At 44.9% G+C, this 115,343-nt stretch carries 100 protein-coding genes; 32 read left to right on the forward strand and 68 right to left on the reverse strand.

Annotated elements, in window-relative coordinates:
* Positions 1 to 16 precede the first annotated feature (16 nt).
* The 7 genes from H7T88_RS21585 to hcp all read right to left on the reverse strand — a co-directional run bounded on the left by H7T88_RS21585 (position 17) and on the right by hcp (position 8,923).
* Positions 17 to 946: a ParB/RepB/Spo0J family partition protein gene (locus H7T88_RS21585; RefSeq protein WP_221790232.1), complete on the reverse strand. Its 930-nt coding sequence runs from the start codon at positions 944 to 946 to the stop codon at positions 17 to 19.
* A 2-nt stretch (positions 947 to 948) separates the two neighbouring features.
* Positions 949 to 2,619 (reverse strand): ParB N-terminal domain-containing protein, encoded by a 1,671-nt coding sequence (locus H7T88_RS21590; RefSeq protein WP_221790233.1) that lies wholly within the window; start codon positions 2,617 to 2,619, stop codon positions 949 to 951.
* A 301-nt stretch (positions 2,620 to 2,920) separates the two neighbouring features.
* Positions 2,921 to 3,370, reverse strand: coding sequence for a V4R domain-containing protein (locus H7T88_RS21595; RefSeq protein WP_221790234.1), 450 nt, complete (start codon positions 3,368 to 3,370; stop codon positions 2,921 to 2,923).
* Positions 3,371 to 3,624: 254 nt separating this feature from the next.
* Complete coding sequence (locus tag H7T88_RS21600; protein ID WP_221790235.1) at positions 3,625 to 4,656, reverse strand: NAD(P)/FAD-dependent oxidoreductase; 1,032 nt, start codon at positions 4,654 to 4,656, stop codon at positions 3,625 to 3,627.
* Entirely contained in the window at positions 4,656 to 5,669 is a 1,014-nt protein-coding gene (locus tag H7T88_RS21605) for an ABC transporter substrate-binding protein (RefSeq protein WP_221790236.1), read from the reverse strand. Before H7T88_RS21605 ends, H7T88_RS21600 begins: the two co-directional genes overlap by 1 nt.
* Positions 5,670 to 5,778: 109 nt before the next feature.
* A complete protein-coding gene (locus tag H7T88_RS21610) occupies positions 5,779 to 7,395 on the reverse strand; it encodes a helix-turn-helix domain-containing protein (RefSeq protein WP_221790237.1) in 1,617 nt (538 codons plus the stop codon).
* A gap of 235 nt (positions 7,396 to 7,630) precedes the next feature.
* Positions 7,631 to 8,923, reverse strand: a complete 1,293-nt coding sequence (hcp, locus tag H7T88_RS21615) for a hydroxylamine reductase (RefSeq protein ID WP_090915103.1) — start codon at positions 8,921 to 8,923, stop codon at positions 7,631 to 7,633.
* A 406-nt stretch (positions 8,924 to 9,329) separates the two neighbouring features.
* Between hcp and H7T88_RS21620 the strand changes: the two genes are divergently transcribed.
* Entirely contained in the window at positions 9,330 to 11,981 is a 2,652-nt protein-coding gene (locus H7T88_RS21620; protein WP_221790238.1) for a cation-translocating P-type ATPase, read from the forward strand.
* Positions 11,982 to 12,156: 175 nt separating this feature from the next.
* On the opposite strand, the gene H7T88_RS21625 is transcribed toward H7T88_RS21620, so the two are convergent.
* On the reverse strand, positions 12,157 to 12,540 hold the full coding sequence (locus tag H7T88_RS21625; RefSeq protein ID WP_221790239.1) for a VOC family protein: 384 nt from the start codon (positions 12,538 to 12,540) through the stop codon (positions 12,157 to 12,159).
* Between the two features lie 197 nt (positions 12,541 to 12,737).
* Here H7T88_RS21625 and H7T88_RS21630 point away from each other — a divergent pair, with 197 nt between their 5' ends.
* Positions 12,738 to 14,087 carry an MFS transporter gene (locus tag H7T88_RS21630; protein WP_221790241.1) on the forward strand — a complete coding sequence of 450 codons (1,350 nt, stop codon included), beginning with the start codon at positions 12,738 to 12,740 and terminating at the stop codon, positions 14,085 to 14,087.
* A gap of 116 nt (positions 14,088 to 14,203) precedes the next feature.
* On the opposite strand, the gene H7T88_RS21635 is transcribed toward H7T88_RS21630, so the two are convergent.
* Positions 14,204 to 14,674 carry an SMI1/KNR4 family protein gene (locus tag H7T88_RS21635; RefSeq protein ID WP_221790243.1) on the reverse strand — a complete coding sequence of 157 codons (471 nt, stop codon included), beginning with the start codon at positions 14,672 to 14,674 and terminating at the stop codon, positions 14,204 to 14,206.
* A 25-nt stretch (positions 14,675 to 14,699) separates the two neighbouring features.
* Positions 14,700 to 15,359 (reverse strand): DUF2625 domain-containing protein, encoded by a 660-nt coding sequence (locus H7T88_RS21640; protein ID WP_154983423.1) that lies wholly within the window; start codon positions 15,357 to 15,359, stop codon positions 14,700 to 14,702.
* Positions 15,360 to 15,470: 111 nt separating this feature from the next.
* On the opposite strand from H7T88_RS21640, the gene H7T88_RS21645 reads away from it, so the two are divergent.
* A complete protein-coding gene (locus tag H7T88_RS21645; RefSeq protein ID WP_260511060.1) occupies positions 15,471 to 16,964 on the forward strand; it encodes a right-handed parallel beta-helix repeat-containing protein in 1,494 nt (497 codons plus the stop codon).
* A gap of 104 nt (positions 16,965 to 17,068) precedes the next feature.
* Here the strand turns inward: H7T88_RS21645 and H7T88_RS21650 are convergent, their stop codons facing one another.
* Together H7T88_RS21650 and H7T88_RS21655 are read right to left on the reverse strand one after the other, a co-directional pair.
* Complete coding sequence (locus H7T88_RS21650) at positions 17,069 to 18,052, reverse strand: sensor domain-containing diguanylate cyclase (protein WP_221790245.1); 984 nt, start codon at positions 18,050 to 18,052, stop codon at positions 17,069 to 17,071.
* Between the two features lie 23 nt (positions 18,053 to 18,075).
* Entirely contained in the window at positions 18,076 to 18,882 is an 807-nt protein-coding gene (locus tag H7T88_RS21655) for an alpha/beta fold hydrolase (RefSeq protein WP_154957865.1), read from the reverse strand.
* A gap of 211 nt (positions 18,883 to 19,093) precedes the next feature.
* On the opposite strand from H7T88_RS21655, the gene H7T88_RS21660 reads away from it, so the two are divergent.
* The 3 genes from H7T88_RS21660 (at position 19,094) to H7T88_RS21670 (ending at position 21,577) form a co-directional block, all read left to right on the forward strand.
* Positions 19,094 to 20,308 (forward strand): MFS transporter, encoded by a 1,215-nt coding sequence (locus tag H7T88_RS21660; protein WP_221790247.1) that lies wholly within the window; start codon positions 19,094 to 19,096, stop codon positions 20,306 to 20,308.
* A complete protein-coding gene (locus H7T88_RS21665; protein WP_154887848.1) occupies positions 20,301 to 20,867 on the forward strand; it encodes a TetR/AcrR family transcriptional regulator in 567 nt (188 codons plus the stop codon). The genes H7T88_RS21660 and H7T88_RS21665 overlap by 8 nt, the downstream gene beginning before the upstream one ends.
* Before the next feature lie 62 nt (positions 20,868 to 20,929).
* Positions 20,930 to 21,577 carry a hypothetical protein gene (locus H7T88_RS21670; RefSeq protein ID WP_221790249.1) on the forward strand — a complete coding sequence of 216 codons (648 nt, stop codon included), beginning with the start codon at positions 20,930 to 20,932 and terminating at the stop codon, positions 21,575 to 21,577.
* 118 nt (positions 21,578 to 21,695) lie between these two features.
* Here the strand turns inward: H7T88_RS21670 and H7T88_RS21675 are convergent, their stop codons facing one another.
* Positions 21,696 to 22,064 (reverse strand): VOC family protein, encoded by a 369-nt coding sequence (locus tag H7T88_RS21675; protein ID WP_154983275.1) that lies wholly within the window; start codon positions 22,062 to 22,064, stop codon positions 21,696 to 21,698.
* Positions 22,065 to 22,231: 167 nt separating this feature from the next.
* On the opposite strand from H7T88_RS21675, the gene H7T88_RS21680 reads away from it, so the two are divergent.
* On the forward strand, positions 22,232 to 22,789 hold the full coding sequence (locus H7T88_RS21680; protein WP_221790251.1) for a DUF1697 domain-containing protein: 558 nt from the start codon (positions 22,232 to 22,234) through the stop codon (positions 22,787 to 22,789).
* Positions 22,790 to 23,009: 220 nt separating this feature from the next.
* Here the strand turns inward: H7T88_RS21680 and H7T88_RS21685 are convergent, their stop codons facing one another.
* The 5 genes from H7T88_RS21685 to H7T88_RS21705 form a co-directional block, all read right to left on the reverse strand.
* Positions 23,010 to 23,453: an Hsp20/alpha crystallin family protein gene (locus tag H7T88_RS21685; RefSeq protein ID WP_154887840.1), complete on the reverse strand. Its 444-nt coding sequence runs from the start codon at positions 23,451 to 23,453 to the stop codon at positions 23,010 to 23,012.
* 214 nt (positions 23,454 to 23,667) lie between these two features.
* The gene (locus tag H7T88_RS21690; RefSeq protein ID WP_221790253.1) at positions 23,668 to 24,858 is read right to left on the reverse strand and encodes an MFS transporter; all 1,191 of its coding nucleotides are present in this window, start codon (positions 24,856 to 24,858) and stop codon (positions 23,668 to 23,670) included.
* Between the two features lie 49 nt (positions 24,859 to 24,907).
* Positions 24,908 to 25,726, reverse strand: coding sequence for a MerR family transcriptional regulator (locus H7T88_RS21695; protein ID WP_221790255.1), 819 nt, complete (start codon positions 25,724 to 25,726; stop codon positions 24,908 to 24,910).
* 207 nt (positions 25,727 to 25,933) lie between these two features.
* Complete coding sequence (locus H7T88_RS21700) at positions 25,934 to 28,177, reverse strand: carboxylesterase/lipase family protein (protein ID WP_221790257.1); 2,244 nt, start codon at positions 28,175 to 28,177, stop codon at positions 25,934 to 25,936.
* Between the two features lie 799 nt (positions 28,178 to 28,976).
* A complete protein-coding gene (locus tag H7T88_RS21705) occupies positions 28,977 to 30,893 on the reverse strand; it encodes an AraC family transcriptional regulator (RefSeq protein WP_221790259.1) in 1,917 nt (638 codons plus the stop codon).
* 257 nt (positions 30,894 to 31,150) lie between these two features.
* Here H7T88_RS21705 and H7T88_RS21710 point away from each other — a divergent pair, with 257 nt between their 5' ends.
* Positions 31,151 to 32,770 (forward strand): alkaline phosphatase, encoded by a 1,620-nt coding sequence (locus H7T88_RS21710; RefSeq protein WP_221790417.1) that lies wholly within the window; start codon positions 31,151 to 31,153, stop codon positions 32,768 to 32,770.
* A 144-nt stretch (positions 32,771 to 32,914) separates the two neighbouring features.
* Here H7T88_RS21710 and H7T88_RS21715 read toward each other — a convergent pair whose 3' ends face one another.
* Positions 32,915 to 35,608: an endo-1,4-beta-xylanase gene (locus H7T88_RS21715; RefSeq protein WP_221790261.1), complete on the reverse strand. Its 2,694-nt coding sequence runs from the start codon at positions 35,606 to 35,608 to the stop codon at positions 32,915 to 32,917.
* Positions 35,609 to 35,765: 157 nt separating this feature from the next.
* Between H7T88_RS21715 and H7T88_RS21720 the strand changes: the two genes are divergently transcribed.
* Complete coding sequence (locus H7T88_RS21720) at positions 35,766 to 36,140, forward strand: VOC family protein (protein ID WP_154983282.1); 375 nt, start codon at positions 35,766 to 35,768, stop codon at positions 36,138 to 36,140.
* A gap of 46 nt (positions 36,141 to 36,186) precedes the next feature.
* Here H7T88_RS21720 and H7T88_RS21725 read toward each other — a convergent pair whose 3' ends face one another.
* From H7T88_RS21725 to H7T88_RS21775, 11 genes are all read right to left on the reverse strand, one after another.
* Positions 36,187 to 37,356 carry a GNAT family N-acetyltransferase gene (locus tag H7T88_RS21725; protein ID WP_221790263.1) on the reverse strand — a complete coding sequence of 390 codons (1,170 nt, stop codon included), beginning with the start codon at positions 37,354 to 37,356 and terminating at the stop codon, positions 36,187 to 36,189.
* Positions 37,349 to 37,810, reverse strand: coding sequence for a hypothetical protein (locus tag H7T88_RS21730; RefSeq protein WP_221790264.1), 462 nt, complete (start codon positions 37,808 to 37,810; stop codon positions 37,349 to 37,351). The genes H7T88_RS21725 and H7T88_RS21730 overlap by 8 nt, the downstream gene beginning before the upstream one ends.
* A gap of 7 nt (positions 37,811 to 37,817) precedes the next feature.
* On the reverse strand, positions 37,818 to 38,516 hold the full coding sequence (locus tag H7T88_RS21735; RefSeq protein WP_260511062.1) for a DUF4274 domain-containing protein: 699 nt from the start codon (positions 38,514 to 38,516) through the stop codon (positions 37,818 to 37,820).
* Positions 38,517 to 38,696: 180 nt separating this feature from the next.
* On the reverse strand, positions 38,697 to 40,229 hold the full coding sequence (locus H7T88_RS21740) for a methyl-accepting chemotaxis protein (protein WP_221790265.1): 1,533 nt from the start codon (positions 40,227 to 40,229) through the stop codon (positions 38,697 to 38,699).
* A gap of 333 nt (positions 40,230 to 40,562) precedes the next feature.
* A complete protein-coding gene (locus H7T88_RS21745) occupies positions 40,563 to 41,606 on the reverse strand; it encodes a pectate lyase family protein (protein ID WP_221790266.1) in 1,044 nt (347 codons plus the stop codon).
* Positions 41,607 to 41,803: 197 nt separating this feature from the next.
* Positions 41,804 to 42,982 (reverse strand): DUF4179 domain-containing protein, encoded by a 1,179-nt coding sequence (locus H7T88_RS21750; RefSeq protein WP_221790267.1) that lies wholly within the window; start codon positions 42,980 to 42,982, stop codon positions 41,804 to 41,806.
* Positions 42,972 to 43,520 carry a sigma-70 family RNA polymerase sigma factor gene (locus H7T88_RS21755; protein ID WP_260511063.1) on the reverse strand — a complete coding sequence of 183 codons (549 nt, stop codon included), beginning with the start codon at positions 43,518 to 43,520 and terminating at the stop codon, positions 42,972 to 42,974. Before H7T88_RS21755 ends, H7T88_RS21750 begins: the two co-directional genes overlap by 11 nt.
* Before the next feature lie 153 nt (positions 43,521 to 43,673).
* Positions 43,674 to 44,078, reverse strand: a complete 405-nt coding sequence (locus tag H7T88_RS21760; protein ID WP_221790268.1) for a hypothetical protein — start codon at positions 44,076 to 44,078, stop codon at positions 43,674 to 43,676.
* Positions 44,079 to 44,115: 37 nt separating this feature from the next.
* Positions 44,116 to 44,448 (reverse strand): hypothetical protein, encoded by a 333-nt coding sequence (locus H7T88_RS21765; RefSeq protein ID WP_221790269.1) that lies wholly within the window; start codon positions 44,446 to 44,448, stop codon positions 44,116 to 44,118.
* 26 nt (positions 44,449 to 44,474) lie between these two features.
* The gene (locus H7T88_RS21770) at positions 44,475 to 45,167 is read right to left on the reverse strand and encodes a hypothetical protein (RefSeq protein ID WP_221790270.1); all 693 of its coding nucleotides are present in this window, start codon (positions 45,165 to 45,167) and stop codon (positions 44,475 to 44,477) included.
* Between the two features lie 67 nt (positions 45,168 to 45,234).
* Positions 45,235 to 45,696, reverse strand: a complete 462-nt coding sequence (locus tag H7T88_RS21775) for a DUF6386 family protein (protein WP_260511064.1) — start codon at positions 45,694 to 45,696, stop codon at positions 45,235 to 45,237.
* 153 nt (positions 45,697 to 45,849) lie between these two features.
* Here H7T88_RS21775 and H7T88_RS21780 point away from each other — a divergent pair, with 153 nt between their 5' ends.
* A complete protein-coding gene (locus H7T88_RS21780) occupies positions 45,850 to 46,227 on the forward strand; it encodes a PilZ domain-containing protein (protein WP_090915162.1) in 378 nt (125 codons plus the stop codon).
* 150 nt (positions 46,228 to 46,377) lie between these two features.
* Here H7T88_RS21780 and H7T88_RS21785 read toward each other — a convergent pair whose 3' ends face one another.
* The 6 genes from H7T88_RS21785 to H7T88_RS21810 form a co-directional block, all read right to left on the reverse strand.
* Positions 46,378 to 48,282 carry a beta-glucoside-specific PTS transporter subunit IIABC gene (locus tag H7T88_RS21785; RefSeq protein ID WP_154957885.1) on the reverse strand — a complete coding sequence of 635 codons (1,905 nt, stop codon included), beginning with the start codon at positions 48,280 to 48,282 and terminating at the stop codon, positions 46,378 to 46,380.
* Positions 48,283 to 48,409: 127 nt separating this feature from the next.
* Positions 48,410 to 49,261: a BglG family transcription antiterminator LicT gene (gene licT / locus H7T88_RS21790; protein ID WP_090915167.1), complete on the reverse strand. Its 852-nt coding sequence runs from the start codon at positions 49,259 to 49,261 to the stop codon at positions 48,410 to 48,412.
* 224 nt (positions 49,262 to 49,485) lie between these two features.
* Entirely contained in the window at positions 49,486 to 50,916 is a 1,431-nt protein-coding gene (locus H7T88_RS21795) for a glycoside hydrolase family 1 protein (RefSeq protein ID WP_221790273.1), read from the reverse strand.
* A 248-nt stretch (positions 50,917 to 51,164) separates the two neighbouring features.
* Positions 51,165 to 52,844 carry an S-layer homology domain-containing protein gene (locus tag H7T88_RS21800; protein ID WP_221790275.1) on the reverse strand — a complete coding sequence of 560 codons (1,680 nt, stop codon included), beginning with the start codon at positions 52,842 to 52,844 and terminating at the stop codon, positions 51,165 to 51,167.
* Positions 52,845 to 53,023: 179 nt separating this feature from the next.
* A complete protein-coding gene (locus H7T88_RS21805; protein WP_090915671.1) occupies positions 53,024 to 54,481 on the reverse strand; it encodes a glycoside hydrolase family 1 protein in 1,458 nt (485 codons plus the stop codon).
* Between the two features lie 355 nt (positions 54,482 to 54,836).
* Entirely contained in the window at positions 54,837 to 55,130 is a 294-nt protein-coding gene (locus H7T88_RS21810) for an antitoxin Xre/MbcA/ParS toxin-binding domain-containing protein (RefSeq protein WP_154887795.1), read from the reverse strand.
* Positions 55,131 to 55,277: 147 nt separating this feature from the next.
* Between H7T88_RS21810 and H7T88_RS21815 the strand changes: the two genes are divergently transcribed.
* The 3 genes from H7T88_RS21815 (at position 55,278) to H7T88_RS21825 (ending at position 58,016) form a co-directional block, all read left to right on the forward strand.
* A complete protein-coding gene (locus H7T88_RS21815; RefSeq protein WP_221790277.1) occupies positions 55,278 to 56,342 on the forward strand; it encodes a suppressor of fused domain protein in 1,065 nt (354 codons plus the stop codon).
* A 29-nt stretch (positions 56,343 to 56,371) separates the two neighbouring features.
* Positions 56,372 to 57,133, forward strand: a complete 762-nt coding sequence (locus H7T88_RS21820; RefSeq protein ID WP_221790279.1) for a LuxR C-terminal-related transcriptional regulator — start codon at positions 56,372 to 56,374, stop codon at positions 57,131 to 57,133.
* A gap of 103 nt (positions 57,134 to 57,236) precedes the next feature.
* Positions 57,237 to 58,016 carry a hypothetical protein gene (locus H7T88_RS21825; RefSeq protein WP_221790280.1) on the forward strand — a complete coding sequence of 260 codons (780 nt, stop codon included), beginning with the start codon at positions 57,237 to 57,239 and terminating at the stop codon, positions 58,014 to 58,016.
* Between the two features lie 75 nt (positions 58,017 to 58,091).
* On the opposite strand, the gene H7T88_RS21830 is transcribed toward H7T88_RS21825, so the two are convergent.
* Positions 58,092 to 59,843, reverse strand: coding sequence for an ABC transporter ATP-binding protein (locus tag H7T88_RS21830; RefSeq protein ID WP_154888583.1), 1,752 nt, complete (start codon positions 59,841 to 59,843; stop codon positions 58,092 to 58,094).
* A gap of 213 nt (positions 59,844 to 60,056) precedes the next feature.
* Here H7T88_RS21830 and H7T88_RS21835 point away from each other — a divergent pair, with 213 nt between their 5' ends.
* The 3 genes from H7T88_RS21835 (at position 60,057) to H7T88_RS21845 (ending at position 65,045) form a co-directional block, all read left to right on the forward strand.
* Positions 60,057 to 61,433, forward strand: a complete 1,377-nt coding sequence (locus H7T88_RS21835; RefSeq protein ID WP_154888581.1) for an ABC transporter permease — start codon at positions 60,057 to 60,059, stop codon at positions 61,431 to 61,433.
* 12 nt (positions 61,434 to 61,445) lie between these two features.
* Entirely contained in the window at positions 61,446 to 62,960 is a 1,515-nt protein-coding gene (locus H7T88_RS21840; RefSeq protein ID WP_154887787.1) for an ABC transporter permease, read from the forward strand.
* A gap of 264 nt (positions 62,961 to 63,224) precedes the next feature.
* Positions 63,225 to 65,045, forward strand: coding sequence for an ABC transporter substrate-binding protein (locus H7T88_RS21845; protein WP_221790283.1), 1,821 nt, complete (start codon positions 63,225 to 63,227; stop codon positions 65,043 to 65,045).
* Positions 65,046 to 65,114: 69 nt separating this feature from the next.
* Here H7T88_RS21845 and H7T88_RS21850 read toward each other — a convergent pair whose 3' ends face one another.
* The 5 genes from H7T88_RS21850 to H7T88_RS21870 form a co-directional block, all read right to left on the reverse strand.
* Complete coding sequence (locus H7T88_RS21850; RefSeq protein ID WP_154887783.1) at positions 65,115 to 65,753, reverse strand: sugar O-acetyltransferase; 639 nt, start codon at positions 65,751 to 65,753, stop codon at positions 65,115 to 65,117.
* Positions 65,754 to 65,776: 23 nt separating this feature from the next.
* Complete coding sequence (locus H7T88_RS21855; RefSeq protein WP_221790284.1) at positions 65,777 to 66,580, reverse strand: HAD-IIB family hydrolase; 804 nt, start codon at positions 66,578 to 66,580, stop codon at positions 65,777 to 65,779.
* 185 nt (positions 66,581 to 66,765) lie between these two features.
* Positions 66,766 to 67,752 carry an ROK family protein gene (locus tag H7T88_RS21860; RefSeq protein ID WP_260511067.1) on the reverse strand — a complete coding sequence of 329 codons (987 nt, stop codon included), beginning with the start codon at positions 67,750 to 67,752 and terminating at the stop codon, positions 66,766 to 66,768.
* 253 nt (positions 67,753 to 68,005) lie between these two features.
* On the reverse strand, positions 68,006 to 69,214 hold the full coding sequence (locus H7T88_RS21865; protein ID WP_418792659.1) for an MFS transporter: 1,209 nt from the start codon (positions 69,212 to 69,214) through the stop codon (positions 68,006 to 68,008).
* A 145-nt stretch (positions 69,215 to 69,359) separates the two neighbouring features.
* Complete coding sequence (locus H7T88_RS21870; protein ID WP_221790287.1) at positions 69,360 to 69,848, reverse strand: hypothetical protein; 489 nt, start codon at positions 69,846 to 69,848, stop codon at positions 69,360 to 69,362.
* Positions 69,849 to 70,053: 205 nt separating this feature from the next.
* On the opposite strand from H7T88_RS21870, the gene H7T88_RS21875 reads away from it, so the two are divergent.
* Positions 70,054 to 70,254, forward strand: a complete 201-nt coding sequence (locus tag H7T88_RS21875) for a hypothetical protein (RefSeq protein WP_221790288.1) — start codon at positions 70,054 to 70,056, stop codon at positions 70,252 to 70,254.
* Positions 70,255 to 70,359: 105 nt separating this feature from the next.
* Here the strand turns inward: H7T88_RS21875 and H7T88_RS21880 are convergent, their stop codons facing one another.
* Positions 70,360 to 71,097, reverse strand: coding sequence for a cyclase family protein (locus tag H7T88_RS21880; protein WP_221790289.1), 738 nt, complete (start codon positions 71,095 to 71,097; stop codon positions 70,360 to 70,362).
* A gap of 686 nt (positions 71,098 to 71,783) precedes the next feature.
* Between H7T88_RS21880 and H7T88_RS21885 the strand changes: the two genes are divergently transcribed.
* From H7T88_RS21885 to H7T88_RS21900, 4 genes are all read left to right on the forward strand, one after another.
* On the forward strand, positions 71,784 to 72,194 hold the full coding sequence (locus H7T88_RS21885; protein WP_221790290.1) for a sigma-70 family RNA polymerase sigma factor: 411 nt from the start codon (positions 71,784 to 71,786) through the stop codon (positions 72,192 to 72,194).
* Positions 72,184 to 72,336 (forward strand): YvrJ family protein, encoded by a 153-nt coding sequence (locus tag H7T88_RS21890; RefSeq protein WP_260511074.1) that lies wholly within the window; start codon positions 72,184 to 72,186, stop codon positions 72,334 to 72,336. The genes H7T88_RS21885 and H7T88_RS21890 overlap by 11 nt, the downstream gene beginning before the upstream one ends.
* A 4-nt stretch (positions 72,337 to 72,340) precedes the next feature.
* Positions 72,341 to 72,529 (forward strand): helix-turn-helix domain-containing protein, encoded by a 189-nt coding sequence (locus tag H7T88_RS29195; protein ID WP_074097102.1) that lies wholly within the window; start codon positions 72,341 to 72,343, stop codon positions 72,527 to 72,529.
* 150 nt (positions 72,530 to 72,679) lie between these two features.
* Positions 72,680 to 73,282, forward strand: a complete 603-nt coding sequence (locus H7T88_RS21900; RefSeq protein ID WP_221790292.1) for a lysozyme — start codon at positions 72,680 to 72,682, stop codon at positions 73,280 to 73,282.
* Between the two features lie 53 nt (positions 73,283 to 73,335).
* Here H7T88_RS21900 and H7T88_RS21905 read toward each other — a convergent pair whose 3' ends face one another.
* From H7T88_RS21905 to H7T88_RS21915, 3 genes are all read right to left on the reverse strand, one after another.
* Positions 73,336 to 73,932 (reverse strand): hypothetical protein, encoded by a 597-nt coding sequence (locus tag H7T88_RS21905; protein ID WP_221790293.1) that lies wholly within the window; start codon positions 73,930 to 73,932, stop codon positions 73,336 to 73,338.
* Positions 73,933 to 74,137: 205 nt separating this feature from the next.
* Positions 74,138 to 74,422: a hypothetical protein gene (locus tag H7T88_RS21910; protein WP_221790426.1), complete on the reverse strand. Its 285-nt coding sequence runs from the start codon at positions 74,420 to 74,422 to the stop codon at positions 74,138 to 74,140.
* A 34-nt stretch (positions 74,423 to 74,456) separates the two neighbouring features.
* Positions 74,457 to 75,383 (reverse strand): NADP-dependent oxidoreductase, encoded by a 927-nt coding sequence (locus H7T88_RS21915; RefSeq protein ID WP_221790295.1) that lies wholly within the window; start codon positions 75,381 to 75,383, stop codon positions 74,457 to 74,459.
* Positions 75,384 to 75,603: 220 nt separating this feature from the next.
* On the opposite strand from H7T88_RS21915, the gene H7T88_RS21920 reads away from it, so the two are divergent.
* Entirely contained in the window at positions 75,604 to 76,470 is an 867-nt protein-coding gene (locus tag H7T88_RS21920) for a PhzF family protein (protein ID WP_312027648.1), read from the forward strand.
* 64 nt (positions 76,471 to 76,534) lie between these two features.
* Here H7T88_RS21920 and H7T88_RS21925 read toward each other — a convergent pair whose 3' ends face one another.
* The 5 genes from H7T88_RS21925 to H7T88_RS21945 all read right to left on the reverse strand — a co-directional run bounded on the left by H7T88_RS21925 (position 76,535) and on the right by H7T88_RS21945 (position 80,738).
* Positions 76,535 to 77,482, reverse strand: coding sequence for an alpha/beta hydrolase (locus H7T88_RS21925; RefSeq protein ID WP_221790298.1), 948 nt, complete (start codon positions 77,480 to 77,482; stop codon positions 76,535 to 76,537).
* A 92-nt stretch (positions 77,483 to 77,574) separates the two neighbouring features.
* On the reverse strand, positions 77,575 to 78,291 hold the full coding sequence (gene exlX, locus H7T88_RS21930) for an expansin ExlX (protein WP_221790300.1): 717 nt from the start codon (positions 78,289 to 78,291) through the stop codon (positions 77,575 to 77,577).
* Positions 78,292 to 78,505: 214 nt separating this feature from the next.
* Positions 78,506 to 79,711 (reverse strand): cation:proton antiporter, encoded by a 1,206-nt coding sequence (locus H7T88_RS21935; protein ID WP_154887760.1) that lies wholly within the window; start codon positions 79,709 to 79,711, stop codon positions 78,506 to 78,508.
* A gap of 3 nt (positions 79,712 to 79,714) precedes the next feature.
* The gene (locus H7T88_RS21940) at positions 79,715 to 80,221 is read right to left on the reverse strand and encodes a cation:proton antiporter regulatory subunit (RefSeq protein ID WP_221790304.1); all 507 of its coding nucleotides are present in this window, start codon (positions 80,219 to 80,221) and stop codon (positions 79,715 to 79,717) included.
* Positions 80,211 to 80,738, reverse strand: coding sequence for a GreA/GreB family elongation factor (locus H7T88_RS21945; RefSeq protein WP_090915211.1), 528 nt, complete (start codon positions 80,736 to 80,738; stop codon positions 80,211 to 80,213). The genes H7T88_RS21940 and H7T88_RS21945 overlap by 11 nt, the downstream gene beginning before the upstream one ends.
* 390 nt (positions 80,739 to 81,128) lie before the next feature.
* Here H7T88_RS21945 and gdhA point away from each other — a divergent pair, with 390 nt between their 5' ends.
* On the forward strand, positions 81,129 to 82,517 hold the full coding sequence (gdhA, locus tag H7T88_RS21950) for an NADP-specific glutamate dehydrogenase (RefSeq protein ID WP_418792660.1): 1,389 nt from the start codon (positions 81,129 to 81,131) through the stop codon (positions 82,515 to 82,517).
* Between the two features lie 115 nt (positions 82,518 to 82,632).
* Here the strand turns inward: gdhA and H7T88_RS21955 are convergent, their stop codons facing one another.
* Positions 82,633 to 83,094, reverse strand: coding sequence for a GNAT family N-acetyltransferase (locus tag H7T88_RS21955; protein ID WP_221790306.1), 462 nt, complete (start codon positions 83,092 to 83,094; stop codon positions 82,633 to 82,635).
* Positions 83,095 to 83,681: 587 nt separating this feature from the next.
* On the opposite strand from H7T88_RS21955, the gene H7T88_RS21960 reads away from it, so the two are divergent.
* From H7T88_RS21960 to H7T88_RS21975, 4 genes are all read left to right on the forward strand, one after another.
* A complete protein-coding gene (locus H7T88_RS21960; RefSeq protein ID WP_221790308.1) occupies positions 83,682 to 85,046 on the forward strand; it encodes an XRE family transcriptional regulator in 1,365 nt (454 codons plus the stop codon).
* Positions 85,043 to 85,204, forward strand: coding sequence for a hypothetical protein (locus H7T88_RS21965; RefSeq protein WP_221790310.1), 162 nt, complete (start codon positions 85,043 to 85,045; stop codon positions 85,202 to 85,204). Before H7T88_RS21960 ends, H7T88_RS21965 begins: the two co-directional genes overlap by 4 nt.
* A 110-nt stretch (positions 85,205 to 85,314) precedes the next feature.
* The gene (locus tag H7T88_RS29200; protein ID WP_221790311.1) at positions 85,315 to 85,506 is read left to right on the forward strand and encodes an aspartyl-phosphate phosphatase Spo0E family protein; all 192 of its coding nucleotides are present in this window, start codon (positions 85,315 to 85,317) and stop codon (positions 85,504 to 85,506) included.
* Positions 85,507 to 85,715: 209 nt separating this feature from the next.
* Positions 85,716 to 86,570: a pentapeptide repeat-containing protein gene (locus H7T88_RS21975; RefSeq protein WP_154983426.1), complete on the forward strand. Its 855-nt coding sequence runs from the start codon at positions 85,716 to 85,718 to the stop codon at positions 86,568 to 86,570.
* Positions 86,571 to 86,654: 84 nt separating this feature from the next.
* Here the strand turns inward: H7T88_RS21975 and H7T88_RS21980 are convergent, their stop codons facing one another.
* The 5 genes from H7T88_RS21980 to H7T88_RS22000 all read right to left on the reverse strand — a co-directional run bounded on the left by H7T88_RS21980 (position 86,655) and on the right by H7T88_RS22000 (position 91,422).
* On the reverse strand, positions 86,655 to 87,632 hold the full coding sequence (locus H7T88_RS21980; protein WP_090915217.1) for a diaminopimelate dehydrogenase: 978 nt from the start codon (positions 87,630 to 87,632) through the stop codon (positions 86,655 to 86,657).
* A gap of 184 nt (positions 87,633 to 87,816) precedes the next feature.
* A complete protein-coding gene (locus H7T88_RS21985) occupies positions 87,817 to 88,392 on the reverse strand; it encodes a hypothetical protein (protein WP_154983303.1) in 576 nt (191 codons plus the stop codon).
* Between the two features lie 479 nt (positions 88,393 to 88,871).
* On the reverse strand, positions 88,872 to 89,627 hold the full coding sequence (locus tag H7T88_RS21990) for an exodeoxyribonuclease III (protein ID WP_154983304.1): 756 nt from the start codon (positions 89,625 to 89,627) through the stop codon (positions 88,872 to 88,874).
* A 127-nt stretch (positions 89,628 to 89,754) separates the two neighbouring features.
* Entirely contained in the window at positions 89,755 to 90,312 is a 558-nt protein-coding gene (locus H7T88_RS21995) for a GNAT family N-acetyltransferase (protein WP_221790313.1), read from the reverse strand.
* Between the two features lie 246 nt (positions 90,313 to 90,558).
* Positions 90,559 to 91,422 (reverse strand): NAD(P)-dependent oxidoreductase, encoded by an 864-nt coding sequence (locus H7T88_RS22000; RefSeq protein WP_154983306.1) that lies wholly within the window; start codon positions 91,420 to 91,422, stop codon positions 90,559 to 90,561.
* 124 nt (positions 91,423 to 91,546) lie between these two features.
* On the opposite strand from H7T88_RS22000, the gene H7T88_RS22005 reads away from it, so the two are divergent.
* A complete protein-coding gene (locus H7T88_RS22005) occupies positions 91,547 to 92,491 on the forward strand; it encodes a helix-turn-helix transcriptional regulator (protein WP_154983307.1) in 945 nt (314 codons plus the stop codon).
* A 93-nt stretch (positions 92,492 to 92,584) separates the two neighbouring features.
* On the opposite strand, the gene H7T88_RS22010 is transcribed toward H7T88_RS22005, so the two are convergent.
* The 7 genes from H7T88_RS22010 to H7T88_RS22040 all read right to left on the reverse strand — a co-directional run bounded on the left by H7T88_RS22010 (position 92,585) and on the right by H7T88_RS22040 (position 103,843).
* Positions 92,585 to 92,926 (reverse strand): DUF3221 domain-containing protein, encoded by a 342-nt coding sequence (locus H7T88_RS22010; RefSeq protein WP_186812234.1) that lies wholly within the window; start codon positions 92,924 to 92,926, stop codon positions 92,585 to 92,587.
* 198 nt (positions 92,927 to 93,124) lie between these two features.
* Positions 93,125 to 94,969 (reverse strand): glycoside hydrolase, encoded by a 1,845-nt coding sequence (locus H7T88_RS22015; protein ID WP_154983309.1) that lies wholly within the window; start codon positions 94,967 to 94,969, stop codon positions 93,125 to 93,127.
* A gap of 111 nt (positions 94,970 to 95,080) precedes the next feature.
* Positions 95,081 to 96,418: a glycoside hydrolase family 43 protein gene (locus H7T88_RS22020; RefSeq protein WP_154983310.1), complete on the reverse strand. Its 1,338-nt coding sequence runs from the start codon at positions 96,416 to 96,418 to the stop codon at positions 95,081 to 95,083.
* Positions 96,419 to 96,978: 560 nt separating this feature from the next.
* A complete protein-coding gene (locus H7T88_RS22025) occupies positions 96,979 to 99,957 on the reverse strand; it encodes a beta-galactosidase (protein WP_221790315.1) in 2,979 nt (992 codons plus the stop codon).
* 113 nt (positions 99,958 to 100,070) lie between these two features.
* On the reverse strand, positions 100,071 to 101,567 hold the full coding sequence (locus H7T88_RS22030; RefSeq protein WP_221790317.1) for a glycoside hydrolase family 30 protein: 1,497 nt from the start codon (positions 101,565 to 101,567) through the stop codon (positions 100,071 to 100,073).
* 224 nt (positions 101,568 to 101,791) lie between these two features.
* Positions 101,792 to 102,820 (reverse strand): LacI family DNA-binding transcriptional regulator, encoded by a 1,029-nt coding sequence (locus H7T88_RS22035; RefSeq protein WP_090915238.1) that lies wholly within the window; start codon positions 102,818 to 102,820, stop codon positions 101,792 to 101,794.
* A gap of 90 nt (positions 102,821 to 102,910) precedes the next feature.
* Entirely contained in the window at positions 102,911 to 103,843 is a 933-nt protein-coding gene (locus H7T88_RS22040; protein WP_221790319.1) for a metallophosphoesterase family protein, read from the reverse strand.
* A 51-nt stretch (positions 103,844 to 103,894) separates the two neighbouring features.
* Here H7T88_RS22040 and H7T88_RS22045 point away from each other — a divergent pair, with 51 nt between their 5' ends.
* Positions 103,895 to 104,257, forward strand: coding sequence for an iron-sulfur cluster biosynthesis family protein (locus H7T88_RS22045; protein WP_221790322.1), 363 nt, complete (start codon positions 103,895 to 103,897; stop codon positions 104,255 to 104,257).
* Positions 104,258 to 104,475: 218 nt separating this feature from the next.
* Entirely contained in the window at positions 104,476 to 105,540 is a 1,065-nt protein-coding gene (locus tag H7T88_RS28870) for a hypothetical protein (RefSeq protein ID WP_260511068.1), read from the forward strand.
* A gap of 149 nt (positions 105,541 to 105,689) precedes the next feature.
* On the opposite strand, the gene H7T88_RS22055 is transcribed toward H7T88_RS28870, so the two are convergent.
* From H7T88_RS22055 to H7T88_RS22065, 3 genes are all read right to left on the reverse strand, one after another.
* Positions 105,690 to 107,750: a methyl-accepting chemotaxis protein gene (locus tag H7T88_RS22055; protein ID WP_221790323.1), complete on the reverse strand. Its 2,061-nt coding sequence runs from the start codon at positions 107,748 to 107,750 to the stop codon at positions 105,690 to 105,692.
* A gap of 238 nt (positions 107,751 to 107,988) precedes the next feature.
* A complete protein-coding gene (locus H7T88_RS22060) occupies positions 107,989 to 108,864 on the reverse strand; it encodes an amidohydrolase family protein (protein WP_221790324.1) in 876 nt (291 codons plus the stop codon).
* Positions 108,851 to 112,102, reverse strand: coding sequence for a GNAT family N-acetyltransferase (locus H7T88_RS22065; RefSeq protein WP_221790325.1), 3,252 nt, complete (start codon positions 112,100 to 112,102; stop codon positions 108,851 to 108,853). Before H7T88_RS22065 ends, H7T88_RS22060 begins: the two co-directional genes overlap by 14 nt.
* A 387-nt stretch (positions 112,103 to 112,489) precedes the next feature.
* Between H7T88_RS22065 and H7T88_RS22070 the strand changes: the two genes are divergently transcribed.
* Both H7T88_RS22070 and H7T88_RS28875 read left to right on the forward strand, forming a co-directional pair.
* Positions 112,490 to 113,083, forward strand: a complete 594-nt coding sequence (locus H7T88_RS22070; protein WP_221790326.1) for a DedA family protein — start codon at positions 112,490 to 112,492, stop codon at positions 113,081 to 113,083.
* A 577-nt stretch (positions 113,084 to 113,660) separates the two neighbouring features.
* Entirely contained in the window at positions 113,661 to 113,786 is a 126-nt protein-coding gene (locus H7T88_RS28875) for a hypothetical protein (protein WP_260511069.1), read from the forward strand.
* A 95-nt stretch (positions 113,787 to 113,881) separates the two neighbouring features.
* Here the strand turns inward: H7T88_RS28875 and H7T88_RS22075 are convergent, their stop codons facing one another.
* The gene (locus H7T88_RS22075) at positions 113,882 to 115,081 is read right to left on the reverse strand and encodes an MFS transporter (protein ID WP_221790420.1); all 1,200 of its coding nucleotides are present in this window, start codon (positions 115,079 to 115,081) and stop codon (positions 113,882 to 113,884) included.
* Positions 115,082 to 115,343 lie beyond the last annotated feature (262 nt).

The following is a 115,343-nucleotide window of genomic DNA, read 5'->3' on the forward strand; positions in this document are numbered from 1 at the left end:
TTGTCTCTAAAATATTTTAACTATTTGTATATAATTTCAGATCAGCTTTAAGATCACTGACTAAATTGTAATATTCATCAACTTTTGCTTTTAGTTTTGTAGTTTCAAATTCAATACCGGATAAATCAATTCTTGTAATGATATCCTTAGCATTATCTATGTCGTTAATATATGTTTTCAATTTACTTTTCCCTCTATACCGAATACTATTACTATCAATTTTAAAAAGTGCATCTGATAACTTCATATTAGAATCAGACAAAAAGGTTTTTATCTGTTCGGTGTTAGCCTTATAAATAAACGAATCATTCTTAAGGTCTAATATACCCACTAATTTTTTTTCAATTTTGGATAACATTATTGTTCTTACACCGTCCAATTTAAGTACTTTTATAATTTCAGGTTTTAATTTCGATAAATTTTCCAGCCATTTGATTAAATACACTAGAATCGAAATAGAAAATCTTCCATTTTTCAGGTTTTCTTCAATTTCAGAATGTTGATAATAATTGAATACTTTTACTCTATGAGAGACAAACGTACAACTTTTATTCATCTTACGTGCTAGTTCACTAAAAGAGCACTTTTCCCAATATATCCACATATCATGCGTATGTTTTGCCCATTCATAAACGCTCCAGTCTGACTTTCCCCCTTGGACTGAACCTAATCTCTCTTGTTCTTCTTCTATACTTTTTGGAGGTGCTACCAAATAAACAGGAATTACTTTCTGCATTAATTTCTTGGCTGCATACCACCTACGATGCCCCGATAATATGATGTACTGATTTCCTTTTTGATAACACGTAATTGGAACTTCCCATCCTTTTTCCCTAATCACACGTTGGATCTCGTCAGTCTTAATTGTATTATCAGTTCGAGGATTTAAAGGGTTTGGAAAAACACTTTTTATGTCCGCCATAATAAAATCAGAACGATTATCCACTTTTAAATCCTTCCTTTCATTTTTCTACTCAGTGCATTAATCTCACTTAAGAGACTGTCCAATTCATCTATGAGAAGAATAGCTTCTTTCTGATCTTTCCATTCTATTTTCTTCACTGACGACATTGAGTCATCTAACATTTTATAAATCTCTTTATGATCACGGCTTTTTTTTGATCGACTAATTTTCAATTCTATTTCTGACTGTTTCAATGTTTTTGTAGTATCTGAGAGGAAAGAGAATATTTCTTCGCTTGTGGCATTAAACACAAAGTATCTGTCGTTTGCTATTTGGCTGTTAAAGCATTTATTTTCGTATTTCGCTAGCATTTGATGTCTCACATACTCTTCACTAATTGAATCAACGAATTTAGGTTGATATTGAACTAGCCGTTTAATCCAACTTATGATGTAATCAAGCATAGAGATTGAGTACATACCATTTGTTAACTTGTCTTCTATCTCAATTTTTGGATAATACTTGAACACCCGAATTTTTGCTGCGATTTTTGATTTGGGTATTCCTATCTTTTTAGAAAATTCACTATAGTTTATGCCTCCCGAATAAATCCATCGATCATGTATATTTTTTGCAATTTCATATGGGGTCCAATCCACTTGAACGCTCTGAAGTGACCCCAAACGATCTTTTTCTTCTGCATAAGTTTCAGGAGAGTCTACTATAAATACCGGCATTTTGTCATAACCAAGTTGCTTAGCAGCATACCATCTTCGATGCCCTGCCAACAAAATATAAAAATCTCCCTTCTTGTAACAGGTCACAGGTTCCTCCCAACCTTTTGATGCTATTACATCCTGTAATTGCTCAGTATGAACTGTTAAATCCTTTCGAGGATTTTTTGAGCTCGCACTAATTAATTCAATCCTCACCCATTCAAACTTTTTATCCTTGGCGCTTTCTTCAAGTTCTCCGTTCATTTGAAGTTTTGAAAGTTGCATAAGCAGAACCTCATTCCTATCAGAAATATATTCGTGTGCAACTCCGCATTTATCTAATATTCCATCAATAATCACTTTCAACTGCAGGGCAGTAATTCCACAATGCTCAATAATATTTTCTCTACTGTAACCATCCATCAGTTTAATTGCTATTTCCTTTTCATGCTTAGAAAAGCTGTTCAGACTTTCAACTTGAAATATTACGTCTTGATCTATTTCTATAGCCAGCGTGTCAATGGTTAATTTCTCTTCTAGCTGCTCCTTACTTGAAACAATTTTTTCATGCAAGTACGTTACACGTCTAATCATTAAAAATTGTAATGCATTGACCGCCATATTGTATGAGCATTCCAAACTTTCTGATATAAAATAAGCTGACTTCCCTATCAGATTTCTGTTAATTATTTGAGTAATGAGGCTATTCACCTTTTTACTTGGTTTGACATGATTAAAGTGTTTTATTGTGAAATCTACTATTTTCCCTTTTACAAACTTGTAAGCATAACGCCAAAAAAAATCGTCACTTTTGCTAAAATCATACTTTCCAAATGCTTCTATTAACCCTAAATAACCTTCTTGTATTAGGTCTTCTTCTAACCATCTATCATATATCATTTTTGAAAAAACAAACCTTTTTACTAATCTTTCTATGTTTTTAGAATACCTACTTATCATCTTTTCAATTGTTACTTTAACTAGTTGAGGCTGATTCATTATCAGATTCTCCTCTTTTGAATCCTTCTTTTTATGATTATAATTTATTAATCTTAAGAAATCTTTCATTCGTCAAAGGTTCTGAACCTTCAACAAAAATATGTATTTTATTACAACTATTAACTAATTCCAACAAAAATGCACCTTTTCTATAACTGAAATAGTTGTTAGGAATTAAATCAGGATTTCTCAACATAAGTCGGTGGAACGCTTACTTTGTTATAAGAAAAATAAAAAATGCGAGTAACGATGATTTAAATCGTACGCGCATTTAACTTTAGGGGATTGATTTATCCTATTTTTACAGCTTGATCTCGTATTCGCAATGTTCATGACCGCTTACGTTACACTTGGTTTCTTTTACTGTCACTCTTCGTTTCATCATCTTAGTCAGTGCCCCTTCGAGAATTGCCCCCTCCAGATCACATACCATTTGCTCATCTTCAAGTGTAGGCAGTCCTTTACAGAAACAGTCATCCACGGCAACAATGATCTTATGCTCATTTCTTTCTATTACCCGAGGAATACCAATCCGCAGTTCTTCAAACATTTGCAATAATTCCTCGACCGTATGTACAGGCAGATTCTCTCCAATTTTACGTCCAATGGTAAGTGTGGTACCTTTGCCGCCCATCGGCAAACCCTGATTTAATCCAATTAACCGAATCGTACGGAACAGTTCCAGCGGCACCATATTTCCCAGCTTTTCACGATTCATCTTTCTCATATCCTCAAATGTATATTCCAACATCGTTGCGACCTCCCATGGATGATTTATAATTCCATAATGACAGAAAAATATTTCCCTTTCCTTGATTCCAATCAATAAAACAGGCGATTCGCCTAATCTTGCAATCCCGCATCTAACTTGCCAATATAACTTGAAACATAACAAAAAAACCTTGCCAACCACACCAAGAACTTCTCGGGTGGCTGGCAAGGATATTGACTTTCATCCTATGAATCTCGCACTCTCTCCTAGTCCTGACAGATACATAGGCCTGTCTATCTGTTGGTAATAGCTTTGTTTTTCTCAAAGAACCGGGCATTATGAGAAGACACACCCGCCATATCGGATGCTGCAGGTTCCAGATACATCTTGGCACTGTTAACTGCAAGCACTGCATCGTTAAAGGCTCCTGCGATCAGTCGCACTTTGCTTCCATAAGTGATAAAGTCACCGGCTCCAAACACACCTGGAATGCTGGTACGCATGCGCGCATCAACGCTCACCCCATAATCTTCACGTTCGAGTCCCCACTGTACAAGATTGCCGAAGTCGCGATCATACCCATGACTCACGATAACTTCATCCATGCCCAGCTGTTTCAATTCCCCAGTCTCCATATGTTTGAGTTCAACACGGTTTATCCGGTCACCCGAACCGTATAAATGAGATATCCCATAGGACGTAAAGACCTGAGCATGAGCTTTCATCTGGGCGACTGGCGTTTCATGTGCAGTGAACTCATGCCGCCGGTGTACCACAATCACTTCATTCGCAATTTTGGCTATTTCATTGGCCCAATCAATGGCAGAATCGCCACCTCCCGAGATCAGAACCCGTTTGCCGATAAAACGGGAAACGTCTGTAACCGTGTAATGCAGATTGGTTAGTTCATAACGGTTCGCACCCTCAATGTCCAGCTTTTGAACCTGTGTCATTCCCCGACCTGCACATAACAGGATGGTGCGTGTGTAATGTTGCTCTCCCGTCTTGGTTGTCAGCACGAATACACCATCTTCGCGCCGATGCATCTGATCAATCTGTTGGCCGAATACAATAGTGGGGTCGAATGTTCTCGCTTGTACCTCCAATGATTCAATCAACTTCTCACAACGTATAGGCTCGATTCCCCCCACATCCCAGATTAACTTCTCTGGATAGGTACGCATAAATCCGCCGAGTTCCTGTTTGGCTTCAATGATTTTAGTGCGCATGGCTCTCATTCCGCTGTAGAATGCAGAGTACATTCCAGCAGGCCCACCGCCTACGATCGTAATATCATAAATGTCCAGTTGCTTCTCTGTATTCATTAAGGCACCAACTTTCCAACAACATAGTCCATTAATTTAACCGAACCTATCGGGCCCACACCGGATACAAATTCACTGGTTTTCAGTGGGAAAACATGATCATTCTTTACTGCCTTCAGATTCGCCCACACCTGGCTTGCTTTCAGATCTTCCATGGATTTCTTCGTGTCATAACCTACGAGGGTTCTGTCTTCCAAGAAGATATAATCCGGATTCAACTCAGGCAAAAATTCCAGAGAGAACTGACTGAACCAATCTGTAGAGTCTTTAATGGCCTCCGGACTGTTTAAACCGAGGGTTTCATAGAAAAAGACACTGCTGCTTCCCCCTTTGGGACCCATGAAACGGTAACGATTGTGCTCCACACGCAGAACTAATACCGTCTTGTCCCCCAGAGCAGTTGCAATCTTATCTTTGGCCTGTGCAGCCTTCTCTTCAAATTCGGCCAGTACCTTAGCAGATTCCTCAGTCTTGTCGAAGATGGCCGCTAATTTTGGCATCGCCCGCTCCATTTCACTATTGGCATCCAGTGCCACAGTCGGAGCGATTTTGGATAATTCGTCGTATACGCCCTGTTCCATACCCTCGCCGGCTGTAAGAATCATATCCGGAGATAATGCAAGCAACTGCTCATAATTGTATTGATATTGTTCTACTTCTATCGTCTGAACACCGTGTTCTTTAAAATAGGCGGGTCGATATTCCGCTTCGACTTCTGGCGTGTACAATACGATCTGTGGTGTAACTCCCATCTCAATTAAATACTCGGCATAGATCGAATCAAACACAACCAGATTTTGAGGATGGGCAGGGATGGTCACCTCTCCAAACTGATCCTTCACCACTTTGGTTTCACTGTTATTCGGTTCAACTTTTGTTGTACTTGTTGCTTCCTCACTCTGAGTTCCTGATATACCCGCTGTTGTCTCCTCTTTGGTTCCGCTGGAACATGCCGCCAGCAAAATGCAGATCACCACCAGCATGATACCGAATCCTCTAAAACTTCGTAACATTATGCTTCGCCCCTTATATGTATTGATAATGATAATTATTATCAAATACTATCAAATAAGAAGTGTTGCATCCATAGCTTATCGTGCGTATTCAGATGGATTATTGTGCTCATTCTGATACGGTATCTACCAGATTGCTGATCATCTGATTTAGAATCAAATTTTGGCCCGTGATGCCATGACCGTCGACCCATAGATGAGTATCGATGTAGAATACCCGCTTGTTTTTTACCGCTTTCAGTTCATTCCATTGAGAACTCTCCACCAGTTTTCTCATATTCTCGTCCGCACTGAAATGTTGCATCATTCGTTTCTCAACAAACAGATAATCCGGATTGGCCTTTACCAACAAGTCAAGTGAGCAAGGATTGAACCAGGCTGTACCTTGTTCCAGTGCTTGCGGAATTGCTAATCCGAGCTGATTATATATCAACTGTGATATTCCGTATGAGTGCCCACCCAAATAACGGTAACCAAAAGCTTCTACCCTTAGCAGCATAACTGTCGAGGCGGATTGAATGATGGGTTGCAACTTCTGTTGTGCTACGCTAAGTTGTTGTTTCAATTGTAACTGAATTCCTTGGGCTTCTTCTTCCTTATGGAACCAAGCTGCCAATTGATAGAGCAAAGGCTCTATGTTCTGATGAAGTCCTGTCAAAAGTGGTGCAATTGTGCGCAGTTTTCTTTTAATCTCTTCTGTCATACTATTGCCCACAATAATCTCTGGTTGGACTTGCCTTACAAGTTCCAGATCCATATCATATTGCGTAACCTCAAGCAGTCTCACCCCATGCACGATAAATTGCTCACGTTGATGTGGAGACAACAGGATCTCAGTGACCATAACGGCATATGGAATAACACCCAGATGAATCATCATCTCTGCACAGATTGGGGAAAGCACTACTATTCTACGATGCTTCAAATGTTGTCTATATTGTTTCGGTGATTCCCCTGTCAGTTGTTTGAAGCGACGACTGAAATAATGAGCATCCTCAAACCCGGACTTTTTAGCAATATCCTGTGAGGTGGCTGAAGTTAATAACAGTTCTTCCTGAGCACGATAGATCCGATAATGAGCCAGATAATCCAGGGGCGACTTACCATATTGCTCACTGAATTTGCGGGAATAGTGCCACGGCGTAATGCCTGCGATTTGCGCCAACTGTCCCCTCGTAATCACCTGATCATAATGCTCCCGCATATAATCGACGGAACGGAGTATACCATCTTCCGGTCTCAGTTCGTTATCCCGCTTTTGCTGATAGAGATTATTCAACAGCTCATATAACAAGTGCTGATTTCCAACCCATGGCACCCTCCCCTCACCCGTGTTTTCTTCACTCATATGCTGAATAATGCTAGCCAGACTTCCCCCTGGAAGTTGCACTTTCTGATAGGCTTCCCCCGAGGGTACATGCCAATCGTACTTCTCTACTTCTCTTCCTTCCTCAAATACAGCGTAAGTATCGAACTGAACATGCCATCCTGCCAGATCCATATCTCCTCCGTCAATGACCTCCAGAACCGATTTCTCTTCAAGCGCAATTAATTCTCCAAAGGAGGCGTGAACACGTTGGCCGTTAATACTCCATGTCGCTTTGCCATCCAGAATAAATATCAGGCTGTGACTGGCAAAGTAATGCCGCTCCCCGGTGGATATCCATGTATTGTTTAATGCCTTGGTTGACCTCCACTGAGCAATCCATTCCATATTCTGAGGCATATCCTTATCCTTTCACGATCATACTCCTGAAAAAAGGCTACACGCATGCAGGCCCATTCCTGATCCAACTATTCTATTCGTCATACTCCCCATACACACATCCAACGTTTGAACTCATCCTACCTGAATCGCAATCGCTGTGCAATCCTATGCCGGAATTGGTTCACAACGTCAAAAAAAGCCGTGCAGGAAGCACGACTCTTTTATCCAATCTAACTCATATAGCTAGGTTTAATTAAGACAAAGCCAGCATTGCGTTCATATCTTCTTCTGCTGTTGTGATCAGTTTCAGACCAAACATGTCTACGAGCACATCCAGTACACCTTCTGAAATAAATTCAGGCGGTTTAGGCCCAATCCGGATATCCTGAATGCCAAGGCTGAACAGGCCAAGCAGAATTGCTACCGCTTTTTGCTCAAACCATGACAGCACGATGCTTACAGGAAGCTCGTTCACCGTGCAGCCAAAAGCGTCGGCCAAAGCCATTGCGATTTTCACAGTTGAACCGGAGTTGTTGCATTGACCCAAGTCGATATAGCGCGGAATGCCCGTGTCTCCCACCGTACCGTAATCCACATCATTGAAACGGAACTTGCCGCAAGAGGTAGTGAGAATTACCGTATCATTCGGTAGCGACGTAGCGAGTTCACGGTAATAGTTACCGCCCTTACCCGGTGCGTCACAGCCTGCAATGACAAAGAAACGACGGATATGTCCGTCTTTGACGGCCTGGATAATCTCGGGTGCAAGTCCAATCACGGTCTCATGATGATAACCTGTCGTTAATACTTGCTCGGATTGGATGTTCGCTACTGGCAGTGACAACGCTCGCTCAATAAGAGGTGAGAAATTCTCGCCTTCAATTTTCGTTACTCCTTCGAGACCAGCTACTTCATAAGAGAAGAATCGATCGGCATATGTGCCTTTGATCGGCATAACGCAGTTGGTTGTTGCCAGAATCGCACCCGGGAATTCCTCAAACAGTCTGCGTTGATCGTACCAGGCTTTACCGATATTCCCTTTAAGATGAGCATATTTCTTTAATGCCGGATAACCATGCGCAGGCAGCATTTCGGAATGCGTGTAGATGTTGATGCCTTTGCCTTCTGTCTGACGCAGTAATTCTTCGAGGGCGTACAGATTGTGACCCGTCACGACGATACAATGACCTTCAATCTGATTTTGACTCACCGTGATTGGCTGTGGAATACCAAATCGATCGGTATGCGCACGATCCAATACATCCATGATTCGAATAGCAGCATTACCGACTTTCATCGCCATCTCTAAATGTTCCTGCTGATTAAAGTTTGAGTTCGTAAGCGTCATATATAAAGCTTCGTGTGTGATCCGATCCACCTCAGGATCGGTATAACCAAGCTGCCGTGCGTGTGTTGCGTAAGCCGCAATCCCTTTCAGTGCAAAGATCATCGTATCCTGCAAGCTGGCAATCGTTTCGTTTTTACCACATACCCCAATTACTTTACATCCACCACTCGGTGTCTGTTCACATTGATAACAAAACATATTAATTCCCTCCAAACCAAATTAACTCCTTGTTATGAAATAGCGTAACAGAGCTGGAGGCAGACAATTGTGATATTACACACAGTTTTTCAAACTAACACCCATATTATCCCTTTTAAAACTTATATCAGACTATCATCCATCCAATTACCAGTATGACGACACACTTTGAAACGAGATCGATCTGGCATCAAGGTCCGATCTAAAATCAAAACTTTCATTCCAGTGATGCTGTCTCTACGCATAAGTATCACTGGAAATATGAATAATGACATAGACAACTAATGTCGCCCAAGTTTATCGTCAAACTACATATAAAATGTTGAAAAACAACATCCCTTGGCGATTCTAGATTTTGTCCATCCGGGTAATACACATATAAATCACATGCCGAGGAGCTGGTCGATTGCAACATTACAGGCGCAGTGCAGACGAAGTATTGCAGGAGTTACAAAGTTCCGAGAGAGGTCTTTCCACATCCGAAGCAACGAAGAGATTAGAATCCGTAGGATATAACGAGTTAAAAGGAAAAGATGCAACACCGATCTGGAAACTGTTCCTTGAAAATTTTAAAGATCCGATGGTCATCGTGCTGCTCATCGCAGCTGCTGTACAAGTTGTGCTTGGGCATCTGATCGAATCCTTGATCATCTTTCTCGTCATTCTGCTTAACGCTATCATTAGCGTGGTGCAGACCAAGAAAGCGGAAAGCTCACTAGATGCCCTTCGCCAGATGTCAGCCCCCGAGGCCAAGGTCATTCGAGATGGTCAGAAGCAGACGCTTCCTGCACGGGAACTGGTTCCAGGTGATATCGTTCTATTAGATGCAGGGGATTACGTACCGGCAGACGGGCGTATTCTGGAATCCGGCAGTCTCAAAATCAACGAAGGCATGTTGACTGGGGAATCCGAAGCTGCAGAAAAACATGCGGATGTGATTCCGGAAGAGGCTGGAATTGGGGATCGGCGCAACATGGCATTCAGTGGATCGCTAGTTGTATATGGTCGCGGCACGATTGTCATTACAGATACGGCACTAAAAACCGAAATCGGTAAAATCGCTGAATTGATTGAAAATGCAGAGGCGAAGGAAACACCACTGCAACGCAAACTGGAATCGTTCAGCAAAAAACTGGGCTTTTTCATTCTTGGGCTGTCGATTCTTATTTTTGCCATTGAAGCAGGACGGGTGTGGCTGACAGAAGGCACCGAAAATATCGGACCATCGCTGATCAATGCGCTGATGTTTGCTGTAGCCGTCGCTGTGGCCGCCATACCTGAAGCTCTCTCATCCATCGTCACCATTGTACTCTCTCTTGGTACCAGCAAGATGGCCAAGCAACATGCGATTATTCGCAGATTGCCCGCGGTGGAAGCGTTGGGATCGGCCAGCATTATTTGCACGGATAAAACCGGTACACTCACTCAGAATAAAATGACCGTTGTGGATTATTACATTCCCCATGGTACAAAAGACGAGTTTCCCGATGATCCTGCCGAATGGTCGGAAGAAGAACGTCGGTTGTTACATATTGCCGTACTTTGCAATGATTCGAACATCAACCAGGAGGGCAAGGAGCTTGGTGATCCCACCGAAGTTGCACTCATTGCGTTTAGCAACAGCGTGAACAAGGATTACAACGAAATCCGGGATCAGTTTCCACGGGAAGCCGAGCTTCCGTTTGACTCGGACCGCAAGCTCATGAGCACGGTGCATACCTTTGAGGGACAGACTGCTTTGCTGACCAAAGGTGGCCCGGATGTGTTGTTCAGTCGCTGCAGTCATGTATTTATCCATGGTGAAGTACAACCGTTGACTCCTGAGATTCGTACTCAATTCGAAGAAAAAAATGAGGCCTTCTCCAAACGCGCTTTCCGGGTGCTAGCCTACGCTTACAAACGTTTCGATGACAAAAAAGAGGTCACTCCCGAAGACGAATCCGAACTGACATTAGTCGGCCTGACAGCCATGATTGATCCACCGCGTGAAGCGGTTTATGGCTCGATTGAGGAGTCGAAAAAAGCAGGCATTCGCACCATTATGATCACGGGTGACCACAAAACTACAGCTCAGGCTATTGGTATTGATATCGGACTGGCAAACAAAGATGATCTCGCGATCACCGGTGCCGAGCTGGATAAGATGACGGATGAAGAGCTGGATGGGCAGCTGGAGCATATCTCCGTCTATGCACGGGTATCCCCCGAAAATAAAATTCGGATCGTGCGTGCATGGCAGCGCAAAGGTAAAGTTGCAGCCATGACCGGAGATGGCGTCAACGATGCTCCTGCACTGAAACAGGCCGATATCGGCGTAGCCATGGGAAGTGGAACGGATGTCGCCAAAGATGCGGCGGCGATGATCCTGACTGACGATAATTTTGTATCCATTGTGAATGCGGTCAGCGTTGGACGGATGGTATTTGATAATATTAAAAAGGCTATCGCCTATCTGTTCGCCGGAAACCTCGGCGCCATTATCGCCATCCTCTTCGCACTGGTTGTCGGCTGGGTCAATCCATTCACAGCGCTACAGCTGCTGTTTATCAACCTGGTCAACGACTCCTTGCCGGCTATTGCGCTCGGCACGGAGAAGGCTGAACCGGATGTGATGCGACGCGAGCCGCGTGACATTAACGAGGGCATTTTTGCAGGCGGAACGTTGCAGGCTGTTATCACCCGCGGGTTGCTCATCGGCGTTGCCGTAATTGTGTCGCAATATATCGGTCTCGGTATCTCGGAAGAGATGAGTGTTGCGATGGCGTTTACTACACTGATCCTGGCGCGCAGTCTGCAAACCTTCGCGGCACGTTCCAACACCCAGACCATCTTCCAGGTTGGCTTCCTGACCAACAAGCTCGTGCTTGGTTCGATTGTGGTCTGTCTCTGCCTCTATGGCATTACACTGATTCCGGGTGTTCGCAGCATCTTTGCCATTCCTGACACCTTCGGCTGGGATGAGCTCCTGATCGCAGGTGGGCTTGCGCTCGGCGCGGTTATCCTGATGGATGTCATCAAATGGATTCGCAATCGCGGCAAACAAACCACGGCGGCTTAGTTGATACACGATGTATCGTTGTACACCGTTGTAAGCTTTTATAGATTGGATAAACAAACAGGCGCCCTTTTTTGAAGGGCGCCTGTTTGTTTATCCGGGTTATTTTTTCATACCATAGATAGATTGTTTGGTGCTTCTCGGGTCTTGCTTCTTGCTTCTATTCCATTACCTTTTACTACCCCTGCTTGAAGCCAAAGGCAATCCATCGTCCATCAATATCCTCGATCACAAATTCTTTGTTATTATAATCAGAATGATGGAAGGAACGAACAATCGTTACACCCGCATCGATCAACTCTTGTTCGAGTTCTTCCTGCTGTTTCGTAATGAAATAGGCATCATATCCGTAGCCATACAGTTCTCTATTCGGAATCACCTTTTGTCCATTACTTTGGGTTAAAATAATCTCGGTAGAATCACGGTACAGACAGACATGCGGCTCTGCGACATCCAAGTATTCAACGACACGAAATTTTAATTTTTCTTCATAAAATGCAGCCGTTCTCCTCATATCAAGGGTTGGGAACACACTGTGGGACTCTAATAGTTCTGGCTTCATAATACTAATCTCCTTCATCCTAATTGTTCTTAAACCTGATTACGTCTGTTATGTAGTCACTCGAATAACTATGACACTATTGCCATATTAACATTGGAGGTGTAAAATAGAATATTGTTTTGTCTCCATCGTATGTAATACTAATGTCAAAGTCTTTTCATATCATACAACACTCTATAGAAGACAGGAATGGTTACATGAAAGAAAAAATTGTGATGCCACTTTGGACATGTTGTCTGTTCATCGTGGTCATGAACACAACCATGTTTAATGTTTCATTGCCTGTCATTATCCGTGATCTTCAGATCACTTCTGACCTGGGCTCCTGGGTTATCTCCAGTTATTCTATCGGATATGCCTTGTCTACCGTAATTTACAGCCGCTTGTCTGACCGAATTCCGGTACGTAAGCTGGTCACCGTTGGGCTCTTGATTCTCGGTTGCTCGTCCGTGCTTGGTTTGTTCGCACATAACTTTGCTTTGTTGCTCACGACACGTATTCTGCAATCTGCAGGGGCCGGAGTTATGGCTGGACTCGGTCTGGTCATTGCAAGCCGATACATTCCGGTGGAACGACGTGGTGCAGCTCTGGCTCTCATCTCATCAGGTAGCGCAATGGCTTTTGGTCTTGGTCCCATTGTTGGCGGACTGATCAGCGAGTACATGGGCTGGAACGGATTGTTTGCGATTACGGTGCTGGTGCTACTGGCCCTGCCGGTATTGCTCTATTTTTTACCACGGGAGACCGTGAACAAAGAACAGCCATTTGACCTTACAGGCGCACTACTCACCATTGTTAATGCAACCACCTTGCTGGTAGCCATCACACAGCGGTCATGGATATGGCTTGTCATCGGCATAGTCTCTCTGGCTACTCATATTCTTTATATTCGCAAAGCAAGGTTGCCTTTTGTGAACCCACAGGTATTTCGGACACCGGGTTTCACCAGGCTTATTATCATTGGGTTCTGCGTACTCGTGGTTAATCTCGGAAATCTGTTCCTTATGCCGTTAGTGCTTGCGGACCTGTATCATCGTTCTGCCCTTGCCATAGGTTTGCTCATTGCCCCCGGAGCGATCATCTCGGCATTTTGTACCCGTTATGTCGGGCGCTGGATAGATCGGTATGGCAATATGCGGTTTATGCTGATCGGGCAGTGTATGCTGGCGGCAGTTCTGGTGTTGTTTATGCTTGGACTTGACCAGTCTGCCCTGATCATTACAGGCGGTTACGTGTTCTTCTCGCCAGCACTATCAGCCTCCATGGCCTCCCTGAATAACGAAGCTTCACGTGTACTGCCTAGAAACCAGATTGGTTCTGGCATGGGCTTGTTGCAGCTGATCCAGTTCTTTGGTGGTTCGGTGTCTGTCGCCGTGTGTGGTTTGCTTCTGCACGCCATACCCGGAGTAACGCTACAAGAAGCTTATCATGTAGTATACGGCTGCCTGCTGGTCGTATGTCTCATTTCGCTTGGACTGACGTTATGGCATAGTAAAGCTACTTCAGTTTCGAATCGTGATTTAACCTCTGTACCCTCGGGTCGCTAATGTAGCGTGCTCCTGTCGTCGGAGTGTACCGCTAAAATTACAAGTTCAACTTATGTAAAAAAGGCTCGCACCTGTTTGCGAGCCTTTTGCTTCTTTTGCTTTCTCCAATACAAACCCTACGCTTGTGATGACCGTAACTGGAGAAGGGCCGCAAATGACTGGAAATGAGCAACAAGCAGCTTCACATTTTCCTCCATCAACTGCTGTGCCTCTTCCATCGTCTCGGCTTCACTCTCCGCATCTTCACGCACCATCGCCAGTTCATGCTCCATCACCAGTACAGAAGGGAACACTTTGTTCTCCCGATAATCGAGCAAGTAGTTGTTGCCGCTGCTGACACTCCACGCAATCGGAATAATTCGCCGCGGATCAGGATTGACTTCATCCACCAACGCAACATTATTGGCAATAAACTGATCATCCAGTACATGAAAACGAATGTCCCAATCTTCCGTCTCTGTGCCCTGTATCAGATCAAAGGAAGCATCGCCGTGTAGCTGAATAAAGTCCAGATAGTCCTGTGGAAAAACAATACCATAATGAGACTGAATACGCATCACACTTGCACGATCATTCTGGTCATTCATCCCTATTCGCCCTCTCTAAGCTTGATCAGTTTTTCGCTTCAAGTGCCGCTTTCCAAGCTTCAGCAATATCAACTGGCGCTTTGCTGCTTTTCTTTCCGCTACCTTCCTTCGTCCAGAGCGGAGGAAAATAAGCAAACACTTGGCCTTTGTCCAGTTGCGCCATATCTTCCTGCCAGCCTTTCCAGCGAAACGTTTCGTAAAATAATTGCAGATCACCCTCAGCCAGCCAAGTCATAAACTCGGAGAACGAGAGCTCTGTTGATTCCCACTCCAAGGCATCCGGTGCAAAATAATAAATCTGTCCCGAGCCATCGAACTTCCCGGTATCCAGAGCAAAAAAACCTCCAGCCACATCATAGGCCACGACCATCATGCCTGGCAATGCCTCTACAGCAGGTTCAGCACTCAAGCCATTCCAGCTGGCCAGACTGCCATATACACTCTCACCGCCTGCACCCAGCAACGTAATCCATCCATGATCCACCACCATGCCCTCCGTCTCATAGGCGACAGCCCCCAGATAGGAACGCGTGCTCACTTGGAGCTGGTGCAACGCATTCTTGCCCGTCTCCGGCTTTGCCGGAACATAGGTATATGTATTTCCCCCCTGATCCATAAGCGCTTTAAGCTCCGGCCAAGCATGATTCTCCTGATCCATTAATTCATCAGCAGACAGATTATTCATCATTCCACAACTCCTCTCCATTTTATGACTTTTCCAAGCATATCATGGCTTATTCTACCATTCAAATCTGATATAATTAGCTTTCAGATTGTAATTAAAGGAGGAATATCCTTGTTTCGTTTCATCCTGCTCCCTGCTCTAATCCTCACGTTGTTCACATCTTCGGGCTGCCAGGATCGAGCCTTCTCTATTCCTCAACAACCAGATGTCCAAACCGAAACGAATAATCAGACCATCTATTATATTTCACCACAGGGAAACGATAAGAATCCTGGAACCATCCATTCTCCGTGGAAGACGATTCAGTATGCAGCGGATCATGCTTCTCTCGGTAGTACGATCTATCTGCGCCAAGGCGTCTACCCCCAGAAAGTCAAAATAACCCGTAGCGGGCTTTCTTCAAGCAAACCTACGCTAATCTCAAGTTATCCTGGAGAGAAAGCGATTCTCGATGGCAAGAGGTTATCTGTACGCGGCGTCGAAGGCATGGTCGAACTGGACAATGTCAGCCATGTTACGATCTCAAATCTGGAGATTCGTGGCTTCTCCACCACTCAGACGGGACAAGTCCCTGTCGGCATTTATGTACATGGAGCAGGGGAGAACGTGCAGCTTCTCGGCAACCAAATTCATGCCATAGCTAGCCGGGCAACGCCAAAAGGCGATGAACTGCAAGGCAGAGATGCACACGGAATCGCCATCTATGGCACAGAGCATCCACAGGCCCTACGCGATATCATCATTAAAGATAACGAATTATATGACCTCGTGTTAGGTTCCAGCGAATCACTTGCGGTTAACGGCAATGTTGACACCTTCGCCATTATAAACAATACCATCCATGATACGGACAACATCGGTATTGATCTGATTGGATATGAGGGCATTTCAGAGGATGACACGTATGATCGGGCGAGAAACGGCATCGTTCGCGGCAACACCATCTACAACATCACATCAACCCGCAATCCATCTTACGGGCTTCCACTTCCGAATAAAAGTAATTCGGCCGGAGCGATCTATGTAGACGGCGGCACCCATCTTATCATCGATCGCAACAAAGTATACCGGAATGATATCGGAATCGAGATAGCTTCGGAGCACGCCGGTCGTTCCACCAGCAACATCACCGTTCGTGATAACCTGATCTATGCCAATCGACTAACCGGTATTGCTATAGGAGGTTATGACGAAGAGCGGGGCGCAACGGAAAACAGCCAGATCATGTACAATACACTCGCACACAATGATACGTTAAACGCAGGCAATGGACAGCTCCTGATCCAGTCACATACCCAAAATAACACCTTCACCCGTAATATTGTTGCCGCTGGAAGCTCAGACGTGTTGATCTACAACGAGTACACAAGCAATACAGGCAATGTGTTCGACCACAACCTTTATTACGTTAACGGCGAGGCGCAGGAGGCCCTTTGGGTTTGGAAAAATAAAAGCTATTCCGGTGTTACAGCGTACCAACAAGGAACAGGCAATGACACACACTCACGCTACGTCAATCCAGCGTTTGTGAACAGCTCAAAGGGAGATTATCGCCTGCGAACAGGCTCTCCAGCCAAAGCTTACGGCTATCTGGCCCCGAGATAGACGTTGTCTTCCTTTTCTAACCATCGTCTATACCAATAAATAAACGGATCAAGTAAGCAAAGATTCTCTGCCTGCTGATCCGTTTTTATGATGCTTAGCCCGGCTTAACGCCGGACCAAACTAGCGGCATGGGTTACCCGATTTCGCCCGCCCGTCTTGGATGCATAGAGTGCATCATCTGCCTTTTGAAACACAGACAGCTCCGTATCTGCTGCCGAGATCGTTGCCGCGCCAATGCTCACCGTAACGTGATATTCCCCCCAATCCGCAGAAGCTACTTGTGACCGATATCGTTCTGCGATGCTGATGGCTTGTTCCTCTCCGCAATTTGCCAGAATGATCACAAACTCCTCACCACCGTAACGTGCCACCACATCGACCTCACGCGAAATGGATAGTAATAGAGTAGCCAAGTTACCCAGTACCAGATCACCGATAGGATGTCCGTAGGTGTCGTTAATGCTTTTGAAGTGGTCAATATCCATCACAAGCAGGGAGAATTCACGCTGTTCCTCATGATAAAGAGATAGATGATGAGCCATTTTTTCCTGGAAAAACCGACGGTTCTTGAGACCTGTCAGCAAGTCCGTAGACGCCATCAATTCCAATTGTTCATTGACTTTAATCAGCGCCTGCTCTTTGATTTTGTATTCTTCATGCAGACGCTCCAGCTCTTGGTTCGCCTCTTGTGTTGCCTGATATAACTCCTGCAGCTTGGTCTTGGTATTTAAAATGTCCTTTTCATGCTCAATCCGTTTACGCATAATGACGACTACACAGTCCACTATATGTTGCCCGTCCCGCATCTGACGCACCCCGTTGAGCAACACCGGGACGTCTTCCCGCTCGCGATTGCGAAAGGAAAAATACATCTCGTCCACATGACCATACAACTGAATATACGGATAGAAATACGTATGAAAAAACACTTTATTGGTGACGGACATCACGGATTCAATATGTTTGCCCATCAATTCATCCCGTTCACGCCCAATCATGTCCAGTAACGTTTGATTTACCGACATAATGACGCCCGAATCCGATATTGAAAAATATCCACAAGGTGCAGTATCTAATTGAATGTCCATAAAAACAGCCTTTCCTCTATACGTTATGCACTAGCCAGATAATCTTTAATTAATCGAATCGTCTCGCCGGGTTCACTCAGATGAGGGTAATGTCCTCTGGCATTCATCTGAGTGAGCCTGCTGTTCTTCAGATGGGAATGCAAATAATCTCCCACTTCTACAGGAGCGATACTATCATCTGAGCACTGCAGAATCAAGGTAGGCACCGACACCAGATCCAGTTCGATCCGGCAATCAGACAGGAATGTAACTTCGGCAAATTGCCGGGCGATGTGCGGATCACGGGAGCAAAAGCTCTTTTCCAACTCTTCCGTTAGATGCTTGCGTTCCGGGTTCTGCATCACAATAGGTGCCAAATAACTCGCCCAGCCTATAAAATTCAATTGCATCATCTCCAGCAATTCATCAATATCACGCCGCTCAAATCCACCATAATAATGGGGCAGATCATTCAAATAACGCGGAGAAGGCCCCAGCATAACGATATTTTTGAAGAAATGTGGTGCCTGAATGGAGGCAAGCATACCAATCATACTGCTGACGGAATGCCCGACAAAGATGACATCCCGAAGTTCCAGCACTTCCATAATCTCAAGTACATCCTGGGCATAGCCATGAAGATCATTATATTTAAGCGCATCATAATAGTTAATTTGGGACTCCCCGGAGCCTACATAATCAAAGAGAACAACCCGGTACTGTTCAAAAAAAGCAGGCACAATATGTCGCCACATATCCTGATCACACCCAAAGCCGTGCGCAAACATAATCGTCTGACTGCCTGTACCAAGTACATTTACATTGTTGCGTACAAGGACATCAACCGTCATCTCACTCACCTCTCAGAGAGATTATAATTTTAATTTATCAGAGTATTATATCGGAAAATGTTGGAATTAGGGTTAAAAATGTTAATATTTTTACTCTGTTAAATATGAAATAGTTGTTTCAAATTGAAAAAACACCTTTACAACCTGACTATCGTCAGATAAAATCAACCATCATATCGCGCGATATTAGAACATATTTTGGAGGAATATCATGAACACCCTAACATCAGACATATCACCGCAGAAACTTTGGGGAAAATCGTTTATCTTTATCATGCTGGCCAATGCACTTTTGTTTATGGCCTTTGAAATGTTGCTCCCCACCTTACCTTTATTCGTTTCCAGCTTGGGAGGAAATGCTTCAAAGATCGGGCTTGTAACCGGCATTTTTATGTTTTCAGCCATATTAGTTCGACCTTTCACTTCCGTTTTGGCAACAAAGATGGACAAAAAGTACCTCTTGATTATTGGCATCGCCATCTGTGCATTAGCTACTGGCGCATACTACCTCTCGTCAGGTATAGGAATAATTCTTGTACTACGTGTAATCCACGGATTCGGTTTTGGTCTGGCAACGACTTATTTTGCAACAATTGCTACGGAAAACATTCCGAAAAGCCTACGTGGGGAAGGCATGGGATATTTCGGAGTTGGAGAAACCGTCGCTATATCTGTTGGTCCATTGATTGGAACAAGCCTGCTCCTTCAATACAACTACCAGAGCCTGTTCTTGGGCGGAATGTGTATCTTGTTATTGGCACTTCTGATGACCGTTTTTGTATCCAGAAACTCTCAGAGGGAGTCTGAGGACAAATCTTCCGTTCATCCTGCCACTTCCGTAAAACTTATTGAGAAAAAGGTATTATTTCCTTCATTGCTCATCCTGATGGTTGGCGTTGCGGCCGGTTCGATCATGTCTTTTGTCGCTTTGTTTGCTGCGGAGAAGGGGTTCAGCAATATTGCCTGGTTTTTCTTTATTGTGGCGATTGCCAGCTTTGTCGTCAGACTATTCTCAGGAACTATGTTTGATCGCCTAGGTCCAGGGTCTGTACTTCTTCCTTCGGCACTTTTCGCGATCGCCGGGCTCCTCGTTCTGATCCTCTCACAGAACCAGATCCATTTTCTGATTGCTGGCGCACTGTACGGTTTTGGGTTTGGTGCCATTTTCCCCGCCATCCAAACATGGTGTGTCAATCTCGTGGAAGAACATGAGCATGAGAATGCGATGGCTTCATTCTTTAATTTTTTTGACCTCGGCATCGGCGGCGGCTCTTTGGTTCTGGGTCTGGTGGCATCTGCATTCTCCTACACGGTAGTGTATACTATCTCTATCGCTGTTTTAGTGATATACATCTTGTTATATTCGGTATACGCTCTAAAGCAGAAGCAGTTCGAAGACCGATCACTGGGGGTACACATTGAGTAAAAAACGAATTAAAGAGATTGCGATTCAGCATTTTAATCGTTTTGGTTATGAAGGGACCAAGATGGCACAGATTGCCGAAGAAGCCGGTATCCGCAAACAATCACTGGCTTATCATTATTCTTCCAAAAAGGACTTGTTGCTGGAAGTATATGAGGAAGTTGTGCAAGAGGAGCAACAGTTTGTACAAGATTTCTTGGGAATTTCCACTGCAGGAGATACGCTGGAGCAGAGATTATATGCCTTTTTGCTCGAACATAAAAATCGCTTCCTTACTCAGCCCAATGTAGCCTTTATGTACATTCTGTCCTTTATGGCGCCGCTAGAAGTGAATGATTTTGTTTTGGCTCAATACCGGACATATCTCGGCACCTTAAAAAAAGAAGTAACCGCTTTGTTCGCAAGTCATGAGGGGATTCGTCTGAGCCCGGAAGAAGCAACGCTAGCTTTTGTCACTCTGATGGACGGTCTTGATATACAGCTCGTGTACGAGACAAGGCAATCATATGAGCAAGCGATGGCTATTACCTGGAATGTGTTCTGGTCTGGCATCCAAAGCTAAAGCATTCCCCCTTCGTAACTATTACATGAGTCATAACAAACTGATTAGGAGGAAGGCATATCATGCAATCACTGAATGCGGCCTTAACCCGTTTCGTAGAACAACAAGACTTATATAATGAAACCTACGGGCTTTTTCAAAATCACGATCTTCGCCCTCGGGTGCTTCCAGTTCAGCCAGAAGTGGACAAGCGTATTTCCCTTTCGCCGGAGCTTGAGTACCTCTACAGTCACTACGAGATGGTAGACGCTCAAGCCGAAGGAACATTGAAAATGAAAAGCGCAGCTGTCGAAATCGGCGATGCCGCTCTGCTCTTTTTCGTCGCTCCCGAGCATCTGCATCGTCAGCAGCTGGGATTTCGCTGGGTCGGTATGCAGGAACCTTACAAGGAATCCGATTCTTGGTCACCCAATCATATTGTCATTGCCAATGTGAATGATGATCCGATCATCGTTGACGTAGAAGCTTCCCATTCTCCTGTCTACGCTGCCTTTGAGGGTGGAGAACCAAAACGAGTTGCGGATTCCCTAGCCGACTTTTTTACCGCGCTTGCCATCCTGATTGAAAGCGCGTGTTCATTTTCAGGAGAAGTGAAGGACGAAGAAACTTACGAAACCAAACCTGAATATCTTGTCCAGGTGCAGCCAAAATTAAGGGAACTGCTCGGAGAAGTACATACAAAACACCTTATCGAGTATCTATCTTTATGAAGTATATGAGAATGAGGAAGAGAATTGGGATGGTTTTATAGACAATAAGGAACTAAAAAAACTCCCCTTACAGTAACAGCTTTACAATTTAGCTGTGTTCCACTTGGGGAGTCGTATATCAGGCTTTACTGTGAAGAGTGATTAAATAACCATCGGGGTCAGCAAATGTGAAGGTGCGCCCGAATGGTCCGTCGATTGGCGCGGATGTAATTCTTACACCTGCTGCGAGAAGCTTGTCGTGGATGGCTTGTGCATCAGGGGCATGCAGCCACAGAGCGACACCAAGCCCAGGCTGCGTGTCTGCACCAAGTTTTACTCCTGGCATAAGATCACGAAGAGCAAACGCGATGGGCTTTGTTTCAAAAACGACTGCATGAGGCGGTCCAGCTTGTGAACGGACCAGACCAAGATGATTTTGATAAAATGTTGCCGAGCTTTCAAGATTGGTCACCTGAAGTGAAATGAAATCGGGTCCAATGACTGACATATGAATAACGTCCTCCTTTATATTGGGTTAATCAAAGATTGCTAAGATCTTATACATAACCTCGCTTGCTTGATATGTATCTTGATTATAAAGACCCTCTCTTGCCAACAGTATGTCAGTAGCGTTTTTCATTTTTAAAAATTTTCAAGTGGTTGGGGGATGTATACATGATCTACGTTGCTTTGCTACGGGGTATTAATGTGGGCGGCAATAACAAAATCGGGATGAAACAGCTGAAAGAAACGTTTGAACAGGCTGGTATGCAAGAGGTAGTGACTTACATCAATTCTGGCAATATCATCTTTGCCGATGATCAGGTACGAAGCGATGCCCATGCTGAAATATCTGCAATTCTGGAACAGGCCATTGCTGCGGATTTTGGCTTACAGATTAAAGTTCTCGTGCGTGACATGGATGAGATCACATCTGTCATGCAGGCACTGCCTTCCGGTTGGACCAATGATGATCAGGCCAAAAGTGATGTTTTCTTTTTGTGGGAGGAAATTAACGATGTCGATATTCTGGAGAAGCTGCCTCTGAAACCCGGTGTAGGCGAGCTTATTTATGTACCTGGTGCGCTCCTGTATTCAGTTGGTCGAGAGGAAGCAACACGGAGCGGCATGAATAAACTTGCAAGCTCGAAGATTTATTCGTACATGACGGTTAGAAACGTTAATACGACGCGTAAAATTTATGCGCTTATGCAAGCCGCTGCTGAAAAATAAAACCAGCATTCCTGTTCAGGAACAGACTCCTTTCATGTACTTGCTCCACCAATCGTCTCAAGGGAATTCGTTCCTGCCTGCGGAACATGAAACATGTATTACATAAAAAGGACTTAACATCAGTTCTCTGATGTTAAGTCCTTTTGCATACCTTTTGCATTTCATTTTACGTCTTAAATCCTATCTTGCATTCCTAAGAATGACTATGCTTATGCCTTCATCAGTCAATCTGAATACGTCTGCGTGTCTGTTCATCATCTGGACGTTTCGGAATATCCAGCTTCAGCACACCATTTTCCAGCCGTGCCTTGATATTCTCTTCGTCAATATGATCCACGTAGAAACGGCGGACAAATTCCCCGGCACGACGTTCTTGACGAATCATTCGATTATCGTCGTCCTTTTGCTCAACCAGTTCATTACGTTTGGCGCGAATGACGAGTTCATTGCCTTGCACCTGAATATCAATGTCTTCTTTGGCAAAGCCAGGCAATTCGGCTTCGACCAGATATTTGCCGTTTTCCTCACGAATGTCGGTACGGAATGGTTGCATACTGCTTCCAAACGAAGAGAGGAATGAAGTGTCAACCATGTCATGGAAGGATTTCAGCATCTGTCCGAACGGGTCATCATTTCTTCTGCGAAATGGAATCAGATCAAACATGAACATCATCTCCTTAAATGTGGTTGGGTTTGTTGTTGCTTACATCTATTATTGTATTCATGATGCTACGATGGTTCAAAGCCGATAAAATGCGATTTAAGGCAATAATCTGCGATTTTGGTTAAATACATTAACATAGATCGTTGTATCATTTATTTTGACTAAATCTGACCTTCTGACTTTGTCTGACCAATTTTTGATACTTCACCGCAACTCACTGCGTATTGATCTCCTGTCCAGAAGTCGCTAATCTTTTCCTCTTGCTTGCTCCCCCAAACTGTAGTACTGCTAATAAAACGGCTAAACCTACCGCAACAAAGCCTGCCCAATTCAATGCCAGAACCGATGAACGGCTGATCACAATCCCGCCCAACCCGGAACCCAGTGCAAAGCCGAATTGGATAAATGACGTATTCAAACTTAGCGCAATGTCCGGACTACGAGGGGCTAACGTCACCAGATATAATTGCTGGGCAGGAGAGATGCTCCATGTAGCCAACATAAATATCATCAGAACCAGGATCAGCAAGATCAGATGTGCACCCGTCACAGCAAATAACAGAAGCGTCAGACCTTGCAACACCAACCCAAGAAAAATGGTGAACTTCGATCCTCTGGCATCCGCCAGTTGTCCGCCCAATTTGGAACCCATAAAACTACAGATCCCTGCCAAAAACAAGATCAGGCTAATTTCGGTCATGGTAAGGGACGAAGTCGTTTGCAAAAACGGCGTAATATACGTGAACAAAGTTGCGTAACCGCCCACATATAACAGTGACATCATCAATGCGATTATAATCGATTTATTTTTCAGCAACGAGAGCTGCATGTTCACGGTTACCTTCTCTTGCTCGCGGATGGAAGGAACCTTTTGATAGATAATCAAAAATGGAATAACACTGAGCAGACCTATGACAATAAATAACATTCTCCAGCCAAACATTTCACTGAAAAATGTACCGATCGGCACACCAAGCACAAGTGAGCTGCTTAATCCCATTAGAATAATTCCAATCGCATTACCACGCTTTTCATTCTCCACAAGCCTTGTTGCTGCCGCCATCGCAACGACCGTTGTCATGCCACCGCTCGCTCCCTGAATGATACGTATCCAGATCATCGCCTCATACGAGAGATTCAACATCATGATGCCATTGCTGGCAATAAATACCCCAAAGGTTAGGAGCAATAGTTTCCTTCGGTCAGCATTAATGGTTACGGCGATCAAAATAGGTGCAACAATAGCTGCTGCAAGAGCAAATACCGTGACAAGCAAGCCCGCTTCCGCCGTAGATACGCCAAGATCGGCGGCCATCATCTCAATAATTCCGGTGATAATGTATTCAATGGTGCCGATTAGAAACACAGCCAGTGCCAGAATATAAATCGTTCCTTTATTTTTCAACCCTTCTCACTCCATCTTCTATATGTTCATTTTCACTTAAGCCTTCTAGTTACCTGCACGTGATAGGAATCTGAATCTCGATGTACTGTGCATCCTGTTCAGGAGATAAGGGCAAATAGTATTCTCTGCCCGGCTCATTCTCTTTGATCTGGTAGTTGTTTTTCTCGATCCACCGTGCTAAATGCACACAGGCTGCCCCATCAAATGTGGAATGCGAATGAAACGCCATAGAGGCGACCATCGGTTCCGGCGGTAGATTCCTGATCTGAAACGGCTCAGTAACTGCAGGAGGCTGACCCGTTAAGAAGTAACCGACTTCGTACTCGAATTCATCCTCTTTTCCATCCACCTCTCGCCACAACACAACCTGTGGTCCCTGAATCCATTGGCGCAGGTCTTTGGTTAGCAGTGAATCCAGATGACCCAGCAGTTCCGGAATACGCTCTTCTCCCCCGTTTCCAGTAAAGAACAGGAAGGTCTGAGCAGCCTCGGCTTTAATTCGGATCTCCTGGCCTGTCTCCCATAGTCCTTCGCTTTCCATAAGCTGGATGCGTTCTTCAATGCGGACAAGCCTGGCTTGTTCCATATCAATCATTTGCTGAATCTCACTTCGCTTCAGTCTCAACATGCCCTGAATCTGTTCATGCGAGATGTCTTCCTTCACTAGCTGCGTGATCTGCGGCAGTGTAAAGCCCAATTCCTTGTAGATCAGAATCCGGTTAAGTTCGAGCAACTGATCTGCGGAATAATATCGGTAGCCTGTGTCCTCGTCTACTTTACGCGGCTTGAGGATACCGATCTGGTCGTAATAGCGCAGCGTTTTTAAAGAAAGCTTGCTGAGTTTGGCAAACGTACTGATTTTGAACAATATATCATCTCCAATCCATTAGCTTAACGTGAGTATACAGTCTCCCGTGCAGGGGAAAGTCAAGGGTAGCATGTGAGATAAGCAGAGTTATGTAATCGATTCTAAAAGTAACAGAAAAAGAACAGGAGCAAATGATCCCCTGTCCTTCCTTCTCATTTTAAGTTAATTGCTGTCATTTTTCTTAACTTAATTTTTGTGGTTTTTCATTTACTCCCAGAAGAAACGGCCTGCAAGCACTTTTTCGTTCAACAGTTTGTACGTCTCTTCAGGCAATTCCTGCTTCATCTTCGCATTCACAGCTTCTTTGCCCTGATTATATTGGGAGGACATGCCGATCTCGGCAGTTGTGTTATTCGCATCCAGTCGCATGATCGGTGCTTTGGCATTTTTCGTCCATGGCGTCCATGCAGCAAGTGCAGACGTTCCGCCCGTACCTGGCTTGCCCGTATACAGGAACTGCTTGAGGTAAGCGGCCATCGCAGCAGACAATTGCTCACGTCCAGGCTCGTTGGCATCACTGAAATAACCTTCAGGGAAGTAAGCCGCAATACCTGCTGCTTTTCCTGTATAGAAGTCCATATCGGCACCATGCGGAGCCCCTAACAGGGTACGCAAACGTTCAGAGATGACGCCAGGCTGGGTTCCCCATGCAAAACGATATGCATATACTGGCGGCTGACCCGCCGCACTGGTTAACTTTTCAGCAACTCGCTCCGCATTAAAGCCTGCGTATGCCTCGCTACCATATTTGATTGCAGCCGCATATTGAGCTGCTTTCGTCTGATCCGTAAACAATGTACCATCATTGATCGATGGAGCAAAGTTTGGATCACCGAAGGCAAAAGCAGAGAATTCCGTTTCCAAGCTACCCAGCAATACAGGCACTTTCGTATATTTGCCACTGTTGATCGCATCAAAACCTTCTTTTGGAATGACCGTACCATCACGGAACAAATGCGGGAATGGTTGCATACGGATGGCCGTTGCGCCAAATACCGTCACCAGTTTATCCGCAGGCAGTGCACGCAGATATGTTTCCAGCTGTGCAGGTGTTTGCTTGCTGATCCAGGCCTTGGCTTCGCCTTCATTTGCAGCTTTGCCTTCTTGCACAAGCAGCTTCACGATCGCATCCTCGGATTTCTGCTGTCCTTCTTCAGGTGATGCAGTCGTCAAACCACCGCTGAACGCAATCGCTTTTTGATACAATCCCTTGCTAAGCGGTGAGATAAGCGTTGCGAGAACATCACGTGCCCCGGCAGATTGACCCGCAAGTGTCACGTTTCCTGTATCGCCGCCAAAACCTGCAATATTATCCTGCACCCACGTTAATGCACGGAACGCATCCAACAAGCCATAATTGCCGGAATCATCCAGAGCATTGCCTGTTTTCAGCGCAGCATTTTGGAAGAAACCTAGTGCTCCCAAACGGTAGTTCACCGAGATAATGATACTGTTTGTATTGCGTGCAAGCTGTTCTCCCTGGAAGTCCTTGCCTGATCCAGTCATATTGCCGCCGCCGTGCAGGAATACCATGACTGGTAGTTTGGTGCTGGTTGTATTCGGACGCCAGATGTTCAAATATAAGGAATCCTCACTACCCACTGTAGTTTTACCGGAAATTTGCAAGCTGTTTGCCGCGAACTCTTTGGCTTCTCTTGTGCCTGTCCAAGCCTTCGGTTCTTGTGGTGCTTTCCAGCGTAGTTCGCCTACCGGAGGTGCTGCGTATGGAACACCAAGCCAGCCAAGCGTGCCGTATTGATCATAGGCTTTACCATCAATGGCACCGTATTTTGTTTGTTGCAGCGTTTGAGGTTTAAACGCTCCCGCCTGTTTATGTTTGGACCAGAGTTGTTCGAGCGTACCTGTACCATTTTTGAGCTGAGCCTGCAAAGCCTGTGCCGTGGCTTCAGCCATTAAACGGTTGGTCAGTTGTGTCGTTCCTTTTCCTTGAAGGGATTGGATACCATGGCTTGCCGCAAATGCGGAAGCTTCTCCTGATGTGTAATCCGTGCCTGCTTCATAACCAAGAGCCTTGAGTAGCAAATCTGCATATTCCTCTGCTGTCAGTGGAGCATTAGGCGCAAAATGTTCCGTATCCGTGACCACACCAGCTAAATAAGGATGCTGCTTCAAGTATCCAACGACGGGTTGCAACACCTTGCCTGCCTGAGCGGCATCCGTATACGTTTCGGTTCCTTGATAGGCCAGAGCCTCTTTTTCCAGACCTGATAAACGCAAGTAAAGCACCGCGGCTTGAATACGTGTGGCATGTTTACTCAGGTAAGCCGCGTTCACGCCTTGCCCATTCCCGCGAATAAGCTCGGCTTTTACCAGTTTGTCCATAGCCGGGGACAAGGATGGAGCTGTATTCCCTGCTGCATAAGCGGGTAGACCCGATACACACATGCTCAGAATCGCTGCTACTGCAATAGAACGTTTCATTTTTTTCATTGGTTATTCTCCTCGCTGTCTAGTCGTGTATGATGGAAAAATAGTTTCGAAATATTGCACCGCTCGGTACAGTATTCCAAGGTTTGGATCATTCTATTTCTTGGTCTTGGAAGAACGGAAGAGCGGCCCTCCTTTCTGCTGACATGAACTGTTGTAACCCTTCGGTTATGACATTCAGGCGGATCATATATAAAAAAACCTGAATCAAAGGCACACAGACGTTGGATCACATCGTCTATTGCCCTCAATTCAGGTTTTGCCTGCAATACGTAACAACCCTGAGAATAATGAGGTGTGATATGGAATTATTGTCACTCTATATAAGTTAAACTAAAAATTTTACACAATCCACTCCGATGACAGAATAACCTTTCAATCGCTGTTATCCCCAGATTTTTTGGATTCCCTTTTCTAAAGGGGAAAATCCGGTGATAAAGGCGAACGCTTCGCTTTTCCAGGTTTTTTCTGCCCTCTTCGTTAACGTGTAAAAGAAATCATTCATCTTATATAGTAAAACGCAATCAATCGCCTGATTTTCCAAACGAAGCGAATGAACTGGAACAGGTCTTGCCCTGAGATCGGTTACAATCCTGTTATTACCGTGATATTAGCACAGAATGAAAGCGCTAGCAATATCTTTTTAAAAAAAGTATCACTGCTTACAGTTCTCGGCTCATGCTATAAAAAAAACCATGAACAAATCCGGATGGATACATTCATGGTGTTACGTGCATGGTATTCTGTTACGATCAGGCAGTATTAGCTAACCTCTCAGTTATTGCTAGTACAGCAATTACAGCTATTGGAGCTTTTTCACTTGTTCAATCAAACTGTCCAGACCCTTATCCGCCAGATACGGCCCATAGTTCCAGTAGTTCCTGGACACGTTGATAATTCGATTATGTTTGATCGCGGGAATGCTCTGATATACCGGTTCCTCGAACAGTTCCATCATCTGATCCATCTCTTCATCTTCCATCTGAGTGAAGAAGTAGTCGGCAGGCTTGTCTGCCAGTTTTTCCAAGGACAGTACTGTGCCGCCATCCGAATAGATTTTATACTGCTCAGGCATGGAGAAACCAAAATCTTCATAGATTAGCTTGCCCAACGTACCGCCCTCGCCGCCAAGCAATACCTCTTTATTGTAGATCACAAACGACATGGCTGTTGTGCCCGGTTTAATATTAATGTTCAGTTCACTGCGAATGCTCTTCAGTTTCGCTTCAAACTTCGCAATCCATTGCTCGGCTTCATCCTTACGATCCATAATATCCCCCATCGTTCTCAGGGTATTAATAACATCTGGATCACCGCCCCAGGCCACCGTAATCGTTGGTGCGATTTTGGCATACGTATCTACAATTTCCTTGCTTGTATAGTCCGGTACAATGATCACGTCTGGTTCCAGACCTGATATCATTTCAACGTTACCGTTGCCTGAGCCGATGTCCGGAACACCTGCCAGTTCTTCTGGATATTGCTCCAATGTTTCCGTGTTTGCACCTGCTGGCTTCATTCCGAGAGGTAACAGATATCCGCCATAGGTTATGATAACTGGTTTGGAAGGCTGCGCCGGAATCTCAACCTTTCTTCCTGTAGCATCTGTATACGTTCGAGTAGATTCCTGTACCGGTTCTGCACTCGTTGCAGGCTGTGACTGTTCAGTTCCCGCCCCGCATGCTGCGAGCAGCAGCGATAAACTAAATAATAAACTAACCGCCAATGTTGGCTTAAAACGAAGGTTCAACTCGTCCACGCTCCATGTGTTGTATTGATAATGATTATCGTTATTACCAATATAACTATCGATGACCCTGTCATCAATGAACGATTCAGACTTCTTATTCGTACGATTTGAACCTTTGATTCGATGACTGTGCATTTTATACTGTGCTGGCGTCTCACCTGTTATACGTTTGAAAATACGGCTAAAGTAGTACAAATCCTTGTAACCAACACTTTCAGCCACCTCCCGGATCTGTGCTTCTGTCTCGGTCAGCAAACGTTTCGCTCGCTTGATTCGAGTCTGAATGACATAGTCCATGGGACTGCATCCGTACTTGCGTTTGAATACCCTAGCCAGATAATGCGTGCTGTAATGAAAATGCGTAGCCATATTTTCCATGGAGATAGAATGAGCGTAGTGCTCCTGAATGTAAGCTTCAATCTGCTCCGCCAGCTCTAGCGATTCGACCTGCCGCTGACGTGCCATCTTCCACTGCCGAAATTGCTCGTACACAAATTGATAGAACAATCCTGTCACCTGCAACCGTTCCAGTTCATCACTAGACATCCAGAACTCCGCCATTTTTTCCACAATCGTAAGAAGTGTTAATGGGTATGATGCTGCAAAAAAATAGGGTTCTCCTCCCTGAAACGCATTCACGCCTCGTATACTTCCATCTTCCGATGATTCAAGAGGTACCGGGGCTGATTGCGGTTTATATAGCAGTAAATAATAATCTAACGGTTCCTTCATACAACGAATCCGCAATGACGTACCTTTTTCACCATGCAGAATGAGTGTCTGATCCGATGTAAATCGGTTTATCCCGAATTGAATGTCTGCTTCGCCTTTACTTAGGATCAAAAAAGCCGGAGCCGGTAAAATGGTTGTCGATAACTCTTGTTCTGAATGTAATACGTTATGGCGGATATCGATCAGTTTCACTTGATTGTTATTCCACCACCGAATGGCTTCTGACCATTCTTTCATGTTGAACCACCTCAAAATGATCATTGGACTTTGGTTCCTGCATGTCCGATTTCATCCTTACCATACTAGAGTGCTCAACGTTTTGTCCAGTTTGTCTATTATGTAAGCTTTGACTTATAATCGTAATTTTTACAATTAATTAACCTAAAGCTAACGCTCGTTTAGCAATTGCCCTATACACTGGGTTCTGGGACTAACTATACATATTTATTAGGAGGATGTTCATGTTAAATCGCTTCAATACCCGTGCAGCCAAAATGATGCTCGCGGTCACCACCATTGTTACAGCTACGCTGGGAGGCAGTAGTGCAGCTTGGGCTGCGGAAGACGGTATTTCAACAACTTCTGCATCACCTATCAAAAATGTAATCATTCTTATTCCTGACGGTATGGCTAATGATGCTACTGCACTGGCTCGTTGGTATAAAGGTTCATCCCTGACCATTGATTCCATGGCAAGCGGCATGGTTCGTACACACTCCGCGGATGCGCCGATTGCGGACTCGGCTCCTGCAGGAACAGCCTTTGCAACAGGACATAAATCTCATACCGGTTTTGTCGGTGTTTTGCCGGACAAGGCTACCATTCCTGGACAAAAACCGATTGCAAAAGGCGACGAAAGGAAACCTGTTGCTTCCGTATTAGAAGCTTCCAAACTTGCGGGTAAAGCAACGGGTATTGTAGCTACCTCCGAAATTATGCATGCAACACCGGCAGACTTCTCTGCCCATTATCCTGACCGTAAAAACTACGATGCACTCAGCAAACAACAAGTCTTCAATGGCATCGATGTTGTACTGGGCGGCGGCAGTAAGTATCTGGAACCAGCTGGACGCAAAGACGGTAACAATCTCGTTGCCTCCATTAAAGCACTCGGCTACGATTATGTAACTACACCTGCGGCGATGAAAGCATCAACTTCCAACAAATTGTGGGGTATGTTCTCTCCTGCAGGCATGTCATACAACATGGATCGTGATCCAGCCAAGCAACCAAGTCTTGCTCAGATGACATCCAAAGCGATTGAAGTTCTCTCCAAAAACGAGGACGGTTTCTTCCTGATGGTCGAAGGCAGTAAAGTAGACTGGGCTGCTCATGCCAATGATCCGATTGGGATTATCAGTGACGTGCTCGCTTTTGATGATGCTGTAAAAGTAGCGATGGACTTCGCCAAAGCCGATGGACAAACTGCTGTTGTAGCCGTATCTGACCATCAAAATGGTGGACTTACGATTGGTAATGCATCTACAACAGGCACGTATGACAAAGAGCCGTTGTCCACTTTTATCGGACCTTTGAAAAAGGCTAAATTGACAGGTGAAGGTGTAGAAGCGAAACTGGATGCGAAACGCACCAACATCAAAGCAGTCATAAAACAATACTACGGCATTTCCGATCTGACTTCCGAAGAGGTTGCTGCAATTAAAGCCGCCGAGCCAGGTAGCCTGAACTATGTCGTAGGCCCTATGATCAGCAAACGTGCCGGTATCGGCTGGACAACTGGCGGACACACGGGCGGAGACGTTGTACTGTACACTTATGCTCCAAATAATGATCGTCCATTTGGTGTCATAGATAATACAGATGTAGCCAAATACATGGCACGTGTCCTCAATCTGGATCTGGACAGTGTAAGCAAGCAACTGTTCGTACCTGCCAAACAGGCGTTTACAGCCAAAGGGGCCACATACAAACTGGATCTGACGGATGTTAAAAATCCGAAAATTCTCGTAACAAAAGACAACACCAAACTGGAGTTGCAAATCTACAAAAACATTGCACTCGTGAATGGCAAAAAGACAGCTCTTGAAGGTGTGATCGTGTATAACGGCGTAGATGCTTATGTACCGCAAGGCGCTGTGGATCTTATCCAATAATAACAACCTTACCGAATAAACAGAACACCCAAACTTAGCGAGACGCCTCGCCGTGTTTGGGTGTTTTTCTGATGATTGGATGATAGATAGAATGACTGAATGTGCGACTCTTCTTGCTTACTTATTCATAGTCAGTCAAACGATTTATTTTGAAAACGTCAGAATGCCATACTGGGAAGTGTTCTTCCAGCTGTCATTGGTGAGATCATTCCATTTTGCCGTACTTTTGTTATTGTTTCCTTGGTTATCATTAATTTGAAGTTCAAATCCCATGACTTGGCCTTCCTTCGGCACGAGGGACTGTAATCTGATCCTAGCCTCCACCTGATACCCCTTGGACGTTTTCTTCACAGCACTTTGGAGTCTTCCCGGAGAGGCACTACCAGCAAACGTACCTATATTATCTGCACTGATCCGGAACTGGGCATCATCGTATTGATAGAACGGTGTACGCTGATGATTTTCATCCAGGAAAATCTCAACCGAATCCTGATCCCATGGATCAGGAGCGTTGGTTATAATTTGTGGATCAGTGACATCAATGAACAGATATAAATCCTGACCAGACCACATCGCACGGGCCTCAGCGGATGCTCCTCCGCTCTGATTCAGTGGTGTAATATGGAATGGAGTAACCTTATTCCATTTTGCATCCTTCTCACCATCTATCGTTACTGTTCCTTGCAAGGCTTTCGCAGACTTAGGCATACTCGCAAACTGAATAACGCCATATTTGCTGGTGTCTTGATCCTGGGATAGTGTGCGGTCATTCCAGTACAGAACCTGCTGTCCTCCTGAACTGTTGTTTCCACCATCGGTCACCCGTACATCCAGGCCAACTTCACGTGCAAGTGCCCCTTGTGCATTAGTCAATGGTATGGATAATTCAACCTGATAACCGTCCGCCGCTTCACGAACGCGATACGTATTTGGCTTAGCTCCTGTCACTTTGCCTGCACGGCTTATGGTGATATGTCGATCATCTGCCTCATACACAGGAGTTTTGCCATTGTTCAGATCAACGAACAGCTCCACTTTATCTTTGGCATGTTTGGTCGTATCCTTTACGTCAACCAGAACATACAAATTATTTTTATCCCACAACGTACGGAACGCCGCTGAACCCGAATTGCCTTTCAAAGCTGTGGAAACAGCCTTGTTCCAGAGTGGATCTTGTTTGGCTGCCTTCGTATTTGGTGTACCAGACAACGTAACCGCCCGGTTCGTTAAAATAGGCAAGCTTGATTCATCTGCCAACCCCCAATAGGCCGGTTTGGATTGCAGAGCACTATCGAATAAAAAGGCTTGATTGTTATACGATTTCTCATCCTGTAATCCCCATAAGGTCACCGATGAGATGACATCGCTATGTTTTTCATACAGGTCAAACAGCTCTTTATAACGATATGCCTGTTTCACAGCAACGTCCTGAGGTAATGTCTCACCATAAGGAATTCCGCTATCGACATCCAGTTCTGTGATTTGGATATCCAGTCCAAGACCAGCAAACAGATTGATTGTTTTCTCAATCTCATCAATCGGCGGAGATTCAAGATTATAGTGGGATTGCAGACCCACGCCATCAATCAGCCCTTTTTCTTTCAACTTTTTCACCAGTTGATACATATGCTCTCTTTTTTCAGGAATTTCGGTGAAATACTCGTTGTAGTATAATTTCGCATCCGGGTCGGCAGCACGTGCAAACTCAAACGTTTTCTCAACATAATCCGGGCCAATCAGCTCGTAGAACGGGCTTTTGCGCATTCCGTTTGCATCCCCGTTACTATCTGCAATCGCTTCATTCACAACGTCCCAGGCGTAAATTTTGCCTTTATATCGTTTCATGACCGTATCTACGTAATTCTGAACCCGACTGAGTAGCAGCTCCCTGCTCGCAGGGTTGCCTTGGTCATCCTTGAACATCCACTCTGCGGCATCAATATGCCAGAGCAAGGCATGTCCACGTAAACCCATTTGATTTTTCTGTGCAAAGTCCACATATTCATCCGAGGCTTGGAAGTCATACACGCCTTTGGAAGGGGACACAAACTTCGGTTTCATCTCATACGTTGCGGTCAAACTGTTAAAGTGTTTGGTTAACAATTGACCGTAAGCTCCTTCAAGCTGCCAGCGATACACCGCGGCTCCAATCGGAAATTCAGTCTGGTACAGATCTTGCAAGGAAGGAATATCGGTCTCAATAGCGAGTGGTGCGGCTTCCTCAATTGTGAAATCATCCACATAAAATGACAATGTATCTACCGTGTCGTCGGAAACATAAGGTGTTTCAATAAAGAAATTCAACTCCTCGGGATTATCGCTGTATTGGTACGTGGCCGTAACCTTATGCCATTGCTGCCAGTCGTCTTTGGGAATCGTGACCTTGTCTAACATGTTCCAGCTCTCTGCCCCATTCTTCTTGTAGGCCGTTAGCTGAATCGTCTGATCTGAAGCTGGTTTCTCCGTAAGCCTGACATAGAATGAAATGTTATAAGTAGAATTCGGCTTCAACAGACCTTTCATTTTCAGCATCGGCCCATGAAAGGAGCGCTGACGGTTCGAGACAAGCATACTCCGAGTACCTTGATGCGCTGCCTGCTCTGAAACGGTCAAACTTTCGCTGCCAACACGCTGAAGCCAGCCTTGAAGTGTCCCATCCTCAAAATCGGTTTGAAGCACCTTGAGGTTCTGCCCAGAAACCGCCGCAACCCCGGAACTTGCTCCCTGTTCAATCTGTTGTTCTTGCGCAAAAGCAGCCTGCTGAAAAGGAACCGTCGTCATCACCAGCATCGTTGCCAGCAGGGTTGAACTCATTTTTTTAAACACCTTCGTCTTCATTTCATTCCTCCTCTCAATTTAACTTGTATTATACACTTTGAAATAACGCTTACATATATATTTTTGTAAATTTTTTCAATAAATTCAGATGAACTGCCTTTCTTCTTGTATAATAAACAAGAACCGACACTACGCAACTCCGAAGGAGAGAACCAACATGTTAATCAAACTCAACTGGATTACACTACGTGTGCGTAATCTGGAAGCATCGATTCACTTCTATCACAATTTACTAGGACTTACCGTTCAGCGCAGATTTGAAAGCCGTGGGCGTCAGATTGCCATGCTTGGTCTGGGTAAGACGAGTGAGACCTCACTAGAGTTAATTGAAGGTAGTGAAAAGACATTGAAGCCGGACGCTGGCATCTCAATCGGTTACGAAGTAACGTCACTGGATGAAACCATGAAGCATCTTGAAAACATGCACATCCCCATCCTGCGCGGACCTGTAGAGCCGAACCCACGTCTACGTTTTATCTACATTGCAGACCCAGATGGGTTCGAGGTACAGCTGGCCGAGCACCTGAAATAGGGCATACATATGAGCTCACTCAAATGACTGGAGTAGCACAGCTTGCTTATAGCTTCATGCGGCGCATCAACGGCACACCTATGCTGTTCAACAATCGATCTAGTAATGCCCAGCACCACCTTCTGCGGAATGAGAGATGCCGGTCGTATACTGCGGAATATTCAAAATCCGCTATCGCGCCGCGATTACGTTTAAACTGCGCTGCACCAGCACTCTCATGTAGTAACACTCTGTTGTTTTGGGCTTGTCCAATGAGACAAGCGGACAACATGCGGTACAAACCGACAGATTGGGGAATGGTGATATCATAGCCGAACAGTGGCGTGGTCATCACACCGTTGCGGGAAAAATAACCCATCACTGCATCCAAGCGCCCTTCCTTACGCAAGCCGTGTAGACTCAATGTTCCGTTCGCCATGGCTCCAGCAATAAAACGCTCGTTGAACTGCGGGTTGTCATAGGAGTACTTTTCCAAATAAAGCATCCGGTACAGTTCCACAATTCGCGGGATATCTGATTCCGCAATATCTGCACCAGAAACCAATTCATAGCCATGTTTGTTCAGCAATGCCTGATCCCGTTTAAGCAACCAGCGCGACTTGGCGTTGCCGAAATTCGGATCATATGCCTGATACAGATAAATCTGCCTGCTCGGTATAGAGCGGCATCCCGCTTCCTGAAGCCCTGTTATCAGATTCGAGTGCAGTGCGGAACTCAAAGAGCGAAAGATCACCGTATGCCCTGGATAGCGCTCTTTTACCGTCTCAAGTAAATTCGTGGCCTGCTCAGCTGTCATTGCAGGATATAGATTAGTAGATAACAGCCAGTTGTTCACATGTACAACCTTGTTGATCCGGGATTTTTTCATGCCCCAGCCTATTAAACTGAGTAGCATGGAGAGTCCTTTTTCCAGCATCGGCTTCTGTAACATGGTCAGCTCCTGTTTGGCGTACCGCACATAGTGAGTATACGGGGAACAGACATAAGCATTATCATATTCCTCATCATTCACGGTCACCGGCAGCACAAGATTATCTATCCGGGCAAGGAGCAACGTGGTGTTTACGTTAGTCATGTATTCTGTAGTTCCTTGCATCATCATCGGTTCTAAATACGCCCGTGCGTACCTCGCATCATCCGTATCGGGCCAATCCAAGGTATGGAGCGAAAGTCGATCGTATAATCGAACGCGATTCTCCTGATTAGCTTTATTCATGGACGTTCTCCGATTTTTTCGCAAACTCAGCAATCCGTTCTCCCGGTTCCAGATTCGGCCGATCATAGTAATAAACCATGCCGAACTGATAGGTCATCTGCTTCGCCACGATATAAAATCGTTGTTCTTCAAATTCATTTTCCAGGCAGAAGACTGTACCATTCCTTTCAAAACCATACATCACCGAATTTAACTGAACGATCTCTTCTTCCGTGGCCAGTCGAAACCTTTCCACGATAAATATCGTCGCCGGACACAGAATGAACTCTACCTCATGAAAGGTGATCTCCACATTGTGATAATACGAAAAGTCAAAACTGCCTGCCAGCACCAACTGCTGGCTCTGATGCTGCATAGGCTCCGTAATGTAAAAATGCTCGATGTTACCTTCCTTCAGTTCCTGTTGCAACTGCTCTAGCTTTTGGTTCTGCTCATGGAAAGAGTCATGCCCCATTTTTGAATCAACCCTTTCTAGTCAAAAATGCCGCGAGGTGTCGATATGTAGGCCCATCTACTCTTCTGTTCACTTCTTCCATATCCATTTCCAGCCAGTAGTCTACCTCCATCAACTCAGCCATATCAAGCTTTGTGATCTCGGCACATTTGGGATGTTCAGCCGCTACAACCATCGGTCCGGGACTATCATCCCAATTAAAGCCATTCACCACGGCATGTATCAACACTTCTGAGTCCAGCATCCGAATTTTCTCACAGGCTGCATCGGAAGACTCCTCGTAAACAATGTCATCCACAATCTGTTGTTCTTCAGCCGTCAAAATCAAACGTATGGCTCCAGGTGTATCTAGCAGGATCTCCGCCATGTTTGGATTGCGCCCTCTTGCCAGGTTCCAGGCTGTAGCTAGAATGCCGTTGGGAGAATCCAGTCTCGCCCCATGTTCAAGCAATAAACGAATCGCTTCAGGCTGGTTGAACCTTACGGCTTTTTTCAAAGCTGTATCCCCGAGTTTGTCCTCCAATTCCAGTTCAGGATTGGCTTGCAGCAGACAGCGAATGCCCTCAAGAGGCGCACGATTAGTCAAGAAGAGCATAAGGGGTGTTCGTCCGCGTTCATCCCGTTCATTGACATCCAATGAGGATGAAGCTATAAGTTCAGAAAGATGCTCTATATCTTTGATTTTACTAATATCTGTCCAATTCAAAATGATCTCTCCTTCATTACTTTTCTATTTCTACACCTACTCTATCTAAAAATATAGATCGCTACAAGAGACCTTTGAACGCCAAAAAAGCCCGCAAAGCGAGTAATTACGCATGGACGGGCCTATTGGCATAAACCTAATATGATCGGTTAACAATCTCTTGCAAGACGAAAGTCAGACTTAGGCTGATATCGTAGGGATTGGAACAACCTTTGCCGCAAGGGATGAATCTATCTCGGATTTGTTATCTGGTGTCGAAGCATGATGATTGGACACGAGATCACCTAGATTAACAATAAGCTTCTCCAGTTCGGTGAAGCTTGCCACCATATTTTGCGTCAGATTACGCTGCTCTTCCATACTCGCCAGAATCTCTTCCGTTGCAGCACTGGATTGTTGCGTTACACTGGAAATTTCGGATACTTCATTAACCACCCGAGTCGAGGATTCCTTCATCGTTGCTGAACTTGTTTCAATTTCTGTGGCCTGAGTCAATACATTCTGTGAATTGTTGTTAATGGACTGGAATACCCGCTCCGTTGTCAGAACACTTTCTGCTCCAACTTGCAGCAACTGACGAACCCCTTCAAACCGGCTTGTCAATGCCTGTGTCTGTGTTCTCAGACTGGTGAGGATCGAGGTAATCTCACTCGCCGATTGGCCTGAGCTCTCAGCCAGCTTGCGAACTTCCTCCGAAACGACGGCAAATCCGCGTCCATGCTCACCTGCCCGTGCTGCTTCAATAGCTGCATTCAGCGCAAGCAGATTGGTTTGAGTGGCGATATCCGAGATACTGTTCAGCATTAACGTCATCGATTCACTCTGATCATTGAATTTCTTCATATCATCAGCTGTCGTGTTTATTGTCTCGTACAATTCATGCATCTGTTCGTTCAGGTGACCCATATGCGCACTACCCGTCTGTGTACTTGAGGCCATACTTGCGGACAGCTCTTTCATCTGCTCAGAATATGACGCTACGTCCTTAATATGACGGTCAGACTGAGATAACGATTCGGAGATTTCGGCAATACTGGTCGCCTGAAACTCGATACCTCTTGCAACTTCGCTGAATCCGACCGTAACTTCGTTGGTGATGGCACCGGTCTCATCCACTTTTTGTTTCAATTGCTCCGTATAGCGGGACAACCCTGCAACAGCTTCTTTCACCCGTTGCAACATGATTTCCACGCGGGTGCGTGACTCTTCCACCTGCGCTCCCCGTGCTTCACTGTCCATGAACAATCGTTTGTTTACCCTTGACACGGTGATCATAATAATTCCGGTTACGATATACATACTGAAATTAATCAAATCGGCAAAGAGTTGCTCGATACTTGCAGATGACACAAGAACCAACTGAACCGTGAAAAAGGCAAGCATCACCGAAAAAGCAGTGTTATAGTGCTTGCTATTCGGATACAGCAGGAGCGGTGAAACAATTAGAATGCCTTGCACGGCATTCATCGCGTCACGACTTACGTAAATTCCACTGGCGATCACCGCTACGGTCACAAACCATGGAATGATATGTATACCTTTTTTCATGAAATTGCATACAGTAACTGCTAGAGTAACTACAACGGAGAGTAGCGTGGATAGCCATAGATCGGGAACAATAATCGTAATCCCCGCGCTGATGGCCGTTATGGCCCACATCATGTAACTTACTAGTTTGTTTCTCTGCCAAGTGATCTCATCAATACGATTCATGCTTACCCCGTCCTTTATGTAAGTTAAAAAAATTAACACATGTAGGCCACTATAAGTTTATTCTCAGTCCATAGTCCTGCTTATACGTAGTTCCGTAACTCCTGCGCCTTTAGCATAGTACATATTAACTTCATAAACGTGCAGTCAGCGCCACTTTATGTATATCGGCAATTTATGTCTAAAATTAATATGTCTTAATAAATATATGTTAACAAAATAAAATTCCCTGAATGTGCACCAAAAAAAAGAGCCTGCTCATGCGTAGGTACGCATAAAAGCAGACTCTTTACTCCATCTTTATCTTTTATAGTGATCTCATATACCTTCCGCCTGTTACTTGCCAAATACCAATGTTGTATTCGATGATCCGGCATATTTCGTAACAAACTCACGTGCATAGGCCGCGCTTTCAACCTGATAGCTGTAGTTATTGCTTGGTCTCCAGTTGGTTTTTGGAGAAACCGGGCTGTTCAGAGCAGGGGTGCTACCTGTATCCGTAAATTCTCCTTTACCTTTGTCGTCCAGAATGCCGCCTTTTTCAGCTCCTGCACCAAAGTAGTTGTTTTCGGAATAAATACGGGCTTTTTCTCCGATCGTGATCGCTTGATTGAAGTTATTGGCGTAATTGTTTTTGATGTGGAAGAAACCATAACGCATAAGTCCAGGGCCACGTACATACAAGTTTTCGAAATAGTTATTGGACATGGTCACATGTGGCACACCATTATAACTGCTATTACCGTCATTCGGGTGTCCTAGAATGATGCCATATTTGTGATTCGCAAATTTGGAGTTACTGATCGTGATATAGTCTGCGCGGTCACCGATATACAAAAGCTTATCCAGGTCACTGCCGCCAGAACTGTAGTTGTGGCCCGAGAAGGTAACATGGTCGATCCAATAGTTGGAGCCGGAAGTAATATACATTTGGATATCATCGTTGGCATTGATGTTCGCAGAGTGATTAAACGTCAGATTTTGAAAGATCACATTGCTTGATCCCGAAGTGGATCTGAAGTGAATGTTCGTTAATGTATGTCTGTCAAAAGAACCTACCAATGTTTTGTTGGAACCAAATTCAACTTTTTGCAAGCTGGATGAAGAAATATTCTGTTCCACAACGACAATCTTAGCTGTAGAGCCTGCCATGTGTGTTCTCAGATCATTCAGATTACTGACATACACGACCTGACCGTTCCTGCCTCCTGTCGTCGCCGCCTTGGATACACCGTTCTCATTCTTCGCATTACCTGCAAAACCAGTCAAACCATTTGTGCCCGTGTTGGGAAAGTTAGCCGCACCATATGTAGCAGGGGCTGTTGAAACCGTTAACAACAATAAAGTGACTGCGAGTAAAAGCAATGAAAACTTCTTCAAAATATCACCATCCTTTGTAATTTGTCCCTTAAACAACTCGATTATAGCTTGTAACCTGCATTGTGACAATACCATTATTGCAAAAAGACAATTATTTTATCTTTTTTGCAACAGCAGGTCAGATATGGTGAAAAAACAAGAAGGATGAGCTCATGTCACGCCTGACTCATGAACACATCCCATCTATCCTGAAGCATCTATTTAATTTTGATTTCGAATTGATCTTTAGCGACATCTTGTAAATTGTCATAGACCTTTCCTGGCTTTCCTTGCACCTTCAATATAATTGATTGAGGTTCATCAAGAAAATTACTGGCGAACGAATACGTCATGCCATTCCCCGTTCCTCTGCCTCCATTCCTAGATAAGGTTGTTTTCTCCCCTTTTTTGGAGAACGTAACAATCTCAAACGGCTGAACGATATCGCTAATGAACGACTCCTTCTCATAGTCAAGCTTTTGTTTGGGATCATAATCAACTCTTACCTGTGTAACCAGTGGCGAAATTTCCACGTCCGAGATCAATACGTCGTACTCCCCAAACTTGAACGTTTTATTGACAGGAATAATCTCCGTTTTAGGAATAGAAAATTTCGGGTCTAATGCAACCATAACGTTCATTTTTTTAGAAAATTCGTACTTACGTTCCTGCGAATTCTCCCTCTGCTTCTCCCGTTCTGTTCCATTTCCCTCGCCCTTGTCATCATGAAGGCGATCAGGAACGACAGAGGAAAGCTGAAATTCAAAATTTAATTTTTCCGGAAGCGCCGTGCTGCGACTTCGGTCAAATGTGGTACGACCTCGGAGGACATTATTCTGATCTGAGAAATGAATGCTGCTAATGCTGCCGTTATCAATCACATGTCCTGTCGAGGCATCCGTCAATTTTGTGTTCGCCATGGAATATACACCACTCGGAGTATCCGTCCTTGCTGAGTATAAGAGGATAACTCGATTCTCATCCGCCATCAATGCATCCAGCGTAAACGTGTATTTTCCCATCGTCACCGTCTGATTAACACGTTGAACATAATTATGGTTAAGAGCTGAGGTAAGGGTAGCACTCTCCTGATCTGTGCGCAGCAATCCACGAAAAGGCTCCAATCCCCCCCAATGAACTTCAGGTTCGGAAGAGGTCAACCGTTGTTGACCGAGGTCTCCAAGTGATGCGAACATAATACCCGCCACAGCAAGTGATACAGCGCATAACACTGCGATCCATTGTCCTCGTCTTCTTTTACTCGATCTACTCGTTCTGGCTTCCGCCAAGCCGCGTTGTATGGCAGCAGCCGTATTCGCCGAATCTAATTCTCTACGCTCTTTGTTAACCTCATATGCATCTGCCAGCAATGCTTTTTCCTCCGGGCTAGTGGTCATGCCAATCCCTCCTATTCTTCATCAGCTTCCGTAATTGTTCAAGACCCTTATGCTGCCATGTCTTAATCGTGCCTTCCGGTTTGCCAAGAATTGAAGCAATATCTGTAAGTGTCATATCGTTGTAGTACTTGAGCAACAATACATGCCGATACTTCGGTTGTAATTTAAGCAAAAGGGACTGCATGGCTATACGATTATCTTGGGCACTAATTATCCACGAAGCCGGGGTATTATTCTCCATGCTCTCATCCGGCTGAGGTATAGTTCGCTTGCGGCGACGCTGTTCATCAATACAGACATAAATTAAAATTCGAATGATCCATGATTTAAATGCCTTCTCGTTTTTTAGCGTACGACGTTTAATCCAGGCTCTGCAGGTCATCTCTTGTATAGCTTCCAGTGAATCCTGCCGATTCCTTAAATAGCTATAGGCAATGGATAATAACGTATCCTGATGCTCCGTAACGGAATTAATAAACGCTGATTCATCGTGCACATGTATCCAGTTCATCTGCTTCATCCCTGTCTCGCTATCCATCCTGTTCCCCTCCTTCTCTCTCTCTCTCTCTCTCTCTGTGGTATAAGACGGACGAACCGACCAAACCGTTTTCATTATTTTCCATACGAAAAAAAGCTCCCCATCCATAGATAGGAGCTGCTATTCCTGCACTCGTAATCGAATTACATCTACTTATAGATTACCCGTAACTTCAATCCCGTCAGCTGAAGCCAGCACGTTCCGAATCCAGGTTGTCAACGAATCCAGGAACACCCGCAGTTCCGGTTCAACAACTTCCACCTGATCCAACTCAGCTAAAATGCCCGGCCATACCTCTTTCACCATCGGATTATCCCAACAGGGATCAAACGCCTGCAGCTCTTCTCCACTTTGCGGGTCCGTTAAAGGGAAAACACGATGGATTGCCGGACGAATATGCTTGAAATCCTCATCATAGATGAACAGCCTATCCTCCTGTCTTATCTCATGCATCTCTTCGTTCAGGTATAAGGGAGACAAGGTAAACCCGATATTCCTCTCCGGGCCTTCATACTGATAAAGGAGCACCGGAATTTTACTTTTGGCTTGTCTTTGCACAACATTCACTCCTTTCCCGAAACACCACTTCAGGCACTCACAATTCGAACCATTCAAATACTTCTGGATACTGATTCGTCACACCCACCATCTGCTCCTTCCAGGTTCGTCCTTCCTCCCCCCAGATGTGGAACAGGCAGTAAATGTATTTTTCACCCTCCGCTACTTCATCCAAATTGTTCGCTTCCTCCAGCCATACTTCCAAAGCTTTGGGCCAGGATGCATCGTCACGCAAAAGAACAAAACCATCCATATGTTGTTCTACGCTGTACATCCTGTTATGTGTCAGCGAAGCCGCCAGTCGCGTCAAGATCTCAGTCAACCTGCCGTGCTCCTGCTCCTTCGTTCTGATCCCATACTCCCAACCCATAACGTGATTCCTCCCTCAAACATCGTTTACCGGGCTTCACTTCGCTGCACTGCGTATCCAGATTGCTGTAGTTCATCCATTGCAACGAACACATCACGCTTTGGATTCAATTCTCGGATCAGGTCAGCACTAATCGGTGCACCGTTATATATTTCAGTCACAGCAGTCAGAGACATTCCCTGTATATCGTAGTAATCTTTTGCCCAATCGATGTATGATTCCGGTGTTTCCTCGATATAACCGAGCAGAAATGCTACCCCACCCTCAGCATCCGATTCGTTCTCCTGAGCCATAGCAAGTCCAATCCAACTGCCTGTTTTCCACTCAGGACTGTGCACTTCCTGCCAAATACAGAAGGTCACATCCTCTCGAGCCAGCGTTTCCTCGTGTTGATCTAACAGACGTATGAAATCCTCCGGTACCTCATCGTACATTCCCGGATAGATTTCACCATCCTCACGGTTATGCGGACTAAGCGGAGATTCATGATCAAACCCTTTGAGTAACGTGCCCGTATTCGTAAACATAGCATGCAGATGGTCCCCTGCCCCGTTATCTACACTTCCCCATGCTGTATCTGGCTGAAGAATGTTATGGTGATAACGATGTACGCGGAGCCATTCCTCCTCTGACAGAATGATATCAAGTGCCGCAAGCGCTCTTATCCGCTGGTGCAAAATAGAAGCATTCATGATCGGTGTCCCGCTCCAATGATGCATATCCATCTCTCCTAAAAATGACTATATAAGTATGTAGTGTAATTAAATTAATCCATGCAAGACCATGCTATAGTCGGATCAAATCCTGTAGCTTGTTCTTCCCTTGGTCAGTAGGTTGGATCGTAACCGATATCTGATTTTCCTTTTTAAACACAGTACACGCATAATTTCCAGAGTTTAGCTGTAAGAAAACCCCTTGGGATAATTCATCCGGTTCCAGTTCACCGCCACTGACATCATCTGCTGCCCCTAAGTAAACTGTGCCCGAAGGAACCTGAAAATAATATCTCTGTCTCGGCTCCGCTTCACTCCCGGTTTCCAAAATCGTTTCTTGCACATTCCAGTGCACTTCATACGTTCCGTCCTCACCCAGATTCAGGAACAGACAATGACCTGCGTTTACCTCCTCCAGTTCATCATCCGGGATCGACCACCAGTCAGGTGTATCCTGGAGACGATGCTCTAATGACGCCAGATCATAACAACATAATGTGGCTGTATCCGTATCCATCTGAAATGTTCCTTGCATGTTCATCCTCTCCTTCATTTTTTTATTATAACAAGCCAGCCTCACACATAAAATCGAACTCCCGAACCATCTCTGTAACGTTACTCTTCATTTCTGGTTAACAACTGACGATATATCCATAACGGAATTTTTTTGAACTTGATGGAGGAATCTATGCCAATTAATAATAGGAAAGAACCTTTTCGTTATACTCTGAAAGAACCTATGCACTTCGAAATCTATATCCTGAGCATTAATGGCATGGACGGTCCTTCCAAGCCTATTCAGGCCGAATTACGTGATATCAGTCGTTCGGGCTGTCAGCTTGCTTTTCCACTGTCCCTCCCTGTAGAAGATAACGATATTCGCATCGGCATCAACTTGAAGCTGTTTGAAGACTTATTATATATAGAGGGCACACTTCGCTGGGGGATGGAATATAACATGGTATGGCGTTACGGTGTGCAACTTGAAATCGCAGTTGAAGATCAGGATCGCCTGTCCCGGGAAATGCGCATGCTCGCAGGACAAGGTAAAATTATCGTCAAATAACCATCTAACTATGTTTCCTTTAAAATAAAACTGATTCAGATTGCACAGGCCTCTCTACAATGTACATAGAGAAATCTGCATAATTAAAATGAAAAAAGCAGTTGCTTCTCTGGATATATTCCAGGAAGCAACTGCTTTTGTTATATTGAATTATGCTTTTGCCGTGAACAACAGTTCTTGTTCCTTAACGGTTATACGACCAGCAGACTCAATAGAAGCATATTGATGCATATTGGTTATGATTACCGGTGTAATCGTTGTATAACCCGCTTTTTCAATCTCTTCCCGGTCGAATTCCATCAAGACATCACCCACAGAAACCTTGGTGCCTGCCTGAACTTTAGGAGAGAAGAACTGGCCTTTCAACTTCACCGTATCAATCCCGATGTGAATCAGCATTTCCGCACCTGTATCACTTACGAGACCAATGGCATGTCCGCTCTTCGATAATGAGAATACCGTTCCGTTGATTGGAGAAACAACGCGGCCTTCTGTCGGTTGAATTGCAAAACCTTTACCCATAATTTCTTCAGAAAACGCAGGGTCAGGAACTTCACTAAGCGGTTTCACTTCACCCGTGATCGGGCTAAATACTTGCTCATCTTGTGCTTGTGTTTCTTCCGTTACTGCTGGAGCAGTCGTTGTTGCTGACGTTACAGTTTCTGTAGAAGCTGAAGTTGCAGCTGCTTGCGGAGCATTATTTTCCTGGAATCCCAAGATGTACGTAATCAATGCTGCAGAGACAATCGCAATGACACCGCCCAGTATACCATAAATCAATGTACTGATGGACGGACTGATAAATGCTGCAAGTCCTGGCAAACCTACAAGGCCTGTTAGTACAAATGCTTTTACCTTGACAATACCCATAAAGCCACCACCGATTGCCCCACCGATGAGCGCAGCAATAAACGGTTTTTTGTATCTCATATTAACACCATACATCGCTGGTTCAGTAATCCCCATAAATGCTGTCAGACCTGTGGAATAAGCCATAGATTTCGTTTGTCCATTTTTGGAACGGAGTCCTACACCAATCGCTCCACCCGCTTGAGCCCAGTTCGCTGCAAGCATCAAAGGTATAATAAAGTCATAACCTAATGTTGTCATGGAACCAACAACGATCGGTAGCAACGCATAGTGCATTCCTGTAATAATTAGCAGTGACATTGTACCACCAATTAGAATACTTGCGAGGATAGACGCATTATCGAACAACCAAGCAATACCGCCAGACATACCATTACCGATAATGGAACCCAGTGGTCCAATCGCAATCAATGTAAGTGGAACCATGATCAGCAAGGTAACCGTTGGTACGACGATGAGTTTTACTGATGAATGGGTAATGCGGTCAACCGCTTTTTCCACGTAAGAAGCAATCCAGATCGCAATAACAATCGGAATAACCGTTGAAGAATAGGTTGCTGCGACGACTTTAATCCCCGCGAACGATGAGTTTCCTTCTGCCAGCAAAGCTGTTATGGTTGGATGCATAATTCCGGCTGCAAGCGCTGCACCGATATACATATTGCTTCCCAATTTCTTAGCAGCACTGATGGCAAGAATGATTGGCAAGAAGTAGAAAGCACCGTCACCGATCGCAGATAAGATAACATAAGTCGAACTCTTATCAGACAGCCAGCCAAACGCCACAAGGATTGCCACGATCCCTTTGATCATACCTGCGCCGGTAATCGCCGGGAGGATTGGAGTAAATACGCCTGAGATGAAGTCAAACAGGGCACTTATTGGATTTCTCTTTTGTTTCGGGCCTGTAGAAGCCGTAGAAGTTCCGGCATTTGCACCTTTGGACATGTTGCCTACCAGCGCGTTGTATACCTTCGGTACATCGTTACCGATGATGACCTGGAACTGTCCGCCATTCTCCATAACACCCATAACTCCAGGTGTGTTCTTTAATGTTTCTTTGTCAGCTTTTTTGTTGTCATTCAAGTTAAATCTGAGTCTTGTCATACAGTGGGTCACTTGATCCACGTTTTCTTCGCCACCAACAAGCTTCAGAATATCTTTGGACAATTGTTGTTTATCCATTGTGTTTTGCTCCTTTTATGTGTATTGAAGGTTTAAAAAAAACCTAAACACCGATCCATGACAAAGCATAACAGCTTATCATGTTTCAACGTTTAGGTTTTGCCTTTTTTGCAGTAACAATCCCAAATTATTCGATTGTTTGTTCATTTCGGACAATACGTTCGATGTGGATCGTGAGATACAACACTTCTTCCTTCGACAAGACCCGATTATAGATTTTACGTGTATAATCGTTAATCTTGACTGCACAAGCATGTGCTTCCGGATATTGTTTACTCACCAGATCATGAAGCGGATTATCCTCTTCCTTGTCTTCAATCGCTGTACCTTGGAGTACCCGTTGAGCGAAGAACTTCAAATGGGTCAGGAATCGGTAATAACTTAGTGAATCTTCGTCGAGCTCGATCACGAAACTGCGCCGAACGATGTTGAGAATATCCTTCACGATATTCGTAATGCTGATCGTTTCTCTCATCTCACCATTCATCTGGGCGTTAACCAGATGCATCGCGATGAATGCACATTCGTCCTCGGGAAGAAGAACACCTAGCGTTTCTTCAATAATCTGCAATGCCTTGAGACCGATCGCATATTCCTTCCGGTACATACGCTTGATTTCCCAAAATAATGCATTGCGGATCTGCAATCCTTGACGATGTCGGTCAATAGCAAAATGAATATGATCCGTCAGTGAAATGTAGATGCTTTCATGAAGCTTCTCACCCAGTACCGTCTCAGCGTAACGAATAATCTCATCCGAGCATTCCACATATTCCACCGGAATATCAGACAGAAGCGTCTTCAATTTCTGAGATACTTCTTTACTTTCGAGCGAAAATATTTTTTCGACGAGACTCTCGTCGATGAATTCACCAGTATGCTTTTTGAAGGCAATTCCACGCCCCATAACGACCAGTTCGTTACCTCCCGGATCAATTACAGTGACTACATTGTTGTTGAGCACCTTCTCAATTTTCATTTCTTCACATCACCTTGCACCGTCAAAGTAGTAAAAGGCAAAACCAAAACAGGTCATGAAGTATGCCTGCCTCTGGTTTTGCCTGATTGAACAGTAACAATCCAGTATTCTTTAGCCTTGGGCCTATCTTACCATATTAAATCGCATGTGACAACGTTTTTCTGAAAGCGGTTAATGTGCGTTAATGCGACATAAAAGGCACTCATACAACAATGACTTTGGAATTATGCTTTTGCATTATTATCGACAAGACTTGCGCCATTTGTACTAATAACTTCTTTGTACCAGTGGAACGATTTCTTCTTATAACGCTCTAGTGTTCCTGAACCGTCGTTATTACGGTCTACATAGATAAAACCATAACGTTTCTTCATCTCTGCTGTAGAGGCACTTACCAAGTCAATGCAGCCCCATGACGTGTACCCCATCACTTCGACACCATCTTCAAGCGCTTCACCAACTTGCACCAGGTGATCATTCAAGTATTGAATGCGGTAGTCATCATGGACCGTTTTATTGCCATTCTCGTCTGTAACCAACTCATCTACGGCGCCCAAACCATTTTCGACAATAAACAATGGTTTCTGATAACGGTCCCAGTATTTATTGAGGGTTACACGCAAGCCCTGAGGATCAATCTGCCATCCCCATTCGCTTGCTTTCAAGTAAGGGTTCTGAACTCCTGCAAACAGGTTTCCTTTGCCCTCTTTACGTTTCTCCGGATCACCGGTCTCACAGATACTTACATAATAGCTGAAGGAGATGAAATCTACGGTGTGCTTGAGAATTTCCTCATCCCCATCTTCGAACTTAATGTTGATGTTATTCGCTTTGAAATAGCGATTAATGTATTTCGGATAATACCCACGTGCATGGATATCAGCGAAAATATCATTCCGTTGCTCTGCGTGCATCGCTGCAACAACGTCGTCTGGATTCGGTGTGAGCGGATATGTCGGCATGCTCAGCACCATGCACCCGATTTTCGCTTCCGGCATAATCTCATGGCCCAGTTTGACAGCAAGCGCACTGGCTACCAATTCATGATGGATCGCTTGGTACAGATCCTGCTTGGACAATTCGGATTTCGGTGTATAGATACCACCACTCATGAATGGTTCTTCCAGAATGGAGTTGATCTCATTAAACGTCAACCAGTATTTCACTTTGCCTTTGAAACGGTTAAACAGCACAGTGACATAACGTTCGTAAAACTCAATCATTTTACGATTAACCCATCCATCATAGGTTTTAGACAAATGTAGCGGCGTCTCGTAGTGAGAGATCGTTACGAGCGGTTCAATGCCGTATTTGTGACACTCATCGAACAGGTCATCATAGAATTGCAGACCTTTCTCGTTCGGCTCCAGTTCGTCCCCTTTTGGAAAAATGCGAGACCACGCAATGGATGTACGGAACACCTTAAAGCCCATCTCGGCAAACAGTTTGACATCCTCTTTGTAGCGATTGTAGAAATCAATACCGATCAATTTCAAGTTATCCTCGGTAGGGCCTTCGGTTCTTGGAGTTGTAATACCATGCGGCATAACGTCCTGTACAGACAGACCTTTGCCATCCGCATTATAAGCTCCCTCAAGCTGGTTGGCCGCTACCGCGCCGCCCCACAGAAAATCCTTCGGAAATGGTGTAGTCATTTGCGTTCATCCTCTCAACATTGAATGTCTATATAAATTGAACTAAAGATTTTACACAATCCACTCCGATGACAGAATAACCTTCTAATCGCTGTTACCCCCAGATTTTTTCGATTCCCTTTTCCAAAGGGGAAAATCCGGTGATAAAGGCGTCCGCTCCGCTTTTCCAGGTTTTTTCTGTCCTCTCCGTTCAAGTGTAAATAAATAGTTCAACTTATATAAAATTTATTTTATATCCGTTCCAAACTTTATTTTGTGCCCACTTGCTCAAGTCGCTGCATGATTTGCTCAAGCTGTGCACCTGTTACGATTTGCTTCATATCAAACTTGCCTTTGCTCACACCCGCCATTACACCAGCACGAGCACTATTCTGAATCGCCGCATATGCCCAATGCTTACTGTCGACATCGCCAAACACCAGCTCCACTGAATCTGTAGCAGGCTTCCAATCCTTATTAGTCAGGATCTGGTCTACAATAACTGCCATCTGCGCTCGTGTTACTTCGCTCTCTGGAGCAAACATTTGATTGCCAATGCCTTTCATCAGTCCCGCCTTAGTCACCTTCGTAATGGCTTGAGTAGCCCAGTCAGGAGCGCTGTCCATATAAGGATAATCCTCAGTTGCTGCTGGAAGTTGTAGAGCATCAGCTAAAACGGCTGCGATTTGCGCACGAGTTACAGGTTCCGTAGGTTGTACATCATGCTCTGATGAACCTCCGGTCTGCTCTCCAGCTGTACCTTTATGAAGTTTGAACAGACTCGCGATAACCTCTTTATTGTTGAAAGCAGGTACCCATGACCAATGTTTCAAACCTCCATAGAATCTATGACTATCCATGTATGCATCATCGTATAAAGTTAAATGCACCTGTTTAGCACCCATCTCCGTCAATGCCTGATAAGCAAGTGAACTAGTACGACTATCTGTTGTTGGATCATTTTGAGCGTGCATAATCCATATCGGCACATCCACAATGCCTTTCAGTTCTTGCTTGAATGCATCAACGGAACCCGTATAGTCCGCAATGGTATCTTTGGCAGCAACGATAATTGCTCCAGCAAACAGGTCAGGATACTGCATCAGGAAGCGGAATGCACCTCCACCGCCACTGGATACACCAGACAGATAGATCCGGTTAGGGTCTACTTCACCTTCGGTAACAAGCTTTTGAATCAACTCAACCTGAGCTTCAAAATATGCCTTCATTATTGGTAGTTGCTCTGCATTGTTGTAAATTTTGAAGCTGTAATTCTCAGGATATTGCACCGCCAGTACAGAAGTATCATACCCTGATTCCGTCCAGACTACTGCACCGCGATTAGCGGTTAAATGATTGCGTCCGTCCGTTCCAACTTCACCACCGCCGTGAAGCCATACCATAAGCGGCTTCGCTTCCTTGGAAGGACTGCGTTTCAGGTTATAAGATAGCGTTACACCATTGCTAGCTGTGAATTGTGCTTTTTCAAACTCATCCACGGTACGTGTTTTCACCTGAGTAACACTTTTTTTATCAAAAGAAAGTTCTGGATACGTTTTGCTGGTTACCGCAAACTCGGATTTCAGGCCTCCAGGATATTTGAAAGGTTTCACGGTCATGTGGATCGTATGATCCTTCATGGATAACGTAATGCCATCATCTTCATAGTTGTCTTGCACAATTTCTCCTGCAGCATTTAACGGATAACCGTCATAATTCCCTGTAATATCAAAGTCCGATGCCTTCAGATTTTTGTATTTTTCCACGTCTGAAACCGTAATGTCGAAAGATTCGACCATCTCACCCGGATCACCAACAAACGTATTCGCCTGAATTTGCGTCACTTGTGCGCTTGCTGCACCTGTTGTCCCAGGCCAGATCACATTTAGACTCAGCGTTAGTGCTAACATACAGGAAACGTGTTTGATGCCTTTGTTCCACTTCTTCAAAAGAACCCCTCCAGCTCATGTGATGTTTGATTGCAAAGTAAAAAGCGGACAAGCGCCAACCAAAAGGGTTGTATGAAGCGAAAGCTCATATCACACTTTTAAGTCAGGTTTTGCCCGCCCCTGTGCGGTAACAATCCTAAGAATGTCATCGCTGAATATCAGATCTTTGTTTCAGGTGTTTACAGTTGCTCACCATTGCTGGCAATCACATTTTTGTACCAATCAAATGAATCTTTTTTGGAGCGTGCAAGTGTTCCGTTACCTTCATCATCGAGATCCACGTAGATAAAGCCATAACGTTTGGACATCTCGGATGTCGACATACTCACGAGGTCAATCGGGCCCCATGCCGTAAAACCAATCAGCTCAACGCCATCTTTGATGGCCTCTTTCATCTGTTCGATGTGCTTTTTGAGGTAGTCGACGCGGTACGAGTCATGGATAGATCCATCCTCTTCCACTTTGTCATACGCACCCAGACCATTCTCTACGATAAAGAGTGGTTTTTGATAACGATCCCAGAAGTTGTTCAACGTTACGCGCAGACCGATCGGGTCGATCTCCCAGCCCCAGTCGGATGCTTCCAGATAAGGGTTTTTCACGCCGCCTGTCAGGTTACCTGCTGTCTCAGCCGCATCCGCAGAAGCCGACTTGGTCACAGACATGTAATAACTGAAGGAGATGAAATCTACCGTGTTGTTCAGCAAAATCTCATCATCGCCTGCTTCTTTTTGAATGACAATGTTATTCTCATCAAAATAACGCGCCATGTAGTTCGGGTATTTACCACGAGCGTGCATGTCCGTGAAGAAGAGGTTAAGCTGATTCTCATGCTGAGCCAGTTGAACATCTACCGGATTACAAGTCGCTGGATAAGTTTCCATACGTGCAAGCATACAGCCCACTTGGGAGCCAGGAATGATCTCATGTGCAAGCTTCGTCACCATAGCACTTGCTACAAATTGATGATGCAATGCTTGATACGTTGTTTGCAGCTTATTGTCCACTTTATCAATTAGAATACCGCCGCCAGTGTACGGACTGAACACCATCACATTAATCTCGTTAAATGTCAGCCAGTATTTCACTTTGTTTTTATAACGGTTGAATACCGTTTCAGCGTAACGAACATAATGTCCGATCACTTCACGGCTTGCCCAGCCATTGTATTTTTGCGTCAAACCAAGCGGAGTCTCATAGTGAGACAGTGTTACGAGCGGTTCAATGCCGTATTTATGCAATTCATCAAATACTTCATCATAGAATTTCAAACCTGCTTCATTTGGCTCTTGGTCATAACCGTTCGGGAAAATACGTGCCCAGTGAATGGACAAACGGAATACTTTGAAGCCCATTTCTGCGAATAGTGCGATATCTTCTCTAAAACGGTGGTAGAAATCAATACCGAAACGTTTCGGGAAACGTTCTTCAATTTTGCCAGCGAGAATCTCTTCGATTCGGGAAGAGGAAATTTCCATGGCATGTCCACCCGTACGCTTTTCTTTTGGCACATGAGCGATCATGTCCGCTGTGGAGAGACCTTTTCCGTCCTTATCGAATGCGCCTTCCAGTTGGTTCGCAGCTGTAGCGCCGCCCCACAGGAAGTTTTCAGGGAATCCTTTTTTTGCCGTGGTCATCATAACAACCTCTTTTCGAAATAATTTTTGGTTTTCCATACGTAAGAGCAACTCCAAAACAGAGCAGAAAACAAGAAAAACCTAAACTCAGGGTAAAATAGCACCAAAAAAAGGGGCTTTCATTTCACCATCAGTTTAGGTTTTGCCTGTCTGCACAGTTACAATCCATCAAAAGATGTTATAACATATTCTGTTGTTTTGCTCTTGTGATGTAAGCGTAACATATTTATTTTGTAAAATCAAATTCACCAAAACTATGCGGCCTTCGGCCACAATAAGATCACCTAACAACGTATTTATAATAATTACTATCTTATTTCTAACATCATTTCTGACATCATTTCTAAAACTATTTCTAACGTGGCATTCGCAAAATTGCTGCCCGTAGGGCATTGGTTCCTTCCTCCGTTTCCAGATAACTTGCAGGACTTTGGTCCCCCAGAGCTGGAACCTTTTTGTCTATCCATTTCAATGCGGAATCTTTCATTTCACATAAAAGTACCCGGCCTATATCTTCTGGAATACCTCTTAATCGTGCCTCTTCTTTCCATTCATCGGGCAATTGAGCGTACCATTCATCAAATAGTTCAACGAAGGTATCCCAATGCTCCTGTTTAAATGCGGACAAATACATATCTTGCATACTCATGTAACATTTCTCCTTCACCTTTAAGATATGTACCCCCTAGTCCTATCTCAGAGAATTCATCCTTAAGCCGCTTGTAGTCGCTGTTATAACTAGTAGACTTAATTTTAAATGATTTTCAGGGAGAGAACAATCAAGGAGGAACACATCATGACCGAAGAAGAAAACACATCTGGCTGGGACGCCATCGACCACGCTATACAGCAATTGTACGGAGAACAGGAACCTAAACATTATGGCACAGCCATTCCATATATGCTTGGCGGACCCGACCCACTGGACGGAATAAGTGCCTATGCGGTAGATACACCGATGCCTCATTGGCATTTTGTAACTTATGGTTTCTCGGAGCTCTACGGCAAAGAGGGCGATGATGCATCGAGAAGTGGATATGGTTTTGAACTTACTTTTCGCCTTACACGCTGTGAAAATGAATCAGAACCGCCGGCCTGGGCACTCAATCTACTCCAAAATATGGGGCGATATGTCTTCAACAGCGGTAACCTGTTTCAGCCCGGAGATTATCTGGATGCCAACGGCCCGATCTGCCTGAACTCCGATACACTCTTGACTGCACTTGCATTCATAGAAGATCCAGATTTACCTGAACTGAATACACCGAATGGTTCTGTTCAATTTATCCAAATGGTCGGTATGACCTGCCGTGAACTGGAGATGATTCAGAGCTGGAATACCCGCGGTTTCCTGGCTGCCTGTGAAAGCTACATGCCTAAATATGTAACGGATCTGATGAGGAATTCCTACGCAGATATCCCTTCGGTTATCCAAGCTACGGAGCGTGGCATTGAGGAAGACGGATCAAGCACCGCCTTTTTGTTCATCCAACAATTGAGCTGGGAGTCACCACGCAAAAAACTGTTACAGAAAAACATCCCTGCCAAGCTTCAGCTAGGTGCCCAACAGGCAACTCTTCTGGGCAGCATCCTGAGGAGCCGAATCGCCAAAAAAGCAACGTTGTCCCTGATCGGGCCGGATATCAACATTGTCTTTGAAGCTGGGGATCTTCCCTCTCTGATGGAAACGGAGCGAGAGGTCAGATTGACTGTGAATCAGCAAGCACTGAACGAAATTGTAGAGCAACTTCGTCCACAAGCCAGCTCCTTTCAGGTCCCTTCACTGGACAAGCTCCTTATTGAGATTGTGCCCACGCAGATTAAAGATCAGGAAGGGAATGTGATCAAAACGATCGGCTAATCAACGCAATTGCATCAAGGAGGAATGACATGTCTGCTCATACATCGGTCTCAAGGCCATTGGAATACGGTACGGGAGTTCATACTGGAACTCCTGCTTCCTTTCACTATTTAGCTCAAAGCGGAATAGACCGACTATGCAAAATCAATCATTTTCTAATTCAAGCGTTCCGCCGCAGTATTTTGGATATCAAAGAGAATTTGACAGGTACTTATCTGTTCCTGCTAACAGATGTTAACGGCGTGCTGCTGTCCATGGATTACAGCTCTAATTTGAAACCGCACGTAAAGCAATCTCCTATTCGACCGGGACTGAGTTTTTCAGCCCAGAGCTGTGGCGTTAATGCCATCTCCAGAACGATGGAGGATAATGCGCCCGTATTTTTGCTACCAGAGCAGCATGAAAGTCCATTTTTTCAAAGCTGGCACTGTTATGCCGTTCCTCTATACATGGGGTCACAGCATTTCGGTTATCTCGATGTGTCTACAATAAACGCGGATATGCAGCGTGAACTCATGGCCATAGCCAAGTTGATCCCGGCAAATATGCAGAACCGTTACCAGAGCCAAAGCATGGCACATCAGGAGAAACAGCTCCAAGTCGAATTCACAGAGCGGCAACTAACGATTCTAGAGATGATATCCCGCGGATGGACTGTGAAGGCGATTGCATTGCAACTTAAGATCAAGGAATGTACGGTCAATTATCATAAAAAAGTCATTTTTAACAAGTTAGGCGTTCAATCCAGCACAGAAGCTGTTTCAATGGCGAGTCAATTGTCTTATTTATAGGAGACCCCTATAGTTTCCTATAGGTGGCAATAGAGAACACATGTGCTACAATTTTAGTAAGCACAACAAAGAGAGAATAACTCACACATCTCAGGAGGGTATTATGTCTATTACGAAAAAAACATCTTTATTCGCTATGCTCATCATGATGATGATCGTAGTCGCTGCTTGCGGAGACAAAGCAGATAACAATGCGAAATCAAACGATCCTGCCGCAACCAAAACAACTACAGGCGCAGATGCCGGCACAGCCAAAACCGACGATACCGACAAATCAGGAGCGTCCAGCGAAGATAACAAAGAATCTGACAACTCATCCAAAGTAGAACTGGGGACAACGCAAAAGGGTTCTTACACTAATGACTATTTTGGCGTATCCCTGAAATTCCCTGAAGCATGGGAGTATCAGGATGCCGAGGGCATGAACCAACTGACGAGTGCTTCCTCTGAAGCCATTGCCGGTGACGATGAAAAGAAGAAAAAACAGATGGAACTATCTCAAACCAAGACACTGAACCTGCTTATGGCATCCCAATATCCGCTCGATGGCGGCCAGATCGGCCCTTCTGCAATGGCCATTGCCGAGAAAGTTAGCTTGTTGCAAGGCATTCGTACAGGGGAGGACTACCTGAAAGCTACCAAGAAGTTCATGGAAGACAGCAACTTCCCTTATGAATACAAGGACTTCACCACAGAAACCATCGGTGGCAAAGAAATGAATCTGATGCAGATCACGACGGATGCAGGGGACGGAAGCAAAATCACTCAAGAATACTACAGCACAATTATTGAAGGTTATGCCTTCAACTTTATCTTCACATATCTCGACGAAGACAGCAAAGCCGAGATCGATAACATTAAGAAGTCGGTTCAATTCAAATAAAACCAAAACCCCGGTTGTGATCTGAACAGATCATGCCGGGGTTCTTTGTTCTTTTTACATAACTAAATAAACCGTTTAACTCGACAAAGCGACCCAATGTCCTTCTTTCACTTCGACCCAGCGCGAATGCTCCAGATTATATCGGTCTCCTGTGCCACTGGTTTCCTTCTCCTGATCTACCAAAGCGATACGTGGCTTATTCCTCTCCACCGCCGGATCAGGAACGGGAATTGCCGATAGTAATGCTTTCGTATACGGGTGCTGCGGATTCGCGTACAGTTCTTCACTCTCGGCCAGCTCCACAATTTTGCCGTTATACATGACAGCGACCCGATCACTGATATGTTTGACCATCGACAGATCATGTGCGATGAACAAATACGTCAGACCCAAGCGTTGTTGCAGCTCTTCAAGCAACTGCACAATTTGCGCCTGAATAGAGACATCGAGTGCCGACAACGGCTCATCACAAACGATAAACTCCGGCTCTACCGCCAGCGCTCTTGCAATACCTATTCGCTGACGTTGCCCACCCGAGAACTCATGTGGATATCGCTGTGCATGTGATGAATCAAGTCCCACCATCTCCAGCAGTTCTTCCACTCGCTTCTGTCGCTCAGCCGCATTACCTGCCAGCTGATGGATATCAAGCGCCTCGCCAATAATGTCCATAACTCTCATTTTGGGATTCAGTGAAGCATATGGATCTTGGAAAATGATCTGCATATGTCGTCGCATCGTTTTCATCTCACCAGGCGAGAGTCGTTGCAACGGAATGCCCTTGAACAGCACATCTCCTCCCGTTGGCTCGTGCAGACGCAGAATCGCTCGTCCCGTGGTAGATTTCCCGCTACCTGACTCACCCACAACGCCGAGTGTCTCCCCCTGACGGATATGAAAACTGATATCATTCACCGCTTTTAACGTATTGCCCTTGCCGAGGTTAAAATACTGTTTGAGAGATTTGACTTCCAGTAATGGCTGATCGTCCTTCAGGTCTTTGGGTACCTGAGAGAGCAATTTCGGTTTCTTCTTCTCATCCAGTCGAGGTAACGCGTTCAACAGACGGACGGTATACGGATGTTTTGGACTCTCGAAAATTTCCTCTGTAGTACCCGTCTCCACGATCTCTCCCTCTTTCATTACAACCACCCGGTCACACATGCCGGCAACCACACCCAGGTCATGTGTAATAAGAATAATCGACGTACCCATCTGCTCCTGCATATCCTTCATCAAGTTCAATATCTGTGCCTGAATCGTTACATCCAAAGCCGTAGTCGGCTCATCGGCGATTAATAGTTCAGGACGGCAAGCAAGGGCGATACCAATCATCACCCGCTGACGCATGCCACCGGAAAATTCATGTGGATACTGATTATAACGGATAGCGCTTTGTTTGATACCTACTCGTTCCATCATGGCGATGGCTTGTTTTTTCGCTTCCCTTTTCGATAACTTCTGATGTTTGATCAAACTTTCCGAGATTTGTTGGCCAATCTTGATCGTTGGATTAAGCGAGCTCATGGGATCTTGGAAGATCATCCCGATATCCCGGCCGCGAATGTGTTCCATCTCTTTTTGTGATTTCCCGGTGAGATCCACACCTTTAAATAGAAGCTCACCCGATTTCATCTGTGAAGGGGGAGAAGCAAGCAATCTCATAATGGAGCGTGCGGTTACGCTCTTACCACTGCCTGATTCTCCAACAATGCCCAGCGTTTCCCCTTTCCGCAGTTCAAAGCTAACCTGCTTGACCGCCTGAAACTCACTATCACCCGTGTAAAAAGAGACGGACAAATCATTTACTCTCAGCAAAGGTTCCACGACGTGCACCATTCCTTTCATATCTGCTCTATCTCCTCATATGTAATCAATTCCATACCTTGACAATTAAACATACCCTACATAATATATACTATATTGATCGGAATAATGCAATTTATACTTCAGTGAAAGGAGGGTTACCGTTTGACAGCTGAAGCGGAAAGTCATCACACCTCCCGTCTGGTGAATCATCTACGTTTCATTTATGGTAAAATGCTGCTTCATCCCGTCTATCGCTATGTATTGATCGTTCTCGGATTACCGATCAACCTGATCGTTTATATGGTCTGGCGTTCCAAGCGTAAACAAGATGACTGGTCAGCTGTAAAACAACAGGCTGAACAGGAGATGCATACCTCATCCTACCGTGACACCAAACGATTGGAACTGGAAGAACAACTGAGGCGCAAGCATCGCTTCTTCAAGCAAGAGGTCAGCGAGGCAGCATTCAGACAAGAGGCTGAGAGCTGGCTTGAGGAAACTTTTCAGAAGGAACTGCTGGAACGAACGTCCCACAAGTTAGAACAAAAGGGAAAACATCGTCTCGGAATTCAGGATACATTCGGTATCTTACTAGCGAAACCTTGGTTTCTAGCCTTATCGATCATCCCGGGCTGTCTAATGTATCTGACTCTTCTGGTATATGGTAATGCTTATCTAAAGTACATATTTGAAAGACTACTCATGACCATCTTTGTCATTCTGGGTGTAGCAACGCTAGTATTTACGATTCTGTACTTGTCTCCGTTCAACCCGGCGGCCAACATTCTCGGCGTAACCGCAACACAAGAACAGATTGCAGCCTTTAATCATGTGTACGGCCTGGATCAGCCTTATCTGACACAGCTTTGGAACAATATCAAGGGTGTTGCCATGTTTGATCTTGGCAAGTCGTTTGCAGGAAACGAGATCGTGACGGATACAATCGCTCGAAAGTTTCCCATTACGCTAACCCTTGCCGTGATTTCCCTGCTGTTAGCTATTGTCATTGCTTTACCTATTGGCATTATCTCGGCGCTCAAGCCTAACTCCTGGTTTGACTACACATTTATGTTCATCGCTCTCATTGGACTGTCTATTCCGAACTTCTGGCAAGGTCTGATCTTCATTCTGAATTTCTCGATCAAAATGCAGTGGCTTCCCGCTACCTTTAATCCTCAGAACTGGCTGTCCATGATTATGCCGGTCATCGTGCTGGGGACAGGACTTACGGCTGCGGTTGCACGGATGACCCGTTCATCCACACTGGAGGTCATTCACGAGGATTATGTCATGACTGCCCGGGCCAAGGGGCTAAGTGAGCGACAAGTGATGCTGAAGCACGCGGTGCGTAACGCGCTGATTCCTATCATTACTGTCGTGGGTCTTCAATTCGGAGCTATGCTTGGCGGGGCCGCTGTAACAGAGAAGGTATTTAATATCAGCGGACTGGGAAGTTACATCGTGGATAAGCAATTCATACCCGATATTCCGAGTATTATGGGCGGAGTAATCTACACAGCTATCACGATTTCCATTGTGAATGTTGTGGTTGATCTGTTTTACGCATTTATCGATCCAAGGGTTCGCTCCAAAATGAAACAATATTAAAGCAGGTGTACTATGACAAAATCAAGCTCCCTTACACAGGAAATGCGTTTCCGGCTCAAGTCTTCGCAAGAATACAGTCAAGCCAGCTTCGCATGGATCACTTCGGTTCTGCTGACTCTGTTATTGTTGTTGAACAGTTATGACTGGAGCGGGCAGGCGTTCAAGCCATTTATAGCTGGAGTGGCCGGCATTTATCTGTTCTTCACCCTCATTCAGAGTCTGCTTCTTATTCGGATCAGACAGGATTTAATACAGCGCGGGGTTATACGTGTTCTGACACGCAGACTCGCATGGGTACAGTTGCTGGCTGCTTTGACAGGTAATATTTTCATTGTAACGGCTGCTTTCCACCTGATTCGAAAACGAAAAAGTATTGAATATACATTTGCTGTATACGCACTGTTAACCCAGTTATTTGTGTTCGGTGTATCGGCTCTGAATCTGTTCAAGCCTTATGTTGCGGATACCTTTTTGCCTTCGATGGCGGCGCTGTTATGTATTCTCGTCATTGATTTGATCGTATTGATCATTGTATCAAGGTATGATGCGACCTCTCCTCTGCCTCGCTGGATGATGGTTGTAGGTGCAGTGATGATCGTTAGCGTGATTACGGGCAACGTTTTCGCGTTGCTGCTGGGGATCTCGATCCTTCGCCGGCTCCGCAGACAAGGGAAACATGGAACGAATTTCTGGAATGACCTGTGGGAGCGTCTTGCTCCCAATATGACCGCGATGTCCGGACTCTTTTTCATCATCTTCCTGTTCTCGATCTCCATCTGCAGTTTCTTCACCTTCGACTACAGCATGGCGGTAGAAAATAACTATTCGGCCCTGCTTCAGTCACCTTCTCTGGCCTATCCGCTAGGAACGGATGATTTCGGTCGATGTCTATTTTCCCGAATCGTGTTTGGTGCACGGATTTCCTTGATCGTCGGTTTGATGTCAACCCTGATTCCGGTTGTGATTGGCGGTGTGCTGGGTGCCTTCTCGGGTTTCTACGGAAGACATACGGATAACATCATCATGCGACTGCTGGATATTCTGTACGCCATTCCGGGGATCTTGCTCGCCATCGCGATTATCGCAGCTTTCGGTGCTAACACGGTAAATCTGATCATCGCATTAAGCCTGGGCTCCATTCCAACGTATGCTCGAACAATGCGGGCCAGTGTACTCTATGTATCGACCTTTGAGTTTGTTGAAGCGGCGCGTGCCTTGGGATATACCAATCGTACAATTATTTTCAAACACATCATTCCCAACTCGCTCGCACCGATGATTATCAAATCCACGCTGACGATTGGTGGAGCTGTCATTGCAACCAGCAGTTTGAGTTATCTTGGGCTGGGTGTAGAACCGCATATTCCGGAATGGGGCAACATTCTGAAGCTGGGTAGCACCTATCTGGAGACTCATTCGTATCTAGCGATTTATCCGGGACTGGCGATTATTCTGCTTGTTCTTTCGTTTAACTTTCTCGGTGACGGACTGCGGGATGCCCTTGATCCCAAGCTTGAGAAGGCGTGACGATGATTTTAAATTTACATGATTTTTAAAAGTTGAACTATTCTTTTACACAGAAACGGAGAGGACAGAAAAAACCTGGAAAAGCGAAGCGCTCGCCCTTATCACCGGATTTCCCCCTTTCGAAAAGGGAATCAAAAAAATCTGGGGATAACCGCTACTCTCCAGGTTATTCTGTCATCGGAGTGCTCCGTGTAAACCCTTAGTTCAATTTCCATAGAAAAAATCGATACATCACATCTATTAAAACAAAATGGAGGTATTCTCATGAACAAACGTACACTTGTCGCCTTGCTGCTGATTCTCGTGCTGGTGATCTCCGGCTGCAATGTGAAAACCAAAACCGAATCGCAGGAGCAGAACCAACCTTCCGATACAACAGAGACCGCACCAAAAGCGGTTGACATTGAATTGCTCGCCATGAGCTCTTCCGAGAATGATGTCAACATCATCCGTGATCAGCTGACCAAAAACGGCTTCAATGTAAAGCTGAATCTGCAACCGGATTACGGAAGTTTTAAGTCCCAGCAGGACGCAGGCAACTATGATATCGCGTTGTCCAGCTGGACAACGGTAACGGGCAATCCGGACTATGCGGTTCGCTCTCTTTTCAAAACAGGCGGGGATTACAGTATTCTGGCGGATCAAGAAATCGATAAACTAATCGATCAGGCCGCTACGCAGACACCTGATGAGTACAAAGAAACGTATAAAAAGTTGGAAGACCGTTTGGTTACAGATCAGGCGTACATCGCTCCGCTGTATATTTCTCTGAAAAGTCAGGCGGTGAACAAGGACATTCTGAATGTCGATACCGTTCGTCTGTCCAAATCCCGTGCCATGGCGTGGGAACCGATTGAGTTCAAGGACAGCTCCAAAAACAGTAAAGATCCGTTGATTCTGACACAAGCAGCATCTGTACTGACTTCCCTCGATCCAATCAAAGGAAACGACGGTTCCATCAACCAACTCAATACCAATATGTACGTGCGTTTGGTGAATCTGACGGATGACGATCAACTGACAGCGGATGGATCGCTCTCACGTAATTTCACGATTGCAGATGGCAATTCCGAATACTATTTCGTACTTCGTGACGATATCAATTTTGCTAAAATCGAAAACAAAAAGGCTGTCGATACCGGAGAACGTGTAGGCGCAGATGACGTTATCTTCTCCCTCGACCGTGCCAAAAATAAAGATTCCGTTCCGGATCACCGCACGTACAGTCTGCATGAACATATCAAACAAGCGGAACTCGTTACAGACCTGAGCGCACTGGAGTCAGTGAAACAGTCCGGGGGTAGCGGAACCGTGCTGGAAGCTCTGAATCAAGGACTCGACAGCGATATCAAGGAACTGGTTAGCGACAAAAAACAGGCTAATAACGGTGCAGGCAAATACCAAGTGGTTAAAGTGACTACAACTGAACCGTTCCCGCAAGTGCTGAACTATCTGGCGCACCAATCGGCTGGTATCGTATCCAAGAAACAAGTCGAAAGCATCAATACGTATGATGTCGCGTCCTTCGATGTGAACAAGGATATTCCTTATGGCGATCAGAACACCGTGACCGAGGGTGCCAACTATAACAACACACTTTATACAAGCGGTCCTTATATCCTCTCTTATAAAAATGACTACGAAGGCGTGTTCCTGAAAAACCCGGGATACCGCAAAGGTTCCGACTTCGCAGGCAAGATTGATCAGGTAAACGTACGCTTCATTGCCGATGCTGACAGTGCTCTCTCTGCGCTTCGTAGCAGTGAAATCCACCTGTATTACGGTGTACCTGAGACGAAATACGACATTATCCAGAATGACAGCAAATTGCACTTGCAAAGCATTCCAAGTAATGCCGTATCCTATCTGCTGTTTAACACAGCCAATCGTGAAGTGGCCAAGAGCAGTGATCTGAGAAAGGCGGTACTCTATTCCATTAATCAGGATGAGATTCTGCAATTCTACAAAAACAACAAGCTGAAAGCTTACTCCACCGTAAGCCCACTTGTACAAACCGGGAATGAACTTAAGGCTGATCCAGCCAAAGTGAAAGAATTCCTGAGCAAGTATAACGCGTCAAAATAAACCACCTGAACACAAAAGGCTGTCACCAGGATCATGCAGATCCATCGGTGACAGCCTTTTTCCTATCCATCATTCCGGCACTTGGCAATCTGCCAAAATGTCTGGATAATGCCTCATGCTATCCGCTTCTGTAATGCTGCGGATCACTCTACACGGCACACCAGCTGCAAGCGAATGCGGTGGAATGTCACGTGTAACCACGCTCCCTGCCCCAATGACACATCCGTCTCCAATCGTGACACCTCCGCATACTGTCACATTCGCGGACAACCACACATCATTACCAATCGTAACGGGTTTGGCATAACAGAGTGATTTCAGCTCACCATGTTGATTCAGCATCTGCCTCCGCTCACTCGCAATCAAGGGGTGAACAGGCGTAACGATAGTAACATTGGGACCAAAGCTGGTGTAGTCTCCAATCGTCACTTGTGCATCATCCTGTATGGTCAGATTGTAATTCGCAAAAAAGTGATGACCGATCCGGGTATGCACCCCATAGTGAAAGAAGATCGGGCCCTGCATAAATCCGCCTTCCCCTATTTCCCCCAGTAACTGTTGTACGATTTGCTGTCTTTCCTCCGTGTGTTCTTCAAAGGTTTGGCTATAACGCTGACTGAGATGATGAGCTTTTCTTTTGATGTCCTTCAGTTCCGGATCAGCCGGACTGAATAACATGCCCTTCATAATTCTCTCTTCTTCACGCATCGCGATTCCCCCTCATCTATAGGTTATTCCTGCAAATCCATGATCGCCTGAATCGTTCGCAATACACCATTTTCATCATTGGATTTCGTTATGAATTGCGCGGCACGTTTGGTATTCTCGCATGCATTGCTCACAGCAAAACTGTATTTGGCAATAGCCATCAGTTCCACATCATTTTCGCCATCACCGAAGGACATCGTTTCACGTGAAGTTACGCCCAGCATCTCCTGCAATGTTTTGACCGTTTCACCTTTGTGTGTATGCAGTGCCGTAATATCAAGCCACCTTGGCTCAGAATCAACAATATAGATTTGTCCTTCCATCGTGTGTTCCACATGTTTTCGTAATGCTGTGCAACGACCCTGGGTATCGAATACCGTAATTTTAATAAAAGAAGTGCTGATACCTGCAAAAGAGTCCGTTTTGATGACCTGCTCATACGAGCCTTTCACAACGTCATACATCTCATCCGATATGGAAGAATGCACATAAGCGGCATCACTTGCACAAACGATGATGGTCATTTGGGGATCAAATGATTGAATTTCCTGAATAGCTTGCAATGCTAGTGCAGGCTCCATGCTAAACTCCCGAACCACCTGCCCATCCTTCTTGATTCTGGCCGCACTGTCTCCAAGTATCCAAACTCCCTTGCCGTGCTCACCAAATAATTTTTCAACACGCTCGCACTGCTTTCCGGTACATGCTACAAAAGTAATGCCTTTACGTTTCATCCCCTCATGAACTTCGTTGAATAACTCCATATCAAATGATCCTTTACTGTTTAGAAAAGTTCCGTCCAAATCGGTTACAACCAGTTTAATCATGATGTGTCCCTCCAGTTGATTGATAGGTGATGTTTATAAACAACATTTATAAAGTGTATAAAAGTCTTCTTTTGCCCTAACAGCATCGTATTCCGTGTAACTGGTTCCATGTCAACAAGAACTTATAGGAGAAATTCCGAAAGCTCATGCCAGCCTGAAAAAATCCACAGAACCGGGCCTGCGGATTATAAGACTTCCGATAAAATGGAGGACTTCAAAGCTTGAAGAACCAAATCCCTCAACCCTGCATCGAAGTCATCCTGAAACGAGTTCTGATGTACGATTTCAGGTAAAGTCGGCATCACATGCTCCTTAACGTACTGTCTCCACGCCGAATCGAGCACTTCCCTCTCCACCCGCTCCTGGTAGATCACAATCTGATGAGGGGCAACAACAGCATTAATCGTTTGTAGAATTCGGCACACATGACTTGTAAAATCATCGTTGCTCATTTCCTGTTTCCAGTCGGGTGAGTATGGAAGATACTTGATCTCACCGAACATCCCGTTTTTACCACGGATGATTTGTCCGTTCAGCACCATGCCCATACCAGGCGGGTAACGATTTGGAAAATAAATGCCCGCTACATCCTGCCCCTTTGTATGCATATGTTGTGTGTAGTAGCCGCTAACCGCTGCATTGACATCATTCTCGACAACAACAGGTAACTGGAATTCACGCTCAATCTCCCGAATCAGATGGGAATGAATAAGCTCGTCATGGCTACTTACCGTGATATCCCCGTCGACAGCCTGACCCGGGATACCTATTCCGATCATATGGATGGAAGGATGTGCCGCAATGAAACGTGCTATAAGTTGCAGCACATGCTGTTTATCAAAAACAGGTAGCATGTTCTCTTCCTTCAGCACAATCTCATTCTCGAGATTGATTACCGTGGCCGAGATTAACCCCTGACCTTTCATTTCTTTCATGGACAAAACCAGCGCACGTCTATAATTGTAATTGTATCGGTATGCTTGGGCAGGGCGACCACCGTTCGAGGGAACGATTTGATCTTGAATCAGCTCTCCGCCATCACATAACTCCTGAATTAGAGCGTTAATGGTAACTACACTAAGATTCGTTAATGAAGCAAGCTGCGGTTTCGTTGCGGTTTCCTGCTGCTGCATGACTTCACGCACATTATTCATATTGATGTGTTTCATCATTGTAGCGTTTGCCTTTTTCATAACCCTCTCGTTTCCACTCTGGTTCAAAAGACCAAAGCAATCGTATTCATGTTATCGTACTCCATATCATAACATTATACATTGCTTTGCACATAATGCTCATTCAAACAGATCATCTATAGATCGTACAGGTTGTACGTCCATCGACTGTTTGGACAAAGCCATGTTCGCGTAAACACCTGCCCAGATGACAACAGCCATAATTAAATAAGCCATCTTTCTCTCCTCCTCCTTAATTCTGGTGTAATTGTTGTGGTCTCACGACTAAGCGATTGACAATTTCTGCACAAACCAGCATAAGAACAAGTAGTACAAGCACAACAATCGGAAAAGAAGCCGTTCCTGCTTTCGATGCCAGCAATCCAAAAAGCGGCGGTAGCAATGTGGTGCCTGTATAAGCAACAGCCATCTGATAACCCATCAGTCTCGCTGCACTGCCTTTACCGAAACGGGTGGGGGTTTCATGCAAAAGTCCAGGATAGATTGGAGCCAATCCGAGGCCGATCAGTACCAAACCGCCAGCAGCAAACCCGGAAGGCAAGGGCAGCAATAGGACAATTCCACCGATAATGGTGGTCCATTGACCGTAGCGGATGAGCAGCAGGTTAGATACCTTTAAGGTAATAAAGCCTGTAATGAGCCTTCCGAATGTGATCCCCGCATAATAGAGCGAAACCCATCCTGCAGCCACTTCTGCCGAAACATTTCTTGTACCGACAAGATAACTAGCCCCCCAGAGTCCAACAGTCATTTCAACCCCACAATAGAACAGAAAAGCAAAAAGTGTAGGTTTAACCCCTTTTATATTCAGGAGCTTTGTCGTCAAGGTCTCGTCCGCTTCATCCACCGCTTTGCTGTCCAGCAGATTCGGAGTCTGGCGGGTCGCCGCCACACGTTTCCACAATGGCAAGGTAAGTAGGAGCACAATGACCAGACTAAATTGAATAGCGGCAACGGCTGCGTACCCACCTCTCCAGGAGTGTTGACCTGCAATAGAAGCAGCCATGATGAACGGTCCCGTTGTTGCACCTACACCCCAGAAGCAATGCAGCCAGTTCATATGGTGAGCCCCGTAATGTTCTGCCACATAATGATTCAACGCCGCATCTACCGCACCCGCACCCAGTCCCAGCGGAATAGCCAGCATAATAAACCAGACCAGGGAGGGAGCCATGGAAAATCCAAGCAGAGAAACGGCAGTGAGCAAACAACTAAGTAATGTAATGTTGCCTGTACCCAGCTTGCGGATCATCCAACCGCTTGCGAGACTGGAGACGATCGTTCCAGCTGCAACAATCATGGATACAAGACCTGCTGCTCCAACCGAAGAGCCAATCTCAGGCCATATGACCGGCCACGCCGAACCGAGTAAAGAATCCGGGAGTCCCAAACTGATAAATGCCAAATAGATGATCAATAAAAACCAGGTTGCCAACTGCATTGCTCCTCTCAAGATGCGAATACTTTTCAACACTTAGTAAATATACTTTATAAAGTGTATATTGTAAGTATGCAGACATCACATCTCCTTGTCAATATGAAAAATAAACCTCATCATCTAGACAAAGAACCGCCTTGTCCTCTGATTATATGCTGTATCTTCGTTGTATGTCAGGCAGTAAAGTAACCATCTGAATACCCAGCCCCAAGGCAAAATAGAACAAATGAATGAGGGAAACGGTTTGAATAATGTACACTTGCACGATGATCCAGATGAGCAGAGCATAACTCGTATACAAGGAAAACGTCCACGCCCAGTAGCGTTTGGGGTAAAGATTTAACTTTTCCACTAATGTCCAATGAATTCTTCTCAGGAGAGCAATGCAAATAACGATAGGGAATAAACCAAGGACCAGTAACAAGATCATTCCAGGAATTAAAAAATCGGAAAAAGGAGCGCGTTCCAGTAGAGAAACAGGCATATTCAACATTTTCCCCGACGGATCTAAGATCAGCATGAACCCCCCAATCACTGCTCCAAGCCCCAGCAAGCCATGCATCGCTGCAAGAAGATATGATTTATCTGAGCTGTTTGAGTTTCCTGAATTTCCTGAGTTTTCTGATCGATCTGTCATTGCGAACCGCTCCCTTCGTATTCTCTATTTGCACAGGCCATTGAAATAAATGGACTTACTGTGCCATCTTCTCACAAATAGACGAATAAACCTGTGCTTATTTTCACGGGTAGGGTTAATGCAATTCATTATATGGTAAAACTTGATAAAGGAACGTATGTTCGGTATAATGTTTTTATACACTGAATGAGCGAGGCATAATACGATGGACGACAAATTTATCAAGGAATTACGTAAGATCAGCCGCGACGACAGACGCCGCTCCGAGTTCATGATTCAGGGCATGAAGGAAACATTACAGGAACGCAAAGAGGAAGGTTTGGTCAAGCGATGGATGCGCCGGCGAAAGACGAAGAAAAACATCTCTCAGCGATTTAGCTCTGATACCTCTTCAAGTCATAAATAGATAGAATTCAAACTTAAAAAAGGAGGCTTGTTAAGCCTCCCTTGATTCACTACATATATTTCAATTGTTATAGCAACTTGCACTTACGTTTTGGTCTGTAGAACTTTAAGGCAGAATAGCAAACGAGCGCACCGGGAATCCTGATGCTTTCTCCGCTTTCGGAACGATATTGAAGATGACGGCTCCTTTAGCGGGAACCTGATCCAGATTTGTTAACAATTCTACCTGATATGTGTCCTGTGCGAGCACATAATACTCCGCTAACAAGGCACCATTCTTCTGATAATCTACCGCGGCATCTGTATCAAACGTTTCGTGACCGATCGCTTGAATATTGCGTTCTTCGAACAGGAACGTCAGGGCCGCAACAGACCATCCGGGTGCATGGCTGTTCCCATCGGTATCCTTGTTGTCAAAGTCTTCATGATTCGGCCAGCGTTTACTCCAATCGGTTCGCAGAGCTACGAAACTGCCTGCTTCAATCTTGCCATGCTCCCGCTCGAATTCGAGGATATGCTCCACTTCCAAGGTGAAATCGGGATTGTTCTTCACTTCAACAGACTGATCGATTACAACGAGCGGTAACACTAGTTCTTTAAGTCCTAGTTCATCCAAGTAACGTGTATCACGAACAAAATGAATCGGTGCATCCAGATGGGTGCCGTACTGGCCCGGGAACTTGAAGCTTTGAGCGAAGAAACCTTGATCGTGGTTAAATAGGGTATCAAACTCCGCAGCATCAAAGGCAGAAAAATGCGGCGATGCCGGACCGAAGGTATGGGTCAGATCCACCCATTTCTTTTCTTTCAACAGCTGGATGGCTTGAATAAGTTCGTTGGTCATCCGTTTCACCTCATATACAGAATGGAATAAATTTCCCCCTATTATATATCAACGTTGCACATTGGTGAAGAAGCTGAGTTAATTTGTTAGTAGGTACATGCCTTGCCTATCCTAGGAAGCGAATTCTTTACATATTACCAAGGAACCCAACACTGGAATAATCTTTTGATAGTTTTTAATAGACATTGTTTCACCTCCAAAAATTAACATAGAGTTCAGCACTTATTCCGATAAAGAGATAGCGGCGGTGTCAATAAATGCCACATACATATTGCACGTTAGCATCCATTTTTCAGGTTGTTTCTCTGAAGACCTCGGAATAGCCGGTTCATTTCTGCTGTAAAAGTGACCTTCCATACTCTTCCCTCCAATACAAAAAGGCCGCTCACATGAGCGACCTTCTTATTTACGTTATTATAACGATTTAAAATAACTTGCTATAACTTCGTATTTAATTCACATTTTAAAGATGGTTTACCCACTATTATCGCAAACAACATCCACTTCACTGTTAGGAGGAGTTCTTGCATTTTTTGAGCATACGAAGCCAAGAACTTGTTAACACATATCAAACCCCTTTTTTATTTGGTAAATGTTATTTATTTTGGAAATTGGTTGTAAAAAATGATTCTCATTTCTCTTTATAGAGTAGGAATGATCTCTTTAAAAAGAACGGGGGGATTATATTGAAAACGGATAATGACTTGAATCGTCGTTTTATCACGTATATGGCCAATCTTATATACTACAACTCTATTAATTATGACAAAAAGAGACGAATGAAAGACAGCCGATTCCAGCTAACTTTAGATACCGATGAGAAGATAGATTCTGCCTTACTTGCAGTTTTTGACTCAGAATCTGTGCCACCAAATTTAAAAGATCACATTGCGGATCACTCGCTTTATCAAGCTTATGAATCCCTCTCAGCACAACAACAACAGATTTTATCTTTTGCTTACGTACTAGGACTAAATGACAAGGAAATAGCCAGAATATTGGGAGTATCCCAGCAAAATGTCTCGAAACACCGCTTAAAAGCTCTAACTAAATTGCGCAACTTAATAACGGAAGGGATGAATTATGATGGAGGGTGACATTGCTGCTATTATTGCTAATTTAGGCTTCCCGATTACAATTACTCTGTTTCTACTTATTCGATTTGAAAAAAAAATATCTGATCTAAGCGATGCTATTAATGGCTTAAAGAATGAAATACAAAAAAATGTAAAGAGGTGATTTTATGTTGGCCGAACTTTTAGTGCAAGCACAGCAGCACCATGATCAGGAGGCGACATTACATATTCTAGAATCTTTCACACCAAAGATTAAAGCCTCCTTACGACAAGTACCTAGCGATCATCGAGAGGATCTAAAACAGGAACTCTATGTCAAAATGATTGAGGTCATACAAACTTTTAATATTAGATAAAATTTGGAGAGTGGTTGTAAAAAAAGAAACTCATTTCTCTTTATATAGATGTGAAGGCCAATACGGCATTGCAGAAAACTTGGGAATGGTGTTCTGGCTATGATTCCTCCCTATTGTTCTTCTACCAAACTAATTCAAGGAGTGATTATTATGGCTAATCAATCTTTAGGTAGTGGCGGAGCTGACCTTATCAAATCGCATGAGGGTTTTTCCTTGAAATTCTATGGAGATCCATATGGGTATCCAACAGTTGGATGGGGACATTTGATAACAAAGACTAAAACATATACTAAAAATACAACGGGTAATCCAAATGATTCTCTTCTAACCCAAGCACAAGCGAATGCTCTATCAACTTCTTTGGGGCTAAATTACACTTCTCCAATTTCTCAGTCTCAGGCAAATACATTTTTCACCAATGATACCGCAAGTGCTGTAGCAGCAGTAAATAATTTGACACTTCCTACAGGCATGTATTTTTCACAATCCCAATTTGATGCGCTCGTTTCGCTTGTTTTTAATGGAGGCGCTGGGGTGTTAAACACCAATGATGTAAAAAAACTGCTTGAATATAACCAAGTATATCCATCATTTTATGGCCCGCTTTCAAACGATGAGATTGATCAATGTTCAAAATTGGTCAGCAAAGCATTTTCATATGATCGAAATTTACAAAGACGAAGAAATGAGGAAGCAACTTTATTTTGTAAAGGTCAGTGGTATACTCACAAATATCCTGTATATACACTATAGTTTAACCGTTTTACGATATAAACAAGAATGTCAGCCTTTAAAGCTGACATTCTTTATTTCTCCGAAATTTTTTTAAGCTCAAAAATAGTTGCCTCTGATAACAAGATAAGCCTCTCATTATTAACAACAAAAAAACTTAAACTTACAGGTATACTCATTTTTGTAGAGGGGTTACTTACATCTATTGCTTTTACTACATCATTTTCATTTAAGTCTGGAATATCTATTTTATATGATCTATAAAAGGAATCTTTATTATTGCATGTCGCTGTAATCTCATATACTGGGTTTCTTAGTTCAGTTTGATACTGACTGTAGTTTTTAATTCCTTTTGATGAAAATAAGTCTTTTTTGACAAGGATTTCATCCCCAATAAATTTTTGACCTGTTGGATATTCAGAGGCTTCATTATATGAATTTGCAAATCCTAAAAGCTTCTCAACTTTCCAAGTTCCATAGAAATAAATTTCAGTTTCACTATCCAAACTTGTACGCTCTACAGAACAGTAATCACTATTTTGCTGCGTTGTTACTTGTTTACTGGGAAACTCGCCCGAACCTTGCGTATCGGTTGCAGGCTTAACTGGTCCACCACATCCTGAGAGCAAGATGAAACTCAACACCATCAATACACCGAGTACTTTTTTCAATCCTAAAATCTCCTTTCGTCTACCTAGCAGAAATTATATCAGAGCAAATGAACCTAAAAATGACATAATATTAACATTATTTACGATTAAAGTTAATTTTATGTTTTATGACAGCAATGATTAAAATGCTCAAACAGTACGGATCGTTCATGATGCAGTAGCAATGAAACTTCGCCATTCACACTGTTTCTCAAATTTAGTTTCTTTATCTCGGCATAAGTAAACCTATTTCCCCTTCATCATTTCGTCCTCTTCCATAATCAATTGTTACAAAATCCAATGTACGATTGAATTTCAAACTATTAGCTGGTTCCTCTTCACTGAAAAATATTTGCTCCCCATGTTGCATTGATTCTGTGTAGAAAATATGGTTTGAAAAATACATATAACCAAACAAAAAAGACAAAAAGCCGCTCTCCTGTTTGGAGAACGGCGATTGAACTATAGGCTGAAGAACGTTAATTCCTCTGATATTTAAACCAACGTCCATCTTCGGCTCACTCGAACATCTCACCCATTCCAGACTAATCCGCAGTAATGACCAGTTTGCCCCGTGTATGGTGAGATTCACTTTTTTCGTGAGCATCACGTAAACCCTGCTCAGTGAGCGGATAGGTTTCATCAATAATCGACTTCAGTTTCCCGGAAGCCGCAAGTTCGGCCAACTGTTCCAGTTGATCTCCCTTCGGCTCCATCATGAACACGTTACCCGTCACGCCAGCTTCCTTCGCCAGTTGTTCATCCGGCTGTTGTACAAGAGATACGAGACGTCCTCCAGATTTTAACACCTTGAAGCTGTCTCGCTGGATGTCACCGCCCATCGTATCCAGGACAACATCGTAGTCTGAGAGGATCTGTGAGAAATCCTGTTCTTTATAATTAATGAAATGATCCACACCCAACGAGCGGAGCAGTTCTTCGTTTGCTGCACTCGCCGTGGAAGCCACTTCAGCGCCCAACGATTTGGCAATTTGAATGGCATATGTGCCTACTCCACCAGCACCGGCATGTATGAGCACCTTTTGTCCTTTGCCCAAACGACCATGATCAACAAGTGCCTGCCAAGCTGTCATCGCGGCAAGTGGAATCGCTGCTGCTTCCTCAAAGCTGAGTTGCTCAGGAATGCGGGCCACGATATCTGCATCTACAGCAACATATTCCGCATAGGTTCCGAATTGACGTGGGCGGGCGAATACCCGATCACCTTCTCTGAACCGCGTGACATTCGAACCTACTTCAGCCACAGTCCCTGCCACGTCACCGCCCAAAATCATCGGCAGCTGATCCGCTGCTTCTTTCATATAACCTTGTCTGATTTTGAAATCCACCGGATTGACCGACGTGGCATGCGTTCGGATAAGCACCTGATTGACTCCACAGGATGGCTTGGCTACTTCTTGTTCCTTCAATTGTTCCGCTCCACCAAATTCCTCAATAACAATTGCTTTCATTAAAAATCCCAGCCTTTCCGTTAGATTATCATTATGCTATCTCTCCCTTCATTACCCCTTCCCATTGGTCACTTGACCTATTCATTCAAAATTCATAACAATCCGGGATTCCTATACAGTTCAACAATCGTGATATAATGTCGATTATCGATTATGTTAAACCTTAGTCCATTACTTAATCTAAAAGTTGAAGAAGCGAGGTAACCATATGGAGGTTGAAGTGAATACATTACATGCGTTTTCGGACAAAGCTCTTGGTGGAAACCCCGCAGGGGTTGTTTTACAAGCAGCGCATTTGTCTGAATCCCAGATGCAGGAGGTTGCCAGACAAGTCGGATTTTCCGAGACTGCGTTTGTTATGCCATCGGATCAGGCTGATTTCAAAGTGCGTTTCTTCACTCCAAGTGACGAAGTTGATCTCTGCGGGCATGCCACGATTGCTTTATTTTATCTAATGAAGACACAGCATCTCGTTGATGTTGGTACATATACACTGGAGACACTAGCCGGAATTCTTAAAGTCGTTATTGAAGTCAATGGAGAAGTCTATCTGTCTCAGACGTTGCCGGAGTTTGGGGAGATTGTCGATCGACAGCAGATTGCCGATTCGTTACGTATTTCTACGGAAGAATTGCATTCTGAACTGCCTGTACAGATTGTGTCTACCGGACTACCAGATATCATGATAGCCGTTAAAGATATTGATGTTCTAACCAAAATTGATCCTGACTTCCAGCGTATCACAGAAATAAGCAGGGCTCATCATGCCATCGGTTATCACGTGTTTACACTCGAATCAAATGTTATGGACGTTCTGACAGTATGTCGTAATTTTGCACCACTGTATGATATACCGGAAGAGAGCGCAACGGGCACATCCAATGGCGCCATGCTCTGTTATTTGTATCTTTACAACCAGCTTACAGCTCCTCTTCATCACACGTACACAATTAGACAGGGGTACACTATGAACTGTCCCTCCGAGATCCGAGCCAGATTAACTTTGGACAGCTTCAATAAAATTACTCAGATCCAGGTTGGCGGTAGCGCAATTCATATCAAAAACATTATCATTCACCTCCCTTAAAGGGAGGTGTTATCCGTAATAAGGATAGTGAACTATGTATTTCATGCAATATCATATCCTTCATTTATTGAATCTGTTGTAGAAATCGTAGAACCGCTTCTTCCAATTGCCTCAGACCCGGTTGCTCTACCGGAAAATGACCTGCTCCCTCCAAAATGACACACTCCTTCTCCACGGTCAGACGATCAAAAAAGGGTTGACTGAAGTGTAAGGGAGTCATCGGGTCTATCTCAGGATGAACCAGCAAAACCGGGCACTGACTGAATTGATCCGGGCTCACTTCTGGTGTTTTATTCAGGAAAGTTCTTAATAATTCCAAAGGAACAGACGTAGCCGCCGCCTGTGGATCATTCATAATGAGACGGGTCAGGTCCTTGTTGTTCGTAATCAGATCCATTCGAGAAACCCGTTTAACCGAGATTCGTGCAGCATCTAATACACCAGGGAAAAGATCCATCATACGTTTACCTACACGACTGACGAACTGATTCGGAGCAATCTGATCCCGCATATGTGGATCACTCGTATCTACAAATGTTGTTGCGATTAATCCCTTCACATGTTTGTTCCTTACACTGGCATGATAAGCCAACATGCCTCCAATGCTGCTGCCCAACACAACGAAAGGCTTTCCGTCTTTCTTGTATTCCATCTCCATAAGGGCATCTAGCAGTGTAATCCATAACTCATAGTTCATCCGCGTGCCGTGCATTGCGTAGCTTAGACCGTACGGCGGCAGATCAGGTGATATCACCTCGTATCCATGTTGCTGTAGCATTCGTGCATAGGGGGCGAGTAACCTGCCATTCCCCCCGGCACCATGAATAAACAGTATTTTGATAGGGGATTCTGGCACGGGTAAACGATCAATATGAAGATGGATTCCGTGGCTTTCCCACCACTCCTCCTCAGGGAAGGTGTTTTCATCCAATCTTACTTCTTCAGGAAAAAATGACTGATACTGCTTCCAATATAAATGTGTTGTTCTATAAGAAGGCAAGCTTTTTCGCATATGTACGCTCCTTTTTCTACATCAAAAAAGCCGTACGATGTACGACTTAAAGACTCATCCATGATCATACTTATTTTGATGCCACATTTCATTTAATCCGGGAACTGCACGTTACCCGGTACGATATATGCGCCGCCTGATCCATCGTTTGGCAGAGCGGGAATGGAATCATACACCACTTTACCACGAATATCGGTGATCCGAATACTTAATTCTTCCTTACCTAATCCCGTGCCAAGGAAATGGTTATAATCCTGTTTTTCGAGATTAAGCCATGAACCGTCCTTCTGCTTCACTTCAAACTTCAGCACAGGATATTTATGATGACGAACTTGAATGGCTGCCCACCACTGACTGCTACCTTCCTTGATGCGATAAGATACGTTCCCTTCAATCGGCGCTTTGACTACCTTCCAGCTGATATTGATCTTCCCTGCTTTGGGATCTCCAATCTGATTGAACGCATTCGGTGAGAGATCCAGAGCACCACTGGCTCCTTCCGGATATAAATCGGTTACATATACCACGGTTTTCCCTTTAGGCCCCTGTACTTCCAGATAGGCTCCAGCTAAAGCAGCTTTGACACCATTATAATTAAGCTGGTATGGATTGAGCGCGGTAATCTTCATGTCTGCTGGAATCGGATCCAGCAATACAGCACCGCCCGAGTATCCCGAGCCCGTGTATGTTGCATACCCTTGATATGTATCATTCCAAGCAGCAGATGCAGGTAAAGCAAACAAAACAAGACCGAGCAGTATACCTGTGGCAGACCTTCTGAAACGCTGGAATCTACTTTTCTTGCTCATTGTGTTATTCCCTCCCTATCATTTTGACTGTGATTCTAAAATATAACTCTTCATTGTCACAGACAACGAATAACATTATTTTACATAATTTTTAAAATATTTAAATATATTTTCGAAAAATCACATCTAAAGTCCTGCTTTATATCGCATAAAAAAGCGCCGCACTTGGGAGAACATTCATTCTCCAGCAACGTGCGACGCGCTTCTCTAACCCTTATCCAGTTTCCTTGCGTTTCTCCCGATTTCGGAATCGTTCATACCTCGCATAGAGGCGAGGAGATTCTTTCGTCAGAATAGGCCCAAGGACAGCCAGAATCAACACGTATAACACAGCGAAGGATTGAATGGATGCCATCAGACCTCCAGCCTTGCCGATGTTCGCCATGATGATCGAGAACTCGCCCCGAGATACCAGGGTAAAGCCCACATTTAACGAGGCCTTGTTCGATACTCCAGCCATTTTTCCTGCAATCATACCTGCACCGAAGTTACTCAGAATCGTCAGAACGACGGCAATCAGTGTCATCCCTACAGCTCCACCGAGGGAGGATGGCTCAATGGTCAGGCCAAAGCTGAAGAAAAACAGGGCACCAAAAAAGTCTTTGAACGGCATAATCTGCTGCTCAATTCGGCTAACATGTCTGGATTCCCCAAGCACAAGGCCGATCATCAACGCACCGATAGCCTCAGCCACATGTAAGGTTTCCGAGAATCCTGCTACGAGGAAGAGCAATGTCATAATCGTAAGCAGGAATAACTCCGAGGACTTAATGTTCAATGCTTTATCGATATATTTAATACTCTTCCTGCCAATAATCAGGAATAGTACAATAAACAGCAAAGCCGATAGAGATACCAGCAGGACACTTCCGAATGAAGTAGCTCCGCTAAGCACAAGTCCAGTCAGAATGGAAATATGAATGGCAATAAACAAGTCATCAAACATAATCATGCCCATAATAATTTCTGTCTCTGGATTCGCGGTACGTTTCAAATCCACGAGCACTTTGGCAACGATAGCCGTCGATGAACTCGTCATGATCCCGCATACGACCATCGTTTCCTGTAGTGGCAGATTCATGAACCAGCCCAGTAGCAAACCTGAGACAAAATTGAGAGCCACATAGAATATGCCACCGGTGAGGATGGCTTTCCCTGATTTTAATAACCGTGAGACCGAAAATTCCAATCCCAGATAAAACAATAAAAATAAAATACCCAGCCTGCCCATAAATTCAATAAAAGACGAGCTTTCGATAAATCGTAAATCCACAATGCCAAACTGTGGTGCATGCGGTCCAACGGCCATACCGACCAGAATGTAAAATGGAATAACCGAAAATCGTAGTCGTGCAGATATTAATCCCGTAAGTGTAATCAGCGCAATGGCAACCCCCACTTCAAATATGAGCATATCCATACGCTACATCCGCCCATCGGTCAACCATTGTTTGAGCTGCTTAAGCTGGTCACGTTCACCAGCAACAACAATTGTCGCCCCACTGGTGAACACATACTCTGGCCCGGGGTTGAATTGTTTCTGTTTCTCTTTGTCAACAGCCGCCAGGATCGCCACACCGGTAACCTGACGGATGTTCATCTCTCCAATCGTCTTCCCGATGCACACCGCATGGGGTTCGATGCGTAGCCACTCAATCAGCAACCCTTCCAGCATAACTTCCCGTTCGTTCTGGAACTGAGGTTTATACGTCATGCCACCGACTATAGCAGCTACGGCTCTTGCCTCATCATCGTCAAGGGTTACAAGAGAGACCATATCTCCGAGATCTTCCGCTTGATCTCCAGATTCCATATGGAATAAATCACGTCGCTCATCATTATGAACCACGATGACAAGATGCTCCCCGCTGCGAGTATGCAGCCAGTATTTACGTCCAATGCCTGGCAGATCCGTTTCTTTAAAGTGCATGATTTGCACCTCCCTGAGTCAAGCCTTGCAGCGGATTTGGTTTCGCCTCATCAGCCTGCTCAAGCTCCTGCACCAGCTCTGAGCTTTGTTCAAAAGCCCATTGAATGTCTGCTATACGTATTTTCATGTCACCCGAAGGGGTAGAGATGGCTCTCATTTCGCCTTTGTTCCCCAGAAGCAGTTGACGTCCCACAGGAGAAAGGAATGAAATCTGTCCTTCGTCCGGGTCTGCTTCCTCTGGCATAACAATCGTTAACTTATCCGATGTATGAAAATCAACATATTCCAGTTCAATCTGACTACCAATCAGCACAACGGAACTTAACAGCTCATCCGGACCAGCAAGTAATCGCTCTACTCGGTCTGTATAGGCTGTTAATTGTTTATCCAGCAGTATACGCTCAGGATTACGCACGTCAAAATAAGCGTCAAGAAAAGTTCTTTTCTCTTCGCCCAAGGTCAACAGCTGACTCACCAGCATTTCTCTGCAATTGTCAAGTGGAGTCCTACGGTTCATAGTAGATCTCACCTCCTATACATGCCTTGTTCTCCACGTTGATTCGCTTGTTGTTACCCATCATCATCCTGTTGTCCTCCTTCTTATAATAAAAGAGCCCGAATTACGAGCTCTTCTTACCATCTTACCAAAATGAAATTATTAATCCAATCAATTCCGCTAACTTGGGTTTTAATTCTATACTTTGGGTATATTATCCAACATTTCACGATATTCTTTACATTTAATGATAGATCTATAGAACATTTTAATTGCCTCATAAAAAACATTTTATGGATTTTTGTCTCGTATTTTTATTTCCTTTCCTGTATATTTAACTACAAACTTTTATTCAAATTGTACAAATAGGTATCTACAGACTTTAACACGATAAAGGAGTGCATTGAAAAAGTGTCCACGATTACTAAAGAAAGTTCAACGTCATCTCAAGTTACTACTGCCGCAGCATATGTTCATTCCGTCTATGAATCAGTTATCGCAAGAAACCCGAACGAGAATGAATTCCATCAGGCTGTTAAGGAAATCCTGGATTCACTGATCCCCGTCATCGAAGCACATCCCAAATACAGAAACCACAGTCTGCTAGAGCAACTTGTTGAGCCGGAACGGGTTATCACGTTCCGTGTGCCTTGGGTCGATGATCAAGGTAAAGTTCAGGTGAATCGCGGTTTCCGTGTACAATTCAACAGCGCGATTGGCCCCTACAAAGGCGGACTTCGTTTCCACCCATCGGTATACTCGGGCATCATCAAATTTTTGGGCTTTGAGCAAATTTTCAAAAATGCACTGACTGGCCTGCCAATCGGCGGCGGTAAAGGCGGTTCTGACTTTGATCCAAAAGGAAAATCGGATCAGGAAATCATGCGTTTCACGCAAAGTTTCATGACAGAGCTGTACAAATACATCGGTCCGGACGCTGACGTACCTGCGGGTGATATTGGTGTAGGCGCTCGGGAGATCGGTTACATGTTTGGTCAGTACAAACGAATTCGTGGCGGACATGAAGCAGGTGTACTGACAGGCAAAGGTCTGTTGTACGGTGGAAGTCTCGCACGTAAAGAAGCAACGGGTTATGGCTGCGTATACTTCGTTAATGAAATGCTTGCATCCAAAGGGCTTAGCTTCAAGGACAGCACCGTTGTTGTCTCCGGTTCCGGCAATGTATCCATCTATGCTATCGAGAAGGCGCAGGAGCTTGGTGCTCGCGTTGTAGCATGCAGCGACTCCGGCGGTTACATACATGATCCGCAAGGCATTAACCTGGATACGGTAAAACGTCTGAAAGAGGTTGAGCGTCTGCGGATCAGCGAATACGTCAAAGAACACCCGCATGCGACGTATACCGAAGGCTTCGAGGGCATCTGGTCTATCCCTTGTGATATCGCTCTGCCGTGTGCAACACAGAACGAAATCGACGAGCAAGCGGCAAACCTTCTGGTTCAAGGCGGTGTCAAAGCCATTGGTGAAGGAGCGAATATGCCGTCCACTCTGGCTGCCATTGATGTATTCCTTGGTGCTAACGTGCTGTTTGGCCCTGCAAAAGCTGCGAACGCCGGCGGTGTAGCCGTGTCCGCTCTTGAAATGTCACAGAACAGCATGCGGTTGTCCTGGACATTTGAAGAAGTCGATGCCAAACTGCATGACATTATGAAAAATATTTATAAAAGCTGCGTAGAAGCAGCTGAAGAATACGGCTGCGAAGGCAACTTGCTTGCTGGAGCAAACATTGCTGGTTTCCTCAAAGTAGCCGATTCGATGATTGCCCAAGGCGTCGTGTAATTCTTTTTTTACCGCATTCTTAAATGATTCATACAAAAAGAAGCCTTACCTTCTCATGCAATGGTCGCCTAGCGGCCTTGTAGAGAAGAGGCTTCTTTTTTATCGTGCAATATACTCAACTATTAGAGGTCCCGATCCCTTGATAATCTCTAGACATGAACACATCTACTTCATCTTCATGATCCACCGTAAATCCGAATCGTTCGTATAAACGCTTCGCCGGACTTCCTTGCAACACGTTTAACGTCACACGTCTGCCCTTGACTGATTCCTGTTCGAGCAACATGTTAAGCACCTTTGTGCCTAGTTTCCTGCCCTGATAGTCTGGATCAATGTAGAAGTGCTCTAGCAAAAACTCTCCATCTCCCGGTTTTAATGACACACATCCAATTAAAGTATCTTCCAGCTCCAACACTTGTGTATGTTCCGGCTGGAACGTATTGCGGAAGCGCTCCCTCACCCGAATCTCATCATAGCGCCCTAAACGCGTCAAATCATCATAGAGCACCAGTGCCCGTAAATTAGCCAGCTGCTCCTGATCTTCCTGGGTAGCTTGACGTATCTTGAATTCATCCATGTTCTGCTACCTCCATTCGTGGTAAGTCCATATTTTCTCTTGCTCTAATACTGTTTTCTAAGATGAGCACAAAACTATTCTATATACTGAAGGCTCTGAGCATCAAATAATCTTAATGAGTTCGCTTTAAAAAATCATGAGCCAGTACTCCATCAATTTTTATGCCCAATCAATCCAGCATAATAACTATTCGAAAGTTTTTGCAAGCATGAATACGCCTGGGAATTATATTATATTATCTTACTGAATAATAATGTAGAAATAGATTTGCCAAGAAGAAATCGTAAATTGTTGAATTCGCTTATCAATTGAATAATAGCGATAAGACAAATTTTCTAGGAGTGGGATCGAATTCAAATTCAGAAGAGGATAATCATAATCAGGGGTCGGTTACATAAGCGAATTCCTATTATTTATTCTTTAGCTAGTTGGAAACTTCTTAGAGAAGAAAACAAATTCTGCAATATTGAAGAAAACAAAGAATTTTGCAGGAACCATTGACCAATGGTAGAATAATCCATATGATTACCTATAAAGAGTAAAAGTTATAAATAATGGTTTTTTTATAGATGGAGGTGGAATCTTCCTTGAAAATTGAAAAGCAACAAACTATCCGTTCTCTGTTGTTAAACTACATAGATAATAATCAGTTACTTATATATCATTTTGCTGAGAATTCTGGTATAAATTCTGGAACTCTTAGTCGCTTCATCAACGGTTCTCAGCCAGTTCCGATTAATGCACTTGATAAAATGACATTAACGATGGGTTTAAAAGATGGTACTTTCTATGATTTATATGCTGATGAGCTGCTACTCGACCCATCAACAGATTGGAGAAGAATACGGCCATTTCTGATTAGGTGCTCGCAATTAAACAAGTTATCTTGCATTGAAAAAGTTGTTGATTTTATGCTGGAGAAGTCTTACTATATTTCTTCTTTATTTGATTTTGCCGAATCTCTTTATGAAGAAGGTAATATCTCTGCTTCACTCATCATTTATAGAAGAGTCTCTGAAGAAGAACGGTACCAACATGCAGAACGATTGGCCATATGCCAGTATAGGATTTTCAAGGCATCTTTAGGTGATGATCAGCAATTCAACTACGAACTTGCTCTTGTATTTGAACCGTTTGTTACAAGGTTGAGTGAAATAGAGCAACTTGATGCCCTGAAAGATTTAGCTAACTTGTATGTATCCTTACAGAAGTGGAAGAAGGCAAAGCAACTGAGCTCTGAAATGGGCAGGATAGCTAGAGTCCTATACGATCTAAAACATAAACGGAAAGGGAATGAACTCAATCGAACAGAACCAAGAAAAGCTTTATTCGGATATATTCTATATGCCCATGTAATATTAGGGACAGTTGCTGAAGAGGATGAGAACTACGAGGAAGCATTCTTCCATTTAGATAAATTTGAGGACCACAGTTGGATCGTTGAAACTGATGAAGAGGCTGAACAAACGAAAAAACAATTTTTAATTTGGGCAAGTGCTAACCGAATGCTTTACAGAGTGATGACAGGGGAAACTTGCCTTATCGATGATTATATCAATTCCTTAGCAAATAATGATAATGAACTACTTATAGGACTATTCAAGGTTGTTAAGGCAGCACTAAAATATTCTTATAACATAGACCACATCATAGATCGTTATCAAGACGTGATTCAAAATCAGATCAATTCTCAAAAAAAGGTAGGATCATACACTTCCCAAGTTATTAACGATGGATTCGTTATCCTCCTGGCTGATTTAGCCGAATATTATAAAAATTCTAATAGACCTAGTTTTGGTATACTCTATGTGTTAGATAGTTTGGCAATCTCTGCTAAGATAAATAATGATCGTTACTTGATCAGATGCTTTTGTTTGTTCGAAGGAATGAGGCAATTAGCCACAGATGATGATCTAGATAGATTCAAAGCAATTTTGAGGGAGGTAGAATGAGGTACATGAAGAAGTTGACTGTCATTTCTTTTGTTGTAGCTTTAGCCATTTTAGTATGTACACCATTTAATCAGGTATCGGCCGATAACAATGATCCTAAACCACCAACAGATGTAACCACTGTTAAAGCGAATGGACATGGTGCTGGCGGCTGGTAAAAAAAAATTATAATCTTCAGAACCTCCTGATTGGAGGTTTTTTATTTTGAGTTTTTGTATATCTACTAAATTAGTAAATTTAAATAGAAGTGGTTAGGATTAGTATAGAGGTGATTGATTTGTCAAGTAACTCTATCAAAGAGCAATTGGAACACGAACGATCCGTTTTGTATGAACTAGTTAGTTCTTACGGGATAGGCCATCCATTGGTGATCAAACAATCTGAATTATTAGATGAATTAATAAATAAACACAGTAAGACACAAATTCCTACATATACAAAAGTGAAGATGAATAAGTAGCATGGTATCAAGCACCACGAAATTTTATAGTGTAGTTGTTCAATGTTGCATACAACTTTCTGATCGATAAGTCTACTAAGTTTCTTACCCTGCATAGATCTTATTATTCAATTGAAGTGACTTCCTTCCAATGGTAAAGTGAACATGACATGATCTATCGGTACATTTGAATTTAAAATCAACTTTTTCTTGATGATAAGGAAGTGTGTATGTTGTCTAACCATTCTTTAAACCACATTGAACATCCTCATCTGCAAGCAGACTGCGAGCAGTGTTACGGATTATGTTGCGTGGCCTTGCCTTATGGCAAATCCTCTGACTTTGCTTTTGACAAGTCCAGCGGTACACCTTGTCCCAATCTGCGGGAGGACTACCGATGTGGTATCCACACCCAGCTCCGACAGAAGGGCTTCAAAGGTTGCACCGTGTATGACTGTTTTGGTGCAGGTCAGAAGCTATCACAAGTGACGTATGCGGACAGAAGCTGGCGTACCCATCCCGAAACGGCACGTGAAATGTATGATTGCCTGCCTGTACTACGTCAAATTCATGAGCTGATCAGTTATATGAGAGAGGTTATGATGCGGCCCGATACGTCTTCGCTGCATGCCTCACTGGAAAAAGCCTATCCTGATGTAGCGCGTCTGAGTGATCTCGAACCGGCAGCTCTGCTACAGTTGGACATCACGAGCCATCGAGCAAATGTGAATACCCTGCTGATTCAGGCTAGTGAGATCGTACGTAGCAGTGCTCCAGCAACAACAAAAGCAAAAGGAAAACCCAAAGGCAAGAAACGCAGTGGAATGGATTTTCTGGGGGCTAACTTGCAAGGAACAGACCTGAGAGGTACAAGCTTCCGGGGCGCGCTTATGATTGCGGCGAACCTGCGTAACGCCGATGTACGAAACGCCGATTGGATTGGTGCAGACTTGCGGGATACAGATCTTGGGGGAGCCGATCTACGCGGCGGAATTTTCCTGACACAGTCTCAGCTGAACGCTGCTATGGGAAGTGCGGATACCTTGCTACCTGACCATTTGAGTAAACCCTCCCATTGGCGCTAAAAAACGCGCACAATGAAAAATAGCTAGTCCTTCCACCGAAGGACTAGCTATTTTTCTAAGACTATTTTACCGAACTAACTAAGATTACAGCAGATCACGACGGAGATCCGCAGCGGATTTTGGAGAAAGGTGACCCAGCGGGATATCAAATACCGTCTTCGCGCCTTTGTGTCCTTCCTTGCTCAAACGCTGCGCCGCACGTGCATATGCCACAAGTACACTTGCGGTGAACTCTGGATTGCTGTCGAGCTTCAGACCAAATTCGATAATTTGTTTTTGTCCGTTACCTGTAATTCCACTGCGAATAACGAAGCCACCATGTGGCATACCTGCATGCTCGGATTTCAATTCTTCTTCACTGATGAAGGTAACTGTCGTATCGTAGTCCGAGAAATAGTTAGGCATATTCACAATTGTTTCACGAATCTCATCCTGGTTCGCACCCTCTTCTGCTACCACATAACACTGACGCAGATGTTTCTCACGTGTGGACAATTCTGGTGTTTCACCTGAACGAATGCGGTCAATCACTTCTTCTACAGGAACCGTATACTGCACGCCCGCTTTCACGCCAGGTACACGACGAATAGCATCGGAGTGACCCTGACTAACCCCTTTGCCCCAGAATGTATACTCTTTCCCTTCCGGCAGAATAGATTGCGCGAGAAGACGATTCATCGAGAACAAGCCTGGGTCCCAGCCTGTTGAGATCACGCTTACATGTCCACCTTGCTCAGCCGCCGCATTCACAGCTTCAAAGAACTCAGGAATCTTTGCGTGGGTATCAAAGCTATCTACCGTATTAAACAGCTTAGCGATTACAGGTGTCTGCTCCGGCAAATCCGTCGCAGAACCACCGCACAAGATCATGACATCGATTTTGCCTATGTACTGCTCAGCCGCAGAGATATGCTCAAAGCGAACTTCTGTACCTTCAGCCACCATTTGCTCTGGATTACGACGTGTAAATACAGCAACCAGCTCTAGATCATCATTCTGGGTAATTGCTTTCTCGACACCTTTACCCAAGTTACCGTAACCTACGATACCAACTTTAATCATGTTTAATCCTCTCCCTGTCTGAATCTTTTGTCTATAAGTCTATCTAAGGATATAACATAACATGTAACTTGTCAGGTTTCCAGATGTAAATCAAAAATACCTTGCAGAGGGACAGCTTTAACGCTGTACCACCACAAGGTGTGGGTAAATAAACAAGTTCATGTATAAAGATTCTATTTTGATTTTACGACTCAGACCAGGTTAACGTGAGTTCAACGACACCTTCCTGACTCGCCAGTGCTCCACCGATCATAGACCATTCCTGCTTCGTATCCGGATCAGTCCCTTGAATAACAATATTTTTTTCATCAATCAGCTGTCCGGAGTCTGTCAGTTTCTTCTCTGTAAAATAATCCTTGTACAGCTTCGATACCGTCTTCATGTCCTGTTCCGTAGTAAAAATCATCATTGCCGATTTCTTCCCTTCATTCTCTCCGGAAGTCGCTGTCGTAATCTTGGCATCGTCCGGTAACGGGAAATCTTTAGGCAAGTATTCCGGCATGCCTTCCGCCGCACTACTTTCACCTTTACTTGCAGATGATTCCGAAGTTGCCGGCGTGGATGCGGCTCCTTTATCTGTATCTGTCGCTGCTTCGCTTGTATTTTCTGTAGCAGCTGGCTCAGCGGTTCCAGATGTTGCTTCACTATTTACCTTCTCAGATTCACCTTTGGGCTCGTCAGCAGCACTGCTGCACGCACTTAAAGCCACCATCATAGCCAGCGCAGCGCAGGCCAGCAAAACTTTTTTCTTTTTCACCATTAAAAATCACTCCTTCTGGTTGTTTTATGTTGTCATTCTCCAAATCACATTCTTACATCTGAAGTATGCTTCTGTATGCTGATTGCCCATCCCTCCTTCGTTTAGTCGAACTCCCATTGTCTGCTGAATAACGTGTACGCATCTACGGTATGTCAATCCAGATGACTGACAACGATAACACCGTCAAAGATATCAGACAGCTTATTGCAAGGATCGATAGGAATCGGGTGATGACTTTGAACTTTTTCATACAACCCTCCTCCTTCTGTATCATTGAACAATTCAATTTATAATATATGTATGATTCAATCGTACCCAAGAAATGGCGGGATTGAAACAATCCGGAGTCCAGTCCTTTCCCCAACCAAAGTCCAGTTCCTCTCCCCTACCTCTGAGGCGCAGGATAACGTAAAAAACCGCCTGCATCCCTTTATCGGGATACAAACGGTTGTCAGGTTCTGTTTGCTAAGTGTGTGTTCTCACAGTTTCAGCTTAACGCCTACCGGGCAATGATCACTGCCCATGACATGACAGTCGATATAGGCTTCGGCTACACTTGGTGCAAGCTGATTGGACACAAGAAAATAATCAATGCGCCAGCCCACGTTCCGCTCTCTGACCTTAGGCATATACGACCACCAGCTGTACACATTGGTTTGATCTGGATGCAGATGACGGAAACTGTCCACATATCCTGATGCAAGCAGGTCAGTCATCTTGCCGCGCTCCTCATCCGTAAATCCAGAGTTGCCCATGTTTGGCTTCGGGTTCTTCAAGTCAATCTCTTGATGAGCCACGTTCAGATCCCCACAGATGATTACAGGTTTCGTCTGCTCCAGTTGCAGGACATAGGACCGGAAGCGGTCTTCCCACTCCAGACGGTAAGGCAGCCGGGTCAGATCACGTTTGGCATTGGGAGTATAGACATTAATCAGATAAAAGGCATCATACTCCAGCGTAATCATCCGGCCTTCCGGCTCGCTGTCCTCTTCCATACCGTAATACACAGACAAGGGCTTGATGCGGCTGAATACAGCCGTGCCGGAGTATCCTTTTTTGATCGCATAATTCCAGTACTGATAGACGTCTTCGCCCAGATCCATCTCGATCTGTCCAGCCTGTAATTTCGTCTCCTGAAGGCAGAAAATATCGGCCTCGCTTTGTTGATAATAATCCATAAATCCTTTATTCACACACGCTCGAAGTCCATTCACATTCCAGGACACCAGCTTCATATTCTCATCCCCTCACATCTCTCCAATATAACATGAGCCTGATTCACGGGACAAGACATCACATTATGGTGACAAGGACTGAGATGGGAGTTGAGTATGTGATGGACATGGAAATGGAAGACAGGGGCTAGTTGTCACTCTGTAGCTTCGAGAAAACAGCGAGATCAACGTATCTGCCCTTCTCAAATTCATGCTGCCGTAACAGACCTTCCTGCTGGAACCCCAGCTTATGCAGTAGAAGAATGGACGCCTCATTTCCCGGGTCCACCTTCGCTTCAATTTTGTTCAATTGCATCTGGTTGAATCCAAATTCCAGCACAGCTCGAGCAACCTCAGTCATCACCCCTTTGCCCCAGCACGATGAAAGCAGATCATAACCAATCTCTGCGCGATGATGTTGCTCTTCATACTCCAGATATCCGCACGTTCCAATGACTTGATGAGACTGCTTATCTTCGATCATCCAGCGTAATCCCGTCTGTTGATTGAAAATCTTCTTATACCAGCTCATCTCATCCAGCGCATCCTGTTCGGATTCGAAGGGTGTGAAGGGCATATATTCGACGACAGTCTCATCTGAGTACAGTGCCAGCAGATCCCCACTGTCACTGTCTGTTGCTGCACGGAGCACAAATCGCTCTGTTTCTATTTGCGGAAACGTGTCAAATGTAAATAATGTATTCATACGTAATCTCCTTTACATGCAAAATCTCTTCCATTTATGTATGTTATAGTCCCTGTGTTATTTTACTACGTCAACTAGATCTAACCAAGTCATATAATAGAATGATCACCATGGGTTAAGAGGAGTAAAAAAGACCACCCCCTGGCTAATCGGGAATGGTCGCGAGTAATTTATAACTAATTTTAGATATTCGATTGAATAGATCGGCGCATTCATTCTTCAAGATAAATGCCCTCTATTGAATTGTTAACGCATCGTTTTCACAAGTGATGCTATATCTTGCTCGCCATAACCAGCTTCTATAGCTTTATGAAACATGTTTTGCAAGAACAACGGAAACTCGTTATTCATACTCTTCTCACTTGCCTGTTCCATGAGCAGACCAACCGTTACCATGGACATTTGAAGAGAACTTTGTGGATTTTCGTATTTGGAATGTTGAATGACCTCACCTTCGTATTGAAGAATGGAGCCAATCATAGGCGAGACTCCAGCAATCATAGAACCAAAATCATCAATACGCAAACCATCAGACTCCAGGATTCGTGATGCGTGGAAGAATCCAAGATATGACCCAAACAGATAAGACAGGAATGCCAGGTCAATTGAAGCAGCTGCACTAACCTGTTCTCCGTAATAAGGAACATGACCTGCTAGTGCACCGAGAACCGGCTTTACTTGATTAAAAGCTTCCATCGATCCAGAAGTGAAGATGGTTGCATGAGAGCCACCGATCTGGGTTGGGGCAGCCGCTATTGCTCCATCTATATATGCAGCACCATGGGTGTTTGCCCAGATTTCCTGCTTTTGGGCCTGTTCAGGGCTTCCTGTAGTAAGTTGGATGAGCACTCGTCCCGGCAAGGCCGCATGTACGTCTTCTACATCCAGTACTTCATACGAAGTCTTGTAATCAGACACACAGATAATCGATATTTGACTAGCACGAATCGCTTCAGCTGCCGTAGAAGTGAGTACCGCTCCTTTTTTAACGATGGAATCTGCCCTTGTCGCTGTACGATTCCATACAGTCACATGATATCCCTTTTCCAGTAATGTTTGAGCTATAGCTCCCCCCATCGCTCCTAAACCAATAACCGTTACTTCATTCATTATTATTCCTCCCAAAGTTTCTACATCACGAATCGAAGGCAACTCGTCTTGACTTCGAAATTAAGCATAATAGATAATAGTGACAAGTACTGGCATGATTATAAATTAATTTTAGGGAGTATATATGCACAAAGCGCAAAGGCTTGTTCAGTTAATTATGTTAGTGAATGAACGCAGAACGTTTACCGTACAAGAACTGGCCGATGAATGCGGAGTATCACGTCGAACCATGATTCGAGATTTGGCGGAATTAAGCGAACTGGGCATCCCCCTTTATTCCGAAGTTGGTCCTCATGGTGGTTATCGTGTTTTACGTGAAAAGGTGCTCCCACCCATCAGTTTTTCCGAGCATGAAGCTATGGCTTTGTTTTTTGCCGCTCAATCGTTACAGAACTATAAATCTCTACCTTTTAACAATGAAGTACAAAGTGCGTTACGCAAGTTTTTCCATTATTTATCCAGTGACCTCAAACATAAAATTGAACGGATGCAGCAAAGACTCACATTCTGGGTACCACCGCATGAACTCGATGTTCCTTACTTAAAGGAACTTTTGGAGGCGGCATTGGAACAGAGAATCGTACAAATTCGCTATGAAGCAAGCTCAGTCCAGGAACGATTGATTCAACCTCTTGGACTGTATACGATGAATGGTTTATGGTATTGTAGGGCCTATTGTTTTCGTGCAATGGATCATCGTGTATTTCGGGTTGACCGGGTTATTGGGCTGCAATGTGAAGTGGATCAGAGCCAAAAAGTCGACCTGAACGAAGAAAATATTCAAGAATGGATCATACGTGAGGATCTGGAAACACCACTGGAACTTAAAGTCTCACTGTCGCCAGAAGGCGTGCGAAGATGTCAATCCGATGTGTGGTTATCACAATTTTTGAAGGTCAACGAGGACGGCTCAGGAACAATTCATGCTCATATAGGCACAAGCTACACCCCTTGGGTGGTCGGTTTCTTTCTTGGCTTGGGAACAGATGCCCATGTGACGCATCCCCCGCAGGTCCGTGACCAGATTCGCACCAAGTTGCAAGCCATGGCTGCACAGTATGGGGATTAGGGTTACATTATAGAAAAAAAGAGCAGCTTGCACGTGGTCATAGCCCGGTTAAGTAGACATCAAAAGGCAGATGTATCCACTATAACTATGACTTCATTTCACCTGATCTATTTTGGTAGCTACCCCTCGACTAGGGTAACTATCCTCATACTGACCTGTTGTCCATACCCGCACTACGTCACCAACCTGAGCACTATAATCTACTCCTGTCGTTCCCAATATGTATTGTTGTTCCGTACTTTTAGTAGGTGATACGGTTATCGTTGATTCATTTTTCTCCAGAACCATAGCTTCGAAATTGGGTTCCTCATGTACTTTTTGTTGGACAGATTCATTTGAAATCCCTGCATCACCGGTAGTCATGACTTCACGGTCACCTTCAGTCTCACATCCGATGAGAATAAGGGTCGTTACTAACATAGTTGTTACTAACATAACTGGCATCTTACTTAATATGAATTTATGCTTCATTTGTATCCCCCCAGTAAAAATGGTATATCCTTTGTAACGTAAGGGAGATTCATTTTGTTGCAATCCCGAATTGCTAAGCCAGTAGATCCTCTCAAATGAAAAACAGCCTGCTATAAGCAAGCTGTTCCTCGTGCATCATGCCACTACCGAAGAGATTGTACTCTAGTTCACCTTAACCAGACTCCATTGTTGATTCGCTCCGCCGTTATCCTCCCATTGAATCGTAGAAGCACCCGCACTCATCGATCCTTGATTAATATCGACAGTAAGGCCGCTGTTACGATTAGCCAAAACAATATATCCGCCTACATCAATCGGCAGCCACTGCTGGTTATACCCTCCGTTAGCCTGCCACTGAATTAGCGATGCTCCGCCCTGTGTGGAACCGGAATTGACATCAAGCAACAATCCGCTGCCAACGTTCCGGATGGTGTAATATCCGTTGCCTGCCGGCTCCAGCTTCCATTGCTGATTGGCTGCTCCGTTATCACTCCATTGAATAATGGTCGCGCCTCCGGCTGAGGAAGCACCATTCACATCCAGTACAAGGCCGCTGTTACGGTTAACAAGCTTGTAAATAGCCCCTGCTTCATACCCTGTGCTGCCACTGTAGGCTGCGCCAGAGATCACATAAGTAGTTACCGAATTCGCTTTAGACGTCGTTGTAAACTTTTTATTTTGAACCGATATGTTCGTCAATTGTTGTAATTTCTCCGTTGCCGAAGTGCGGTACACTTGTACGGACGAACCTACACTTGAGAACCGACTCAAATCATAGGTTACCGAAGTATCGGTGGATTCCGAGTTTGTCGTAACGAGTACCACTTTGCCGGATGCCGCATCATACGCCGCAAGGGTATTCGCATCACTCATGCCAATGATCTTGTAACCTGGACGAATAAATTTGCTGTAATTCCCCATAACGTAGTATTTCTGATTAACCGTATAACTGGTCGTTTTTGTATTGTTCAGCACGTTTTTGAAAAATCCCCAGCCTTCCGCACTATCTACGGCCTGCCAGTACACCCAAGCCGTAGCTCCCATGTTACGCATATCCTTCAGAATGATACGTGACATGGTAAGACCACTTGCATCTCCATCTCCGTATTCGGATGTCCATAAATGTTTGCCCGCAGATGCTGCCGTATTACGCATTGCTGTCCGGTTGCTACCATTATACGTATGTGTGTTAATCTGGCTGATCGCTGATTGAACGGCAGTGCTGTAGCTTTTATAGGAAGTGTTGGTATCATCCAGATTGTTTTCTTCCGGTGCACTTAGCTTGGTGGTTAGTCCTTTGGCAATCAAAGATGCCTGAACCTGACTTAGAATCGCATTCTGCTCAGCAAGGCCGAAGTGCATGCCCTCCTGATCATTCCCTTGCTTCCACCAATTCGAGATTGGTTCATTCAGTGGGGTCACCGTATCAAATGTAATGCCCCAATGATCCCGGAAATGCTTCACAACCTCCGTCAAATAATCAGCAAAATCATCATAATAATCCGGCTTGAGGTTATTACCGCCATTCGGCGCTCCCGAGACACCGCCACTGATCGTCATCCAGTAAGGTGCCGAGTTAGCAAAAGCTTCAATGATGTTGACTCCCTGTGCCTTGGCAGCTTGTAACATGTAACGCTGATTAGCGTCGGCAGTCCAATCGTACACACCTGGAGAAGGTTGAAAACCAGGAACCGCTTTACGGTATTCAAGGACATTGGATGAAGGGTCATCCCCGCCTCCGATGTTATATCTCAGAATGTTCATGCCAATTCCTGTCGCAGGATTAAACATTTTCTCCACATATTCATCCCGATTTGAATATTCACCAACGACCTTTCCCCACCAAGCCAGCGATGTTCCCCAACCTTCCACTGTCTGATATTGTTTCGATGGATCAGCCACAGCCGTATAAGCTCCAGCAGCCGATACTTCGGACCCTGAACCCAAGCTTCCAACCAGCAGTGTGCCACTTAATAGCACCGCACTCATTCGTTTCAACCACTTCATCCACTTCACTCCTTATACATTTTTTAGATAAGTCATTGGGTAAAAACATTCGGGTACCATCCTGACTATTAAAATCGAAATCGTCTGCTAATTCTTGACACTTGCCAATAGCTATGGAGTGATCTCCCGGAAAGTTGCATCGGATTTATCCAGAGCCGTGACAACAGGTTGCAAACGTAACACTTGATCGTAATGTCTCAGATACAGATTCGGATTGTTAAATAAGCTATACGAAGACCAGTTTGTATTCGCCAGCCCGTTAACCCGTTTGAACGTTGCATCATTGCGGAACGCAGCAGTTCCGTCATTTTTCACCAGCACAACATTGCCATTATTATTGCGCAGGAAATAACCAGGATAATTCATCGCTTCAAACGAGATGCCCATCGCATTCGCCAAACCAGGAATGATCCGAAACTGCGCATCCTCTGCTGGACTCACGCTGGCATCAATCCGAGCTTGATAGTTATAGTGACGAATGAAACTGCCTGGTACGTTAAACGATTCAAGCTTGCGAATATCACCCGGCTGACCGGATTCTTTCAGTACGGTCATATGGCGTACCATGCCGGACAGACCCGCGATTTCCTGTTTGCCACTCCAACTCTGAAAGTTGTCCGCCGAGTCGCTGTAATAATATTTGTGATCTGCATACCCATCAAAATAAATTCGCCAAGAACCATTATCGAGTTGGATCAACGCCGGTCCTTCTACCCAGGAACCCCAGCCCGCCCAATTACCTGTGCCTTTAAACGTGTATGGCCCTTTCAGCGAGTTGGACGTGGCATATTCAATGTATTTAGTCGTTTCGTTCTTCGTAAACGCGTGATAGGTTGAACCTGTCTTTACTACAAAAGTGTCAATATAGTTGGAAGCAAGACCTGTAAGCACCGCAGGTGCAGACCACGTTGTGGATGCCAGATTGTTTCCTGATGCGGTGATGACATGTGGCTTGAAGTTCTCATAGTTGCCAGGAGAGAGAGAGACGATGATGTTCACACTACCATTCGTGTCTTTGAACCATTCCGGTGCCCAGGTATGGGCAATCGGGGTTGTAGTAGACAACGTAATATTGCGGACAAACGTCCAATTCATCTTGTCCGGGCTGGACGCGATGCCAACCGTATTGCCTGACCAGTTGGTGGTGTACACCACATAATACAAACCATCGGTGTGTTTCATGATGCTGGGATCGCGAATTAAGTCCGCCGCAGGTGGGGTATATGCTGGACCTTTCAGCAGTCCGTAGTGTTTCGCGTTATATGACTCATAGATATACATGTTGGACTCGCTTGTGTTCGTAAAAGCCGTCATCGTATACACACTGGTTGTTGCTTTCACCGTAATTGGGAATGTGATCGTGAATATCATCAACAATCCTAACGTGAGTAGGAGTACAGCTCTATGTTTGCCCCATCGCTGTGCCCTGCGTTTCCTTTTGGTTAACATGAACCCAGCTCCTTATCCTGCATAAGAATCATATTGGAATACCTTCTGACTGAACGAAGTGTGTGCTTGAACATACTTCCTTTGCCAAGAAGTACCTTACGGTGTCTGCTCCCGTCCCATTTACATGAAACATCACCCCCTTTACAGGAATACACGCTTTATGTATACGCTTACAAAATATAATCTTTGTCTCCCTCTCTTGAACATAGAGATGAAGCACTGCTACTTTTCTTTCTTTATGAATTCGCTTAACCCCCCTCATTCTCATATAAATCAGTTTGAACCAAGAGTCGCTATCTATACCAAATTCTCCTATGATTTAGATTTATATATAAGAATGAGGGGCAATTTCCTACAGTCTAAGGCTATTGCTAACACCTAGGGCTATCGTTATCCAATATTATTTATACTTGCTCTATTGCATACATCTTAGATGCATGGCTCTTAAAAGATTTCTAATTTCTAGTTCTATTCTTACTTATATTCTTACTTCTATTTTCAATTCTATTTTAAATTCTGTATTTCCCTTCTATTTTACATGCTATTTTTAGTTGCTATTTCTATTGTCCCACTGTACTCCACGGATATCGTGACATCTCATCCAGCAGCAATCTTACCCGTTCGGGTGTTCTGCCTTCCTCGTCAAAAATGAGCAGTTCATTCTCTTCCCTCAGCCACGCAACAGGAATTTTGTAGTCCTCCTGCGGCCCAATCTGCCAGTATCGGCCCAAATGGTGTCCGTTGACATGAATCGTTCCTTTGCTCATGCCCGTCAAGCGAAGCATCAAGTTTACTTTGTGATGCCCGGCTGTGACAGGTTTGGCAAAACGCCAGCGATACCATACCGGCTGACCGTATGAAGCGCCCGGTGTAGTCACTCCTGGTGTATCCTCTGAGAGATTACATGACTCCCATGACGCAGGAAGTAACGCATCCGTACCAGCCATTCGCCAATCCTGAAGCTCACCCTCATGAAGATAAGTAATCAGCTCAAGTCGATTGAGTGGTGACCGACTATATGGCATCTCAAGCGTATTTACAACGCCAGGCTTCACGTAGCCGGATATATCCAGCGTCTGGAACGCAAACCAGTCCTGATAAGCAGGCATCGGAATTTCAATGCCGTTAATACGCAAACCTTTGCTCGGAGCACCCACAAGTACAGCCCGATCCATACCATCCAGCGTAAAACTTTGACGAAGCACCGTTCTTCCCCGAATGGAGTTCACTTCATCCAAATGTATAGTTCCTATTTCTGTTCCTGTACTCGTATCTGTCTCTGACTCCATCTGCCAATCGCGGCGAATATCCTGTACTTGCCCACCAAGGTACACCGCTCCTGTCACACCCTTGTGTTCCCCAAGATAAGGAGAAAAGTTTAGTCGGCCCATATGCTGTACAAGCATTTGCAACGTATTCTGCCCCTGAGTTACCTGAATGGGAACAGCCGCCGCACCAACCTGGCGCACTAGCGCTTGCTCAGCACCGTTAACGATAATTCTCGCGGTATCTTGTATGTTAGGCAGCACGAGATTCATCATTCCATCCACCGTACTATCAAAATCGCATTCATACAACAGATAGCCAAAGTCCTGACCGTACTTGGAAAAATCGATAGGATGCCCGCTCGCAGAGCGTTGCTTTGCCGTTAATGTAACACGGGAGAACTCAGGAGATTTGCACAACACCGGAGCCAGAGGCGCTGCAGGAATCACCCAAGCAGGCTGATGTTCAACTGCAATAGATGCTGATTCAGGCTGTGTCTCCACTTCTTGAGTAAAAAACTCACGTCCAGTCCGTGTCTGTTCGCCATCTTGCCAGTCGCCCAGCAACATCGTTGTACGCTCGGGATCAGAGATCATGCCTTTCACTTGCCCGGACGCCGTGACATCCACATCGTCAAAACCGATGGCATAACGCAAGCTTTTGCCATCAGCAGATTCCATTCGCCATGTGCGATTCATCGCGTCACGATCCAGAATGATGAACCGAATGGCGATGCCACTCGCTTCAAAACGCATTATTCCCGGCTCCTGAAAATGGAATAGGTCAAAACGATATGCATTTCTCCCCGCATCCTGTTCAATCAGTACTTGCATCGTGCTTTCTTTCAGGATCAATCCTCCTGCCATCGCGTCCTGTTTTGCACCCAGTTCCAATTCAACCACCGAGCGTTGTCCACGGTCAGCTGTGATGAACAACGTCAGTTCTCCATTAATCATCTCTTTACCGGTTATTAAAGCTCCTGCGGTAAGGTACACCTGTTCAGCAATTTGCACACGATCCAGCAATGGAACAATCTGTCCCGGATGAATCGATATCGGCAACGTACGGCCTTCCTCAAGCGTAACGCTCACTGTCTCACGTTCATCCTTGTGACTCTCCACGAACCAGATTTTTTCTTCCTCCGCCTGCCTCCCTCGTACGGAAATGCCGCCCGGATGCCGAACCTGAATCTTTTCAGCTACGATCTCCTCAGATTCCATCAGCAGTGATCCAAACGCACGCACAAAATAAGACAGGTTTTTCGTCACTGCATATTTCGGCGTCACGCGTCCATATTCACTCAGCGGAGCATCGTAATCATACGATGTGATCATGAATATATCGCTGTCACCCAGCGTTCTTCCACCATATCCACCGAAATTAGTGCCCCCGTAGAACATGTAATAACTGATCCCCGTATATCCGGCTCGCAGAATTTCCATGATTCTTCGGTCCAGCAGAGAAGGCGTCTTCTGGATTGCCGAAGGTCCTCCCCAATTTTCAAACCAGCCGGTCCAGAATTCAGTAACAATCTTTGGTGTATCTGGCTGTTTCGAACGTAAATTCGCATAATGTCCATCCGCACCAGACCAGAAGTTCGCTCCCTCAATCGTTCCTTCCGCTCCGCCAACACATGTAATCAGCGGGACGTCTATCCCTCGTTCCAGTATCCCATCTCTAAGTGTGGTCATATGTGTGCTTGCCGCATCATCATCCATCAGATAACCGTACTCGTTTTCGACCTGGACGAGGATTACCGTACCTCCGGCAGACAATTGACGCTTACGAATAACAGGGATGATCTGATCAAAGTAGAGCTGCACATAATGAAGGTACGTTTCATTATTTTCACGGAATTTTACATTCTCTTTCGTTCCCAACCAGTACGGAAATCCACCAAAATCCCATTCCGCGCAAATAAACGGACCCGGTCGTGCAATAACCCACATACCTAGCTCTGCACACAGATCAAGAAATGCACCGCAGTCGTTATCGCCTTCGAAGGACCATTGTCCCTCTTCCGGTTCGTGCACGTTCCATGCGAAATAGGTATCAATGCAGTTCATTCCTGCCAGCTTGGCCTTCATTAAGACATCACGCCATTCTTCCTTAGGCATACGGAAATAATGAATGGTCGCACTGTTCAGGAAGATACGTTCACCGTTTAGATAAAAGCTGCGCGCATCATATGTCAGCTCCGTATGAACATCATTCTTGCTGCTGAGCTTGTTATTCTCTTGTTCTTGAAACAAAAGTGATGTTGGTTCTGTCAACGCGATCCCCTCCTTCTCATTTTTATAGATAAAGAACGCTCTCTATTGAACTGCGAATTTACACGGATCACTCCGATGTTAGAATAACTTGCAGATCGGTGCGTTCTCCGCTATTACTCTGCAGATGGCAAAACACCTTCAAGCACGACAGTAGTGATGGAGTTATCTGCGGTTGGCACTTCAATGCCGTTAGTGTACACCGGGATATCCTCCAGCTTCTGCATATTGAGCTCCGGTGATGTCTGGTACACCTGGGCGGAGCCTGTTTTGGCAACATCCCAGCCGGTCAGGTCAAATGCTTTGTTTTCCGCTGACAACTCATTCCGAATCACCAGTACAAGCCGCTGTGCCTTGGCATCATAAGCTGCAAGTGTTCTGCCTTCATCCGTCGGAATAATAACCGCGCCTGGACGAATGTACTTCGTGAACTGGGCCATACCATAATATTGTTTGGTCATCTCATATTGTTCATCTCCGTTAAAATTCGCATGAATGAAACCCCAGTTGTTATTCGCTCCTTCGTCTTCAACAGCCTGCCAGTATACCCAGGCGGAAGGCTGCATGATTTTGAGATCAAACATGATACGGTCTGCCAGCTCCTGTACCGAGGTCATGTCCTCATGGTTATGCGGCTCGGTACCGCCGGTGCCATATTCAGACATCCACAGCTTTTTGCCGAGTTTATCAGCCAGAGCACGCAGTTCTTCCATTTTGCTGCCGTTATACGAATGGGTATTCATCTGCTTCACCGCATCGATCGTATCCTGGTCATACAGGCTGAAATTAAATACGGTCTCATCGATGCTATTATCGTCCGCAGCACTGATTACCGTGCCATCCAGTCCTTTGCTTTGGAGAGAAGCGGCCGTTTTCTTAATAATCTCGGCCTGTTTCTCAGTACTGAAATGACTGCCCTCCTGCTGATTCCCCTTTTTCCACCAGTTAGCCGAAGGTTCATTCAGCGGATCAAGGGTGCGAAATGTAATGCCCCACGTATCCCGATAATGCTTCACCACTTCCGTCAAATAGTCGGCGAACGCATCATACTGATCTTCACGCAGATTATTACCGCCATCCTCGGCACCAGTGACCGAGCCACTAATCGTCATCCAATACGGTGGTGAGTTGGAGAAGGCCTCCGTGATGTTGACTCCGCGTTTGATCGCACCCTGCATTACGGAACGCTGACCCGCATCCGCTTCCCAATCCCACTTGCCCGGCTCAGGCTGAAAACCTGGAACGTCACCACCTGGACGAAGCGCGTTCATTTCCGGGTTCTCTTCACCGCCTATATTGTAACGAACGATGTTAAGTCCCAAGCCCTTGGCCGGATCAAATATCAGATCCATAACCTCATCCACCTTCGCCTGATCCTTCCAGCCACCGAGATCATTCGCCCACCAAGCCAGCGACGTACCCCAGCCTTCAAAATGATCATACGACTGCTCCAGCTTGAGACGCACCGGATCTTCCTGGAATACAAGTGCCTTGGGAGTTGAATTCATATAATGATTGATAGCCATTCCTCCTACCGCTACCAAGGCCAGCAAAGCTGTACCTGCGAATACCAAACCTCGTCTGCCCCTGAAACGCTGTTCATGATGTGCCATCGTGACTCCTTCTTTCGTGATCCATAGATCTTCTAAGTTGATGTAGTTCATTTTGTGAAGTTGCTCGTGTTGTGTACATTTTGAAACCCATTTCATGAAATCGGTTTCATTAAGTTGAAAATTAAAACCCGTTCCACAGTATGAAAAGGGTCTCATTTACGCCCTCATTATATTTCACGCTTCAAATAAATGTCAACGCTTTCTTTTTTGGAGAAGCAGACCTACTACCGGGCGGCAGGTCCTGTACTTTGGCGGATAATCAGCCTAGGTTCCAATACATTCTGTTTCTTCGGTTTGCCTTGATTGATCAGATCATGTAACATATCCACGGCCTGTTTGCCCAATTGATACGTATTCTGGGATATCGTTGTCAGTTCAGGGATCACGGCACTCGCTAGCGGTGTATCATCAAAACCGATGATCGAAATATCTTTCGGGATCGACAAACCATACTCAATGGTCGATTTAATCGCGCCAATCGCATTATTGTCGTTGACACAGATCACTGCCGTTGGCGGATTGTCCTGCTGCAGAAGTTTGGACATCTCCCGCTTGCCGTCGTCAATCGAGAAACCACCTAACAGCTGGCGTTCTTTTGGTATTTCAATCCCATGTTCACGTAGTTTCTTCTGTACCGCTTTCACCTTGACCATCGTGGTAGATAGCTCCTTCATTCCCCCGACAAAAGCAATCTCCCGATGCCCCAGCTCAAGTAGATGCTCTGCAGCCATAGCCGCACCGGCTCCCTCGTCTGTGTATACCCGGTGAAGTCCGCTCTTGGCAATGTTACCATTGACCAGCACAATAGGCATATGCCTGCTCATATCCATCAATTCCTGTGCCATGTTATCAGGGCAGACCTGTAAATTGATACGTCCACCGAGAAAGATAATGCCATCCACCCGTTTCTCACGCAAAATAGAGAGATATTCAGACTCACGATTAGAGTCCCCTGCTGTGTTACATAAGAAGAACGTATACCCGAGTCCACGTGCTTCATTCTCTGCCCCCCAGAACACTTCAGGGAAAAAGGGGTTGGTGATATCCGGCAAAATGATGGCGATGGTGCCCGTCTCTTTCTTGATCAGGCTGCGTGCCTGAGCGTTCGGTTGAAACTGATGTTTCTCGATAATCGACATTATCTTCTCTCGCGTGCTGGCACGAACCGGAGCCGTATCATTCAACACCCGGGAGACGGTCGATACAGATACGTTTGCTTCTTTCGCAATATCATATATGGTGATCGATGTCATAGGGGGGAAACCTTCCTTTTTTCTCTATTTACCTGCTTATCATACCAGATAAGATATCACGAATGAAATGCATTTCATTCTACAAGATGCCTAGCGTGTGAAAATAAACAGCTTGCTGTCGGCATTCACTACTTGTGTGCCGTTGCTCAGTTGAACCAAAGGCATATCCCAATGGGTATGCCCGCTGAACACCAGCGTCTCCGGCCCGGCCTCCAAGGCCTGCCGGATGAGCGGTTCACCCCTAAGCCCAAGCTCGGCGATGCCCGGGCTTTGGTGCAAAAGCAAGCAATCCGGTTGCTGCTTCAGCAACTTGAGCACGGATTGCAGGTACGGCTCTGCCGGCAGCCGGTTCGGCTTGTCAGGCCTGCCGATGATGCCGCCAAGGCCCGCGATGCGTAGCTGACGCGCCTTGGCGGCGTGGGGCGCAAGGCCATCCGGTGGGTGGCCAGCGCTAATGATTGCAGCTGGTCCATCCATGCAATGGATGCCCTCGCTGTGGTGTAACCGATGAGCGTCTGCATCATCGGTTATATCGTGGTTGCCGTGGACGCCGGCAACCCAGCCGAAGGCTGCCCTGAAGGCAAGCCAGACGGGAACCGGATTGCCGCTCGCTCCCCTTTTCCCGCGCAGGGCATACATATCTCCACATAACAGCACACCCGTCTTCTGCGGATCGAGCTCAGGCCACTCCACCTCCATCAGCAGACGAATATAGGCAGGCAACATCTCACCCAAAAGCTTATCCGTAGCCCATGTGTCAGAAGCGGCATCAGATTCCTTCTCCATCACAGGTTCAATTCCCTGCAAATCCGAAGTGACAATCAGTGCATCGATACCTTTAGGCAAGCCATCTAATGTACCGTGATAGATCGGAAGCTGAGCCTGAATGACCTCGCCGCCAGGAATCGCATTCAAATACGCATAATGTTCAATGGGATCATGATTCAGTTGCTGTATTTTCAACTTACCTCTCCCCCTTTCCTTATATATTATTTTACATTCTAATCGGCAATTATGGTCCATATATTAAATTGTAAGCGAATTCATTGGGAAACAAAGGAGTGTGACGACGCCATGATCATTCAAGTGAGTCCGCAGGCAGAAGAAAGACTGGTTGAACAACTGGGCGACCAGCCGGGCTTTTTCAAGTTATTTTATGATACTGATGGTTGCAGTTCTGATGGAATTGCGGTACTTCTGATCTTAAATGAACGAGACAGTGATGACGTGCCTATTGAGGCAGGTTCGCTTCCGTTTGTGATTAATAAAAAGCAAAAAATTCACTTTGAAGCCTGTTTACGTCTGCAATCCGAAAATAACTTCCCTTCCTTCCGTCTCAGCAGTGATTCAATGATTTACGGAAGTAACGTAAAGGTGCATGATCTGCGGGATGTAGCTAACGTAACGTCTGAATCTACGGATTGGTCTATTAAATAATCACTTTGCATGGATGAAGATTAGAAACAGAACCTCCCTCTCCCACAATGTTGCGGAAAGAGAGGTTTTGTTGGTATATCTACTTTATTAACCAAATTCCAGAGCAAGCAATTTCTTTATATTATTATGTTGATTGATAACCAAACCCTTCTACGACTTGTAACGTTTATTTTACAAGCGCCCTAAACACAGTAACACTCAAGAAAAGAGGACTACCGATGAGAAACTTCCATATCCTGTACCAAGCTATTCCCGTACTCATAATCTCACTCATATTTATTTCAGGATGCAGTAGCGGTGAAAGTAGCACTAAAGCCCCTCCACCAACAATTAAGCCTGGCGAAGCACAGAATCGCGAATACCTTTCCATTACGAACACCGAATACGTCAATGGGACAGATTCCGCGGATGGAATGAAAATGAATGTGTATACATACGACTTAGAGTCCAAAGCTCTCAATAAAATGACTGACTTGCCATATAACTCACAATATCCCTTGACCGTAGTTTCGTTGGCAGAAGACACCACGTATTATTCGGGTGAGGGCAAAAATAAAGGGGATGAGCTATTCGCTTATGATATGAGAACACAGCAAGTGCAGCAATTAAGTTCTAATTTATTTGCGATAAATGCAATAATCCCGGATGTCACTGAGAATACACTAATGATGGCTGCTGTGCAAAAAGGAGAACGCCCTGTAAAGGTCATGTTTCTGGATAAAGCAACACAAAAAATCTCGATATTAAATGAGCAAGATTCAGATACGACCACATGGGACATCGCATATGATCCAGAAACAGAAAAAGCATACGCCATCCAATACTCTGAGGAAGAACAATATGAGCAGATGGAGAAATCAAATCAGACCCAAAAACCGATGGTTCCACCAAGTCATACCATTATCGAAATTGATCCCGTAACGAGTCAAACTCGTGCAATCATCAAACTCAAAGATGAACAGATTCTCACTTTATCCGCAAGAGGAAACCAGCTTCTCATCGCAACGGCAAAACACATTAATAAAATGCCCATCGGATATAGTCTTGTGGATCTGAAGACAGGACAAAGGAAGGAACTTCATCTTCCGATCAAGGCCAGCAGTGAATTATTTCTGGACAAAGACGGTAACGGATTTTATTTTCTTGGGGAAAAAGGGAATGGCGATACCGAGAGAGGTATTTACTATTATGATATGAAAACGGATGAGATAGAGACTGTTTTTCTGCAAAAAGAAGGGTTCATTAATAACTTCACGCTGGTATCAGAGCCAGGCAAAAAATAAAGATACTCCCTTTAACAATAATAAATATTTTTACCGTGCGAGCATCAACACATAAAAAACCTCCCCATCCACTATTTGGAATAGGAGGTTTAATCTATTTAATGAAATCTTTGAAGTTGTATCATTGGGTATACTTCATTCAATCCTTGCTAGCTCGTCTTGAATCGTGCTGATTCCTCGGCCAGCTGTTTGGTCAAAGCATCGATGGTCTGCACCAGCTCCGCCAAATGCTCGGTCATTCCGGACTGCTCCTCCATGGTGGCGGTGACTTCTTCAATGGATGCGGACACTTCCTCGCCCGAAGCAGACAAGTTCTGCGCAGCGCCAAGGACTTCGTCTTTATCCCGTTCAATCGATTCAATCTCGGAGGCAATCGCCTGCACCTGATTCATCATATTTTGCATATTTCGCGTTGCAAAATTAAAGGTTTCCTTGGTTTGCATCACGCTGCTCTTATGCTGCTCTGCAATCGCTTCGATGGCCTGTACACTCTGGTTATTCTGCTCCACATGTTCAATCGTTTGCATAACGATGCGATGAATATCTTCGGATTGCGCGGTTGTCTGTTCTGCCAGCTTGCGTATTTCGGAGGCTACTACGGCAAATCCACGGCCCTGCTCTCCTGCCCGTGCCGCTTCAATGGACGCATTCAGCGCAAGCAGTTTGGTCTGATTCGCAATTTCGGCAATGGTGCTTGTGATCTGCTGAATACCGGATGAACTCTCTGCGAGTTGAACGGTTATCTTGGAGATGTTATGCACCTCTGCTTCATTCCGATCATTAACGGCGATAAGGGCGTCGATCACGTCATGATTATCTCGGAATGCATCTGTAATTTCATCCGCTTTAGCCATGACAGACTGGGACATCTCGTTTACATTTACAATTTTGCTACCCACGTTCATGAATTGATCCACGATCGCCTCTGTATCGTTAGCCTGCGACTCCATTGCACGGGATATTTCAAGTGCAGTGGCTGTGGTATCGGTAATCGATGTAGATGTCTGCTGTGCAGACTGATCCAGTTCCGCCGTACTTTTATTCAAAACACCAATAGAAGCGTTCATACTGGCAATCAGTTGTCTGTTTCCTTCAGCCATCGTGTTAAAGCTATCCGCGAGTTCGCCGAACTCCCCACTGTATTTCTCCTTCGCCTGTACCGTCAAGTCTCCCCCGGCAAGCTGTTTAAACAGTGCGGTAATGGATGTAACCGGCTTTGTCATCACCCGTGAGAGTAGAATCCCCACAATGATTGAGAAGGCTATGGAACTGAATAGAACAATATACATTTTATTCGCCATGCTTGTTAGAGGTTGATTGACGTCTACGTAGGAATCCTCAACTATAATCGTCCAATCCGATTGTGGAATTTTGGAATAAAACACCACTTTCTCGTCCGTGCTTACCTCGCCCTGTTGTAATTTATCACTTGGAGCCAAATCCACAAGAGACTTGTATTCCGCGCTTTCTAACGGTTTCCCTGCCATATCTGCATCTGCCGAGTGATACATCACCTTACCCACCCGATCCAGAACAATCACTTTACCTTCATCATTAATCTTGACGTTCTGCAATTGGTTCACAAAAAATGACGTAGATATCGTGGCAATAAGTACTCCGTTTACTTGCTTGTTTTCATCATACATTGGAGATGCAAAAACCGTGCCAAGTGTACCCAGCGTTTTGGAAATGATGCCTTCACTGATTACCTGACGGTCTTGAATTGCTTCCTTAAAATAAGCCCGATCTGCCCGATCTCCGCCCACGGCCTTAGGGTCGTTCGCTGCGACTACCGTGCCATTCTTATCAATCAGCATGAGCACAACAGCGCCCTCAATACCTTCTAAACTTTGAGCTAATATATCATTGGATTCACTAATTAAGCTCTGATTTTCCTCGAAAAAGGTACTGGCTTCCTGCTCTTGATTCGCACTCCGAATCGCCAGCAATTGTTCAAAATCCTTATGTTTCGTCATTAGAAATGCGGCTTGCTTGGATAACTGCAGGGAGGTGAACAGCCCTGCTCCAATTCGATCCGAATTGGCATGAATCTCATCTTTACTCTTTTTCTGTGTAATTCCTTCAGCTACCTTATAACACAGCACAGCCGTTACGGTCAGTACGATACACACGAGAAGACTGATCATTAATGGTAATTTGACCCGAAAAGACATATTCCTTAGTCGCTGTCCTGCTTTTGCAAAAAACATAAATACTTCCACCATCCATCCTCTTTTTGTATGAACCCATATAATATTTGATATTTTAATATCGGCATGGACCTAATAATCTGACAGTGTATGGAGCATTTGCACAAAAAAAATTTTAATGATCTAAATTTATTACTAATTGGAATGAATGGTGGCGACTCAATGAGTAGCGATCTCTCATATTGAAAAGAAAAACAAGCTCCTGCCAGCAGAATGGCAAGAGCTTGTTTGGGGGTTCCTATGGCTTCGTAATACGCTCACTAATACGTGGAAACAAGCTAAACGCGTTCTCGTAAAACACTTTCTCATGATGCTGTTCTGGCACAAGTCTGCGAACAAATTCAGCATACAAATCAATAGGTGCAAGCGGCCAGTCGGTGCCGAAAAGCATTTTCTCATAATGATCCGAGTAGACCAAAGCCCTGCGGAAATGATCCATAAACAGCGGTTCGTTCATAAAGCGTTCGAAGTGAGGACGATCCCCCACCACAAGCCCAGATAAATCTGCGTACACGTTAGGGTTCTTCGCCACCACCTCAGCTGCATCCATCACCCAGGGATCACCGAGATGGCATATCATGAAGTTTACGCCGCGCTGTTGCAAGGCAAGCTCGTCCACCGTTAACGGATGCGAATATTTGAGCAGCCCGTTCATAGAGTAGGTGTCTCCAGTATGGATGACCACAGGCAGATTATATTTTGCAGCCAGCTCATAGACCGGGGTATAGATTTTGTCATACACATAGTGGTGATAATATCCGGCGTACAGCTTGATTCCCGCAACTTCGGGCGATTGCAATCTGGCTTCGATCCGGTCCAGCTCGTCTTGAGCTTGTTTGCCGTCCAGTCGGTTAGGGTTAATGCCTACACATTCCATCAGAAACGATGGAACCTGTTCTTCCAGATCCAGCCCCATCGGGTTAGGCGAACTGGAATCCGGGAAAGCCCCCTTCGTTTGCTCGCTCACCCCCATGCCAATGCCAAGAATAACATCATTGCGATCAAATTCTGCCTTGAGACCCGCCGCGCTGTAGTCTACTTTGGACAGATCAATCGCAGTACGGTGAAAGCTGTCGATATCGGATAGATGAATGTGAATATCAATGATGGGCATCGGTGGCCTCCTCTTCGCTTGTTGATGTTACAAAGTTCAGTTTTAACAAATCATGCACATCTGCCGTATTGAGCGAGATCGGCCCCAGAACAAGATAGGTCGGCTCTGTCCAGACGGTTTCGCCATCTTGTATCGTAAGCTCATGTGCTACGTTATGTCCTGTTACCAGGTTGTTCGCAAACGCCCAGGCATTCTGGTTCGGGTAACGATTCACCGCGTGTAGCATGTTTTGACGTGAAAGGGAGCCTATTCGGAATATGTGCTTCAAAGGAAGCCCAATGTCTACTTTGCCGAGCGGAAAACGATCTTGACCCGGTTGCTCGATCCAGCCTTCTGTATATACTTCCGAAGGTTTGAAGAAACGACCTTCTGTAAGAGCATAATTTGCTCGTGTCAGACCAGACTTGTTGGTCACCGCAAGTAAGGTGCAAAGTACGGGAACGCCAGGCAGCATCAGATAATGCTGATGAACGGTCATTCCCCGGTTCGCTTCATGTTTCTCGATACGAGTGGTCACCTTCAAGCCTTTCCACACGTTACCGAATTGATCCTTCTGCTCCGACCACGATAGACTCGTTTGCTCCAATTGACGGCTAAAGCCGTTCATGCCTGGAATATCAACAGCCATCCCGCCATACCACGGATTCCACCACGAACGAGCGGCAGGTTCAGGATATGAACTGTCTAGCCATTCCTCGCCTTGAACTTTCAGAGAGTGTACAATCCCCCCGAATGCCGGATCAGCCGTAATAGATAACACACCATTGTTGACGGTATATAACGTCTCTGAACCATCTACTCCCTTTTCAATCCGTTGTAGCACTTCAGACCGTGTCTGCGGGAACCAAAGAGAGATTCGTTCCTGAATCCGATCTTCTCCACGATACACGCCCCGTACTTTCCATATATTCAGTTGCTCATATGGGTTGGTACTGTCGGGGGTGTCAGACCCTTGCAGGTCAAGGCGGTCCGCTGTCGTTACCTTCGGCGCTCCCACTACCGTTTCCTCAGGCGAAAACTCCAGCTTATCCGAGTTCAACTGCTCCGTCGCATCGAACTCGATCGTACGAGCTTTAATCTCGGGTTCCTTACCTTGCTGTACGTACAGCTCCAGCGTACCAGCAAGCTGAACAAGCTTACGCTCAACCAATTCAGCCTGTAGTACGTCCGCAGCAAATGGATTGCCATCATTCAACATCACATCCAGATGACTGTCCAGCATCGGAATAACTCCATTAGGTTGTTTACGGGCGAATGCGCGGAAATCCGTCCACTTGGCAAACGTGTTAAGCGCAAATACCGTTTCCTTCGTGGCTACCGAGGCCCCGGCCTCCAAACGTCCCAGCTCATGCTGTAATGCCAGCGTATATTCGGGTTTGATCAGCTTCAGCGAAGGGTCCCAATAGATGCCGCACGCTCCGTACTCTTCCTTGCAAAATAGCCAGTTCTCCGTAATCTGTCCCGTATCCCAATGGTTTGGATCCCCGGCATAATCATCCCCCATATCTACAAAACGACCCTGATAGGGCAGAATGAGCCGATTGCCGAAGAAACCGAAGTGATCCATCAGGAACAGTTCTTCTTCCCATGCTGTATCACGTGTATTCACAACCTCATGGGAGAACGTAGCGATTCCGTTAGCGGACAGTTTGGCAACCGTCTTCAGCAGTAATCCCGGGAAATTTTCCAATTCATAGGCCGCTTCCATAACCTGATGATTCCCTTCAGCAACAATCCGTACTTCTTTGGCTTCTTTCAGGGACAACTCCTCCGAGTACGGTTTCCCCAGCTTCGGATAATTCCACCAGAAGGAGTGACGCGACCCAGGATATTCGATCCACATGACATTATCATGTTTGTTCATATGGAGAGAGAACGCACCGTTCACTGCAATCCACTGGCCATTCGCCTCACCGCCATACCTGCCTTCAATGCCCTTCATCAGCACTGAGAGTTTTCTTCTAAAAGAAATCTCCAATCCCCCCGCCGGAACAGCGGTAATCTCTACATCCTGTGCATAGATGCCATATGAATGCAGTGTAAACGGAACGGACACGGAGCGTTTGCCCTTCGCAGGTACTGTGAATCGCAGTGTGCGCTCTGTCCAGTCTAGAAATGCTTCTTCTGGCAGTTCCATAACAAATTCTGTTTCCGCATCCACATTGTTTTCCACGTTCAGGATTAACTCTGCCGGAATACCCGGATATAGTTCCTTCACGGGGAGAACTGGTGTAATCTTCGCAGGGAATTTAGGTTGAAGGCCAATACGGAACTGAGCTTTCCTGCCGCCAATAAGCCAAGTACTGCTAATGACCGGATGCGTTTTATTCTTGTTTTGTTCTTCGGTCACCGGATCGAGGTAAAACTCCCCCTCTACCGTGATGGTTTCGTCTGGTTGCAACGTTCGCACAACATCCATAGCAAAACGGATATTTTTGTCGTCCTGTCCTTTGATCTCGAACTCAAGATCGAGGTTGGATTTATTTTGGATATGATAACGCACGGGATAACTCGAACCAAACACCAGATCATGATGATCTACTTCGGTGTGAATGCTGTAATCCGGCGTTTCGAGAGCGGCCAAGCCGCGGCCTGTTTTTTCAAAAGATGCCCGCAGGGAGAGGTCCTCTTTTTGCCACGTATAATCCAAAAAATCGAATCCACGCTCCTGCCGTCCATCCGGCTCGATCACCAGTTCACGGGTGCTGTCAGCGTACCAGTCTAATGTTTCAAAGTAAGGTGCTAGCGCCTCGGTCTGCAATACGGTCGGGATAAAGTTCATGAGATGTACGCTATCATCTTTTTTCTCCCAAAAGAAACCACATTTCTTGTACATTGGCACCGCCTTCGTATTGCCCGGCCATGTGAACAGATCCAGACGCGGCCATCCGGCCTCAACCGTTTTCTCCACTGCCTTTAAGATCAGATTGCGACCAATCTTGTACCCATGGTAGTCCGGGCGTACGTTAAGCAGCGGTACATATAGTGCATTCTCGTCAAAACGGTAATGGGCAAAGCTGCAAAAACCGACGACCTCTACATCATGAACCGCCAGAAAAACATGCAGATTGGAGGAGTTCTCCATCTCCTGACGAATCGTTTCCTCTGTCCGCTGCCTCGTGCCGCCTCCCCAGCTCTCATTACTTTGGTTCCACATATCTGCCAAGCTGGCGGCATAAGAAGCGTTGTATTCAACAATACGAATCTGATCGATGATCATTTGTGATTGTACACTCATGTTCGGTTCTCCTTCTCTATATGTATAGGATGGTCTTCGTGAACACTAACCGGCCTTAGTCTGATCGCTACTAAACTAACCCAGGACCTGTGTGGCAAATCTAGCGATAGTCTTATCATACTATATTTGGAAACATTTTCAGAGTGTCTTCGTCTCATAGATTCATATTGGCTCTAGAACGATTATAAGTAAATAAGAAACCTTAGACCGCGGTTGTTCGTATCTAACTAGGGGCTGTCTTTGGCTTATGTATAGGCTAACATATACGGTGGTGATAAGGATAAATTGCCTTGACTGTGAGTTTTGACAAGCGCTGTTCGCCCTTGGTACTCTGAAGAGAGCAGTGTCTACTTATATCAAAAATAGATAGATTCATGGAGGGAAAGCATGACGGAGTGGATCACGCAATTCATACTGTTCTTTAAAGATTTGTCCTATGCAGGTCTTGTTATTGCCCTATCGTTTGAATTTGTCCCCGCTGAACTTGTTCTGCCCATGGCGGGATATTGGGTATATCTCGGGGATATGAAGCTATGGTTGGCTATTCTGGCAGGAACCGTTGGCGGCACATTTGGCCCATTAACGTTATATGCACTCGGACGCTACGGTGGCAGACCGATGGTGGAGAAATACGGAAAATACTTCCTCATTCGCCCCCACCATGTCGATGCTTCCGATAAATTTTTTGAAAAATACGGCAGCGGGGTCGCTTTCTATGGCCGCTTCGTACCCGGCATTCGAACGGTCATCTCCATCCCTTGCGGTATGGCAAAGATGAACGTTTTCAAATTCAGCATCTTTACCTTTCTCGCCATGCTTCCGATCACATCCATCTACGTGTACCTCGGTTACAAACTGGGAGCACAATGGGAAAACGTCGGTGAAGTGGTTAAACCGTATGTCATCCCGGCAGGCATGATCTTCCTGATTGGTTTTGGACTGTATATGCTGTTGAAACGTTGGAAAAAAAGACCAGCTTAGACAAGGCAGAGGCTTGTTGAAGTAAGGGAAGTGTGATTGGTAGGTGAGGTGGATTTGGTACTCATCATTTTTGGAGATAGATAATTTCAAAGCCCAGCGATTGTAAGAATCGTTGGGGCTTTTGTTATGTTTTTCTTTATTATTGAAAAAAGAAAACAGACCCTCTCTATATAAAGCACTTAAATTTTATTAGACTTTAGTATTTAAGATATCTTTAGAAATAAAATTGCGTCTTGGTCACGAAATAGTCAATCTCCTACTAGTGTAAAATAATTCCTTGTTTGTATTGAATTCTTCGTATAGACTAAAAAAGAATTAGTGGCCACTGATTCCAAATTTTTAGGCAAGTATTCTTATCTATTGCAGTAACAAGGAGGAGTCCCTACTTGGAATTTTTTTATCAATTCTTAAAGGGACGATAGAAAATGCACTCTTTATGAGTGAATAAACGATTGATAATGAAGTATTTAAAATGATGTTAATCTATAAGAGAAATGAAAAGCCCACACAAAATGTGGAAAACGAAAATTGTGTTCTGCCTAGTTTGAGTGCGTGCCTTCTTTGATGGAGGTAACGTATGAAAAAGCGTAGCGAGAGAAGGCAACACAAGCAAGGCAGTCTGGCGCAGTATGTTATAGGAGTTCTTACTGGTGTAACTGTAGGTGTTATACTGATCCTTATCCAAAAACTGTTCCAGTTGTAGAAAAAAGAGAGGGGATTTCCCCTCTCTTCTTTTGTATTCACCAGACCATTAAGATTTAAAGAATGCGAGTATAAAAGTACCCTTTTCTTCTTTTGCTAAATCAGTTCTTGCTTTCTTTTCAAATACACATACAGCACCACGCCAGATACCGCACAAATGACCGCACATAAACCAATGAATCCATACCCAGCCTGAAGTCCGCGCAGCAGACCCAGCTGAGTTGTGGCACCGTACATGTTTTTCACACCTTCAATGACCCAGCCAATCACATAGTTCCCGATGACACTGCCAACCCCCATGAGTGTAACCGTGAATGTAATCGCCGTATCACTGCCGTTCGGATATCTGCGGGCGATAAAGGCCATTACTGTGGGATAGATCATCGCAATGCCTGCGCCCGAGATCGCGAAAAAGATAGCAAGACTCTCCCCACCAGCAAGCGCCACAAACGTACATACCGCCGAGAAAGCCGAGAACAAGATCAACGAAAGTACGAACCCGATGCGATCCGTCAACGGCCCTAGCAGCAAACGCCCCAGCGAGAACGTAAGGAAAAATGCCGACAATAGACCAGAGGCTTTGACCGTGTCCCACGTGTAGGCTTTCTCCAAGAAGTTAACAAGCCAACCTCCGACCGCCAGTTCCGATACCACGCCAAAAGAAAGAATAAGCACCATCAGCCACAGCGCCGGATCACGTGTTAGCGTCTTGAGCGAGGTTCGATCTTCGTGGGCAAGATCATCCCCCGGAAATTTACTGCGTAGTGCCGCAATGATCGGCAGCAGGCACAGCGACAGCATAACCAGATACATGCCGCGCCAGTCCAGCAGGTGCCCAAATACCGTCAGCGACATCACGCCTGTCGCCAGCAATGGCGCCACGGTTGAACTGAGTCCATAGAAGAAATGGGACAGGTTCATCATCGTGCCTGTATTTTTCACAAAAATCCGCGCCCCGAGAATCGCCAGCGCAATCTCCAGCATCCCGTTACCGATGTACATGAAGAAATACGATGACGCAAATAGTGGATACGTATGGGATACATAGATGAACACACCCGACAGAATCATCGAGGCAAATGAAATGATGCTGACCGCCTTGATGCCCCATTTGCGAACCAATATAGCTGTGAACGAGCAGGCGATCAAATATCCCAGTGCGTTCAGGGACAACAACGTGCCGAGCTGTTTCTCATCCAGATTGAAGTCGAACTGAATACGCGGAATGGCTGGGCCTTTAATATTTTCCGATATGCCAAATACGATAAATCCAAGAAAGATCGTAGCCAGCTGCATGGCGTACAGCTTGTTAAACTTTCGTTTGTTGCCTTGTGTACTTGCTTGCTGATTCAAAATAAGTTCCTCCATTGTGTCCAGAAAAATGGTTACACGCTCTACCTCCGATTGCAGTGCCATCTTCCGCCCGCTGTTATCCCTGTGTTTTTTTGAATTTCTTTCTAAAGGTGAAAATACAGTGATAAAGGCGTTCTCCAGATTGGCTCTGCCCTCTCCGCTCTCGTGTAAAAAATTTTGCTTAACTTCACTTCATAATAAGTCG

Source organism: Paenibacillus cucumis (ex Kampfer et al. 2016) (assembly GCF_019748695.1).
Classification (GTDB): Bacteria; Bacillota; Bacilli; order Paenibacillales; family Paenibacillaceae; genus Paenibacillus; species Paenibacillus polysaccharolyticus.

Excerpts from the sequence above, each read along its gene's own strand:
- H7T88_RS21640 (WP_154983423.1), bottom strand. The coding sequence starts at position 15,359 with ATGAATAATCTGTCTGCTGATGAATTAATGGATCAGGAGAATCATGCT.
- H7T88_RS21670 (WP_221790249.1), top strand. The coding sequence starts at position 20,930 with ATGCAATCACTGAATGCGGCCTTAACCCGTTTCGTAGAACAACAAGAC.
- H7T88_RS21835 (WP_154888581.1), top strand. The coding sequence starts at position 60,057 with ATGCTGCTTCATCCCGTCTATCGCTATGTATTGATCGTTCTCGGATTA.
- H7T88_RS21685 (WP_154887840.1), bottom strand. The coding sequence starts at position 23,453 with ATGTTTGATCTGATTCCATTTCGCAGAAGAAATGATGACCCGTTCGGA.
- H7T88_RS22065 (WP_221790325.1), bottom strand. The coding sequence starts at position 112,102 with ATGAGTGTACAATCACAAATGATCATCGATCAGATTCGTATTGTTGAA.
- H7T88_RS21675 (WP_154983275.1), bottom strand. The coding sequence starts at position 22,064 with ATGTCAGTCATTGGACCCGATTTCATTTCACTTCAGGTGACCAATCTT.
- hcp (WP_090915103.1), bottom strand. The coding sequence starts at position 8,923 with ATGTTTTGTTATCAATGTGAACAGACACCGAGTGGTGGATGTAAAGTA.
- H7T88_RS22030 (WP_221790317.1), bottom strand. The coding sequence starts at position 101,567 with ATGGCACATCATGAACAGCGTTTCAGGGGCAGACGAGGTTTGGTATTC.
- H7T88_RS21610 (WP_221790237.1), bottom strand. The coding sequence starts at position 7,395 with ATGCCTCAGAATATGGAATGGATTGCTCAGTGGAGGTCAACCAAGGCA.
- H7T88_RS21590 (WP_221790233.1), bottom strand. The coding sequence starts at position 2,619 with ATGAATCAGCCTCAACTAGTTAAAGTAACAATTGAAAAGATGATAAGT.
- H7T88_RS21775 (WP_260511064.1), bottom strand. The coding sequence starts at position 45,696 with ATGCAAGGAACATTTCAGATGGATACGGATACAGCCACATTATGTTGT.
- H7T88_RS21825 (WP_221790280.1), top strand. The coding sequence starts at position 57,237 with ATGTCTATTACGAAAAAAACATCTTTATTCGCTATGCTCATCATGATG.
- H7T88_RS21805 (WP_090915671.1), bottom strand. The coding sequence starts at position 54,481 with ATGACCACGGCAAAAAAAGGATTCCCTGAAAACTTCCTGTGGGGCGGC.
- H7T88_RS22075 (WP_221790420.1), bottom strand. The coding sequence starts at position 115,081 with ATGCAGCTGGCTACGATCTTTCTTGGATTTATCGTATTTGGCATATCG.
- exlX (WP_221790300.1), bottom strand. The coding sequence starts at position 78,291 with ATGAGCAAGAAAAGTAGATTCCAGCGTTTCAGAAGGTCTGCCACAGGT.
- H7T88_RS21650 (WP_221790245.1), bottom strand. The coding sequence starts at position 18,052 with ATGGACATTCAATTAGATACTGCACCTTGTGGATATTTTTCAATATCG.
- H7T88_RS21600 (WP_221790235.1), bottom strand. The coding sequence starts at position 4,656 with ATGAATACAGAGAAGCAACTGGACATTTATGATATTACGATCGTAGGC.
- H7T88_RS22040 (WP_221790319.1), bottom strand. The coding sequence starts at position 103,843 with ATGGACCATAATTGCCGATTAGAATGTAAAATAATATATAAGGAAAGG.
- H7T88_RS21855 (WP_221790284.1), bottom strand. The coding sequence starts at position 66,580 with ATGATTAAACTGGTTGTAACCGATTTGGACGGAACTTTTCTAAACAGT.
- H7T88_RS21780 (WP_090915162.1), top strand. The coding sequence starts at position 45,850 with ATGCCAATTAATAATAGGAAAGAACCTTTTCGTTATACTCTGAAAGAA.
- H7T88_RS22015 (WP_154983309.1), bottom strand. The coding sequence starts at position 94,969 with ATGAAGTGGTTGAAACGAATGAGTGCGGTGCTATTAAGTGGCACACTG.
- H7T88_RS28875 (WP_260511069.1), top strand. The coding sequence starts at position 113,661 with ATGAAAAAGCGTAGCGAGAGAAGGCAACACAAGCAAGGCAGTCTGGCG.
- H7T88_RS21715 (WP_221790261.1), bottom strand. The coding sequence starts at position 35,608 with ATGAAGACGAAGGTGTTTAAAAAAATGAGTTCAACCCTGCTGGCAACG.
- H7T88_RS22010 (WP_186812234.1), bottom strand. The coding sequence starts at position 92,926 with ATGTTAGTAACAACTATGTTAGTAACGACCCTTATTCTCATCGGATGT.
- H7T88_RS21785 (WP_154957885.1), bottom strand. The coding sequence starts at position 48,282 with ATGGATAAACAACAATTGTCCAAAGATATTCTGAAGCTTGTTGGTGGC.
- H7T88_RS21725 (WP_221790263.1), bottom strand. The coding sequence starts at position 37,356 with ATGAATAAAGCTAATCAGGAGAATCGCGTTCGATTATACGATCGACTT.
- H7T88_RS22060 (WP_221790324.1), bottom strand. The coding sequence starts at position 108,864 with ATGCCCATCATTGATATTCACATTCATCTATCCGATATCGACAGCTTT.
- H7T88_RS21750 (WP_221790267.1), bottom strand. The coding sequence starts at position 42,982 with ATGACCACTAGCCCGGAGGAAAAAGCATTGCTGGCAGATGCATATGAG.
- H7T88_RS21980 (WP_090915217.1), bottom strand. The coding sequence starts at position 87,632 with ATGATTAAAGTTGGTATCGTAGGTTACGGTAACTTGGGTAAAGGTGTC.
- H7T88_RS22000 (WP_154983306.1), bottom strand. The coding sequence starts at position 91,422 with ATGAATGAAGTAACGGTTATTGGTTTAGGAGCGATGGGGGGAGCTATA.
- H7T88_RS21870 (WP_221790287.1), bottom strand. The coding sequence starts at position 69,848 with ATGACAGATCGATCAGAAAACTCAGGAAATTCAGGAAACTCAAACAGC.
- H7T88_RS21935 (WP_154887760.1), bottom strand. The coding sequence starts at position 79,711 with ATGGATATGCTCATATTTGAAGTGGGGGTTGCCATTGCGCTGATTACA.
- H7T88_RS21635 (WP_221790243.1), bottom strand. The coding sequence starts at position 14,674 with ATGAATGACCAGAATGATCGTGCAAGTGTGATGCGTATTCAGTCTCAT.
- H7T88_RS21865 (WP_418792659.1), bottom strand. The coding sequence starts at position 69,214 with ATGCAGTTGGCAACCTGGTTTTTATTGATCATCTATTTGGCATTTATC.
- H7T88_RS21700 (WP_221790257.1), bottom strand. The coding sequence starts at position 28,177 with ATGAAAAAAATGAAACGTTCTATTGCAGTAGCAGCGATTCTGAGCATG.
- H7T88_RS21630 (WP_221790241.1), top strand. The coding sequence starts at position 12,738 with ATGAAAGAAAAAATTGTGATGCCACTTTGGACATGTTGTCTGTTCATC.
- H7T88_RS21810 (WP_154887795.1), bottom strand. The coding sequence starts at position 55,130 with ATGAGTATGCAAGATATGTATTTGTCCGCATTTAAACAGGAGCATTGG.
- licT (WP_090915167.1), bottom strand. The coding sequence starts at position 49,261 with ATGAAAATTGAGAAGGTGCTCAACAACAATGTAGTCACTGTAATTGAT.
- H7T88_RS28870 (WP_260511068.1), top strand. The coding sequence starts at position 104,476 with ATGAGAAACTTCCATATCCTGTACCAAGCTATTCCCGTACTCATAATC.
- H7T88_RS21840 (WP_154887787.1), top strand. The coding sequence starts at position 61,446 with ATGACAAAATCAAGCTCCCTTACACAGGAAATGCGTTTCCGGCTCAAG.
- H7T88_RS21860 (WP_260511067.1), bottom strand. The coding sequence starts at position 67,752 with ATGATGAAACACATCAATATGAATAATGTGCGTGAAGTCATGCAGCAG.
- H7T88_RS21795 (WP_221790273.1), bottom strand. The coding sequence starts at position 50,916 with ATGACTACACCATTTCCGAAGGATTTTCTGTGGGGCGGCGCGGTAGCG.
- H7T88_RS21850 (WP_154887783.1), bottom strand. The coding sequence starts at position 65,753 with ATGCGTGAAGAAGAGAGAATTATGAAGGGCATGTTATTCAGTCCGGCT.
- H7T88_RS21755 (WP_260511063.1), bottom strand. The coding sequence starts at position 43,520 with ATGGATAGCGAGACAGGGATGAAGCAGATGAACTGGATACATGTGCAC.
- H7T88_RS21985 (WP_154983303.1), bottom strand. The coding sequence starts at position 88,392 with ATGGTGAAAAAGAAAAAAGTTTTGCTGGCCTGCGCTGCGCTGGCTATG.
- H7T88_RS21990 (WP_154983304.1), bottom strand. The coding sequence starts at position 89,627 with ATGAAGCTGGTGTCCTGGAATGTGAATGGACTTCGAGCGTGTGTGAAT.
- H7T88_RS21940 (WP_221790304.1), bottom strand. The coding sequence starts at position 80,221 with ATGCACTTTAAAGAAACGGATCTGCCAGGCATTGGACGTAAATACTGG.
- H7T88_RS29195 (WP_074097102.1), top strand. The coding sequence starts at position 72,341 with ATGTTGGCCGAACTTTTAGTGCAAGCACAGCAGCACCATGATCAGGAG.
- H7T88_RS21730 (WP_221790264.1), bottom strand. The coding sequence starts at position 37,810 with ATGGGGCATGACTCTTTCCATGAGCAGAACCAAAAGCTAGAGCAGTTG.
- H7T88_RS22055 (WP_221790323.1), bottom strand. The coding sequence starts at position 107,750 with ATGTTTTTTGCAAAAGCAGGACAGCGACTAAGGAATATGTCTTTTCGG.
- H7T88_RS21770 (WP_221790270.1), bottom strand. The coding sequence starts at position 45,167 with ATGCATCATTGGAGCGGGACACCGATCATGAATGCTTCTATTTTGCAC.
- H7T88_RS21765 (WP_221790269.1), bottom strand. The coding sequence starts at position 44,448 with ATGGGTTGGGAGTATGGGATCAGAACGAAGGAGCAGGAGCACGGCAGG.
- H7T88_RS22020 (WP_154983310.1), bottom strand. The coding sequence starts at position 96,418 with ATGTTAACCAAAAGGAAACGCAGGGCACAGCGATGGGGCAAACATAGA.
- H7T88_RS21815 (WP_221790277.1), top strand. The coding sequence starts at position 55,278 with ATGACCGAAGAAGAAAACACATCTGGCTGGGACGCCATCGACCACGCT.
- H7T88_RS21720 (WP_154983282.1), top strand. The coding sequence starts at position 35,766 with ATGTTAATCAAACTCAACTGGATTACACTACGTGTGCGTAATCTGGAA.
- H7T88_RS21925 (WP_221790298.1), bottom strand. The coding sequence starts at position 77,482 with ATGCGAAAAAGCTTGCCTTCTTATAGAACAACACATTTATATTGGAAG.
- H7T88_RS21955 (WP_221790306.1), bottom strand. The coding sequence starts at position 83,094 with ATGGATGAATTCAAGATACGTCAAGCTACCCAGGAAGATCAGGAGCAG.
- H7T88_RS21890 (WP_260511074.1), top strand. The coding sequence starts at position 72,184 with ATGGAGGGTGACATTGCTGCTATTATTGCTAATTTAGGCTTCCCGATT.
- H7T88_RS21965 (WP_221790310.1), top strand. The coding sequence starts at position 85,043 with ATGAGGTACATGAAGAAGTTGACTGTCATTTCTTTTGTTGTAGCTTTA.
- H7T88_RS21915 (WP_221790295.1), bottom strand. The coding sequence starts at position 75,383 with ATGAAAGCAATTGTTATTGAGGAATTTGGTGGAGCGGAACAATTGAAG.
- H7T88_RS21910 (WP_221790426.1), bottom strand. The coding sequence starts at position 74,422 with ATGGACGTTGGTTTAAATATCAGAGGAATTAACGTTCTTCAGCCTATA.
- H7T88_RS21875 (WP_221790288.1), top strand. The coding sequence starts at position 70,054 with ATGGACGACAAATTTATCAAGGAATTACGTAAGATCAGCCGCGACGAC.
- H7T88_RS21595 (WP_221790234.1), bottom strand. The coding sequence starts at position 3,370 with ATGTTGGAATATACATTTGAGGATATGAGAAAGATGAATCGTGAAAAG.
- H7T88_RS21710 (WP_221790417.1), top strand. The coding sequence starts at position 31,151 with ATGATGCTCGCGGTCACCACCATTGTTACAGCTACGCTGGGAGGCAGT.
- H7T88_RS21945 (WP_090915211.1), bottom strand. The coding sequence starts at position 80,738 with ATGAACCGTAGGACTCCACTTGACAATTGCAGAGAAATGCTGGTGAGT.
- H7T88_RS21845 (WP_221790283.1), top strand. The coding sequence starts at position 63,225 with ATGAACAAACGTACACTTGTCGCCTTGCTGCTGATTCTCGTGCTGGTG.
- H7T88_RS21995 (WP_221790313.1), bottom strand. The coding sequence starts at position 90,312 with ATGAATACATTATTTACATTTGACACGTTTCCGCAAATAGAAACAGAG.
- H7T88_RS22035 (WP_090915238.1), bottom strand. The coding sequence starts at position 102,820 with ATGACATCGATCACCATATATGATATTGCGAAAGAAGCAAACGTATCT.
- H7T88_RS22005 (WP_154983307.1), top strand. The coding sequence starts at position 91,547 with ATGCACAAAGCGCAAAGGCTTGTTCAGTTAATTATGTTAGTGAATGAA.
- H7T88_RS21820 (WP_221790279.1), top strand. The coding sequence starts at position 56,372 with ATGTCTGCTCATACATCGGTCTCAAGGCCATTGGAATACGGTACGGGA.
- H7T88_RS21975 (WP_154983426.1), top strand. The coding sequence starts at position 85,716 with ATGTTGTCTAACCATTCTTTAAACCACATTGAACATCCTCATCTGCAA.
- H7T88_RS21660 (WP_221790247.1), top strand. The coding sequence starts at position 19,094 with ATGAACACCCTAACATCAGACATATCACCGCAGAAACTTTGGGGAAAA.
- H7T88_RS21625 (WP_221790239.1), bottom strand. The coding sequence starts at position 12,540 with ATGAAGCCAGAACTATTAGAGTCCCACAGTGTGTTCCCAACCCTTGAT.
- H7T88_RS21655 (WP_154957865.1), bottom strand. The coding sequence starts at position 18,882 with ATGACGGTTGATGTCCTTGTACGCAACAATGTAAATGTACTTGGTACA.
- H7T88_RS21605 (WP_221790236.1), bottom strand. The coding sequence starts at position 5,669 with ATGTTACGAAGTTTTAGAGGATTCGGTATCATGCTGGTGGTGATCTGC.
- H7T88_RS21680 (WP_221790251.1), top strand. The coding sequence starts at position 22,232 with ATGATCTACGTTGCTTTGCTACGGGGTATTAATGTGGGCGGCAATAAC.
- H7T88_RS21740 (WP_221790265.1), bottom strand. The coding sequence starts at position 40,229 with ATGAATCGTATTGATGAGATCACTTGGCAGAGAAACAAACTAGTAAGT.
- H7T88_RS21900 (WP_221790292.1), top strand. The coding sequence starts at position 72,680 with ATGGCTAATCAATCTTTAGGTAGTGGCGGAGCTGACCTTATCAAATCG.
- H7T88_RS21880 (WP_221790289.1), bottom strand. The coding sequence starts at position 71,097 with ATGACCAACGAACTTATTCAAGCCATCCAGCTGTTGAAAGAAAAGAAA.
- H7T88_RS22045 (WP_221790322.1), top strand. The coding sequence starts at position 103,895 with ATGATCATTCAAGTGAGTCCGCAGGCAGAAGAAAGACTGGTTGAACAA.
- H7T88_RS21705 (WP_221790259.1), bottom strand. The coding sequence starts at position 30,893 with ATGAAAGAATGGTCAGAAGCCATTCGGTGGTGGAATAACAATCAAGTG.
- H7T88_RS22070 (WP_221790326.1), top strand. The coding sequence starts at position 112,490 with ATGACGGAGTGGATCACGCAATTCATACTGTTCTTTAAAGATTTGTCC.